Genomic DNA, 115,343 nt, shown 5'->3' with positions numbered 1-115,343 from the left:
GTTATGCGTCGACAGCCGGTAATCCCAAATTTCATTCAGGAAGTAGGCTTGCCCATCGTCATCGAAGAAAATCGACGGGTCGAAACCAGAACTGTTGATGTAAACGGGTTCGCTCCACGGCCCATGGATGTCATCGGCCGTGACAATGTAGTTGTCAGCGTCCTTGTACGGCACCTTGGTCGCATTAACGTTGGTGTAAACAATGTAGTATTTACCGTTGTGGTAACTGGCGAACGGCCCCCAGATGGAGCAGCCGGTCGGGTTTCCTTGCAGATTAATGTTGTTATCTGGTTGGAGCACCGACGTTTCGTAGGTCCAGTTGACCAAGTTATCCGAGGAATAGACCCGGATACCAGGCAACCACTCGAAGGTCGAGACCACAATGTAGTATTTATCTTTGACACGAAAGAGTACGGGATCGGGATTGAACCCGGTCAGGACAGGATTTTGAATATTTCTCATATGGCAACTAGCTCCTATTTTTCTTCATTGGCAGCGGCTTCTTCGGCTAATTCCTTAGCGTTCCGTTCCTTCAATTCAGCAGAAATCCGCTTGTAGGTTTCCTTATCCAAATTGTAGAACTTCATGGAGAAGATAGCGATGAAGTAAATGATAATAGGCACAATTGTCGTGGCAATAACGATCCCGTGTAAGGCACCAGCAGTTTGATGCTGCGTCGTGGCCACGTAACCGGTAGCGGAAAGTACCAGGCCGGGAATCATCCCACCTAAGGCGTTCCCACATTTGAACACGAAACCGATGATGGCGTAGATGACACCACCCATCCGTTTGTTCGTCTTGTATTCACCATATTCAACCGTTTCTGGAATCAAGGCCCACATGTAAGCGGAAATCATCCCGTTACCAACTGAGGCGATCCCACGAGAAATGAAGATCCAAACGATCCATTCTGGTCTAGCAAAGAACAGACCAACCATCCCGATAATGTCGGCAGCCACGGAAACAATGATCAATTGGAACTTGGTCATATGGTTGGCTAACCAAGGAATAGCTGGAATAAAGGCCAAGGCTGGTAAGGTCCCGGCTAAGGAGTACCACTTAACCAAGTCGGCACGGCCAACGTAGTAAGTGACGTAGTAGATCCCAGTAGAACTAACGATGGACTTAACCCCATAGATAACAAAGAAGAAGATACACAAGATGACCAAGGGACGGTTATGTAATAATTGTTCGAAGACATCTTTAACCTTGATCTTCGTATGTGCAGCTGGTACCTTAACCCGTTCGTTAGTGGAGAAGAAACAACCCCAGAGTAACAGGCCACCCATGACACCCATGATGACCATGGTCAGTTGCCAACCTTTGGCAGCGCCCATACTCTTCGTAAAGAGATCGGCTAAGAATGGCACGAAGAACGCCACGATAACTTGACCAACGTTGGCCAAGAAGGTCCGGTACGTCGTTAAACTAACGGATTCTTGTTGGTCGTTGGTCATGGCGGACGTTAAACTCCCATAAGGGACATTGACGAACGTGTAGCAAACGGACAACAGAATGTAAGTCACGTAGGCGTAAGCTAATTTACCCACACCGCCGAAACTTGGTACCGTGAAACAGAGAACAGCTAAGATGGCAAATGGAATCGCGCCATACAGCAGGAATGGCCGGTACTTCCCCCAGCGGGTATTCGACTTATCAACGAAGAATCCAATGATGGGATCACTGAACGCATCGATAAACCGGACCACCAAGAACAGTAATGAAGCGGCACCAGCTGACAATCCAAAGACATCGGTATAAAAGAAGAGTAAGTAACTGGATAAACTGGCGTAAATTAAATTACAGGCAAAATCACCAAGTCCAAACCCAACCTTTTCACCCACACCAATCTGACCAATTGGCCTGATTGTGCGTTTTGGTTGCGCATTTTCCATGAATGAGGCATCTCCTTCGACTATAAATTTAAAATATTAAACTAACCACCTCGAAGTATATCAGGAAGCGATTTCAATTCAAGAGGTCGAAGGCGTTGCCTATGCCAGTTTCAGTTGAGTTATTTAATTATGAAAACGCTTTTCAAAAGAGATTGTTCCCCATTGTGCCAATTAATGCCTTTTGTGAAAAATATTTTATGAAAGTTTTGTAAATCATGATTTTAAATGTTATTTTAAGAAAATAAACTAATCGGGGGATATGAACGATTTGCTAACTGCTATTGGTGCCGATCCCTGCTGTGACAGCGTTTATCGTAACAATCTATTTCTCTTAGTAAATGAAAGCAACCAACTTAATGCGTAAATCCCGCTCCAGCTAACCACCGGAGTGACGGCCATTCCACCACGTTTTCCATTTAACGCGCTTACATCGACAACAAAGACCGGCGCTTTTTCATCATGCTCGGCACCGGTCGTTGTCTTTTATCAGGTTTGTTTAATTTTTATATCAAAACAGATTACCGTGGAAACAGGGGTAATTCTGCTAAAAATTCAATGTCCGGCCGATCAACCGCATCACCCTCAGCCAGAATGGCCAACTGGCCCACGACCGTCGCCCCAGCCTTCTCGATCAAGGCTTGAGCTGCTGCAAGTGAGCCACCACTGCTGATAACGTCGTCGACAATGACGACCCGTTTAGCAACCAGCTTATCCGCATCCGTCCCATCAAGAACCAATTGCTGTGGCGCACTGGTCGTGATTGCCTTCACCGGCACCGTCAATGGTGCCACCATGTAGTCCTTCACGTTCTTCCGCAACACCACAAACTGGGGGTGATTCGTAACGCGACTTAGTTCCTGCGCCAACGGAATCCCCTTGCTTTCCAATGTGACGAAATAATCGAACTCAGCCGGTACGCGTTTAGCCAGGGCCTGTGCCGCATAATCTGTCAATTCAGCATCGCCCAGCAATACGAAGGACGCAATCGCTGTGGTGTCACTGATCGGCATAATCGGCAGGCGCCGGGTTAATGGCCCAATCTTAATCTCAAAAGTTTTCAACGCTTAGACCCCCAGTCCCAAGAGTGGCAAACAGAATTTCAGAATTGCGCCCGCTAACAGTCCAGCGAAGGGATCGGCCACCGCTGTGATCACCAACGTAATCGCCGCGATAGTCGCCGTAGGTCCTTGTAGAGCCATGCCGGCGTTGACTGGAAAAATAACGACCGTCCCCAGAATAAACAGGAAGCCGGCAATTGAAGCGCTCGGCACGTATTTGCCCAATTTAGGTAGCCAGCCCACGGCCAGGATTGCCGCCATAATCAGCATCATCATGATACCGGCAACGACTGGCTCAGGCGCGCTGGCCGTTGCTGAGATAATAGCTTCAACCGGAGCACCACCCAATAGACTGGTCCCCATATCAGCGATTGATTGCGTAATCGTCAGTAGGTTTAAATCAACTGGATTGGGCTTCTGACCCGTCATTTGGCCGGTAATCAAGCCGTAAGAAATGTTGGCGCCGATATTCAAACATGCCAGACTTAGTGCCCCGCGGACCACGCGCACGTTGACTGTCGGCTTGGTGAAAACGAACCGCCGTGCCGTCACGTGTTCTGGTAATTCTGCGCGATAGTGCTGGATAAAGACGGCGGCGAGGCTGGAGCCAACCACCGAAACGACGATGGTCCACACCAAGTCCTTGGTAATCAGGTAAGTCACAGCGGCCAGTGCCACCGATAGCCACCCGGTCAGCCGTTCGGTCTTCGCCATCCCCAGGGCAATCTTAGCCAGCATGATTCCCACTCCGGCCATCATTCCCGCCATGATGCCGCTACCGAGGATGTCGACAATCTTAGTGAGCGTTCCCGTAACCCCAATCAGTAACATCACGATGGACCCGCCCAAGATAATCGAGGTCCGTTCGCGTAAGTCTCGTCCCAGCTTACCGGTTAGGGCCAATGACTCCGCCTGAAACGATAACGGCGCAACGGAACTAAAGGCTCCGTTGACCGCTGAAGCAAAAATAAAAGAAAACATCGTTGGAAAAATTGCAAAACCGAGCGACATCGCCATAATTCCCTGCGGAATGCCGTTTAACACTACTCCGATGGCCGCTAACAGATCGGCTACCCAGTGCATAATCATTTCCTCCCCACTAGAAACGGTTTATTCGTATTTCTTCACTATCATACGGTATATACCGATTTAAGTCTACATTTATTTTATGTTTCCCGAATAATTAATATAAAATTCGTTATTAAATTCGTGTATAGTTAAAACTCGTGACTACTTGTCTTCCAATCAGTCGCGCCCCTCAACCACTCTCAGGCCTAAATGCTTGCGATTATCGTCACTTTCCCGTATGCTAATGGACAATTGCTTCGAGTAACTCGAAGGTCAATCTCGTCGGGAGGAAATCAAAATGTCTTATACCATTCACGAAGTCGCCGAAAAAATGGGAATCTCCACTTATAGCATCCGTTACTACCATGAACATGGCATGTTGCCATTTGTCCAGCGTGACGCCAATAATAACCGAGTCTTTGAGGACAGTGACCTCGAATGGCTCAACATCATCGTTTGCTTACGGGCAACCGGGATGTCGGTCGAACGGATCAAGCACTACCTCGACCTCGCACAGGACGGCGATGACACCGTCCCAGAACGTTACGAGATGATGAAAGAACAGCAAGCCCGGACCTTGCAAGAGATTCAGGACCTCCAACAACATCTCGCCACGATTAACTTCAAGGTTGACCACTATGCCGAATTAATGGAGAATCATGAACCCGACAGCTTCCTGCCTTCGGACTTACAACAGCGGACTGCGGTTAACCAATAATACGACTTCATCTCAGCTGTCAGGCCCACGTCTGGCGGCTTTTTTAGTGCTTAAACCAGGTAGTTCCCCGGCTTCAAGCCATAATTCTTGACCCCCCCTTAACCAATATGCTAATCTAAAAACTCTGTGAAATTATTACATTGTTTATAAGGGGGGCTCACTCGTGGAAACGACCCTATTGCCGCACTGGCGGCGTAACATTTATCTCTTCTTAACCAGTCAGTTTCTGTCAGGCATCACCAGCATGGTCGTCCAATACGCCATCATCTGGTACTTAACCAAGCAGACTGGCTCGGCGACCGTCCTTAGTCTAGCAACCTTATTGGGCATGCTACCCATGGTCTTACTTAGTCCATTCGTTGGCCCATTCGTCGATCGGCTCAACAAGAAACTCCTGCTGATTGTGCCGGACATCGTTGCCGCCGTATTTGCCATTATCCTTTCCGTCGTGGGGACGCTACAGGACACCTTCCCACTATGGCTGATCTTCATCTCACTCTTGGTGCGGGCCATCGCGCAAACATTCCAAATGCCCACCATTCAGTCGATTATGCCGACCATGGTGCCAACCGAGCAGCTGACCAAGCTCAACGGTCAACTCGGCATGGTGCAATCAGCCAATATGATCATCGCACCGGCGTTAGGCGCTTTTCTCTTTGCACTAATTCCCCTGAACTTCCTGATCCTACTGGACGTCCTCGGTGCTGTCATCGGCATTAGCCTGCTCCTATTCGTCAAAATTCCCGAACATCCCGTGATCGATGAACCCGTTCACATCTTGGGAGACGCTAAATTTGGCCTAGATAAGCTTCGACACACTCGTGGCTTGTGGGCCATCACCATTGTTGGCGCCATTTTTACGTTGCTCTTCATGCCCGCGGCTAGCCTCTATCCGCTAATGACCATGGGCTACTTTCACGGTAGCGTTGGTCAAGCCGGTCTCATCGAAGTCGTCTACTCCGTCGGCATGCTGCTGGGCGGTACCATCATCGGGGTATTTGGTAACTGGCGCGACCGCATGCCGCCCATTCTGTGGGCCATGGCTGCCATGGGGGTAACCTTCGGCGCAAGTGGTTTTCTCCCCGGCAACCATACTGGTTTCATCTGGTTCGTTGGTCTAAACACTTTAGCCGGTATCGCCACGCCATTCTATAGCACGCTGCTAATGGCAATGATCCAGCAAAGCTTTCCACCAGCACAACTTGGACGAATTCTTGGCGTTCTCAATTCCATCATGAGTATCACCGGACCAGTCGGCTTAATCTTCGCTGGCCCACTCGCTGATATGATTGGTGTGGAAAAACTGTTCATCATCGGTGGCGTTGGCTCACTGGTCTGCGGTCTCTTGATGTGGCTGCTTCCCAGTACCCGTCGCTACGACGTCAAGCTGCAAACACACGCCCAACCCGAGCTCACTGATACCGTTAATTAACCCCAACCTGGCCATCCCGTTTCAACGGATGGTCTTTTTTATCTTGACAAAATGAATGAATAATTATAATATTCATTCATAAGCAAACGAAAGGAACCTAGCCGATGGAAGAAAAACAGGAACGCCTCTTCACCGCCGCTCACGATTTATTTCTAAATCAAGGGTTCAAACGGACCAGCATTGCTGAAATCGCCAGTCAAGCCGGTGTAGCGGTCGGTACCTTCTACAATTTCTATCAGTCCAAATCAGACATCTTCGTCCAAGTCTACAACGCCGAGAACGAACGAGCTAAGGGTCAAATTCTGGCTGCCGTCGACCTCGATGTGGCCCCTACTGACCTAGTCAAAACGGTCCTCCATCAGATTTTTACCCACTCCGCCGACAATCAGATTCTGCAGGAGTGGTTCACCAATCCCAAACTTAACGCACTGATTGCCCGCAACAATCAGAGTGCCGTCGAGGAAAGTCTAGTCTACGCCACCCTCATGCACCTGATCGATTGCTGGCAGGACCGTGGTCTTCTTAAGGACGGCCTCTCCAAGGACCGCGTTATCAGTCTATTTAACGCGCTGACCGTAGTCGATTTCCACCAGAGTGAGATCCAAACGGATGACTACTACCAGCTGCTGAACGATCTAATTTCCGGAATTTTATTGTTTATTCTAAAATAGCCCAACCGGTTATTTTTTTACACCAAAATGAATGAATTGACATAATATTCATTCAATTAAAAGGAGCGTATCATTCATGAAAAAGCTATTCTGGCTGCTACTGACCATCGTCATCATTCTCGGTACCCTAGCTCTCTGGCTCACCACCAGCAATCGGCGATTCAACGTCAGTACCGGTCGAATTAGCCAATTAACCACTCAAAACATGTCATTTAATACCCAACCACAGACGGTCCATCTCGTCCTGCGAACTGCTCAACTGAAGATTAAATCAGGCAATCACTATCAGTTAACAGCACACCATGTCAGCAGTGATCAATTCAAGCTGACTCACTCAAACAGCGTTCTCTCAATTGCTGAAACCAATGCCAAACACCATCAGCTCGAAATCGGTAAGACGCCTGTCCTCACGCTAACCGTGCCGACTAAGGTTGAACAGTTAACGGTCGACCAACTCAACGGAACATTAGCGCTCAACGATCTTACTGTGGGTACGCTGACCCTTCACCACCGTAATGGGACGACTACGGCAACCAACCTCACCGTCACTCGCGGCGGTAAACTCATCAAACAGAATGGCCGAACCGACCTGCGACGGCTCACTAGCGATGGTCTCAGCGTCGCCATTAAGACTGGGCAGTTCAAACTAAACGGGACAAAACGTGCCAGCAACCAGCAAACCTACACGCAAGCCGGCAATCATCCCCTGACCATTAAGAGTGGTACAGGACAGGTGCACGTAACGACCAACTAACAACAAGAAGGGTGCCGAGACCAGCCGTCTCAGCACCCTTCTATTACATATCATTAGTTAGCCGCAACGAACGCCGCCAGCTGCCTACATTTTCTTTTCAAACCCTTCCATCGGTGCCGCCTGATTCTGATAATCGGCCGCAGCTTCAGGATCCGTGGTGAAGTGCATCACGGAATAAAAGGCCCCATTCAGGTAGTCCTGCATGGCACGTGGAATCTTCAGCTCAGCCATTTCGGATGGGGAGAGTTGGTAGCGAATGCTAGCTTCATCCCCGTCAGCAACCTTTTCCATCCACTGAGGTTCACGAATCATTTCGCGGCCCATGGCAACCAAGTCAGTGCCCATGGCCAAGACAGCGTCGGCATCCGCTGGTGTTTCCACGGAACCCACCCCGATCAATGGCTTGCGACCAGCTAGCTGTGCCACTAATTTCGCAATGATTGGCTCATGATCGGACTTGTCATTCAGCGACGTCCGGTGGGCCGAACCCATCGACGTGTGGACGTAATCCACCGCGGAATCCCCCAGCATATCCACGAAGGCCAAGGTGTCCGCCAAACGGATTCCGGGCGTCTCGATCTCTTCTGGTGAAATCCGGTAACCCAGTAGGAATGGCCGATCGGCGTACTGATCAATGGCAGTGTGGGCACTGGCGATGACGGCCCTGGCAAATGCCATGCGATCATCGCGGTTGCCGCCCCACTTGTCGGTTCGCTGGTTGGAATTAGGAGAGAAGAACTGTTGCAGCAAATAGGTGTTGGCTCCGTGGAGTTCGACCCCGTCAAAACCAGCAGCAATCGCTCGCCGCGTAGCATCCCCAAAGGCTGTAATGATGTCGTCGATCTCATCGGCAGTCAGTTCCCGTGGTGTCTGGGAATCGGCAGGATAAGCGGCCTTAATCGCACTGGCACTGACGGGTTGGTTACCCCGCAGAATCTGGTCGTTAGACTTACGGCCAGCGTGGAAGATTTGGAGAACGGCTTTGGTCCCGTTACGTTTCATGGCGTGGGCCAGTTCACTCAGGCCGGCAATATCCCCGTCATTAGCAATCGACAGTTCCCCTTCAAATCCCTTGCCACTCGCAATCACGTTGGCCACTTCGCCAATGATCATGCCCAAGCCACCGGAACGAGCGCCATAAAAGGCGATTTCGTCGTTTGTCACGTGGCCGTCGTAGAAGCTAGACATCGTGGTCGTTGGTGACATGACCACCCGATTTTTCAGTGTGATGCCGTTCTTAAAGGTATAGGGTGCCATAAACTTATGTGTCATTAGAATTTCCACCTTTCTGAGTTGCGTTACAGGTTTGAATTGCGTTTAAAATGGGCCGGAGCGTTTCCCCCGCGGCGGTCAACGACCAGCACCATTGTTTCATGTGAAACATCACGAGTTGGTGGCGCTGGAGCTGCAATAAACCGAGCCAACACCGCCAATGCTGCCAAATGGGAATCTGCCGTGACAACATTCCCGGCGATTGGGGCGCTTCAGCCAAGAGTAACAGAACCTGCCACTGCAAGGGCTGGGTCACAATTGCTCGCGTGGCTTCTAGACCACGAATCGTGGGTTCCATGGAACCACCTCCTCAACATCACCTAGCATAAGGGCTTACTGAGCATAAAAAAAGAAGGCACTTTGAAGTGCCTCCCACTAATTTTGCAATAATTTAGCAAACCCATCATGATCGTTTTGAATTTCCATCTCCGGCACCTGACTGGCCCGCTGCTCACCCCATAGCGACATCTGCACCAAGATTTGGCCCAACGAACGCCCCAAATCTGTCAGCTCGTAGACTACTTTAAAAGGTGCCCGGTCACCGTACACCAGTCGCTTGATGATGCCATCGTCTTCAAGTTCTCGCAGTTGTTGCGTCAGAACTTTTTGCGAGATCGCCGGCAACTCTTGGCGGAGATCACACGTCCGCTGTGGCCGGTTGCCCAAATGGCAGAGCAGTTGGGGCTTCCACTTGCCACTAATAACACCCAAAGTAGCTTCAACCCCATTATTATATGACTTCTTCACGTGATGACCTCCCAGCGTTTTTTTCTATCTTACCGCAATAGACGCTTTTTGGGGAGTAGGCACCTTTTGGTAACCATGGAAATTCTCTCTTAAAAGGCGTAGAATAACGATAATTTTATTCGTTGAGGAGGTCTGCTCATGCTCAAACCTTATCCGTTAAACATCGGCGATCACATTGCCATTGTCAGCCTTTCCAGTGGTGTTCTGGGCGAGAATTTCACCGCCCACGAGCTCGCTCGCGGCCAACAACGCCTGCGAGAACTGGGACTCATCCCGGTCACCATGCCTAACGCGCTCAAGGGTCTCGACTATCTTGAAGCACACCCGGAAGCTCGCGCCGTCGACCTGAAAATGGCCTTCACCGATCCCCAAATCAAGGGAATCATCTGTGCCATCGGTGGGATCGATACCTACCGCCTAGCCCCCTACTTACTGGACGATCCGGAATTCATTGCGGCCGTTCAGACGCACCCCAAACTATTCACGGGATTTTCAGACACCACCGTCGACCATTTAATGCTGTACCGATTGGGTCTCACGACTTACTATGGACCGAATCTGCTGAACGACTTGGCCGAACTGGGACCGGCCCTGCTGCCTTACACGCGACAGACGTTAGCCCATTACTTCCAGAACCCAGCCACCACGGCAATTACCAGCAGCCCCACTTGGTACGAAGAGCGCACGGACTTTTCGCCAGCCGCGCTGGACACACCACGGCGTAGTCATCCCGAGACCCGTGGCTACGAGGTGCTTCGCGGAACGGGCCGCGTCACGGGTCGCCTCCTGGGCGGCTGTATCGACAGTCTCAACAGCTTGCTGACGGATGCCCGCTACCCCGACGAGCCAGCGATTGCCCGGAAATACGGCTTGTTGCCGGCCCCCGATACCTGGCGTGACAAGATTCTCTTCCTAGAAACCAGTGAGGAGCAACCGACGCCGGCAGCCTACCAAACGATGCTACAAAATCTCAAGGATGTTGGTATCCTTGGTAACGTTCGTGCCATTATCACCGGTAAACCACAGAACGAGCGCTACTATGACGCCTATTGTCAGGCCCTGCTGACCATGACTAGCGACCTAAATACGCCCATCATGACCAACTTCAATTTTGGTCACGCCTATCCCCGAACCGCCCTGCCCTATGGCCTGACGGCGGAATTGGACTGCACGGCGAAAACGTTAACGGTGACGGAGCCCTTCTTTGCGGGAGTTGTTACGGAATAATTAACGGGCTAGTGCGGAACATCTCTCACATTTGGCAGTAATATCAAGGCCCATTTAATTATTAATTATATATTAATAATTAAATGGGCCTTCTACTTGCTGATTTCTGGTCACCTGTTAAACTGAAACCTAAGCTAAAAAGTTTCTCCAACTAAAGGGAGGCTTCAAAAATGGACGCCCCCAAAAAAACATGGTATTACTGTCACTGTCGCTAATAACGGTCAAATTTCTATTCCAGAAAAAGTTAGACAGCAATTAGGCCTACACGATGGTGATCAGTTTAATTTAACCGTCACCAAGTCCGGCTCCCTGATCCTAGATAGTGAACCAACCGCACAAGATTGGCATACTGCAAGTCAACCACGCCCGTTTAAAAACGGACGCTTGCGAGAACCACACCCCACGGCATGGTGACCACAATTTGCTTAGATACAGCGCTAGCCTACGAATAGGACTTATCCGCTAATTACCAAAGCCTTTTAAGTCCGCAGGTTGCCAGACGGACTCATTTCTTACAAGGTTACTAAACCCTTAGCTAAAATATTTTTAGCTGCGTTATGATCACGCGCATGAAGCGTACCACAACTAGGACACGTCCACTTGCGATCAACTAACGTCAACTTGTTTTTACCAGTCAGGACGTGACCACAATCACTACAAGTTTGCGTTGTATTTCGGGGATTCACAGTCAGAAATTTCCGACCATACAAATCAGCTTTGTAGGACAGCATAGCCAATAATGTTCGCCAGCCAACATCCGAGATACTCATTGCCAAAGCGTGATTCCGCAACATGTTTTTACTCCGCAGTTCTTCAGCTACGACTAAATCGTGGTTTTTGATTAAGGCCGTAGAGACATGGTGCAGAAAATTCTTGCGTTGATTAGCGACTTTAAGCTGAAATTTGGCCACTAGTAACCGTTGTTTTTGATAATTTTTTGATTCTGATAACCGTCGTTGGTTCTTTTTAGCTCGTCTGGCCCGTCGTGACAGCTTCTGTTGGGCTTTAGCCAGCTTTCCTTTAATCATTCGATAGTAACGCGGATTAGCAATCACCTGTCCATTGGAGTCCGTCAAAAAGTTATCAAGATTTAGATCAATCCCAACCTTAGATTTCGCAACTCTTTGTTTGCCAACGAAAGGTTGTGCCGATCCAAGCTGCAGGGAAACGAAGTAATGGCCGACAGCATCCATCGAAATTGTTGTGGTCCCAATTCTAATATCATCGGCTTGATCCAAAATCTTCGATGGCAGCCCCTTGAAACGGAGATGCCCCAGCTTAGGTAGTTGTAGGTGGTGGTCATCATTTAGTCTTACGCTACCATTACGCATGGTCGGCACTGTCACTTTGGCACTGTAGAGACACGACGTTTGATAGGTCTGAGTATAACCACGTTTATGAAACTTAGGAGTTCCCGCCTGATGAACCTGACGGAATAGTTTCCAGGCAGTCTTATAGTTCTTGATGGCATTGGCTTTCATCAAGCTGTCAAAATCCGGATGATTGAGCCAACCATGCATATTGGAGATAGCAGTTGATGGTTTTCTTAGACGTTCAGTCAAATCAGCGATTCGATCCAAGACAATTGTAATTGGAATCTTTACTTGCTTTAACCAGAACAAGTCATTGTTCATGCCATTCATCTGATTATAAATAAATCGACTGGCGTCACTGTTACGCTTAATCAGCCGCTTTTGTTCAGTTGAAGGAAAGACTCTAACCTTAACGCCATAATGATAAGGCAATTGTGCCATTGTCTTCGCCATAAGTTGCCACCTCCTCTTGCTTGATAGTAGCATAGCATATGAGTATACTGTAGCCATAACAAAACGGCTTATAATAATATTTATGGATAATTCATATGAGTAAGGAAATCGTATAAAGTTACATTGCCAGTCATCTAAGGACATAGTGGCATTCATCCTTTGTTTGAAAGCAAGGGAATTCTGCCTAATTTATATTAAAGACATTCCTAATGAAGTCGTTGATGTCGATGAGTCTGGACACTATGATCCTAAGAAGTCTCCCACCTTTGATCAATGGATGCGTGCAGGCTAACGAAAATTACAATTGTACCTTTCTACATAAGCTTCCAAAAACTACATTTAAGCTCACTATAAAAGGGCACTCAGCCAATCGACCGAGTGCCTTTCCTCATACACTATCTAACTTGCCGGTACCGCCATCACGTCGGTATCCACAATTCCAAACTGCAAGCGCATCGCCGTCTCAATTTCTTCCCCTAAACGGTAGCTGTCCTGGACTTCCATGTGCGGGTCGACCGCAATCACCAATTCCAGCGTCACCACGTTCCCGTTGTAGTGGGCCTTCAGTTCCAGAACCCGTTTGACCTCTGGAAAATCCTCAGCGGCTTGCCGAAACCGGTCTTCGACTTGGGGATCGAAGTAGTCAGCCAAGTTCAGACTACTCTCGCGAAAGATCTTAATTCCCGAGGCGAGCAGAAAGAATCCAACTAGAATACTGGCCACGCCATCCAACCAACTCAGTTTGAAGAACAGCGCACCACCAATGGCCACCATCGTCCCCAGACTGGTTACGGCATCACTCAAGCTATCCTGAGCAGCGGCCGTCAACGCCGCGTTCTGGAGCTTTCGACCTGCTCGCCGGTTCAGCCACCAGACTCCCAGCATGATGACCGTCGCAATCCCGGCTCCAACCAGCGTGATTGCTCGGGGAATCTCCTGCGTATCCGTACGCATCAGACTCTTGATCCCAGAAAAAATAACGCTAGCGGCAATGACGATCATTACTAATCCGGTAATCAGGGTGAAGACGGTCTCGTAGTGAAAACGCGTCAATTGCAGACGCTGGCCACTATTTTCAAAATCCTCTGGCAATGGTTGCCCCATCAGATCATCGTCGTGAATATCCCGAGCAATGTAGAGGCCAACCATTAAAAGGACGGACGCAATGATTCCTGATAAATTATTAAACGCATCCGCCCGCAACGTCTGCGAGTGCCCGATGATGGCGAGGTAAAATTCAATCACCGAAATCGCCAGGTACGCCCCAACGTTTAACACCAAATGCCGCTGGGCACCCTTCAATTTCGCCAGTTCGGTTTGTTGGCGAGCGTGCCACACAGCCTGCTCACTGCGGCGATGCGCATCCATATCCTTCATACCCATTCCTTCTCACCTGCTAAGATACTTTCATTATAACCATATTGATGAAAGAAACATGCCCCTGGCGAATTTGTTTTGCCAAATAGGCACTTAACCATCAGCTGTTTTCGTGTTGACTAGTCAACTTGTTAGCTTTTTCATTATCACAAAATACCGCTAGATAGCCATAATTTTATTTTTATTACGCATTCGTAAATCGCCCATCTGTCAACATTTAATCCGGTTGCACACCCCTCGTAAATGACAAAATGGACGAAACCTATTGCAAACTGTAATCACCTAAGTTATAATTACTTTGTGAAATTGGTACTAAGGATTTTCAAAACTTCTGAAAGAGGGAAAATTGAATTATGGCTGAACGTAGTTATGACTTTCTTATGCCCAGTGTCAACTTTTTTGGCCCTGGCGTAATTAGCAAGATTGGTGAACGTGCAAAGATGTTAGGGATGAAGAAGCCCGTCATCGTGACTGGGAAGATTCTCGAAAGCATGGAAAATGGTGCCGTTCAACAAACCATTGCTTCTCTTGAAGCGGCTGGCGTGGACTACGTTATTTACGATAACGTTGAACCCAACCCAAAGATCCGGAATATCAAAGAAGTTAAGAAACTTTATGAAGAAGCTGAAGCCGACTCCATCATCACCATTGGTGGGGGCTCCGCTCACGATACTGGTAAGGGTGCTGGTGACATTTTGACCAACGGCGACGACATTACCAAGTTAGCCGGGATCGAAACGCTCGACCACGCCTTACCACCACTGATTGCCGTTAACACGACTGCCGGGACTGGTTCCGAATTGACCCGTCACGCCGTTATCACAAACGAAGAAACCCACTTGAAGTTCGTGGTCGTTTCATGGCGGAACATTCCGTTGGTTTCCTTCAACGACCCTACTCTGATGCTCGACATTCCTAAGAACTTGACTGCCGCAACTGGGATGGACGCCTTCGTCCAAGCCATCGAACCATACGTGTCCGTTGACCACAACCCAATCACCGACTCACAATGTATCGAAGCCATCAAGTTGATTGAAGGTTCCTTACGTGAATCCGTTGCTAACGGTCACAACCTGGATGCTCGGACCAAGATGGTCGAAGCTGAAATGTTAGCCGGGATGGCCTTCAACAACGCCAACTTAGGTTACGTTCACGCCATGGCTCACCAACTCGGTGGCCAATACGACGCCCCACACGGTGTTTGCTGTGCATTGCTCTTGCCTTACGTTGAACAATACAACATCATCGCTTGCCCAGAACGTTTCGCCCAATTGGCTGAAATCATGGGTGAAGACACCACTGGTTTGTCCACGCGCGACGCTGCTGAATTGTCCATCAAGGCCATGAAGCAAATGTCACAAGATGTTGGTATTCCAACTTCCATCAAGGAAATTGGTGCTAAGCCAGAAGACTTCGAACTGATGGCTGAAAATGCCTTGAAGGACGGGAACGCCTTCTCTAACCCTCGCAAGGGAACTAAGGAAGACATCATCAAGATCTTCCAAGCTGCCTACGACGCTGAATAAAAAGTAATCGTTGATTGCGGGAAGCCGCCACTTCCTGCAGTCAGTTGAATACTATTAGTTAACACGACGAAAAGGACCATCTCACTGAGATGGTCCTTTTTGCTGTCTCTGATTATTGTGGAGCAACCCGATATCGGAGCACCGTCTTCGCCTTTTCCGGTGCCGTCCGACGAGTATCGGTCAGATAGATTTCACGGTGCCAGTAGTCGCCCATCGTGGGAATCACCTTGAGCTTCTGGTCAGCCAACACCTGCTGCAGCTGAGCAAACGTGGCCGGCTCGTCATCAAACGGTCCCTGATGAATCGTCTGGAGGACTTGGCCCTCTTCATATGTCTCCCACTTCAGCGCCGTCAACCAGGGATTCTGCTTCTTCGCCTGGACCCGCGCCAGACTCGTCTGAAAATCGGCGGCCGTCAGTCGGTCCGGTTGTCGGAGCATAATCTTATAGCGTAGCGCAGACTTATTCAGTTCCGCCCCACGTGACCCATCGTCGGTGGTCCAAACGCCTTCTAATGGATACACGGTATATTCGTAAGGCGTTCCCAAATCACCGCGTTTCAACGCCATCCGCAGATCATAGGCTACAGGATAGAGTGCCCCAATCTGCTCGCTAAATTGCGGTTGATTGGGATCACCCGTCCCTGCCAAGGTGATGAAATTCAGCTTGGGCAACGTCAATAGTGTTGGTTTCCTAGGAAGATACCAGTCTTTTTCGGCCTTACGCCATTCATGTTTCACGTGAAACAACCTCCTTTGCCAAAAAGAGCGGGACAGTAACCGCCTCGCTCACGATTCATTATTTTTCAACCAATGGAACGAGCATCTCGCCATGAACGCCGTCAGCGTCGGTCCCCGTGACATAAGACGTGTTGGGCCCACCAACGTAGGCGTAATCGGTCAATTGTGGCAGGATTTCACCGAAAGCCGGTCCTTCCAGGGCATTGTACAGGCCCATCTGATCCGCTGCCGTCCCCTTGATCACCAGGTACTTGCTGGCTGGAAATGTAATCAGTCGTTGACCATCAGCGACCACCGTGTCGGCCGTAACTTCGCGGCCGGCGTAGTAACAGAACTTACCATTGACGGCTTCATTGACAGCAAAGGGGTAGTCATTCACGCCGGCTAAACTGTCCAGAACGTGCTCGGCATTAATTTTCTGCCAAAAGGCCGCCTTCTGTTGACCCATTTCTGGAAAACTGCCAGTAAGAACCGTGCCAATCCCTAATACCGTGAATGCTGCTTTCGTTTCAATCGTGTAATCTGCCATATTGTTGTGACCTCCTTAAGATGATAGACTCAGTATACGGTCTAATAGTTTCAAAAACTGACACCGTTAGGAGGAAAATTACTCATGAACAAAACTGACCGTATCAATACGATGATGCGCTACATCAATAATCGCCAATACTTTACGATTCGCGAACTGATGGCTCAATTTAATGTTTCGCGCAGTACCGTCATCCGCGACCTCAATACCATCCAGGAATTGGGCATGCCACTGACGGCAAGTGTCGGCCGAGACGGCGGCTACGCGGTCTTACAGAACCAATTACTGCCGGCCGTCCAGTTCAACAGCGAAGAGCTCAAGGCCCTGTTCGTCAGCTTTCTGGCAACTCTCAACACCCAGCTGCCCTACCTGCAGAACCGCAATACCCTAACGGAAAAGCTGGTGGCAATTGCCTCGCAAGCCCAGCAGGATGACCTGCTCACGCTGCAGGAACTCCTAGTCTTTGACCATACCAACCCCCGCAATCCCAAGCTGACTGAGCTCACCGACTACGCGCCAGCCCTATTGAAACCCTTACTGAATGCCTGTCTGACAACGCGGCAACTCATCCTGACCACCGCGACCGCAACCCAGACCGTCTGGATTCGCCACGTCTTCAGCCGCCAAGCCAACTGGTACGTGGACGCCTGGGATCTGACCGGCCACCGCTTGGTCCAAATTGCCATCGATCAGCTGACAGCGGTGGCACCCGTTGCCCAGGAGGAGATCCTCCAGCCCGCAGCCATCGAAGCCGCCATCAAACAAGCCCAGCCGCTGCCCAACGTGAAGTTGACTTTAGACGCTGATGCCATTCAACAGTGGCACAACCATCCCCATCCAACCGCGGCGTTGCAGTATCAGGATGCCTTTCAACAAACGGCAATTCTGGAATGCCGGGTGGCACCAACCGACCCGCAACAGCTCACCGATTTTAGCCGGTGGTACCTATACTTAGGCGCCGGTGCCCGCATAGTGCAAGCCCCGACGCCTCTGATTACTATTTTAAAACAAACCGCGCAGCGTTTACTCGCGCAATTACCGCAGTAGGTACCCGCCATCGACTGGTACCATGACCCCGGTCACGTAGTCTGAAGCGTGGCTGGCCAAGAAAATCATCGGTCCCATTAGATCAGCTGGAACACCCCAGTCCCCACTTGGAATATGGGCGGCAATTTCTGGCCCACGAACGGGATCTTCTTGCAGTGCCTTCGTCATATCGGTACTAATGTAACCGGGTGCTAACCCGTTTACTTGGACGTTATCCTTAGCTAAGGCATCGGCATACGCCCGCGTCAAGCCTAACACAGCGTGCTTGCTGGCCGTGTAGGGGAAGATATATTTCCCAGCCCGGTAAGACAGCATGGAACCAATGTTGATGATCTTCCCGTGCTTCTGCTTGGTCAAGACCTTGGCAGCGGCGTGCGACAGGTAATAGGTGGCGTTCAGGTTAATATCAATGACCTTCTGCCAATCCTCATCCTTGTAGTCGAGCACGTCATTTCTGATAATGACCCCGGCATTGTTGACCAGAATATCAAAGTGGTCAAATTCCTTGAGGGTGGCGGCGATGATCTGGTCAGCCGCGCCCGGTGCGGTCACGTCTTGCTGGAAGAAACCAACACGTTGACCGTTCTTCTCAACGACCTGACGGATCTCATCCCAGCCGTTCTGCGTACGACTCACGACCATTACATCGGCACCGTACAGGGACAGTGCCGTGGTGTAGAACTTACCGAGCCCCCGGGCACCACCGGTAACAATGGCGACCTGACCCTTTAATGAAAAACTATCACGATTAAAATCTGACATGCAATTCACTCCTTAGTAATGCGCTTTCATTTTTAATTTTATCACCGTTTCCTGAAAACAGGAAAGGATTGGTCAGACCTGTTCGTCTGTTACCAATCCTCTCAGTGAAATCAGTTTAATTTTCTGACTTTTGTTTCTCTTGATGCCGTAATTCCATTTCGATTTCTTCCAATGACTTGCCCCGCGTTTCGGGAACCAGGTAGTGAACGAAGAACATGGAGAGGACGGCAAAGACAGCGAACACGGCAAATGGTCCCCCCACGTTGTTGTGGAAGTAGGCCAACATAACCAGGAAGAATTGTGAAACCAAGAAGTTCCCAATCCAGTTAGCCGCTGACCCGATGGACGACCCGATACCCCGAACGCTCAACGGGAAGATTTCACCAATCGTTACCCAGGCGATGGGCCCCCAGGAAATGGCGAACCCAAAGATGTAAACGGCGATGAGAATCATGGTTGGAATGGCCGTCGTGTGAATATCCATGGTAAAGTTCATCACGGCTAAGATTCCCAGTGAGACCGCCATGACGATCGACCCAAACATCAGGAACGTCCGTCGGTTGAATTTATCCATGATGAAGGTGGCAAGGACCGTCACAACAAAGTTCACGATCCCAATCCCCACGGAGATCCAGATGGCGCTGCCCTCCGCAAAACCAAAGCCTTTGATGAAGACTTGCGGCAGGAAGTAAATAACGGAGTTGATCCCGACCAATTGCTGCAGCAACATGATGCCGACCGCCACAATAACGGCGGGCCGGGCGACCGTGAAGAGTTCCTTCAGACCACCCTTAGGCTGACTGGCAACGATCTTGATCTCTGCCAGCTCGGCCGAGGGGTCATCCGTCGTATTCTTCCGCAACATTTTCAAAACGCTGAGTGCTTGATCATTCTTACCTTGTTCGGCCAAGAACCGCGGTGATTCAGGTAAAAGCAAGCCCCCAATTAACAGCAGCGCCGCTGGAATCAATGCGGACCCTAGCATCCACCGCCAATCCCGGATACCCAACAGGTTGTGGTCGAGGAAGCCCAGGTTAGAAACGTAGGCCAACAGAATCCCCAATGTAATCATCAGTTGGAACAATGTCCCCAATGAGCCCCGCCGTTCTGCGGGTGCCAATTCGGCCAGGTAGGCTGGCGTCAACGCTGACGCCGACCCAACGGCCAGCCCCAGGATGATTCGGGCAACGACCATTGACCAGAAGCCAATGGCAACCATCGATAGCGATGACCCGAGTAAGAAGAGAAGCGCCGCCAAAATCAGTAGGCGTTTTCGCCCATACCGATCGGCCAGTGGCCCAACGCCCAGTGCCCCAACGGACGACCCAATCAGTACGGAAGACGTGATGAACCCCGTCTGAGCGATGTTCAAGCTAAAGTTATTTTCAATCAGTGGTGACGCTCCAGAAATAATCCCCGTATCAAATCCAAACAATAATCCACCAAGTGCGCCGAAAGTAAAAATAAAGAAGGTACTTAAGTGTCGATTCATCTTATTGTCATCCTCCACTGTTCACAAACGTCTCTATCAAATTATTTATGTAACCGTTTCCATAAAACATTTTACCCGTTCTTGGGTCGAGACGCAATTGTCTAGACCAAAAAGTTATTCAAAAAATACAATTCTCTGTATATAACAGCTAAAAATCGGCACACAATCCCGGCTTAAAAGGATTGTGTGCCGATTACTATTATTCATTTTTATTAAAAACTAAGCAGAAAACCTGCGATTTCAATTGCGGGATGAATGCTCGAATTTAATATTTTTTCGAACGTATGTTCACTAAAAAGGAACTAAACATGGTATACTTAATCCAATCCACAGGGGAGGCATCCATTGGTTAAATTAGGGCGAACAATCAAGCTGAGACTCTGTCCGGACACTGCTCAAGCAGACCAATTTCTAGCGATGAGCCAGGAGTATCAACGATTAGCTAATATTGTCAGTCAATGGATTTTTGACCATGGGTTTCAGCTAAGCTGGTTAAAAATTAACCACCATTTGTACAAAGAATTTAGACAAGAATCAGAACTCAATAGCCAAATGATTCAGTCTGTCTTTCGGACAGTCTCAGCCCGCTATAAGACCGTTCGAGAACAATTGAAACAACATTCTTATCGCTACAAAAACGAAGAAAGCAAGTGGATTCAAGTTCCTAGAGACCTGAACTGGTTAGCGAAACCTATCCAGTTTCGTCAGCCACAAGCAGATTTGGTTCGTCAGAGTAACTATTCTTTTGTAGATGAAATGAGAAAAATTTCGATAACTACTCTAGGCAAACGGACTAAGTTGAGCTTCACCGACAAAGGATTCGAAAAATATTTTACTGATGATTGGAAATTAGGTACCGCTAAGCTGATTCACAACCAGGGTAAGTGGTTTTTGCACATTGGTATCACGAAAGAAATTAGTGATTTCGATACTAAGAATGATCCTCAAATCGTGGGTATTGACCGTGGATTACGTTTCCTAGCAACTGTCTTTGATAGTGAAGGAAAGACGTTGTTCTTTGATGGTCAAAAAATTTTACATAAACGGAAGAAGTTCATAGAAATCCGTCGTTGCTTACAAAGTAAAGGCACCAAGTCTGCCAAGAAAAGATTGAAACAACTGGCTCAACGAGAGAACCGCTGGATGACCGATGTGAATCATCGGCTAGCTAAGACACTCGTTACGGCATATGGTTCGCATACCCTTTTCGTTTTGGAAGACTTAACTCATGTGACATTCAACACCGATGACCTGCCTAAGTCTCTGCGTAATAGCCATCGTTCCTGGTCTTTCTTTCAGTTAGAAACTTTTCTAACGTATAAGGCTCAGGCTATTCAAAGTACTGTTGTGAAAGTGAGTCCAGCGTTCACCTCACAGCGCTGCCCGAAGTGCGGCCTAGTTGAGAAAACTAATCGGCATCATGATACCCACGAGTATTGGTGTAAACAGTGTCAGTATCGGTGTAATGACGATCGATTGGGGGCCATGAATATTGAGATGCTTGGTCAAGAATGGTTGAACGGTGTCAAACACCCAAAGATTGAGAAGCTAACAACTGCTGGGTAAACCTGGTAGTTAAACGGGTAGCCGTCAATTAGAGTGTTTAAATAATTATGTGTAAATGGGAGATTGTAAAATATAACCGAACACTTGTAGACAAAAAAGCCCATAGAGGCCTTTAATAGAATTACCACAACACTATCAAAGGAGAACCTCTATGAGTAAGTCTACTTTATCATTTCAAGAACGAGCTGTCATCCAAGATTGGCATGATTCCGCAAAATCACTGCGATCAATTGCGCGACACCTTAATCGGAGCGTCTCGACCATCTCTTATGAACTACATCGTTTACGGGACCAGCCATACTCTGCTACGGCGGCTCAGAATCAAACAACTTCGCGTCGCACTCAGCGGGGAAGAAAAACCAACTTGACCGCAAATCTCAATGATTTTATTACTGAGGGGATTCGTGTACGGCATCTCTCTTTTGCACAAATTGCACAATTAACCGGTGAGGCTAAGCGAAACTTCTATAATTGGTTAGCTCAGGGCCGCTTAGAAATCACCTCTGAGGAGTTGCCTGATAGAGCTATTCGTTACCAGCGTAGCCATGAAACTCGCGGTAAGGCTGCTTGTGGTCGATCAATTGAAGAGCGAACTAACAACGGTCGCAAGACGATTGGTCAGTTCGAGGCGGACACTGTTCTATCCGGGAAAAAGAAAGGTCAAGCTTTGGCCACAGTGGTTGACCGCGCCTCACGTTTAACCATCACTCGCCGTTTATCTGGACGCGATAGTGGTGCGATGAAAGCTGTATTAGTGGATATTGCTAGCTTGTTGGGAGATAACTTTAAAACCGTTACGGTCGATCATGGTAAGGAATTCGCCAAATATCAAGAATTCGAAGACGAAACGGGCAAGCTTATGTACTTTGCGCATGCCTATTCTCCTCATGAACGTGGAACTAATGAGCAACGAAACAAAATATTACGGCGTTTTGTTCCTAAAGGGCGGCCCATCGAAGATATTACTGATGAAGAACTGGTCGATATCAATTGGAAAATGAACACCATGCCATTAGAATGCTTGAATTGGCGTACACCATTAGAGGTCTTCTGGGAACAGATGAGGTTCTAATAAGTGTTCGGATAATTCTTGCAATCTCCCAAATAGAAAAATAAGCAATTGAAAAGGGAAAGCCTCTCCCTTATGATAGTTAGCAACCACACTCACTTCATAGGACATAGGAGGCTTTCCCCATGACTCAGTTTAACAAAGAAATTATGGCAGCACTAGCACAAAAGCAAGATTTGGACGAAGTTTTTCGGCAACATTTGGAAACGGCCATCAATGATTTAATGCACGAGGAACTTTCATCGTTCCTCGGTTATGAACCCTACGACCGCCAAGGCTTTAACAGCGGCAATTCACGCAATGGGCATTATCTGCGAACCTTTAAAACTAAGTATGGGGAACTAAACTTGGAGGTTCCACGCGACCGAAATGGCGCCTTTAATACGCAAACTATTCCAAGCTATCAACGCCAAACGGATGGTTTAGAAGCCACGGTTGTCCAGCTCTACGAAAAAGGGATTACCACTAGTGAGATCGCGGATTTGATTGAGAAAATGTATGGTGCTCATTACACACCACAAACGGTTTCAAACCTCACGAAGGTCGTTGACCAACAGGTCAACGCCTTCAAGACGCGCCCTCTAGCGAGTCGTTACGCAGTCATTTATGTGGACGCAACATACTTACCTCTGCGCCGGGACTCAGTGGCTAAAGAAGCCGTGCATATCGCCATTGGCATTCGACCAAATGGTATGAAAGAGGTCCTAGCATACCAAGTCGCTCCAACTGAATCCAGTACCGTTTGGGAAGAGCTTCTCGTGGACATTCAGCAGCGTGGTGTAAAAGAAGTCCTCTTATTCGTGGCCGATGGCTTAGTCGGCCTTACCAACACAATTGGTGACCACTTCCCTAAGGCTAAGCTCCAGCAGTGCCTGATCCACGTCAGTCGGAACATTGAAGCTCACGTTCGAACTAAGGACCGACAAGAGGTCCTTAACGACTTCAAACTGATCCATCAAGCAGCTACCATGGACGACGCAAAACAGGCCTTAGCTGACTTCATAGACAAGTGGCAAAAGGCGTATCCAAAAGTAACGGGCAAGCTAGAAAATAATCCTCATCTCTTGACCTGTTTCACTTTTCCAGCTGCGATACGCAGTAGCATCTACAGCACAAATCTCATTGAATCATTCAACAAGAAGCTAAAACGGCAGACAAAGAAGAAAGAACAATTTCCAAATGAACCAGCACTAGAACGCGTTCTGGTCACAGTTATTCGTGACTACAACGGCCAAAATTTTGAGCGAACGCATCGAGGTTTCAAGCAAATTCAAGATACGTTAGAATCCATGTATTAGAAGCTAGCTAATGGGAGAGGACTTCCATTTACACAAAAAATTTGACACTCCCGTCAATTACCCGAAGATGTTGCCACTATGATTAGGAGTGCCTAACAGGCATGTTGGACTACTGTGTCATCAGACACGTGAGCGACAAGCCTCTGAATTCATTCAGGGGCAATTGACTTGCTGGTTGATTCCCCGTTACCAGGAACCCCTTCATATAGTTCTTCCGATAGTTTGTAGGCGTCACACCCACCTTCTTCTTAAATAACCGCAAGAAGTACTTCTCATCATTGAAGTAAGCCCGATCAGCAATCACTTTTAAAGGCAGATTAGACTCCAGCAAGAGGCGCTTGGCAATGTTGATTTTTAGAAAAATGATGTAATTTTCCACGGTAAAACCGGTCTCCGTCTTCAACAACTGACTCAGATAACGATAGTTCAAATCAAAATGCGCTGCCACGTCCTTAACCCCCAACGCATAATCCAAGTTGGCCCGAATCCAGTCCTTGATCAACCGCGCCTTAGGATTCTCCTTAACCAGCCGATGGAGAGAATTAATAAAGTCGTTTGAAATCTGCAAGGCTAGTTTCGTCACACTGTAGGACATGATGGCATCCGTGTAATTAATCTCCTGCGAAATTGCGAGGACCTCATTGGCACTTGCCAAGATATTATCAAAGTTGTCAATCGTGTATTCCGTCGGCAATATCGCATAATTAATGATTCGGCTCAACCGATCGCGGTCATCCAACGCAGCCAGTAATTGCTCGCGCGCCATTGTGGCTACCCGATCCTTAGGGTAGAAGTGAAACCAGTAATACTCTACATCCACGTCGGACTTTTCATAACCCGTCACCGTTGCTCCCGCCGGTACGAGCATGAATTTTCCTCGAACCAATTCATGCTTCGTACCATTCACGTCGAGGTAGGCAACCCCCTTCACGCCAATGATTAACTCATAATTATCATTGAGTGTCGTTGTCTGATGCTGCCAGCCCTGCTTAGCCGTATACCGCCCCGCCACAAAGTGATGGAACGGGCGATCACTATTCAAAATCGTAATTGGTTCGTTTTCACCCATCTGTATTTTGTCCACCTTCGCCTTTTCTCCCTGAGAAATAGTCCACCTATCTGCACTTTTATCTGAATATCATCCACCAATTTTGTGACTCTATTCAAAATCGTCCACTTTTTCTATCATTCGAATCCTTACAGAAGCAGGTCGTGGCTGGCTTAAACGCTGGCTTATCCGGAATCTCCTGGTGGACGACCGATATCGGCGGCTTCACCGGCGGCAACGTTGAAGATCCAAAGTTCCACGAGTTGTTAGCCCGTTGGTTCCAATTCGGGACATTCTGCCCCGTCATGTGGATTCACGGCTTCCGTGAGCCAGCGGAACAGACCATTGAGCACGCCGACCGGATGTTTGGCCAGCCATTTGGCTCCGGGGCCTTCAACGAAATCTACAAGTACCCGAAGGCCACCTACCAGATCCTGCGGAAATACCTATTCATGCGTGAAGCCATGCGACCTTACATCATGGCTCAGATGAAGCAGGCCCACGAGAAGGGAACGCCCGTCATGCGGCCCCTCTTCTACGACTTCAACCACGATGACACCGCCTGGAACATCTCCGACGAGTACATGTTTGGCCCGGACATCCTAGTTGCCCCAATCCTACACGCCGATGAACAACAGCGGCAGATTTACCTGCCAGCCGGTGAAAAGTGGATCGACATCAACACACAAAAGGTCTACGATGGCGGCCAAGCCATCACCGTAGCTACGCCAGTTGAAACGATTCCCGTCTTCACCCGGGCCAGTCATCCCGTTAAGGAAATTTTGAATTTCACGGCACCAGAACTAGTAGAATAGGAAAACTCTAAGTAAAAATCCACATCACTGACGAATCTGTCGATGACGTGGATTATTTTGTATTTAAAATTCAAGCAGGTTCAGGAAAATTGTCCATTCAGTCAATCCAAGTGCCTAAGCCACCGTCATCTTCCCATCCATAATCGCATAGGTTTTATCCGCAAACTCCTTGAGGCGCAGGTCGTGGGTAACGACAACGATAGCCTTGTTGTGTTCCTTAGCGAGGTCGTGGAGCAGTTGGCCCACCACCTTAACTCGCTCACTATCCAATGCCGCCGTAGGTTCGTCGGCGAGGATGATGTCGGGATTCTGGTAGAGGGCGCGAGCGATGGCAACTCGCTGCGTCTGCCCACCGGAAAGCTCGGCTGGATACTGGTTGGTCAGTTGGCTAATCCCCAACTTTTCCAAGAGGTGGCGAAGGTCAGTTGCGCTTAGGTTACCCTTCGGCTTGACCCGGTCGACTAGCGCAAACTGGTCTTTCACCGTCAGATAGGGTACCAGATTGTAGGCCTGTAAAATAAAGCCGATTCGGTTGAGCCGCAACGCATCCCGCGCCTTACCCGAAAGCTGACTGAGGCCGTTGCCTTGGACCACAACGTCCCCCGCGGTCGGCGTCTGAATCCCACCGGCAATCGTCAGGAAGGTACTCTTCCCCGACCCGGATGGCCCGATTACCAGGCTAACCTCGCCAGCGGCCGCCGTAAAATTAACGTCCGTGAGTACCGTAACTTCATTGGTATTGTGACCGAACGTCTTGGTCACGTGCTTCACTTCAAGAACTGACATGGTCTAACCTCCCATAACGCTGACCGGGTCAACGTTTAAAATGACTTTGACAGGAATCAAGGCACCGATGACGCCGGTCAATAAGATTCCCCCAGTGACGCCCGCTAAGAGCGGTACGTTAAAGCTCATCGGCACTCCCGCTGGTAGCGCCAACACGGTCGCTAACGTCAGTGCCGCCCCAATCGCCAAGCCGCCGACCACGAGGATCAACGCCTGACTCACGGTCGTGGTGACCAACACCTTGGCGGGAATTCCCTGGGCACGCAGGACCGCATAATTTGGCAACTTTTGCATGGTTAAAATGTACAGAAAGACGGCAATCACGACCATGGCAATAATCATCAGGAAACCAATCATGAAGGTAAAGGTCGTGTTCTGGGCTGAATATCCCGGTAATTTGTTAATGAATTTACTCATCGTCAGCGTACTCAAGCCGCTGGTCTTAGTTTTGAAACTATCGCGATTGGTGATGATGCCACTCGCCTGAAAGTCTGAGGTCACATGGCTCAGCGTTCGCCACGTCCCCAAAGTTCCGTAGATGACTGGGGCCACACTGAGCTTGGCATTGTGCGTAAATCCAACGATCTTATACTGAGTGTCGGTCGAGTTCAGCGTGACCTTATCGCCCAGTCGATAGCCATTATCCTTAAAGCTGTCGTCGACCATTATCTGGTGACTCGTCGTGGGCTTATGCCCACTTGTTACCTTGACCCGTTTGTAGATAAACTGGCTCTGATTGATGCCCAAGAATTGCGCGGATAACTTCGCCTGACCCTTGGCTTTCGCCACCACACCGGCCTGACCGATGTAGGCCTCATGGGTAGTCAACTTGACTTTGTCTGCCGTCTGTTTGGTGATCAGCGATTGCGACAGGCTGTCATTGGCGTCTGAATTCAGAACGACCTTGCTGGCATTCCAAGATGAAATAGCCTGAGTATTCTGTTGGGCGAGGCCGTATGCCAGACCGCTCAGGACAAACACGAGGTAACTGACCAGGACGATCATGCCAATAATCAAGCCGTACCGCAGTTTCTCGTGGCGAATTTCCTTTAATGCTAGAAACATGGTCAGTCCTCCTTTTGCTGGAGCAAGGCTAACGTGGTCCGCAAACGTTCGCGGACGGTGGCCTCGCTAGTGGGTTCTAATAAAATTTCTTTGATGGCCGCGTGACTCAGTACCATGGCCGCCCAAGCAATGGCGGGTAGCCGTGACGAGACAGGGGCGGCGGGTAACAGGCTCTCATTCTCTGCATAGTGACGGCGAATGAAGGCATAGTACTGACTGTCGTTGACCTGATCGACGAAGTCCACGACGCCCTGATAGATTCGTTCGGCATCAAATGTGGTCCGCTCATCCCCACCGGCATCGCGGTGAATCTCGCGTAACGCCACGTGATAGAGATATTGGTAAGCATCCGTTAGATTATCAAAGTACTTGTAAAAGGCACCCCGGGCAATATCGGCACTCGCCACGATCCGCGCCACTTGGGCATCGGCCAGGCTATGCGCGGAGAATTCGGTGAGTAACGCCGCGGTCACGCGGTCTTGTTTAGCTGTTGGTAAATGATCAAAAGTCGTTGAAGGCAATGGAAAGACTCCTCTCTATTTGCGAAAGTGACACCGTGTCACTGGTAAGCAGTTTAGCATGCCGGTGACACGGTGTCAACTTGAATGCCAAAAAACTGACAAACTGGCCTTCGAGATGTCAGTAAATGTTTATGCAGCTAAATGATTACCACTGGAATTTAAACTTAGTAACCACTAATTATCGGATGCTATTTCAACCTATTAAACGAATTCGGTGGTAGGCTAACCGTAAACAGACAGGCACAAATGATAGGAGTGATTTTGATGTTGCACATAACTCGAAAATTATTACTCGCTGGCCTTTCCCTAGTTCTCTTTGGTGGAACCATTAGTCCGGTACTGGCTCAAGCAGATAGCTCTGAGACGGCTAACGTCACGACTAACAATAATCGCGCTGATCCCATTAAGATTAGTTCTGAACAGATGCCGTATATCAACTACGTAAATGGCAACGAAACCCAGCAACACTACTTGTTCTCCGAACTTCAAGGCTCTTACACGTCCGATGAAATTCTCGGTAAAGATGGCGGAGACACTTGGTGGGCAAATTGCTTTGCATCCACTCCCTCTATAGGGAGCACCGAATCAGCCCAAATGGCCAAGCGCATCATTCAAAATATGGTCAACGGTGGTACATTTGCTGACAATCCACCAGAAGAAACCTTGGGGAACTTCATTTTCGGTCCTACTTCTACCGCTATCCTCAATAAGGCAAAAGCACAGGTATATTACGAGCTCTGGTTTATTAAAGAAGCTGCTGAGTATCAATCAGATGAAAATTCATTTAATCTCGAAAAAGCCCACGAAGATTACACAAAAAATGTGTTACCTAAGATCTTATCTGACCTCAATTTAAATACAGATATATTTGCAGGTGCGTTTGACAGCCGAGTCAATTTTGAAGAAAAGATATGTTCTACAGCGGAGACTTTCTGCCCAACTTTTTACATAAACTATGATGCCCCAGACTTTGCCAAAACGTTCGCTCAACTAAATCTAGATGCAACCGCCAGCAATGCCTACAAGTTATGGACAACCACGTATGTAAAAGACTACCTGACACCACAACTTGACGCTAACGGCAACGTTCTATCCTATTCTTTAGATGGTCGTTTAATTACTAGTCGGGTGATTGATAATGGACTTATCGCCCTTATTTTTGGAAATGAAAGCCCTTCAACACCAGCGCCTTCTTCTCCAGCACCTACCAGCCAGCCCGTCACCGTCCACTACGTCGATGACCAAGGTAACACGCTGAAGCCCGATAAAACTTTAACGGGTTCTCTGAACGACACCTACAAGGCTGAGCCACTTACCATCGCTGGCTACACACTTGCCAAGACGGCTGGGACGGAATCGGGAACATTTAGCGATACCGCGCAGTCCGTCACCTACACCTATACAAAGAACGCCATCAAAGCAACGGTTCTGTCCGCAACCAAGAAGATCGGTCTCTACAGTTCTCCTGACTTTAGCAGTAAGACCCTCAAGCAGTGGTATGCCAAAAAGTCTCGACCGAACCGGCCCATGTTTGAAGTGATTGGCACCGCTACTTCCAAGACCGGTGTCAAACGCTACCAGGTCAAAGATATAAATTCTGAAAGCGACACGTTTGGACAAACCGGTTATATCACGGCCAATACTGATTACACGACGTCTACCTACTACGCTCCCGCCTACAAACGGATTACCGTGATTAGTCCAGATGGTGTCAATGCTTATGGTCAGAAGGGCCTCACGCATCAAAAAGCCCACTACAAGCAGGGCCAGGTCCTGACGATTAAAAAAGTTGTGACCCAGAATATGACAACTCGCTTCCTACTCAATAACGGCACGTACATCACCGCCAACAAGAAGCTGGTCACCGCTGGTAAGCTAACGATGCCCAAGCGTGTTCAGGCCAAGAAAGCACTGAATCGTTACGGTACGGCTAACCTGACCAAGCGCAACCGCCACTACACCAAGAAAGCTCACGCGACCTTCAAGGTTAAGGGGTGGGCCTACTCGAACGCCAACGATTTTAGTAAGGGCGATACCTTACGCTACAAGGTTGCTGGCGGATACATTACGGCAAATAAACATCTCGTTCGCACAATCGATTAACGTCTCATTTAAAAATCACCTTATCCACTAGTCTCGGATAAGGTGATTTTTGATATTATTTTAGATAAAAGTAACTACATCAGAATTTCCTAGTTCTCCGTCGCCAACTTCTCCGGTTCCCCGATCACCAAGTGACCCAGCAACGCGATCACTAAGAACGCCAGAGCTACGCCACAAACGCCGAGCCAACCAGCGTGAGTCCACGCCCACGTTGCCGCAAGAGTCCCAATCGACCCACCTAAGAAGTAGCTAAACATAAAGACCGAATTATTTCGACTGCTTAGCTTGCGATTCAACGATTGGACGATTGCTTGGTTGGAGACCTGACTAAACTGGGTGCCCAGATCAAGCAGGATAATTCCCAGAATCAAGCCAACCATCCAGTGGCCAACGCCCCAAAAGATCACGAAGGCCACGCCAGAAAGCGCCATCGACAGGCTAATCGTCAGTCGTGGTGAGCGTTGATCAACCAGGTTCCCAATCATCGGCGCGGCTAGAACACCGGCGATCCCGAGAAGTCCCAGTAGACCGGCTACGCTACTACCCAAGTGGTAGGTCGCCGCCAAATAAAAGGCCAACGTGGACCAGAGAACGTTAGACATACCAAACAGGCAGAACCCGTTGATTGCTGCCCCCCGTAGTGCCCTTTGACCGGTAAATAACTTCGGTAACATACCGATGACCGACCAGTAGCGCAGGTTCTGATGGCCCCGCGCATCTTGTGGTAATCGGTAATGAACGATGATCAGAAAGACCAGGTCAATGCCTGCCGCCAACAGGTAAATATATTGCCACGGCATCACACTCCCCAGTAAACCACTGAAGGAGCGTGACAGCAGAATCCCCGTCAGCAGGCCGCTGAGCACGACACCTAGAACTCGACCCCGTTGTAACGCCGGCGCCAGATATCCCGCATACGGAATGATAATCTGTGGCGCAACCGATGTGATTCCAACGAGCGCCGTAGCTACCGCAAAGACGGCGGCATTGGGTGCCCAAAACGCTAAGACTAGCGAGCCAATTGAAAGGATCATCATGAATTGAATGAGATGATAGCGATTAAAGATGTCTCCCAGCGGTACGATCAGTAACAAGCCAAACGCGTATCCCAATTGCGTGACCATGGCCAACGTCCCCACCGCTGCCTTTGAAATAGCAAAGTCGGTCGCAATCAAATTCTCAATGGGTTGAATAAAATTCAGGTTGGCCACGATGACTCCAGTGACCACCGCCATGAGTAGGATTGTCCGCTTCGATAGTGTTGTTTCTTGTGTCTTCACTTGAAAAACCTCCTCATTGCAGTTTAGCCTTTTTTCTGAAAAAAGGAAACCGACGAGCAGACTTTCATGAAAGCACGGAGAACTCAATTATTAATTTCGCATATAGAACTGACTTAGTCACAAAAATGCCGCGACCATCTTTTCAGATTGATCACGGCACGCGATTCCTTTCTAAATTAACCCACAATCCGCCGAACATTATGGTTGAACCGGGTCTTCCAGTGACCATCATTCAAGCTAGAAATCCCAACACCACCGGTATCGGAGCTAGGTGAGTCGTGCAAGAAGAGCTTGTCACCAAGGTAAATGGCCACATGACAGTTCTTACCTTCATCCTTATCATTAAAGAAGAAGATATCCCCACGCTTCATGTTGCTGGCTTTGATCTTCCGTCCCATATGAATTAGGGAGTACGTGGTACAACTCGATGTCGGCCCTAAGCGTACGCCAGACTTGGCGTAGATCCAGTGAATAAATGAAGAACAGTCGAACCGCCGATTAGCGATGCTGGCGCTCGTTCGACCACCACCCCAATCGTACTTGGACTTACCGACCAAGGCAGTACCCGTCTTGATCGCTTTTTCGACTTTCTTGACGTTACCCTTCAGTTTAGTCGTATTGAAAGCGAGGTACTTTCCGCGAATCCAATAATGCTTGTTGCCAGCAGTCAATCGGTAGTAACCCGTCCCCGTATTGAGTTCGGCCCGCTTATCCACGTGATACCAGTGGCCCACCAGCTGCTTAGTGCTTGTGCTCCCAGTGACCTTGGCGCCCTTCAGCCCCCACGGCTTGTTATACAACAGAATGTGTTTCTTGCTGACTTTCATACTATAATTCAGCTTTCCATTGTACCGCAACCATTTGTAGAAGGCATCGCGATTGATCCAACCGTAGTTGGTCTTGAAGAAGACGCCGTGACCATTCTTAGCAACCCGCGTGATTTTAAAATGATGCTCGTACAGGTGCTTGGCCGACGCCGACCGCTTCATCCCCGATTTATATAGATTACGATAAAACCCATATTTCGTATGATACAGCGTTCGCGAACTCTTATAAACCTTGTTATAGGCGGTCTTATCAGCCGCACTTTTGGCAGATGCCGGTGTCGTCGACAAGGTTACTAACCCCACGACCATGACGATCAGTGCCATCAGACTACGCAATATGTATTTTCCACGATGCACAAAAATCACTCCCGCTTCATAATTATTTCGTTATTAAATAATGAATGCAGGATAATAGTACGCGTTATCAGCGGCCGAAGGTAACGCCGATTACCTTGTATAATTCCGCGTAAAAAGCACGGTGTAATGCGGTTTATCGTAGACAAGCAAACTAGCATGATGTCTATTCCTCCCGATAACTGTGGTTCTATTCACCACCCCCATTTTCAAAAAAACACTGTCAATTCGCTCTTACTGGTTCCGCGATTGACAATTTTCAAAGAAGTAAGCGTTCTTTTCATTTAATTTCAAAATAAGCCTTACGAAATGAAAATATATATGGTACGCTAGCATCTCGTGGGAAATTCAAACGAGGAGCAACACAATGCCTAAAAACTTTAAAGAAGAACTCTTATTTACTGCCGTTATGGCCGGACTGATGGTCTTGGTCATGGCCGGCTACAACATCGCCTTAACTGACGGTTTCTCTCACCACTTCATCCGTGAAGTTCTGATGGGTTACCCGTTAGCGCTCGTGGTCGCCGCAATCTGCGACTTGGGAATCATCGGGCCTACCGTTAAAGGCATCTTTTTCAAATTTATCTTAAACGACTACATGAAGAAAAAGCAGATTCGGATCGCCCTGACTATCTCGTGCATGATGGTTGTGGGAATGGTTACGCTGATGTCATTATTTGGGATGATCGTGACGCAAAACTTCGGCGGCAACTTCTTCCTTACCTACCTGCACACTTGGATCTTCAACGTGTTCATGGCCCTGCCACTTCAATTAATCGTGGTCGGTCCCATTGCACGGGCAGTCCTTGGCGCCGTTCAAAAGAGAACAGCATCCGCTACCGAAAACCTAGAACCAGAATCAGCAGAAGATTAACCTAACTAAACGTCGCCGCTACCAAACAGTAGTGGCGACGTTTTTCCATCTTACGGGAGTTGTCCCCACGACAACTTCCAACGGGCGGCCATCGTTCTCGATGACCGTCCGTTTTTGGGTTGATCCGCAATTAAGCAAGAACTGATGCCACTCAAAAAACGCTCAGCCCAGCCAAGCGTCCTCACTTTTACCGATCAGCTGTCCGGGAATTTAACCTACCAGCCTACTTCTGCTTTTCATCGCGTTCGCGACTCTTCTGAATAATTTGGCGAATCCAACGCTGGGAATAATCATACTCCTTCGTCAATTGGGCCAAGTTATGCCCATCGTATTCCTCGACGATTTGTTCAGCTACCTTGTCGCGATTGTAAAGGCGCATCGGAAATGAGATCTGCCGTCCGCGATACATTTCGTAAATCTTTTCCGTTAAATCCTCACCCAATAACTCGTATAACTGGGCGTATGATTCCTGTAATAAATCCACACGCATTGCCATTACCAATTCCTCCTCATTGTACGGTTTTCCGCCATCACTAGCGTATCAAAGGCCTAAGGCGAGGGAAAATGCGGATTACCGTCAGAGATAAATGAGGTCTACCTTGTATTATTCTCTGAATTTCGCTAAAATCCGACGAACACTCCGCTCAGAATAATTATGTCGTTGGGCTAACCGCGTCACACTACTACCACGACGATATTCCTGATACATGAGTTTGGCTTCTCTGTGCGGGTCCAATAGTCGTTGTGGAAAGCTAACCTGCATGCCTCGAAAGTAATGGTAAAGTTGTCGCGTTGCCGAACGACCAATAACCTGCGAAAGCTCGCGGTACAGAGCCTGCCAATTCCGTGGATCATCCATATTAATTCCCCCATTGCTAACTGATTGCCCCCAGCTTACACTGACAGATAGAACATATAAGTCTACCTACGAAAAGAGGATGCTCCATGAACGCCGCCTACCGTCAACTCTATATTTTTCAAATTTTACTAACCGGCCACGTCGCTGTTAAATCCGAACTTGCCAATCGCTTCAACGTAACTCCCCGGGTAATCCAACGCGATTTTAGTCAGCTCCGTGAGTTCCTAACAACCGAAAGCCTCGACTATCAGTTAATCTACTCCCGCCGCCTAAACGGTTACCAGTTACACGGAACTCCGGTCACTATTACTAAGCAATCCATTTTATTATTAATAAAAGTGTTATTAGCAAGCCGGTCACTGACCACCACCGAAATGCACCAGACTATCACTAATCTACTCAACCTCTCCTCGCCAGAAGATCAACGCGAGATTCAACCAATTATTAAAAATGAATCATTCTATTATCAACCGTTGCAACATCAACAACCACTCTTAGATCGCCTATGGCAATTCAGCCAATTCATCACGCAAAAGCAGCCGGTAACCATCATCTACCAGAAACAGCACCGCGAAGTTGTGACTCGTACGATTCTTCCAGAGGCCGTTATCTTTTCCGAATACTACTTTTACGTGGTCGCCTACAATGCCAAGTATCGAAGCAATCTCTTCTATCGCCTCGACCGAATTCGCCACTTTCAAACCAGCAGCCAGCCCATTACACGGACCCGCGCTGAGCGTTTCGAGGATGGTGAACTGCGACAACTCATCCATTACATGACGCCGGGCAAGGAAATTACGCTCCGTTTCAAATTCTGGGGAATTGTGGAGGCCGCTCTTGACCGCTTCCCCACGGCCAAAATTATCACGCGCCATTCAGATTACGTGGTGATTGAAGCCACCGCTTTCGACCTTGGCGCCAAGATGTGGCTACTCAGCCAAGGCAGCAACGTTGCGGTCATTGCCCCCGCCGAATTTGTAGCTAGCATGAAAACCACCCTCGCAGAGATGGCCGCGCGCTACCACTAAGCTACTACCGGTGTCTGCCCATATTCGCACAGCGTTGTGCATTTTCTCTTGTATAATTCCTTTTTCTTGTAAGTTACACTACCTTAATCAGCACCTTTGGCGTATGATTAAAGGCGTTAACAAGAATACATAAGGAGTCGATCAGGAATGAAACATAACTGGAAAATGGGCTTCGTTGCCGGTATCATGCTACTTTTGCCACTAGCCCTGGCAACGACAACGCTCACCACAGCCAACGCCGCTAACAAGACAACCACGTCTAAAACGGCCAAAAAAGCCAAGGCCAAAGCAAAACCAAAGGCCAAGAAACACTACTTAATCGTCATGGGCCACGGTGCCGGAGATCCCGGTGCCCGCGGTAACGGGACTACGGAAGCCACCTTCCTGCGGAAACGCATGTTACCTCAACTGCGAAAGTACGCGAAGAAAGTCAAGGGCAGCACGATTACCTTCTATAATCCTAAGAAGAATTTGGTCAGTGACACCTTGTACCATCACAAGGGCTCTTATAAGCTCAACAAGAAGACCACGGTCATCATGTTCCATTTAGATGCCCCCGCGGGTCACGGTGGCCACGTGATCATTCATAAGAAGCACCCCACGAAGCGTGACAGACGATTGGCAAAGGTCATCAAGAAGTATGTCGGTCTGAACCGTGCCTACAATGGCTTCAGCTATCGAACGAACCTGCGAAACTGCAACGTCTTACGCCACCGTGGCATCGACTACAGTCTGGTCGAATCTGGTTTCATCACCAACAGGAATGACGTTAAGCACCTCAAGAAACACATGGCAAAGATTGCCAAGGCAGATATCGAAGCCATCACCAACGAAAAAATTAAGTAAGTCAGTTGGCGTTCTTCCAGGACGCTGATCATTAAAGCCCAAGACAAAATTGTCTTGAGCTTTTTTGTCGCTAATAGCCATCAAATCAGCAGAGTATCCGGTCTGTCCACTATCACCGATGAAAATTTTAGTGACTAACTTGATTCGGTTATTCAACAAATATTCGGGTTTACCGCTCCATTCTTTGCGCTAATCCCTTTAAGCTGGTATGGTACCTTCAGGCGGGTGTGTTTCACGTGAAACAGCTCGTATCCATCGAATATCGGAGGCAAAACTCATGACAAAGACAGTTATTGTCCTTGGTTCCGGCTCCGGCTTTGGACTCGCCATTGCGCGAGCCTTTAGCGAAGCCGGCCACCATCCCATCTTGGTCGCCCGTAATGCGCAGAACTTACAGACCATGACGGAACAGCTTCATACGGAAGGCTTAGCGGCCGACTGGATTGCCGCAGACGCAACCGATCCGCAGCAAACGGCGAACCTATTCATGCAGGTGAGCCGCCAATTCGGTCATCCCCAGACTCTCGTCTATAACGTTGCGAATACCACGCTAGACGGCCCCTTAACCACGCCCACCAGCGAGATTCGCCAACGCTTCGACACCAACGTTCTCGGCGCCATTACCACCAGTCGTCAATTTTTAGATCTGGCCCCAACTGACACCCCTCGCAACATCCTTTTCACGGGTGGTGGCGCTGCTCACCACCCCGACAAGACGACGACCACTTTATCACTTACCAAAGCGGCCCTCCGCAGCTACGCCCTTTCCTTAGCTGCCGAAATGGCCGGCACCAACACGTACGTGGGCTTAATTACGATTCAGGGAATCTCTGGCACCAGTGAGGCCATGCTTCCTGCAAACGTCGCCCAGGTCTACGTCAAGGCCGTAAAAGACCGTAGCACGACAGAAATATTTTACCCAGGTACCACCGCAAACTCCCCCTCTGAATTTGAACAATTGCGGAAACTCACTGCCGATCCGGTTAAGTTACACGATTTCTTAGTCAGTCATCCTCGTGCTAAGACCTTTCTGGAGAATCATCCCGAACTTTTAGAATCTAGCGGTCCCTCCCGCTGACCTGTAGTTTAGAAAGTTTGCAACAAATCTTCTAAAATTTGCGAACCGCTAGTCGCTCTTGACATTTGCCGAACTTTAAGGGCGATTTCGCGTATAAATTATTGTGAATTAATTTGCAATCAAACACAAAAGGGACTATAACGATGTCGAGTAATCAAATAAATACGCGCGTTTAGTTTTGATTATGTTTTGCTCACGTTGTAACAATCTGTGACGTTTTTTCGTTTACTACCCAGATATATTCGATGTTATCGCACCTACCGATTTGGATAATTGGGAAAGGAAGTATTTCGCATTATGACACAGAACTCTGTCGCATTGAAACATTATCAAATGTACATTAACGGTGAATTCAAGGACTCCACTTCTGGTAACTTGATCACCGTGATCAACCCAGCTACCGGGGAACCTATCTCCACTGTTCCTAGTGCAACTCTCGATGAAACTCGCGAAGCCATCGATGCTGCCTATGAAGCTCAGAAGTCCTGGAAGAAGGTTCCTGCCGCAACCCGTGGACAATACCTTCACGACGTTGCCACTGAAATTCGTAAGGACTCCGCTCACCTGATCGCCATGTTGCAAGAAGAACAAGGTAAGATCAAGTCATTAGCCACTACGGAAATTCTATTCTCCGCTGACTACTTTGACTACATGGCTAGTGCTTCACGGACCTATGAAGGAGAAATTCTTCAATCTGATAACCCTAACGAAAGCATCATGATCGACAAGCAACCAATTGGTGTCGCTGCCGGTATCTTGCCTTGGAACTTCCCATTCTTCTTAATTGCACGGAAGATGGGTCCAGCTTTGGTTACCGGGAACACAATCGTCATGAAACCAAGTACCGATACGCCTAACTTGGGCCTTGAATTTGGGAAGATTTGTGAAAAGGTTGGCATTCCTAAGGGTGTCGTTAACATCGTTACGGGACCTGGTGCCATCATCGGGGATGAACTTTCCAAGAACAAGAAGATCGGCATTATCAGTCTGACTGGTTCCGTTAACTCCGGGAAGCGGGTCATGGCTGCTGCTGCCACCCACATGGCCAAGGTATCTCTAGAACTTGGTGGGAAAGCACCTGCCATCGTTTGCAAGGATGCCGACATCGATTTGGCCGTTCAATCCATCATCGATTCACGGGTTGACAACAACGGGCAACTTTGCAACAACTGTGAACGGGTCTACGTTCAAGAAGATATTGCAGATGAATTCACGAGGAAGTTGGCTACCAAGATGGGTGAAGTTACCGTCGGCGATCCAATGGCTCACGAAGACATCGGCATGGGTCCACTGATCAACCAAGCTGCCTTAGATAAGGTATCTGGCATGGTTGACCGCGCCGTTAAGGCCGGTGGCAAGCTGGAAACTGGTGGTCACGTCGTTAAGATCGCTAAGGGCTTCTTCTTCGAACCAACGGTTATTAGTCACGTCAAGCAAGATTCCGAAATCGTGCAAGATGAAATCTTTGGCCCAGTCCTTCCTGTCTTAACCTTTAAGACTTTGGATGACGCCATTGAAATGGCTAACGACAGTGACTTCGGGTTGACCTCCTCCATCTTTACCGAGAACCTCGACAACGCCATGCGCGCTTCCAAGGAACTCGAAGATGGTGAAACTTACATCAACCGGTTCAACTTCGAAGCCATGAATGGGTCTCACTCCGGCTGGAAGGAATCTGGTATCGGTGGTGACGATGGGAAGCACGGGATCGAAGAATTCCTGAACACCCACGTTATTTACCTACAAGGCCATCCTGAAAAGGCCAACGGCTAGTCATAGCGTCGAAAAAAGGTAATTCGTCAGGAATTATCTTTTTTCCTGTGAATGTGAAAAAGTTTGATTAGTTCCGTCAATTTCGACGATTTGATGCAAATTATTGTAAACGCCGGTATGACGGTAGTTTAAAGAACATAGGTAACGAGTTACTTTCGTGAAAGCGCTTGCTTTTCTCGCTACATGTGTGATAATTATCAATGTAAACATAAATTTAAAACCGAGGTGCCAATTATGAAGATTAAAGCTGCAGTTGTTGATAAGCAAAATGCTGATTTTGAAATTCGTGATGACGTTGAACTGGCCAAAATGGGCCCAGATGACATTCAAGTCCACATGGTTGCCAGTGGGATCTGCCATTCCGACGAAGCGCTCCGTACTGGGGTTGCCGTCATTGACTACCCTATCGTATTGGGGCATGAAGGCTCTGGGATCGTTGAAAAAGTCGGCCCCGAAGTTACCCAATTCAAGCCGGGCGATCACGTTGTCCTGAGTTTCTACGGCTGTGGGAACTGTAAGAGTTGCCTGAAGGGGATTCCAACGCAGTGTGAAAACTACGCTGCCAACAACCTTTCTGGGGTTCGGCCAGACGGGACCGCGCACTTTACTGAAAACGGTCATGACATTGCCGACATGTTCGACCAAAGTTCCTTCACATCAACCACGGTCGTTCGGGAACGGAACGCCGTTAAAGTCGACAAGGACTTGGATTTGCGGGGCTTAGGTCCTCTGGGCTGTGGCTACGTAACTGGTTCTGGAACTGTCCTGAACACCTTAAAGCCAAAGCCTGGTGACACGATCGCCGTCTTTGGGACTGGGGCCGTTGGGTTGGCTGCCATGATGGCCGGCCGGATCTCTGGTTGCACCAAGGTTATCGCCATTGATATCGTGGATTCTCGGCTGAAGTTAGCCAAGGAACTCGGTGCCACTGACACGATCAACAGTAATGACGTAGACGACGTGGTCAAGGCTGTGCAAGACTTGACTGGTGGCTACGGTGTCAACTACGCGGTCGACACGACCGGGGTTGCTAGTGTCATCTCCAATTCCATCAACGCTTTGGCACAAGGTGGGACTTCGGCTGCAATTGCCGTAACGAACCACCACATCGACCTGGATACTTGGAACGACCTCTGTGTCAACGACAAGAGTGTCATCGGGGTCAACATGGGGGACTCTATTCCTCAAGTTGATATTCCACGGTTGATTGAATTCAACAAGTTAGGCATGTTCGACTACCAGAAGACTGAAAAGTTCTACAAGTTCAGCCAAATCAACGAAGCCAATGCTGACTCCGTTTCCGGGAAGACGATCAAGCCAGTCTTGGTCATCGATGAAGACTACGTTCCTGGCAAATAACCGTTAAAATTTTAGGTAAAGGAAAGTGAGATGTCCTGTGAGGCATCTCACTTTTTGTCTGCCCCTGCTAAATTCTAGTAAGGAGACACCTCTCGTTGCTTTCACCCAGTATGCCCGAAATGAACCGTAATAGCGAGAACTATCGTTTTACCCACTTAGCTAACAAGTTGCTGGTTCAATCCCTGCCACACTCATCTCCACATCCACTAATTTTCTTCTCAAACATCTCGTCCATTGACCCACTACCCGACACCACTTACACTAAAGTCAGTCTCTAAATGATTAGGAGGTTTTTGCCCATGGCAACTCGTCAAAATATCTTCGATTACATTGCAAATAACTATGCCGCAACGCCAGTCTACACATTCAAAAGCTTCCCCCACTACGCCGTACTCAAGACGCCGCAGAACAAATGGTTTGCCCTAGTCATGAACGTGTCCCAAGAAAAGCTTGGCCTCTCCGGTACCGATGAGATCGATGTCATTGACCTCAAAGTCGACCCGGATCTCGCAGGTATTCTGCGGCAGAAGCCCGGCTATCTTCCGGCCTACCACATGAATAAAGAACACTGGCTCACCATTGTTCTGAATGATCAGACCGATACTAAGACACTCTACCAGCTCATCGATGATAGTTATAATTTGGTTGGTTAATTCTAATAACTAATTATTAATAATAGAAAAACCATTCAAAATAAATTTCATTTTCCCGGTTGACACCGTCCTTTTCCGGGGGTACACTAGCCTCAATTCAATAAATCGTCCGAAACAAACCATTGAGGTGGAGATCAAGATTATCGTGCACGTAAAGAGAGCCGTCGTTGCTGAGAGTACGGCCGAACGCAGGTAGTTAAATGGACCACCGAGGGCTTCCCCGAAACATTTGCAGTACGGGAAGACGTGCGACATACGTCAGTTGTCAGGGAAATGTTAGTTTCCTGTGGAGAGGGATGGGGTCCGTCTATTTGATGACGACCCATCTAATTAAGGTGGCACCGCGGTTAAAACCGTCCTTAACACATTGGCTGTTGAGGACGGTTTTTTGCATACATTTTTAACCTAACCGAGGAGGAACCCTAATGCTCAAACGATGGCAAAGCTCAATGTTATTTCTAACCCAGACAATCACACAATTTGGAGGAATACATCATGAGTTTATTAGATCACAAGAAAGCTTTACTATTATGCGCCGGAATCGTTGTTATCGGCGGCGGTATCTTCGCCGTCACTGCCCACTCGAAATCCACTAAGACCGCGGCTGCACAGCACTTAAACCTGTACCAAACCGCCACGATTTCCAGCCTAGACGTTTCCAAGATCACCGACAATATTTCTAGCAACACGCTCAGTCAAGTTGGCGAAGGCCTTTACCGCCTGAACGCCAACAGCCAAGCTGAAAATGCTCTGGCTACCAAGACCACCGTTTCCGATAACGGCCATCAATACACCATCAACCTGCGTCACGATGGCAAATGGAGCAACGGTGACCCCGTGACCGCCCAGAACTTCGTCTACTCATGGGAACGGACGCTGAATCCGAAATCCAAGTCGGAATTCACTTATCAATTTGCCAATATTAAAAACGCCAACGCCATTGCTGCCGGGAAGAAGTCGCCATCAACCCTCGGCGTCAAGGCGGTCGGGAAGTACCAACTGAAGATCACGCTGAGCCAACCCGCCTCCTACTTTAAGAAGATGCTGGCCAGCACGACCTACTACCCACTGAACGAAAAAGCCGTCAACAAGTATGGCAGCAAGTACGGTTCCTCTGCTAAGACGACCGTCTACAACGGGCCATTCACCCTCGCCAACTGGAGCGGGACTAGCGATAACTGGACGTTAAAGAAGAACGCTACCTACGCTGAAGCGAAGTCCGTCAAGCTTCAATCCATCGACTACAAGGTCATCAAGGACAGCACCACGGCCTACAACCTCTACCAGTCCAAGAAGCTTGACCAAGTCACGTTGAGCGGCGAGCAAACGACGCAAAACAAGAACAATGCCAACCTGAAGTCATTATCCGCTGGTCGGATTGGCTTCATTCAATACAACGAAAACAACAAGGTTGCTGCCAACCAGGACTTACGGACTGCCATTTCTCTGGCGGTTAACCGGCAACAATTGGCGACCAAAGTCTTGAAGAACGGCTCTGTACCAGCCAAGACGTTCGGCGTCCACGACATGATGAAGAACCCCAAGACTGGTGCTGATTTCACCAGCGACGCCTACACCAAAGGCACCGTAGATTACGCCCCAGCGCAGGCCAAGAAGCTCTACCAGAGTGCCCTGAAGCAACTCGGCAAGAAGGCCGTCACGCTGACCATTACCTGTGGCAACGACGACGCCAGCCAAAACATCGCTGAATTTGTCCAAAGCGCCATCACCAGTAAGCTGGGTGCCAAGGTCGAAGTCCGGGCCATGCCATTCCCATCCATGCTCAGCAACGTTTCCAAGGGCAACTTCCAACTGAACCTGACCAGCTGGGGTATGGATTACGCCGACCCAATTCAATCTCTGCAGATTCTACAATCGGCGAACAACTCTAACATGGGCCACTACGATAGCAAGGCTTACGACGGTGCTCTGAAGGCCGCCGAAGGAACGGATGCGCTCAACAAGACCGCTCGCTACCAAGACCTGGTCACTGCTGCACAGACCGCACTGAAGGACCAAGCCGTCACCCCACTCTACGAAAGCCGGACCAGCAGTCTGGTCAACCCCAAAGTCAAGGGTGTCGTCTACAACAAGTTCAATGGTGACGCGGATTACCGCGCTGCTTACGTTGCCAACTAATACCTGTTCCGCAACTTTACAGTACCCCCTCGCAACGCGCTCATGAAATCTATGGGCGCGTTGTTTTTGATTACTTTGCACCCTTTTTGCAGCATTAATTAGACAAACCTGATATCAAACATAATTGGTAACAATGTGGGTTTGCAAATAATATCGGCTAAAATCAATTACCAGCTGTATTTGAAATTGAAAGTTGGCGTTGCCTAGCCGGAGGCAGCCAGGGATGGCGCCAGCCGTGACGACGGTGTTAGGCCGGGCGCTCGCTTCTCCCCGGACTTACAGCGTGGGACGTGTTCGGAAACTCGCAGAACTTTGGCGAGGTTCCGAACCGAGCTGGAAGCCCGCTCTTTGGCTGCAAGCGGTCCCCACAGCGGCAGAATCCCTGGCAGCCGCAGGCGATAACCCAACTGTTTCAAATTAAAGGGGGTGTTGCGTTGCAGTGGCGGTTAAAAACGGTATAATTAAATTAGCAACTTAATTACACGTTTTCATAACTCGGGTTGGCCGCTGAAAACTCTCGTAACGGTATGCCTTAGGGTTAGAACGTCACAGAAAGGTCTCAGAAGTTATGGAGAGCGAACCAGATAAAACGCCATTACGGCACGACCATTACCCTACTACTGAAGCAGAGTATGAAGCCGAGTTAACTGAAACGGAAGCAGAATTCGAAGAGCAACTGGAAGAAGTCGAAGACAAAGTTCACGGCCAAGTCCAACGTTACCTGTTATTTGGGGCGTTGACCGTCGTCGTCAACATCGCCCTCTTCTACTTCCTATCGCACACCCTGGGCATTGAATATCAACTGGCCAACTTTATTGACTGGATTCTGGTCGTCCAAGGGTCATTCTGGTTGGACAGAACGTTTGTCTTCAAACACAAGTCCAACACGCCATTTCGTGAAATGGGAACCTTCTACAGCACCCGGATTGCAACGTATCTGATTGAATTCGTCATGCTGTGGTTAGGGATCTCCGTCATGGGCGCCAACGGGACCATCACCAAGATCATTGGTCACGCGGTTGCCGTCACGGTCAACTACTTCCTATCCATGAAGGTCGTCTTCAAGCACAAGCCTGAAGCCAAAGAAGAAGCTAAGTAACTAGACAAATGAAGCGGTCATCTCGCTGGAGACGGCCGCTTTTTCATTTCAAAATAAAGGTTGGATCTGCTCATGACACTCTCACTACTGTTCACCAGTATCGGCATTTTCTTCGTCACGGACACCGATGATCTCATCGTGCTCCTGCTCCTCTGGTTGGCCGCCAAGAATCGCCGACAGGCCCGCGCCATCATCATCGGGCAATACCTGGGCATCATCACGTTGATTCTCGCCTCATGGCTGATCAGCCGGGGCATGCTCCACTTCAACGTAGCTCACTGGACCCACTGGTTAGGCCTGGTTCCCTTCATTCTGGGGGTGACGGGCCTCGTCAACTGGTGGCCCGCACGACACAATCAAACGTTGCCACCCCAACTGGCTCGGGTCGTCAGTCTGCCGCTGGTGTGGTCGCTAACACTGGGCAATGGTGGCGATAACCTCAGCATCTACATCCCCTTTTTCACCGGCTTAACAGCGACCGACTTCGGTGGGGTCTTCCTCATCTTTCTGGTGTTGGTCGCCCTCTGGCTGGTGGCTAGTCACCGTCTCGCCCGTTCGACAGCTGCCACCACTTTCTTCGCCCGATTCGGTGCGTGGCTTTCACCCTTACTCTTCATCATCGTGGGATTGGCCATCCTCTTCTAAAATGTTTCATGTGAAACAAAACGTCTCGTTCAGGCAATTGCTGCCTGAACGAGACGTTTTTGATTTTATGACCAATCCTAAATTCTACCAGAAGAGCTGGCCAGCTTGCCAGAGCAGGTAAGCACCGTAAAGCATCACGACGATTCCGGAAAGGATGTTGACCCAGAGCATCAGCTTCTGTGGCAACCGTTCTTTCAGGAGGCCAAGAATCAACGTGATCCCGGCAAACCAGATGGCAGTCGCTGTGACGACCCCGGTGATAAATGGCAGGACTTCCCCATCAGCCAGCGTACTCCGCAGTGCCCCGAACATCAGGCTTGTATCGATAATGGCTTGAGGATTAGCCCAGGTCACGACCCACGCATTGACCAGCGACTTCCCCATGGGCATAGTCTGACTGGAACTCGCTAGCCGAAAACTACTGGCGGACCGCAGAATCCCAAACCCAATCCAGAGGACCAGAATTCCCCCGAGCAACATAATAATTAATTTAACCGTTTCGTGTGCCCCAATCAGGGCGCCCATCCCGAAGAAGGCAGCTAAAGTCAGTGCCGTATCGGCGAACCAGACCATGACAGCGACGACGCCGGCCCGCGGTAGCCGTTGATTAATGGCGTTATTAAAGACAAATAAATTTTGCATCCCGATTGACGAGACTAGCGCGATACTTAGTAACAGCCCGCGGAAAAACATTGACATAGAATTTCTATCCTCTCATTTTGCACTATCTAATGATGATACACCACCTGAACGAAAAAAACAGCCCCCAAGGCGAGCTGTCAGTGTAACACGAATCTATGTAAATTGATAACTTCCAGCCTATCAACGCGATTTCAAACGAAGTCTTGCCCGACAAATCCGGTCTTATCCGTCGCCGTGATTGGCCGCAACACCCGACAAGGATTCCCAGCAGCAATCACGTTAGCCGGGATATCGTGCGTCACCACGCTGTTGGCTCCGACAATGGTATTCTCACCAATCGTGACGCCCGGCATCACCGATACATTGGCGGCTAACCAGCAGTGATTCCCGATTGTAACGGGTTTGGCAATGCACCCGCCCAGCTGACGTTCAGTCGGATCAAACAGATGATTGCTGGTGTACAGGCCAACCTTGGGGCCAAACAAGACGTAATCGCCAATCGTAATTCGGCCACCATCAAGCATGACCACATCGTAATTGGCGTAGAAGTCCCGACCAACGTGAATGTTCGTCCCAAATTCACAGCGAAAGTTAGGATTGACCACCGGATCAGCACCGGTGCTTCCCACTAATGCCGTAAACAATTGCGTCCGTTCCGCTGGATCATTCGTCGCATTGAGCGCGTTGGTCTTGATCGTAGCACGATCTCGTGCTGCAATCAGCACTGGATCGAGATCATTGTAAGGTTTACCAGTTGCCACGTAGCTAAACTTTTCCTGTAGGTTCATAGGAAAACCTCCTTCTTAGCGTTAATCATACAAGTTTTGAAAATCAGTCGCAACTTCCCCAATTCCAGGTATAATAGGGGCAAGACAAACCTTACAGGAGGATCACTATGAGCCACGACCACATCATTTATCAAGCCAGCCTCACCCCACAGGGCGACCCGCAGATCACATTTACCCCGGAAACTCCCGACTACGCCAACGTCGATGTCTTCCGTAATTTACTCATGCTATCCATGCAAGCCTCACAGGATGTGCTGCACCTGTCCGATGACCAATTCGAAAAGCTGGTGACTGATGCCTTGGCCGAAGCTCGCGAACGGCGACAAGACAACCTGTTGACGTCACAGGATACCCTTAAACTAATCACCAAGAATCTCACAACCAATAAACGGGAAGAATTTACCATCCCCCTCAGTGATCTTCAGGACCTCAGCAACGACGATGACACGTTGACCGTGACAACGTCCAAATTTTCATTTTCCTTCATTGATAACGAGGCTTACAAACAAATCAAGAAGAACGTACCGGCCGACGCCGTTGCCCAAATTCCAGACGCACTGGGCATCGACCACGTGCTCTACGCCTACAAATCCAATCGCGAGGGCGTGGGCCAATTGATCCAGTATGCGCAGGCCCATAACCTCTACACCGAAATGACCACGGACGATGACGATGATGAGGTTCCCGATACGCCAGAAGAATTCGACAAATTCATGGAACAGGAATTCGGCTATCTCCGGGATGGCAACGATGATCAGTCCGGCAAGTCTTCAAATATTATTCCCTTTCCCAAACGATAGACCAAAACTGCCAGCGCCTTTTTAGAGTGCTGGCAGTTTTATTTAGCCGATTGAAATGGACAGCGGCTGATTTAGGGCCTGCGCAATCCGCGCTAGCGTTTTAACTGAAGGATTGCCTGTACCATTCTCAACACGACTGATAGCGGCTTGACTAGTTCCAATACGTTCTGCTAACTCTGCCTGAGAAAGATTAGCTTCTTCACGAGCTTTCATGACCGTCACTGCTAACTCCAACTGCGCAACTTCAGCGTCAAACCCTTCTTTAAATTCTGGATTTTCGCTGAGCTTGTCTATTAGGTCGTCAACCTTTTCTAACTTCACAGTTATTTTCCACCTTTCAGAAATTCATCTCGGACGTTCTTAGCATGCCTAATCTCCCCCACGGGTGTTTGATTCGTTTTTTTCTTAAATCCATGCGTGATAATGTATTGATTAGCAATCGTATGAAAGTCAATGCCCCGAATATATTCCCTTCCAATACGCGTCCTAAGCTCATAAAGATTCTGATCTATCTTCTTTACCCACTGCATCTCTCGCGCCACTAGCATCCCCTCAGTCTCAACAAGTCTAATCGTTGCTAGCACCTTGCGTCTTTCTTTATCAGATAGCGATTTTAAAAAATCCTCGAATTCAGATTTACCATTAGATTGCCCCATATAAGTAAAAACAGGTTTAGAATCCTTCATGTCCAGCTCCAATCATTTTACTAGGCAACTCACTGGTCTAATAAAATGGTAAAGCCATTATATCATATATGATGTTAAAACAATATATTTTACATTCCGCTTTATCCATTTTCCACTGACCACCTACTCCTTAACTACGTAATCAAAGGCGAAATATTTTTCAATAGCAGAAATATATTTTTTAAATTAGCTTGTTACTCCAGTGTCCCTCGCAGCACCGCCAACACCTGCTTCTGCGCCGGCGTCAGCACGTGTGACGAGCGGTAGACGATGCTAGAAATAAACGCCGGTTGCTCATCATCCAACAGTTCCAGCCGAACCACGTCATCGCGGTGCTGATCGACCAGCGCAGTCAGGTAGGTGACGCCCACGTTTTCTGCGACTAGATTCATGATGATATGGGTGTCGCGGGCCCGGTAGACCACGTCCGGCCGGAAATGATTGCGCCGGGCCAGCTGATTAAACGCCGTATTATGGATAAAACTACTATTAAATAACACGAACTTTTCCCGACGTAGCTCACTGAAGTAGATCCGTTTGCGCGCCGCCAGAGGGTGCTGCCGTGAGACAAAAATGTTGAACGGCTTGCGATCGAACTCTTCAGCCACCAACGTCTCGTACGATAGGGGCTCCGTTGACCCCAATAGGGCCAGATCTACCTGACCGTCGCGCAGGGCGTTGCGCAGCCAGACCGACCCGCCTTCCAAAGTCTCGATATTTTCCAACATCCCCAGCTCTTGCAAATGGGCAGCCACCCGTGGGAAGTAGTGGTTCTCAATGATTGGCGGCAATCCCAGTACCGTTCGCTGTTGTGTCAGATTGCTGATCTCGTGATGGGCCAGCGCCAATCTTTCCAGAATAGCCGCCGCATGGATCGCCAACTGCTGACCACTCGCCGTCACCGTCAGGGTGTTGTGGACTCGGTCACGTAACACCAGTTTTGATCCAAAATCCGTTTCCAATCGCTTGATGGCAGTGGTAATCGTCGGCTGAGTCACGCCGAACTCCAAGGCGACCTGCGAAAAGTTTTTTAATTTAATTAAACGGTCGAAATAGGCTAAGTCTTTCGTGTTCATTTTAGAACTCCCCTCTAGCACTGTTTATAGGCCCATTATAAATTATTTTTATAACAACCGCTAGATTTGACTATAGTTTTTGTAACCGGTTATAGTATGACTTGTAAAGTTAACCACGAATTGGAGGAAATCATCTATGAAATCCACAGCTGCAATCTTAAATAATCCATTTTTAAATAAAGGCACCGCGTTTACTCAGGCTGAACGCCAATCACTCGGTCTCGTCGGGACGTTACCCAGCCACGTCCAAACGCTGGACGAACAGGCCACACAAGCCTACGCGCAATTCCAAAGCAAGCCTAATGACCTGGAAAAACGCATTTTCCTGATGAACCTGTTCAATGAGAACCGGACGCTCTTCTTCCGGCTGATGGACGATCACGTCGTTGAATTCATGCCAATCGTGTATGACCCAACGGTTGCCGACTCCATTGAAGAATACAGTCACCTCTTCACCGACCCCCAAAACGCCGCCTTCATCTCCGTAGATGACCCCGACAACGTCGAAGCTGCCTTGAAAAATGCCGCTGACGGTCGGGACATCCGGTTGGTCGTCGTAACCGACGCTGAGGGAATCCTCGGTATGGGTGACTGGGGCGTCAACGGTGTCGACATCGCCGTGGGTAAACTGATGGTTTACACCGCAGCCGCCGGCATCGACCCCGCCCAAGTGCTGCCCGTCAGCATTGATGCCGGTACCAACAACGCTACCTTACTCGCCGATCCCCTCTACTTAGGGAACCACCACAAGCGGGTCACCGGTGACCAATACTACGACGTCATCGACCGCTTCGTGACCGCAGAACAGAAGCTATTTCCAGAATCACTCCTGCACTGGGAAGACTTCGGGCGCTCCAACGCTCAAGTCATCCTCGATAAGTACAAGGATAAAATTGCCACATTTAACGATGACATCCAAGGAACTGGGATGGTCGTCTTAGCCGGAATCCTCGGCGCCCTGAACATCTCCAAGGAAGATATCAAGGATCAAAAATTCGTGACGTTCGGTGCCGGAACTGCCGGCATGGGTATCGCTAACCAGATTCTCGATGAATTGAAGCGCGCTGGCCTTTCTGAAGACGAAGCCCGCAAGCATTTCTACGCCGTCGACAAGCAAGGCCTGTTATTCAGTGACACGCCAGACCTGACCGCCGCACAGGAACCATTCACCCGCGACCGCGCCGAATTCGACAACGCCGACGAGCTGACGACCCTAGCTGCCGTGGTCAAGACGGTTCACCCAACCGTCCTGATTGGCACGTCTACCCAACCGGGAACCTTCACCGAAGCCATCGTCAAGGACATGGCGGCTCACACGGAACGGCCAATCATCTTCCCACTGTCCAACCCAACGAAGCTGGCCGAAGCGACGGCTGCCGACCTGACCAAATGGACGGATGGTAAGGCTCTGATTGCCACCGGGATTCCTGCCGGCGACGTGGACTACAAGGGCACCACTTACCACATTGGCCAAGGAAACAACGCCCTGATGTATCCGGGTTTGGGCTTCGGTCTGATTGCCGCCAAGGCCAAGGTCTTAAACGGGGAAACGCTCTCTGCCGCTTGCCACGCCCTCGGGGGCATCGTCGACACCACCCAACCCGGTGCTGCCGTCCTACCACCCGTTTCGCAACTGACAGCATTCTCCCAAAAATTGGCTGAAATCGTGGCCCAAAGCGTTCTCGACCAGAAGTTAAACAAGGAACCCATCGCCAATGCCAAGCAAGCCGTTGCTGACATGAAGTGGGTCCCAGAATACAAGAGCCTCGACTAGTCTGCTCCTAGAAAACCTAATTCAGACATCAATTTGTGCCAGCAGGAGTTGGTTTAACCCGATTCCTGCTGGCACAATACGTCGTGATCCGTTGCGTATGATTAAGTTGTAGCATAACAGTTAATCTTAAAAACCACTTGTCTCAAAAACAAATCACTACCCTACAGCACTTGGCATAAGTCGCTGAAAGAAATTATTTGAAAGAAGGACGTCACTCGTGGCTGTATTATGGAATTCGATTCAAAGTGTCCTCGTCGTTGTTTTAATCATGATCCTTGGCTTTGTCCTCCGGCGACAAGGCTGGTTCGATGATAAATTCGGCGGGACCATCTCAAAGTTTATTAAGAACATTGCACTGCCCGCCTCCATCTTCGTTTCCGTTCTAAGTCGGTTAACGCGGGGGCAACTGGTCTCCTTCTCGGGTTACCTAGTCTACGCCTTTCTTGCCGTTATCATCGGCTACGTGATTGCATTCGGCCTGGTACGGCTCATGCACGTGCGGCCTGGTCGTAAAGGGATCTTTATCAACGCCATGGTCAACGCCAACACCATCTTCATCGGGTTACCCTTGAACATCGCCCTGTTTGGCGATAAGAGTATGACCTACTTTCTGGTCTACTATATCGTCAACACCGTATCCACGTGGGCGTTTGGGGTCTTCCTGATTTCAAACGATGATCCAACTAAGCCGAAGGAAAAGCACCACAACAAGATTGACTGGAAGAAAGTCATCCCGATGCCACTGGTTGGTTTCCTAGTTGCCCTGATTTTCCTGCTTCTCAACATCCCCGTGCTCAAGGTCAGCTTCATTAACTCTACGCTGACTTACGTGGGAAACCTGGTGACACCGCTCTCCCTGATCTACATTGGGATTGTCCTGGCCGATGCCGGGTTGAAGAGTATTCACTTTGACCGTGACACCATCGTCGCCTTGCTGGGTCGGTTCGTCCTGTCCCCTATCCTGATGGTCGGGGTATTACTAGCTGCCGGTCACTTCGGCGCCACCTTCCCAACGCTGGCTTCACAAGCCTTGATCGTGCAATCCGCAACACCAATGCTGGCCGTCTTGCCAATCCTGGCGAACGAAGCTCACGGTGACGTGGAATACGCCACCAACGTAGTCACGACTAGTACCGTTCTATTTATTGTCGTGGTCCCAGTCTTGATGCCATTGATTCAATTTATCTAGTCTGCTTACTTCCGATTTTGTGAGGGGGCACTGCCGTTATGGTGGTGCCCCTTTTTGACGTTTAAATTTTCCCAGACAAAAGGGCCGCTCCTCACTGGAAGCGGCCGCTAATGTTTCACATGAAACATTGGTGTTGCTTTAACTTTAGCCGTTAGTAGGTCGTCACGACGGCCCCCATAATTTGCAACTCGCCATTGACGCGTTGGATCTTCATGTCCGTATTCAGTGGCCATTCGTACTTGCCACTCCCGTGAATGCTGGCAACGACCCGGTTCTGTCCAACAACGCGCCAGCCATCGCCAGTAGCTGTTACCGCCACGTGATCCTCAGCAGAGGAGAAGTACCGCATGGTGCCCCGCTGAAGTTCACCTAACCATTCGGCTCGAGGCTGAACGTAGCCGGTCATGTGGGTCAACGTGAAGTCTGGCGCCAGCAACCGGTCCAGCGCCGTCGTATCATCGGCAGCCATGGCGACGTTGTAGGCACGATACAAACTCAAAATTTCTTCATTCATTTTTACTTACTCCCTTTCAACTTAACTGATTGAACCTACTCTAATCCCTTGAAGTAACTGCAAGGCAAGCCTTTTTCCAAAATAATCACAAAAAACTCGCCGCAGATCCGGGGGAATCTACGACGAGCTTCTTGTTAGACGTTGTTTTTTCTATATTCGTTTGAATCCACTACTACTTTGAAGTCGACATACCGGTGATTCTTGCTATCCAGAATATTCTGGTAGACCACACTCATATCATCGATCCCAACCATTTCAATCTGTCTTATTCAAGAACAACTTACTTCCGGTTAATCCCTAAACTGTCGCGTGAACCCAACGTTTCATCGTGAGCTAACCGCATCACGAGGTCAGCAATACTCTGCCGGGAAACATCGTGGCCGCCGAAGGGTTCGCCCTTTTTAGTGACTTGATAATCCGTGTCACCACCATTGTCGAACCAGCCGGGACGGATCACCGTGTAGTTCAGGTCAGAGGCTTCCACAGCATCAGCCGCGTTCCGGTAGCCCTTCAGCATTGGATTGCGCCGTAGATTTCCGCTTGCACCAAGGCTAGCCGGAATTTCATTGTAAATACCCATGGAGGAGATAAACAACAGCCGCTTGACACCAGCTTCGTCCATCCCTGCAATCAGGCTTTTGGCCATGCCAGCCAAGTTACCACTCAAGGCGGCAAAAACCACGTCCTGCCCCTTTAAAGCGTCCTGTAAAATTGCCGCGTCGGTGACACTCCCACTCACTGCTCGCTCGCGGTCGGATAGCTTACCCAAACGCGCCGTACTCCGGGCCATCAGTGTTAACTGATCATCCGTGTTGTCCAAGAAATATTGCCGGGTGACACTGCCCACAGAACCCGTTGCGCCAATAATTAAGATGTTTGTCATAATAAATATCCTCCGTTCGTAATTGAATAAACCTAGTGTAATGCCTTGCAGTTACTTCAAGGCAAGCGTTATTTGCAAATTAATTTAACTTTTTTAGTTTGACTGCCGTTCACCCGGTACAATCAGGAAGATTGCTGCTAATAGGGCTAGAACCAGCAGGCCACCACCCATTAAGATAGCGTGTTGGAAGCCGGCCACTTGTCCGGTAAACAACCCCTGTACCGTTACCAGAATCGACAACCCCACAGAGCCCCCAATCTGATGCATAGCGTTAACAACACCAGAGGCTGCCCCCGCGTCAGATCCACGCGTATGGGCCACACCAGCTGCCGTGAACGGACTCAGCGAGAAGCCTTGGCCAATCCCAACAATGACCATCGGTGCGGCAATTCCCCACCAGTAGCCAACTGCTGGTGTAAAGTGACTCATCCACACCATGCCGATCGCCGTCAGGGCAATCCCAATGACCAACAAGCCACCGTTGCCCCATTTCGCCGTTAAGCGTGCTACCTGTAAGGCGACGATAAAGTTCACGATGGTTAAGGGGAAGAACGCCACCCCAGCCATTAAGGCGCTGAATCCGAGTTGATTCTGCATCAGCTGGGGCGTGATGAACCAGAAGCCCATCATTGCTCCCAAATAGAGAAACCGGCCAACGTAGGCGCCGATGCGTTCACGGTCGGTGAATAACCGCAATGGCATGATGGGTTGTCCCGTTCGATGTTCTTGATAGATGAAGATTCCTAAGAAGAGAATCGCCAACAGGAAGGCTGGCAGCTTGGCCCAGTCACCAATAATGCTGTAGACCAGGGCACTCATCCCGATCAGAGAACTAAAGGTCCCCAGCCAATCTAATTTGCCGGCCTGACCGTTGTCTTTATCCAAATACTTAACTGCTAAATAGAACATCCAGATACTGATTGGCACGTTCATAAAGAAGCCGACCCGCCACGTCAATAGGCTGGCGAAGACGCCGCCGATGACTAGACTCACACTAGCCCCGATACCGGCCATGGCCCCGTAATACGCAATGGCCTTGACCCGTTCGGCCCCCTCATAGGTGTCCATCAGGATAGCCAGTGTCGTCGGTGCTAGAATAGCCGAACCAATCCCTTGAAAGGCCCGGGACACAATGATCATGGGTGCGTTGACGGCTAACCCGACGAGCAGTGACCCTAAACCGAAGATGACCAGACCAATCTCGAACACCCGTCGGCGACCAAATAAGTCCCCCGCCCGGCCGCCTAATAGAAGGAAGCCTCCAAATGTCAGCGAGTAAGCGCTACTGACCCAGGACAACGTTGCTTGCTTCAAATTTAAGTCTTGCGCAATCTTGACCGTCCCCGTGAAAATGATCGAGTTATCCAATAAAATCATAAAGTAACTCATTAAGATGACCAGTAGAATCCAGTCGAATCGTCTTTGCTTTGCCATGTTTGTTTTACCTCTCTCGTCTTTAATTGAATGATTAGGAGTTTAGACCTTCATCTGGACTTCAAGGCAAGGGGTAATTTGAAAAAGATTGAATTTTGCATTCACATGGCAAAAATCCCGCCAGACAGCCATAGACTCTGCGGCGTCAAAAATCGGCATAAAAACACGGGCTAACTTTAATCGGTTAGCCCGTGTTTTTATTATTAATAATTAATTTCATTCAGCTAGTCGCTAATAACTAATAATGACTTGATGGCTTCGCGTTTATCCATTGCGGCATAAGCCTCCGCTACGTGGTCAAGGTCGAAACGCTTGGTGAATACCTTACCGGGGTGAATCTTACCGATCAAAACGGCATCCAACAGCACGTTCCGGTCGTAAGTCGTGACGGAAGCAATTCCCCCGCGCAGACCGATATTCTTCCAGAAGAGGTTGTTCGTGTTCATCTCAGCTTTTTGAGGAACGCCGACCCGGCCAACAACGGCACCGGCCCGACCGACTTTAACGGCCGTATCGATGGATTGGGCGGTCCCAACACACTCCAAGACGGCATCGGCACCAGCGCCATCAGTCAGTTCCATCACACGCTTAACCGCGTCATCCCCACGTTCAGCAACCACGTCGGTCGCCCCAAACTCTTTAGCTAAAGCTTGGCGATCGGCATGACGACTCATCGCGATGATCCGCTTGGCTCCACGAAGCTTGGCGGCAATCACACCACACAGCCCCACGGCACCATCGCCCATGACGACAACCGTGTCACCGTCCTTGACTTCAGCGGTAGCTGCGGCATGGTAACCGGTCGCCATCACATCGGCCAACGTCAACAGGTCGTTGAGTTGGGCATCGGAGTAGTCGCTAGGTTGGCCAGGAACCTTGACCAGCGCCCAGTTGGCATTCTTGAAGCGTAAGTATTCGCCTTGGTACCCAACGATTTCGTCATCGGTCCGGGCATTTTCACAGTTGCCATCAAAGCCAGCCAAGCAGGCCGCACAGTGACCGCAACCGTGAGTAAATGGTGCGATGACAAAGTCACCCGGCTTGACGTTGGTGACCTCGCTCCCAACACTTTCAACGATAGCGATGGCTTCGTGGCCGACCGGCGTGTTCTTTTGCCGGTCATTGATGCCCCGGTACCACCACAGGTCGGAACCACAGACACAGGCCCGCACGATTTTTAAAACGGCGTCCGTAGGATTCTTGACCGTTGGCTTAGGTAATTCTTGGGCTTCAACCTTGCCCGGTTCAACAAATACAGCTGTTTTCATTGATTCATCCTCCAATTTCAATCGATACGGTTAGTGTAGACCTTAAAGTGGACTTCAAGGCAAGCGAAATCTGATTAATTCTGAAAATTTCGCCACCAGCCACGTAATACCTGTTGGTCGCGAGGCAAATCGCCGGCTGTCATTCCGAGACCCATCACGAACGTCCCTTGCGTAATCAGCTGTTCAAAGTCATCCTCGTAGCCCCCAGGGTTGCCCGCGTCCGTATAGAACGGGGCGACGACACCCCGAAAGGCACCCAACTGTTGCAGGAAGCTCCGCACCGGCGTGGCGACCTTACCGCTCCAGACGGGCCCTCCGACCAACAGTGTTTGATAGTGGCTAAAGTCCGGTAGTCCATTGGTCAACGTCGGCAAATTGCCGCTCGAAAGTTGCTGACTGGCGACATCGGCGGTCGCGAACATATCGGACGGAAATGTGCCTTCCGCGACGGTCAAATTGACTTTATCCGCCCCCGTCACCTGCTGTAAATCAACGGCCATCTGGGCGGTCGTCCCGGACCAGGAATAGTCCACGATCAAAGTTGAGCTTGCCATCTGAAAATCTCCTTCACGTTTCATCTTGTGTCTAGTATACCGGGTTACAGTCCCTCTAAGTCAATGCTTAGCTCAGGAATCGTATTAATCACATATTTATTGCAATTATTAACTATTTATAAAAAGTATGGACTCAACCACCCCCGTTATCGCGGTGACCGAGTCCATGTTAACCTTTCGCTTAGTGCATACTTCTACACCATCCGACTGTACGGATCGACAACCAAAGCCTCTGACATCAGCACTTCTGTGTAAATATCGTGAATCAGGCTGAGCTCAACTACGTGTTGACGGGCCTGCTCCGTCAAGAATTCACGTTCACTGGCAAACGCCTGCATCATCGCCCAACGTTGATCACGACTCTGCAGATACGTGATAGCCGCGTGATGACTGACGGTTCGCCGCCACCGATGTAGGAAAGAACGCAAGGGGTTGGTATTATTTTGATCCCGCAGCTCGTAGATGACGGCTCGTTTCACGTCAGCGGTCAAATCTAATGCATTGACGCGTTGAATCCCGACCGCCGTCATTTCCTCGCGAATCCGCGCTAGAATAGCCGGCTTACTGAGTGCATCACCATCCTGTGGCAAGAGCCGCTTGAAGAGAACCGTTGGCACCAACATGCTAACGATGATGACGACCGTTTCTACTAGAATAATCTGTTGGAATTGACGTGCTGACACCATACCACCAATCGAAAATGTCATAGCCAGCGTCACCGTTCCGTGGACACCGCCGAGCGCAAACAGCCAGCTATCCCGCCACTGCCGCCGAGCAATGAAGCCGTAAGCATAGACGACCCGACAAATAATGAGTAGTAGGTAAACTGCGAGGCCCAGCCACAACCACCGCAATGACTGGAACATTTGTCGATATTGGCTACTGACGATGCGTTCCAGACTGATTCCCAAAATGACGAAGACCGCACCATTCAAGATTTCCGAACCAAAGTTCAACAGTTGCGTGCCGAAATACATTTGTCGCGGCGAGCTAAATCGGCTACTATTGGCCTCACCGTTATTGACGAGTCCTGCCACAACCACCGCAATGATGCCAGAAACAGCGACTTCTTCGGCAACCAAATAAATGATGATTGGCGTTAGCAGGTACAGTAGCGATTGCGAGGAAACCACGTTGGCATCGGTGCGTACCAACGCCTGTCGAAACAGCATGAAGGCCACCGCCAATACGGCCCCGACGAGTGCCCCACCGATGGCAGAAACTAGGAGTTTGCCGACGTTTTGACTGAAGGAAAATTCACTAGTCTTCAGCCATAGCAAGCCTGCCTGTAACAGGATCAGACCCGTCGCATCGTTAAATAGGGATTCCATCTTCAATTGGTTCCCCAGACGCTCACTAATCTTGCGGCCGGTCATGACCGATTCAAACGCCGTCGCATCGGTTGGCGTGCTAATGGCGACCATGACTAGGGCAAGTGGCAGGCTCACAGCAAAGATACCGTGCAGACCCAGCGACGCAATGACGGCCGAAATGATAGCCAGCACGAACGCGGTCCCCAAAATACTAGGGATGCGCCGACCAACCCGGACCATCGGCGTGATCTGGCCTTCAAAGAACAGCAACGGCGCGAGAATAAAGATCATGAAGGTCTCGTTCTCAAACTCCAAGACCAAATGGTTCAAACTGGGAATGAGAGCCACAATGATTCCGGCCACCAGTGCAAAATAGGTCTTGGAAATTTTAGGCACCCACTGCGCGACTAAATTCGCCAGAGCAACCGTAATCAGTAGAACAAATGTCGATGTAAATAGCGCCATGCACGTCTCCTCCACAAACTAGATTTTTTCCAATTATACACCAAAGGGGACGACTACCTTATACATAGCCGTCCCTAATCGTTAATAGGCGTTATTAGATTCATCGCTATCTTCAGTTGGTTCTTGCGCAACCTTATCGGCATGCTGGCGTTCCAACTCGCGAAGCTCCTCTTCTGTCGCTTCCATGTGATCGTAGAAGTGATTGAGCTTGTAATTCAGGTGGTCAATGGCCGCCTGTAAGTCATCACGTTTTTCTTCCATCACGCCGAGTTGTTCCTTTAAGAGGGACTTTTGTTCCTTAGTATTGTCCTCTTGAGCGTCAAACAACGCAATATAGCGCCGGAGACTTTCAATGCTCATCCCCGCTGACCGCATCTGCGTCACAAATCTAATACGCCGAATGATGCGGTCGTCTATGTCCCGGTTACCGACCGCGGTCCGGTCGATGGGGGGAATCAATGATTCTTTTTCGTAGTAGCGAATCGCTGCGGAGGAGACCCCCGTTTTTTCGCTGGCTTCTTTAATATTCATTTTATCTTTGCTCCTCACAGATTAGTAAACAGGACGATCTTGGCCCTCAGTATCAGGGTCAGCCATCCCAATGCTATCACGGCTATACTTGCTAGGGTCGGCGATGATCGTCAAAACAACATCGGCAACACTCCGCCGTGACCCCGAAACGCCGTTGTAGGCTTGGTCTTTCGTGGTCACTACGTATTTAACGCCACGGTCATTCAACCAAGGCAACCGCAATGTCGTGTAGTCTAAACCAGAATCAGCTAATAGCTTATCGGACCGGCGTGCTGGTGCCATCCCGGCACCGATCATTTCTGAATTCCACCGACCAAATTCACCGCCAACTTCATTGTACAGCCCTAAGACATTGGCGAACAGAACGCGGGAAACGTTATTGGCCTTCATCCCGGCAATGACGCTGTTGGTCAAGCGGTTTTGCTGGTCGTGATCCACGACGGCAACGAACACCAGGTCTTGACCCGCCATAGCGGCACTCACGGCAGCTGGGTCAGTGATGTCTCCTTCAACTAACGTGACGCGAGGGTTGTCTTGCAAGTTGGCAAGCCGACTGGTGTTCCGTAAGAAGAGGGTTAAGTCAACATCTGCGAATTGATCTTCCGTTAAAACCCGATGTTCTACGATTTGGGCGATTTGCCCATTAGCTGCTAAAATCATTACTTTTTTCGTCATTATAAAGTTCCTTTCTTCACGCTTGAATGACCTTAGGTTAAACCTTCATGTGTACTTCAAGGCAAGCGGAAAGTTTGAAAAAATCAAAAAAGATGATCCCTACCCTATTTAGTAGTGAATCATCCCCAAAGACTTAGTTAACTTTCTCTTTGCCAATCGGCTCTGTGCGCTCAAAGTTACCGATATCTTTCATCTCAGAACGGAAATCAATGTCACTGAAAGACCCACTCAGCCAAGGATTTGACCCCTGTATTTTGCCAGTCAATGCGTCACCTTCCTTTATTTACCCGGAATACTTAATATTAGGCTAAAAATGCCGTTCGATTCTGCAAGTAACTCATTTCATCATAAATAATCTGTTCTTGCAAATCGTCTGCCACTGCCGTCGACATTTCACCGGAGGCCAATTTAGCTTGGACCAATTCATATTCCGTGTGGAACGCCGCCAAGAATAGTTGATAGACGATAGCCGGATCAACCTCTGGCGCATTGAGCTGCCGATAGCGTTCGTTGTAGTAGCGTTGAACAACGTCAACCGCCGTACGATTTTCGACAGTTTTTAACGCCGTCAATTTTGCCGAAGCCGCCTGATTGCCGACTGCCTCAATGGGCCGGATGTCCTCGCCGTGCTTCTCAAACCATTGCTGCCAATAGATCTGTTCCATCACTAAGGGCGACGTCATGAAGGTATCCTGAGCCTTCTGAATATCGTGGTACATCCGTCCCATGTGCACGCCAAACCACACACGCAAAATGAGGTTTTTCCACCACCGCTGATCAACGGTGAAGCGACTGTATTTTAGAAAGCGCCGATAGTGGCTCCACGCCTGCTCGGTAATCTTACCGTTTTCATACAGTGCCTTTACGGCTTGTTCTTCCACTTGATCGGCCTGACGGAACATTGCCCGCTGCTGACGGCGACGCGGAGCTTGCTGCCATTGAAATTGCTGAAGTAACGCATCAATCACAATCTGACGCTCACTTGGATGAGCCGTTTGACCTTCCAAATCTTCAATCGCTGCCAACCGCATCCGGTGGTGCCAAGCCATTATCGACTCTGTCTCCGTTGGCCCCGCTTTTAAAAGGTGTGGCAGGGCAAAGGTCGGCACTAACAGGCTCAACAAAATGACCACGGTCGCCGTAAAAATCAACGACCCTCGGAGTGCAAAGGGCTGTCCCTTAATCAACAGTGGCAAAGAGAAGGCCAAGGCCAACGTAATTGTGCCATTAGCCCCGCTCAACGCCATCAGCCAACTGTCCGACCACCGATGCTTGCTAGGTGCATGCATCCAAACAAAGTACCGTGACCAGACTAGCCGCATCACGAACTTCAGGCTATAAATGAAGAGTCCGGCTAACGTGAGTTGCCACCACAGAACTTGTTCATTTTGCCAAACCGCCTGGAGTACCCGCGGCAACGAAATTCCCAACAGCACGAAGACTAGGCTGGAGAGAATCCCATTAATAACCTCCCAAACGTTGGCACTGACCATCTGCATGCGACTGGACGTCATGCGCAGGTGTTCCCGCTCGCCACCTTGCACTAGGCCAGCTGCGACAACTGCCAAGATTCCCGAAAAGCCTACCAGATCCGCCACATAGTAAAGGACGAATGGCGTCACCAGTTCGATGGTCACTAGGACCAACGGCGAGTTATCTCCCCAACGAATCAACAACTTGCGAACCCAGGCAATGGCTAACCCTAGCAGTGCCCCGAGTAAGAGCCCACCTAAGAACTCTTTTCCAAAATCCAGTAACGCGGTACCCACTGCAAATTTTCCGGATACATATGTCGCGATTGCGAGATCAAACGCCACGATGCCGGAAGCGTCATTGAATAGCGATTCATTTTGGAGAATCGTTTGCGGGACCCGGTATTCCTCACTCTCTGGCGCAATCGCACTCACTGCGGAGGCATCCGTTGGTGTCACCACCGCACAGAGCGCGAAGGCTAAGCTGAGTGGGAAGATGGGAAATAGCCAGTGCACCCCCGTCCCCACAATCAGTATCGTCAGGACAACCAAGACGATTGCCAGCGAGAAAATATTAACGATTCCCCGACCAACCCAGTAGCGCGAAACATTTTCCGATTCGTTATACATAAGCGGTGCAATAATTGCGAATGTAAACACATCTGGACTGAACTGAAACCCATGATACAGTGGGAAAAATGCAAATAGTAAACCTAAACCAATGAGAAAAAAAGGTTGTGGTATTCGCGGACAATGTTTCCCAAGGACATTGCCCCCCACAACCGCAATCAACAATACCAATACTAAAAATACGGTTTCCATCCGTAACCTCCATCCCGCTAATCAAATTAGAAAAGGTAAACTGACATTCTCAGCGCCTAATCTTAACTTGATCGATGGCCTGCCACCATCGCCGGTTATTGCGCCCGCTGCACTCCCTGAGTGCTATCATTGGCGAACGCTCGGCTCATTAAATCATTACGCCACACCAAAATTGGTGTGGCCATTCAACTTGTCTGAAGGTCATTATAGCATCAAATAGATAGCGGTTTCAGCTTGAATTTTCATGTATGGGCTACTATAGAAAATATTTCAGATTCAATTGCTGATGCGTTTGTTCATCAAAGTTACTTAATTCCAATCGTTATTATAATCATATGTCTCATATGAATAGTCATCGCCGTCATCATTGTCCTCATAATCTGAGTAGTCGCTATTGGCGGTTAATTCAAACGTTTCCTTGAAAGTATCGTTTGACTTAGGCCCTTTGGACCAGATAACCAATTGATCATCACCTGAAAATTCATATTCATCAAAGTTACCCTCAACGCTAATTTTAAAATAGCCTGAGGCATCTGCCACCGTACTGGCTTCCTCATCTCCACTAATAGAAACTTCCGCGTTTGGAATCGTGTAGCCACTCACGGATGAATCGAAAATATCAGGAGTTCCTGATAACTTGATAAAATTGCTAGGCTTATAATCCTCCAAGTATCCCTTGATATACAGCGCATCAGAACTGTCAACATACCGCTTAGTACTCATGCTCAGCGACTTTACGTTTGCATGGTGATCAACTTCTCTGAGCTTGTATTTAAACGTCAACGTCTTGCTCCCAGCAAATTTGCGCTTCAAATGGATGGTATAACGTGATTTTGCCGAACCAGTGATGTAAGAAATCTTGTAGGTCCGTTTGCCAGCATGCAAAGACTTTTTATTAAAGTAGATATAATCTCCAGGAACGTCGTCCATCTTCCACTGGTAGTTCCACTTTCCTTGTAAAGCTTTTGGTACTGTATGCTGATGCTTGGCCGCTTGCGCTGTCGTGACCGACATGCCAGACAAACTTGTGGCACTCACTGCGAATAGCGCTAGTGCAATAATCTTCTTCAAGTTTCTTCCTCCCCAGGAAATCCTTTAGCCTTGATCATTCAGATGGCCATTATCTAAAACTACATTTTTAGCAGAAATATACATATCTTTATAAATAGGTGTTCTGTTCATCTACCCTTGAATCATATCAGATATACCATTGAATTCCATCTATAACGTCTTATAAATTTAATTGTATATTAATTATTATTTACATTAACTATGCAATAAAAAAGACGACCGTTGTCGTCTTTTTTCACTTAATCTTTAGTTAACACCTTCAGGCCAGACCAGCAATCTCAAATTGGAAATCATGATCCTGATCCCCAGCAATGTGATACTGCGATTCCACATCGGCACCCCAACTGTCGATGCCGCCCACACCGCGAACGGCGCCGTAAACAGTCAACACGGTCCGCCGTGGTGCCGGCAGTTCTTCCTGATGCGTCGCGTTTTCCAGCTCTAGTGGCGTGTACGGTAAGCAGCTAAACGCAAACGGCACGTCATGCTTCTGTAGCGTGATACTAAAGGGCTGGTGATCGGGGTCGGCATTATTTAGCGTACGTTCTCGCGCTACCGTGACCCAGTCATTCGCCATATGCATCCCGCACTCTTGGGGTACCAGATACGGCGTCACGGGTAACCCCGTCACGTGATAAGTTCCCGGTTGTCCCCCGGCCATACGATCCGGATACGTTTCTCCCGAAAGTCCCTGGTAGTCAAAACCACTAGCCGCAGTCGGCAACACGAAACGTAACCCCAGTGCCGGTAACTCTGGCAAGCCAGCGGCGCCGCAATAGTGGACCACAACCGTGAGCTTCCCCGTGACGTCCACGAGGTAACTCACGGTTACCGTCGTTGCCGGGACGGTCGGTGTGGTATACGTGAAAGTAACTGCCACCGTGTTCGCCGTCTCGTGATCACTGTAGCGATTGTTTTCCGGCGCAATTGGTAGCGGAATCGACTGACCATCCACCGCCACCGTCACTTGGGTGCAGTGGGTAAAACAGTCGGCGCCCAGCCACATCGCCGATTGCTGCGAAAAGCCATTTCCCCGATCATTATCGGTTGTGGCGCGCCAAAATGCTGGCATCGGCGTCCGATACAGCCACTCTTTTCCGTAGCGCACTAGCGATTCCAAGCCACCGCGGTCGTAGGCGAAAATATAGCGAAAGTGATTCCCACTGACGCCCAATGTGACGTCGCCATACGTCACATTTAGTTTAGTCGTGTTGACCATACTCATAGCGCACCTCCTGTAAAGCTGGCTTAGGGGTCCGGTCGGCAAAGAGCAACCCATCACCCGAAAATTCATAGTCTGAATGGCGGTCGTCAAAGTCCCCACCATAACGTAGGACTGACTGACCGGTCACCTCATCCTTGACCCAGAGTGCCTGGTCGATGAAGTCCCAAATGAAACCGCCCTGATACATAGGGTAACGGTCAATTAAATCCGTATAGCTCGTCATGCCACCAAGTGAATTCCCCATGTCATGCATGTATTCACAGTCCAGAAACGGTTTAGTTGGTGAATTCTGCAAGTATTTTTCAATCTCCCGGGGTGGATTGTACATCCGACTCTCCACATCAGAGATCCGGTCGGCATACGCCCGATTCTGAAAGACCCCTTCATAGTGAGTCAGCCGCGTTGGGTCGACATGATGGTAATAGGCATCCATCGCCGCTAAGCCTTCGCCCGCATAGGACTCATTTCCCAGCGACCAGAACAAGATTGCCGGATGATTTTTAAACATTTCATAGTTACTCTTCGCCCGGTCGAGCACCGCCAGTTGCCACTGCGGCAAATCGCCAGGAACGTTGTACGAAGGCTCTACGGCACCCATTTTCTGCCAGGTGCCGTGCGTCTCCAAGTTATTCTCGGCCATCATATAAATTCCGTGCTGATCACACAAGTCGTACCAGTCCGGCTGATCCGGGTAGTGGCACGTCCGCACGGCATTGATATGATTAGCCTTAAAAATTTCCAGGTCACGTTGCATATCGGCAGTCGTCACCGCGCGACCTCGGTGGGCATCCCATTCGTGACGGTTAACGCCATTTAAAATCAACCGCTGACCATTCAACATGATCACCTTGTCCTTAATTTCCAATCGTCGAAAGCCAACCGGATAAGGAATTACTTCGACCAAGTCGCCAGCGGCGTTATGTAAACAGACCTGCAAGTGATAAAGGTAGGGATCGTGATGCTGCCACAGATGGACGTGCGAAATTGTTGTGGTCGCTGTTAGCGTACCAGCTACGGCGCGTTCCGTAGTCCACAACGGTTGTCCCGCGGCATCCTGTAACGTGATGACTGCCGTACCGGCAAGCTGTTGTGCAGCTGAAAGTTGTAGCCGGAGATTGAGTGTCCCAGTGGTCAACCCAACATCTACCGTGGGGCGAATCGTCAGGTCTTCCAAGTGGAGGGCTGGCTTCGCAACCAACCGGACACTCCGGAAGATTCCAGAGAAGCGGAACATATCCTGATCTTCGAGGAAAGCGGCTGTGCTGTGCTTGAAGACTTCAACCGCTAATAAGTTCTCTCCGGGCTGGAGGTAGCGCGTCAGGTCAAACTCGGAACGGCTAAAACTATCCTCGGCATAGCCAACGAAATGGCCGTTCAGCCAGAGATACATGGCTTGCTCGACGCCATCAAATTCAATGCTGACCCGCTGATTCTGCAGTGCCGGCTGTAACGTGAATCGTTTAACGTAGGCGCCGACTGTGTTTTCAGGGTCTTCGCTAAACATCCCATGAGCCGGTTGATCGGCGCCCATGCTGTAGGCGGGCCGACGATAGTGTTTGCCCTCCCAAGGATAGGCCGTATTAATATACTGAATCTGACCATAACCGGCGAGTTCAATATGACCGGGAACTGTGAGTTGGTCAAAATCCGACCGATCATAGTCCGGTTGATAAAAGCCAACTGGCCGGTGCTGTGGGTCGGCCGCAAAATGAAAGTCCCAATTACCATCTAAGCTCTGAACCAGGCTACTCTGACCCGATTGTGCTTCCGCAACCGTCGCGTATCCGCGATGATCACTATGGGCCGGCAACTGATTGATGCGAAATGTCTGGGGATCATCAAGCCAAGTAAGATCTGCTTGCATCTGTATTTCCTCCTTCATAAATTGTTACCACTTTCATTATACTCTCCCTGCGACTACCACAGCCCGCAACCATTAATCGATTTTGCCACCCAGTAGAGGGAAATATAGGGAATTAATTTCCCGGGTTATTTTCTACACAAAAAGGACCGACTCACAGCCAGTCCCCAACTTACTCAGTTAGCCTTGTTCCCGAAGTCCATCCCAGAACCCCATGAAGAAATCCATAATTTGTGGCATCAGCAGTAAACCAAGGACCGCGATAGCAACGACGATGACCAGTCTCGACAGCGCGTACTGCTGGCGCTGCTGATTCCGGTAAATCAACCCCAATAAGATGATGACACCAATCAACAATGGTGTCTGTACCCAGTCCAACAGAGTTGCCGTGTGAATGCCCAGGATCAATGCCACCACAGCCGAAGGTATGGCCACCCCCAAACCACCAACGACAATCAATCCCAATGGTCCCGTCACAGGACGGTCAAACGTCCGTCTCAGGTCGGTGTCGTCACGGACTAAGTCATCGATGGTCAAATTAAACAAGTCACTGATCAGGACCACGTTGGCAAAGCTCGGTAGCGCCGTCCCCTGCTCCCACTTTGAAACTGACTGCCGCGAGATTTTCAAATGATCAGCCAGAATCTGCTGTGACCAGCCTCGCTGTTCCCGCTGAATCTTTAATTGCTCCCCAATTTTCATGCAATCTCCTCCTCAACTACTGCTTCTAGCATACTAAACAAAGCTCTCCATGACACGCATCCTCTAGTTGCCACGGGAAATTCAGCGAATATAACCCGGGTTAACCGTCATTATTTCAAAATTTACGTCCAAAAAGGAACACTTGTTCATTTATTTTCCCCACGCTTTCCGGTATACTTAACGTATCTAATTTTTCGTAGGAGGTCCGGCAACGGCATGCACAAGTTCATTAAAATCGGTTCAGAAATCCTAGCGCTACTTGCCGTCATCTGTGCAGGCTGGCAAACGGCGAAAGCCCAGACGGAACGCCCCAGCGCTCTAGTCAAGGTTGGTAACTTTACGGCCAGCACTGACTTCTTAAATCTCAGTCAATACTACGTGCTCACCCGGACGATCAAGGTCAAAGTCAACTACGTTCCCACGCACAAGGTCGGTCACGTAATCAGCCGCGATTTCAGACTTCCCGTGGGGTCAGTCGTCGCAGGCAATCTCACGAGCACCAAATCCGGCGATTTCTTAGTTCCCAGTCTCCAATTATACTTGTCACGACTGAGTTACCCCCTGATTCAACAGAACGCCCCTGCCGGCTATACGATTGACCCCGGCGCTGGCGCCTATGATCCCCAGGCAACGCTCAAAGCGACTGACAAGTTGACGGCCTTCAAACGAATCAAAGCCCCCGATTTCATGCCCGGATACAGCCACGGCGATCTCTATTTGGGTGGTGCCAAGGCGGCTCTGAGCGCCGTCGAGACGACCACTTCGAGCATTCGGGTCACACCGGACGGCTACCTTGAGTATTTGAAATACGATGCCAAGGCCAATGCCGGGTTGGGCTTCATGCAAAAGCCTACTGGCATGGCTAAGATCACCAAGACTGACTTCCACGACCCCTACCGCACACTATACTTTGCTCACGATATTTCGGGTCTCAAAACCAAACGCGTCAGCCACACCGGGTTATATCAATACCGCTTAACACTAAAGAACCTCCACGACCCGCAGCATAATGCCGGTAACGAGGACAAGGGGATCGCCGGCACCTTTGATAGTTTGTACCGCATCGGCGGTCAAACTTACTTTACGTTTATCGGTTACGATGGCGTAACTGGGTGACGATTTCCCAACTACTCATGTGAGCAATCGTTATCGTCTTCAAGTCTTTTGGTATTCCTTTCGCAACATGCTATACTCGGGCCAACAACCCAAGGGAGGTCCGCATCATCAGAGGAAAAGTCCTGAAAACCATTTTGGCGATTATTATTCTCGGCGCCACGGCAAGTATCTGCCTGGGCCACTGGGGAACGCGCGCCGAAGCACAAGCTGACCTACCCCGGGTAACCCTGACAACAACTAATTAATTCGCAAAAAAACGAGTGACCATCACGGCCACTCGTTTTAATTTACACTAAATTAGAGTTGCTTCGCTAATCCCCAACATCCAACCCAAGTGCTGCTGCAAACGTCACCGCTTGGAGCGCATCAATCTTACAGCCCCGTACCAACGCCGGAGTAAAGACCAGCGCTGCAATATCACTAGTCCGTAGATCAACTAGTTTTAACTGGGTCTCCGAAAAATCGGCCCGCACCAGTTCACACCGATTAAAGCTCAGCCGCCGCTTGACCGTCACCATTTGAAAACTCGCCTCATTCAATCGTGTCTCACTAAAGTCACAGCCGGTTAACACCGTCTCTGCGAAATTGGCGTAGTCTGCTCGCGTTTCATTGATGACCACATCCTTGAGCCGGGCCGCGGTAAAGTCACTCCCTAATAGCTGACAACCATCGAATTGACAGCGATACAGGTAACTTTCTTGGAATTGACAATTTAAAAATTGGCAGCCTTGAAACTGGCAGTCCAACCACTCACTAGTTTTAAAATCCGTCTGCTGAAACGTACACTTCTCAAAGCTAACCTCTTCTACTCGAATGTCTCGGTTGGAATAGGTCAACTCACAGTTCACGTACTGGTTGCCCGCCTCTAGCGCATCTAACGAGAGGGCCTCGCCCGTCACAGTTGCCATATACTCGTCTCCCTTAATGGTTTGTTACTCCTAGAATACCACGAAAAAATCCCGCCATGGTAATTAACCACAACGGGACAGTTTTTGTTTCACATGAAACATTAGCGCAACTGATTTTGTCGGCGCATCCCCCAGACATTGGGAAGAATCACCGCACCGATAATTATCAGGACTCCCACGATCTGAAGCCAATCAACCTTTTCTCCCAGAACGAGAAAGGCAATCGTGATTGACGCTGGCAGTTCCAGCGAGGACAGGATCGGACCGATGCCCAGTTCCAAATACTGCATGAAGATCGAATAAGCCACCAGCGGGAAGACCATGGAGAAGATGGCAATCCAGAAGGCCCACTTCACGGTATCAAACGTTACCGGTGCCGACACAATCTGTGGCCCCCAAACGACCGAAATCAGGAGAAAGGCACCGATACACAACAGCCACGTCTTGCTCAATGGGTCCAAGTTGTTTCCCAGCATCGCGGTAAATTGAATCGTGCAGGCGTAAGCACACGCCGCCAAAAAGGCTAGGAACAAGCCCCACAACGACAACGGTTGGGTAATCGGGAAGAGTCCCGCAGCCAGCACCGTCCCAATCAAAACTAAGACAATGCTCACGACCTGTAACCGCGTCGGTCGCCGTTTATGCAGAATACTTCCCAACAAGACCGACAGCCACACCGCCTGCATCAACATGACCGCAGCGGCCGCAACCGGAATTAATTTTAAAGACTGAATATAGAAGGTATTGGTGAACCCGGAAGCCGTCCCAGCGGCCATGACCGCTAGCAGCTGCTTCCAGTTGGTATGCTGGTAGCGTAACCAGCGACGCCGCGCCACGTGAATAATTCCCAGAATGATCACGGCGCTCAGAAACGACCAGAACAACAATGGTCCGTTAACGACACCCTCGCTACGCGCAATCTTCATCAAGGTTGCTGGGACCCCAAAACTGATGGCCCCCAGCGCCACAAAGAATGGTGCTATTTTTCGCAAAACCTTTCACTCCATTTCGTAAAATCTCACCATTCCATTATACGCCTCGCACGCTGGCCCTGCCTGTGTCAAAACAGATACTGTCGAGAATCCCTCCGATCAGGCTACCATTTCGGCGTTGCGGTGCGTGTAGAAGTACGCCAATGTGCCTAGACTAAAGACGACCACCATGCCAGCCAATATCCAGCAAATTCCAGCAATCGATCCCCCTAGAGAAATTGTGTGCCGCAATCCAGCCATCGCAATCGTCATCGGTAAATACGGATGGACTGCCCGATAGAGCGGATTGGTCAACGCAATAGGGTAAGTCCCACCCGAACAGCCAATCTGGAAGATCATGAAGATCAGCATTAACCAAGCCCCAGTAAGCCCCAACCACAGGCGGAAGCACGTGACTAAACTGAAGAAGGCCAACACGATAAGCAGCGCGAGCAGGTAGGTTTTCCCTGGTTGAAGTGGCCGTAAGCCATTGATATTTAGAACCGCTAGCCACATTGCTGAAGCAGCTAACATTACGAAGACCCACAGCATCCCCATCTTATCTAACCACGCCAACGCAAAATTCCGGTACTGCCCGTGGCGTTTGCCCGCATCGTAAATAATATTCAGCGTGATACAGCCGACAAAGAGCGAAATCGCCATAAAGTAAGGCGCCATGCCTGTCCCATTATTGGCGACCGACGTGACATTGTGTTGAACCAGCTTGATTGGCGCCGCCAACGCCTGTAGCTGGTGCGGCCGCTTGGATTGTTGCGCAAACCGTTGACCATTGCGCGTCAATCCCTGAACGATTGCTTCATTCAGAGGACTAGTTACCGATGCCGGTGTCCCAGTCGCGCTGGCTCGAGCCACCCGTTGTAATTGACCAGCAGTCGTGACCAGACGCCGACCGGATTGTACCGTTTGCCGTTGAATCGCCACGAATTCAGCCTGAATCACCGTTTGGTTGAGTGTTCCCTGAAGCTTTTGCATAGCGGTACTGCCCATCTTAGCAGCCACTGTACTTTGCCCAGCATCCGTTTGATAAGTCAGCCGCAACGTTTCAGGATGGCTCGCCAACCGGCCCAACTGATACGATGATTTCCTTGGAATTGTCAGCACCAAATAGAGCTTCCCCGCACGTAACTCACGATGTGCCTGTCGGGCAGTCATTCGGTGAAATTGCAACGACTTACTACGTGTAAGCTGCCGCGTAACCGTCCGTCCCCAGTGCATTGTCGCCGTCGCGCGGTCCTGGTCGACCACCGCCATTGGTAGCCGATGAAGCTCGCCATACGGATTCCAAACAGAAGCTAGCAGAATTGCCGCATACGCCAGTGGAATCACCAAAATTCCTAATAAGATGCGCCAAACCGTTGGGTGTTGCTTGATATATGCCCATTCATGAAAATTCATGACCTCATCCCCCTTATCCCAAACGAGTGAACGAATCATTCATTCGAATTGCCCCCAGTTTAACCACTCCCATACAAAAGTCATTTTAAAGTGATCAAAACTGGCGCGTTCACCCGTTGAGATAACGAAGGGGCTTACTGATAACTCCGGCGTAACATCTCCCGAACGACCGCAATCATTCGGTCATCTTCACCGTGTGCCATTTCCATCTCAAAGCTGTCATAACGCTTGTGCGCGCACCACCAGAAGACCAGATCAACCACGACAACTCCGTTACGCTGTGGTTCGGGAATTGCGGGTAGTGTCTTCTCAATAAACGCCCCCACCTGCTGATACAACAACTGGCGCTGTTGACGATAAAGTGCCGTCAATGCTGGATTCACCGTTGGATTATGCTCCAAAATCAAGAAGTATTGACCGTACCGCTCGAAAGCTTGAAATAAGGCCGTCAAAAGGTCATCGAAGCTCGCTGCCACTTGGCCAGTCAGTTGCCGATTCCAATCGGCATAGGCCATCTGCGTTCGGTTAACCAGTTCTCGTGGATCGACCGGCGCCAGCGGATACGTCGTTAACGTCACTGGCGCTGCCGGTAGCGTCGTTAAGAATACGTAGTCCAAGAGCGCTGCCTTACTGGTAAATAATCGGTAGAGCGTCCCCACCGCTAACTGTGAGCGTTGCGCAATCATCTGCATCTGTGTCTCGTGATACCCCGGTTGAATGAACAATTCACTCGCCGCCGCATAAATTCGTTGCAACTTTTCTTCATCCGTCATCACACTGCCCCCTTTGTTCTTATTAAACCCACAACCATAGAAAAAGCACCGCTTTAAACGCTCTAAGCGGCGCAACTTTTTCAGTGAGCTTACCAACCACCACTGTTTCATGTGAAACATCCTGAAACCACTGCTAGTAATTTCAGGTCAGCTAGGGTATAACTGGTGTAGCGCTTACATCAGAATCTCCATTTAACTTTCGGAAAGGAGGCTGTCTCTTGGGCCTCGACCAACTCTATCTAGAAGCTTTGGCAGTCCCCGCCGCTGTCTTCAAAACCGTCCAGCACCGGCCAAAAATTATCTTCAAGCAAGGAAAGATCTTAACGTCGGCGTACATCGCCCTCTTTTACGAGATCCCCGATCACGCGACCGCTATCACTGTCTTTCGCCACAGCCAGAACTTATTCTCACTCTGCCTAACGCACGCCGACCTCACCTACATTCTGGGGCCAATTCTGGTCACCGACGTCACGGCCCACGACCCCACCAGCACTGAGGCTCGCACAATTTACCTGCCACAGGTTTTGAGCACATACTCGATTACGCGTGACCAGTGTCTGAAACAGATTCTCGCGTTATCACAGATTCTTCACTTGTCCGTGACCGCCGAAGCCGTGACGAGTGCCTTCGAACAAGCTCTGCGTTCTGACCAATTCAACGACAAGCTGATTCTAGTCAATTTCGATGACGAGGGCGCTCACGTCAGTTACGCCTACGAGAAAGCGCTGAAGACCGCGGTTGAACTGGGCAAGCCCTCAATGGTCCACGACGCCTTTGTCGGTCTGGTCAACTCTGGCCGCATTGGCATTCTTGCAGATGGTAGCAATCTCCGCAATATCAAGAATTGGGGGATCATCAGTACCTCGGTCACACTCCGCGCGGCCATCCATGCCGGGATGGACTTCGACCAAGCTTACTCGCTCAACGACCACTACGTCCGCACCCTGGAGACACTAACGACCTACGATGATGTCATGACCGGCATTGAAACAATGATCAAAGACATGGCTCAGCGCGTTCACCAGCTCAAAAGTGCCCACCTATCCGCACCTGTTCGCCGGGCCTATCAGATCATCATGAACAGCCCGGAGTCCACCATCACCGTGACCCAATTAGCCAATCAGCTGGGACTATCGCCGCACTACCTCTCAACCCTTTTCACTGCAGAAATTGGGATTCCCATCTCCCGCTTCAGGATTCTGGTCAAGATTAACCGAGCGATTGAGATCTTACACACGACCAACTTGCCCCTCTCAGAGATTGCTGCAATTTTAAACTTTACCGATCAAGCCTACCTGACCCGCGAGTTTAAAAGATTTGTTGGTGCCTCTCCCAATAAGGCGCGCAAGAATCCTCACCTAACGGACGATTGGCATCTATATAATTTCACAAGTATCAATATTGGCTAATTATTAATAAACAGGTCTGGAATTTCATCCCAGACCTGTTTTAGACTTCTAATTTTGGCTACAACGAGGCACACTTACCCTTTACGCCTCGAATTCAGCCTTCATATCATCCACAATATCTTTAGCCTCGCCACGGCCCTCTTGCAGGTCGCCTTTGGCCTTAGCGCTCACATCGCCGGTCAAGGTTCCTTTAATCTGTTGAGCCTTACCGGCAACTTTATCGACGGCATTATCCGCTCGGGACTGCAATTCCTTGAGTTGATCCTTATCCTGTAGGACGAGGTAAGCTAGGGCCACGTTGGCTGCTAAACTAAAACCTAATAGTAAATTTTTCATTGTAGAGGTCCCCCTTTAGATTGGCTAAGAATTAGTGTTAGCTTTGACTATACAGGGGACCAGCTACCGACGCAATGAATATGCTCACGGTAACATCTAACCTTTACTATTAATAATAAGTGGCCAACCATAGAGACTTGGTTGACCACTTCATTTCAGATAATTCGACATCAGCTGGGTTGATACATTGCCGCGACTTCCTTTGCCGTTGGGTAGGACTTTTGCGTCCCCCGTCGCGTCACGGTGACAGCCGCATATTCATTGGCATGCCGTAACGCCTTCGGAACCGTCTCTCCCTGCGCATAGTAGTGGGCAAACGACCCGATGAAGGAATCGCCCGCGCCGGTGGTATCGACCGCATCAACCTTGACGGCGTCAATCAGTTGACTCGTTGTGGCGCTGACCCACAGCACACCGCGAGAACCGATCGTGACCAGGACATTCTTTACGCCCATATCAACCAGACGTTGCGCGGCCCGCGAGATTTCATCCATGGATTCCGTTGGCAGTCCGGTCAATGTCGCCAGTTCCGTTTCGTTTGGCGAGAAGAAGTCTACGCGCCGCACGTGTTCCACATCGAGTTGCTTGTTAGCGGGTGCCGGATTCAGGAGAACCGGTACGCCATAACGGTTGGCCAAGTCGATGGCATGATAATTAGTCTCTAGCGGAATTTCCTGCTGCAACACAACCAGTTTCGTATTTTGAATCATATCGAGATGCTCATCCAAAACGGCCGGCGTTAACTCGCTGTTGGCCCCCTTGACGATGAGAATGCGGTTGTCAGCCGTTGGGTCCACGAAGATCGGTGCGGCACCACTGTTCTTATGACCGACACCCACGCCAGACACATCAATGTTTGCGGCTTTGAAGTTGGCCAACTGCTGTTCTCCGAAGCTATCGTTACCAACCATCGAGATGAAGCTGACCTGCGAACCTAACCGGGCAGCAGCCACGGCCTGATTCGCACCTTTACCGCCAAAACCCATCGAGAAGTCATCGGCCTCAACGGTTTCACCCGCCACTGGCATGCGCCTAATATACGTCATGAGATCAATCATGTTCGACCCAATTACTAACACATCACTTTTTTTCATACCTGGACACCTCTTTATTTCTAAACTAACACAAATTGCCTTTCATGTAAACGCTTCCAAACGAATTCACAAAAGCGTAAAGGGTATGAATAAGTGTCTGTGCTGGTTATTATTAACCGCTACTATTTTCTGAAAGGAGCGCTCACGGGGCTGACGGCGAAAATGAGCTGCCTAGACCAATTGACTAACCTCACAATTATCAGTATCATTGGAGAAGTTATGCAATTTTAATAGAATAGAAGGCCGTTTAATGTCAAAGGAAATTAAACATTCGTTATTTATCATGGTATTTGGCACTTTCTTCGGCATCCTGTGTTCTACCCTGATGAACGTGGCGCTACCAACGTTTATGACCGTGTTTCACGTTAACTCGTCCACCGTTCAGTGGATCAGTAATGGCTATATGCTCGTCAGTGCAATGATGATTCCTGTCAGTGCCTACCTGATTAAAAAGTTCACGTTTCGCAGACTATTCATCCTGTTTTCCGTCATCTTTCTGATTGGAACACTACTGGGCAGTCTGGCCCAGAGCTTCTGGATGTTGATTCTCGGCCGCATGATCCAAGCTACCGGATCAGGGGTGATGATGCCGCTGGTCAACATCCTGGCGATTCGCTACGCCGCCCCCACTAAAAAGGGCGCGGTCATGGGAATCGTTGGCCTCGCGTTCAACTTTTCTCCTATTATTGGGCCAACGTTGTCCGGGGTGATTCTGACTTACATGTCGTGGCGGTACCTGTTCATCCTAGTGCTCCCCTTCATCCTGCTGGACCTCATTCTGGCGTACTTCTTACTGCCGAGTGTGCCCACGAATGAATCGCCGACCTTGGACCGTTGGGGCCTGTTTCTCGTCAGTTTCGGCGCATTAGGGCTGCTATGGAGCTTCTCAAATGTGGGACAGTACGCGTTGACCTCCCCATTTGTCGTCGTTCCTTTCATCATCGGCCTCATCCTCACCACCATCTTCATCCGGCAACAATTACATAGTCCAAACCCCTTGATCAATCCTAAAATTTTCAAGAGTGTTCAATTCACCACGGCCACCAGTCTCAACGCGTTGATTGTGGCCACCATGTATGGGAATACGATTCTACTGCCCCTCCTGATCCAGTCGATCATGCATCAGAGTCCGATCATTTCCGGAATTGCGCTGTTACCCGGTGCTTGTCTAACGGGAATCATGTCGCCAATCAGTGGCCGCCTCTACGACCGTTACCCCGTGCGCCGAATCGTGACAGCCGGCCTGTTGATCGATTGCTTTGGAACCATCATGCAGGCGTTCATTGACGTCAATGCTTCCGTCGTCATGTTAACGGTTGGTCAGACGATTCGGCAATTGGGGCTCGTCTTGATTCTGATTCCGATTCAAACGCACGCGCTGACCCACCTCCCTAACAAGTGGGTAGCTGATGGGGTCGCAACGTTTAACACGCTCCGCCAGATTTCCGGATCGTTTGGGACAGCGATTATCATCGCCACGATCAACTTAGCCACTAAATTCTTCACGACGCATCCCAACGCCCCACAAATGGGGATTCAAGCTGGATTCACAATGTGTCTGGTCTTTCTGGTCATCGCTCTCGGCGTATCGGTCAAACTCATGACGATTCGCGAAAACGATTAAGGTTGACTTCGCGCAAGACCCGTGCGATACTATCCAATGGTGCCAAACCAAGGTGAGGGTACGCGATCGGTGCGCAAGCATTCAGAAGGTCGCCGCACCTCACCACTGCCATCCCGAGTAGAACGCGGGATGGCTTTTTTGTATAAGAGAGTGCAGCAAGGCGATTAGGTTCTGAGCATTAGGGAGCTAAGAGCTTCTGTTCGACCTCGTCGGACAGGAGGGCTTAGCTTTCTAAGCGGAAGAACCTGCCTTGCGAAACTCGTTTCAGAGGCCGCATATTTCCCAGGTATTCCGGCGAGAGAAAGCCTGGATCTCTAAAAGTAATCACTAACAACTACGCTGAGCAGGAATCCCTTAGCTTTATAAGCACAAGAACCTGGCTTGCGGAACTCGTTCCAAAAGTCGCCCATTTCCATCCACTTTAGCAAGAGAAGATGCAAAACCAGCCAAATAACCTGCCACCAACGCCACGAACAACAAGCTACCAGCTAATCAAACTGGCAGCTTTTTTAGATGAACCTAGAACTTATCAGACTAATTAATCGCAAAAAACAGGTAAGGGTTTTACTCACGAACCCTTACCTGCCGAATTTAAAATTATGCGATTAATCCTGACGACCGCCCAAGGATGCTACCATCTTAGGATCACGGTGGTCAAAGAAGGCTGACTCTTGCATGTCGAGAGCTGCAATCTGGTCCATTTCAGCGTCTGACAATTCAAAATCAAAGATGTTGATGTTCTCTTCCATCCGGTTCTTGTGCACGGACTTAGCCAATGACACCACGCCCCGTTGGTAGAGCCAACGCAGAACGACTTGACCAACGCCCTTGCTGTGGGCTTGCGCAATCTTCGTCAACGTTTCATTGGTGAACAGGTTGTGTCTGCCTTCAGCGAATGGTGCCCAAGCTTCTGGTTGGATACCTTCCTGCTTCAACCAGTCCATTTCATCCTTCTGTTGGTTCCACGGATTGATTTCGATTTGGTTTAATTGTGGTGTGACATCGTTATGAATATCAAGGTCAACGAACCGGTCAGCACTGAAGTTAGAAATTCCAATGGCCCGAACCTTACCCGCCTTTTGTAACTCTTCCATAGCACGCCATGACCCATAAACATCACCATAAGGTTGGTGAATCAGGTACATATCCAAATAATCCAATTGTAACTTAGCCAGTGAATCTTCAAAGGCCTTCATCGTTGCATCGTAACCCGTTGAGCTGACCCACACTTTGGTCGTCACGAAGAGGTCCTCGCGAGCTACTGGTGATTCCTTGATAGCTTCACCAACCTCAGCTTCGTTACCGTAGGCTTGGGCCGTATCAATCAACCGGTAGCCCGCGTCAATAGCGTCTAAAACGGCTTGCTTCGTCCCGCCATTTTCGATTTGGAAAACCCCAAATCCAACTGCTGGCATTTCAACACCGTTGCTTAACTTAACCATTGGTACCTTTGTCATAATTATATTTCCTCCTTGTATGTGTTCCAATTGAATGTCTCTATATTAAGGCTAAAAACGGTTCTTGAAAATTACCAGATAAGCATGCTACTATACGTTCAACACATGGTAAATTGTAAAAAATCAGAGCCTCTCATTTTCATTTGGCCAAGCCATCATTCTTTCTCAGCCAGCTTGGCTTGGCGTTTCAGGTCAAGCTCACGCAACTCTTCTTCCGTCTCTTCCATATGATCATGAAAATGATTGAGCTTATAGTCTAAGAGATCAATCGCTGTCTGCAGATCATCCCGCTTTTCTTTCATCACAACCAGTTGTGCCTTTAGGAGGGTCATTTCTTCCTCAGCAGTATCCTCTGGGGAATCAAACAACTCAATATAGCGTCGAAGGTTTTCAATACTCATCCCGGCCGCCCGCATCTGCGTAACAAACTGAATCCGCCGAATGATTCGGTCATCAATATCCCGATTTCCCACTTCAGTTCGGTCAATCGCTGGAATCAATAATTCCTTCTCATAGTAGCGAATTGCCGCAGAAGAAACACCGGTTTTTTCGCTGGCCTCTTTAATGTTCATCGTTAGCTTCCTTTCACTAAAGCTTCACTCGACCAACTTGTCTAATGATAAGCTAGTCTATCTGAAACAAGAGTAGCATTAAATGCCTAACAAACAAAGCAAGTGACCTTCAGCGCGCCCAATCACTTATGAGAGATCACAACAAAAAAGGCGCCACAATAATATGGCGTCCATTTTAAGGCTCTATTCACCTTCAAGCTAAATCACTACTGCTGGCTTACTTCAAGGTAGACATATCAATCACATAACGATAATGTACCTTGCTATCCAGAATATTCTGGTAAGCTTGCGAAACATCATCGATCCCAATCATTTCGATCTGCGGTTTGACATCATTCTTCGCCGCAAAGTTGAGCATTTCCTGCGTCATTTGAATACCGCCCACATTGGAAGCAGTGACCTTAGCTTGATTCCCAAAAATTGAGAACAAGTTAAAGTGAATATCATTGCTTGGAATACCAACATAGCAGAAGACGCCATCGGCTTTAACCAAAGGCAAATAACTATTCAAGTCCATATCTGCAGCCACAGTGTTTAAAATGAAATCAAAGTGACCCGCTAAAGCTTGAAAATCTGCTGGCGTTTTCAGAATTTGATAATCGCTGGCGCCGAACTGCTGGGCTTCATTCCGCTTACTTTCAGAATGCCCCAAAACAGTCACGTGAGCACCCATTTTAGCGGCAAATTGAACCGCGATATGCCCTAAGCCACCAAGCCCGATAATAGCGACGTTGCTATCCTTGCCAACGTTAAAACGCTTCAATGGATTGTACGTGGTGATACCGGCACACAACAGTGGCGCAGCATCTTGTAAGGCCAATTCATCGGGAATGTGCAGTACAAAGTGATCCTTAACCACGATTGCTTGTGAGTAGCCACCTTGGGTAATCGTCCCATCATCGTCTTCTGAATCAAAGACAACAACGACACCATGCTCACAGAATTGTTCTTGACCCGCCTTGCAGGCAGCACACTTGCCACACGAGTTAACGAAGCATCCTACCCCAACACGATCGCCGGGCTTAAAGTTCTCAACGTTGCTCCCAACAGCTGAAACGATTCCGGAAATTTCATGACCTGGGACCATTGGAAAGTGAGCGCCTTGCCACTGGACCATACTGACGTCACTGTGACAAATCCCACAGTACTTAATATCAATGGCAACATCATCTGGCCGTAAGTTTCGCCGTTTAATAACGGTTTGATTGAATGAAGCAAAGTCGCCTTTCGTGTCGGCAACTAAGGCTTTAACTGATTGACTCATTAATAATCACTCCAAATTTTTTAATTGTTATTACAAATTCCACACTAAGGTTCTGACCAACTTCACTACCCGACCTATTCGCCAGCAGGAAAATCCGTTGAAGCGGCTAAATCTGTTTGCGCTTTATAATCCGCTACCCGCTTTTCCAACGTTGCAATTGTATTCTTAAGTGCCTCGGAACCCAGAACCATGCGTAACGGCGCTGGTTCTTGATCAACGCTCTCGATAATTCGACTGGCCATCCGCACTGGATCACCGGGCGCTAAGCCATTGGCTGGATCCAGCATCTTCTGGAAAGCATGGGCTGGATTGTCCTCATAGGCTGGTAAGAAATTAGCGACCTGGGCACTCCCGTAACGGAATTCAGTCCGGGCACCACCGGGTTCAACAATCGTCACACCAATGTTAAAACTAGCAACTTCCTGAGCAACAGCTTCCATGAAGCCTTCAATACCAAACTTAGCTGCGTGATACATAGAGTTCCCTGGATAAGCCACTTGACCACCATATGAAGAAATCTGGATCAACCGGCCATGCCCTTGCGCTCGCATACTTGGCAAAATTGCCCGAACCATTTGAATTGACCCCGTTAAATCAGTCGCAATGATTTGATTGATTTCAGCATCGCTTAACTCCTCTGCGGCACCAAACAAGCCATAACCGGCGTTGTTAACCAAGACGTCAATTTGATAGTCCTTCGTTAGCTCATCCACCAATTGATGAATAGACGCAACATCCGTCACATCCAAAGACTTACTGATAAAGGTATCCGGGTATTGATCGACTAAGTCTTGCACTTTGGCCGCATTACGGACAGTCCCAATCACCGTCTTCCCCTGAGCCAAAAGTTGTTCCGTCATTGCGTGACCAAAGCCACTGCTAACACCTGTAATTAACCACGTTTTATTTTCCATCATTATTTCTCCTTTTACTTTCGATTGATGCCTAAGCTATCACGAGACCCTAACTGATCATCATGGGCTAACCGCACCACTAGATCCGCAACACTTTTCCGTGAAACATCGTGGCCGCCGAAGGGTTCACCCTTCTTGGTCAGGTCATAATCGGTATCATTGCCATTGTCAAACCAGCCGGGACGAATAACCGTATAGTTTAAGTCAGAAGCTTCTACCGCGTCAGCAGCATCCCGATAGCCTTGTAATACTGGATTTTCATCAAGATTCCCGCCGCCGACACTGGCCGGAATTTCATTGTAGATTCCCATTGAGGCAATAAATAATAAGCGCTTCACGTCATTGTGGTCCATAGCTGTGATCAGGCTCTTAGCCATGCCAGCTAAATTGCCACTCAACGCCGCAAACACAACGTCTTGTCCATCCAGTGCTGTCTTTAGCGTTGCTTGATCAGTCACGCTACCCGCAATTGCCCGTTCACGCTGAGCATCCAATTGGCCCAAACGACGCGTGTTCCGCGACATCAGCGTTAACTGATCCGTCGTATTCTCTAAGAAATACCGCCGCGTTGTACTGCCAACCGACCCCGTCGCACCAATGATTAATACATTTGTCATGTTGAAATTCCTCCGCTTCATCTTTGAATAAACTCAGTCTACAACCTTGCAGTAACTTCAACGCAAGGCATATGACGAATTTTTTTATTTAAGCAACGCAAACTCTAACGTCTGTTTGTTCTCCCGTAGTAGGGACAACAGCTCCTCAGGAAATTTACCTAAATAGCTGACTTGATAAGGCGCAATGTCCTGGTCGCCAAAGTTTATTGAGAAGGCTTGCCAGTCTTGAAAGTAGTAGATGCCACCCGCAACGACCTGTGATGTTAGCTCTTGCGAAAAATCAATCGCTGTTGGTAATTGGCCAAAGTATTCGTGCCCACCATTTTGCTTAAACGTCAGTGTTACCGGCAGACTGGGTGCCAACATTTTCTCGAAATCCTCATTGACTGTTAGGTCAAAACGCTGTCCTTCGTAACTAATTTTCATGACTGAAAGCACCTCTTTATTTTTGAATATCATTAGCTTAGCCCCTTGCAGTAACTTCAAGGCAAGCAAAATTTCTATTTACTTCGTATATTTAATTACTCGAGCAGGCACACCAACTGCGACCGCATTGTCCGGAATGTCCTTCGTGACCACTGCCCCGGTTCCAATGATGGCATTTTCGCCAATCGTCACCCCTGGAGCCACGTTCACGCGGGCACCTAACCAGGCGTTCTTCTTGATGTGAATCTCTTTCGTACTGATCATTCGAATATTATTAGGCTCATGGTTGTCGGTAAATAAACCGACCCCTGGCCCCATCATGACCCCGTCATCAATCGTGATCGTTCCCACAGACATCATGGTCAAATTGTGATTAGCGTACACGTTCTTTCCCAAGTTCACGCGATTTCCACAGTCGATATACATGGGTGGCGTGAAGAAAGTCCCGTCGTGCATTTGGCCTTGCAACAACTCATTTTCCAACGCAACCACTCGCGCACGGTCACTTGGCCGGGTCGCATTAATATCGTGGCAAATGTCGTTACACCGATCAATCTCACCATGAACTTCCTTTTGGTACTGTGCATTCCGAATATCAACTGACTTACCTGCACGCAGTTCTTCAAAAATACTCACGATTAGCCCTCCTTGTCTGGTAACACGTCATTGACCAGGTTGACTGCTGTTAACGTTCGTGGATAGCCAATGAATGGTAATAACACCGTAATAATATCTAACAATGTTTGTTTACTGGTGCCCACGTGATGGTTAGCCGCAACATGCCCTTTCACCTGAGGATCTGCGCCACCCATAGAAATCAGCATCGCAAACGTCAGCATTTCTCGTGTCTGCTGGTCGATCCCCGTCCGCGTATAGTAATCACCAAAACAATTGTCAGCTAGGAACGTCGCAAAATGTTTTTGATTTGCTGGTGCCGTTGCTAACATCTTATCCACACCATCGCCCACAATTTGGCGAACCGTGGCTAGCCCTTTATCAGCCCGCGTTTCTGGCGTTGTCGTACTCTGTGGGGCTACAGGAACCTGAATCCCTTTTTCACGAAAAACATCATTAGTGCCGTTCAAGAAGTCAAAGACCTTACCCAACCCGGCGTAAGGTACCGCCTGGTAAACAATCTCTTTAATTTCAACCGGTGTCACACCCACGTTCAACGCGGCTGTCACCATGGCCTTGTATTCGTTCAAACACTGCATGGCAATCAACGACGCCAAGGTCACCTTTAGCCGTAACTTAACATCCAGGTGGCTATGTTGTAGAACTTCATCAAAAGCAAAATTATCAAAAACAGCAATAAACTCTGGATCCGTTTGCTTCAGTGTTGACACATGATTAGGAAACATCTCATCATGATTTTTCTGCGCAGTTTTATTTGGCATTGTTTGGAACTTCCTTTCATTATCTCGTTCAATGACCCTACCTTAGCCCCTTGCAGTAACTTCAAGGCAAGGGTTTTTTCAAAAAAACTCGCCATCAGATTCAAAAATCTGCGACGAGTTTTCCTGAACACTATACCGTTAAAATTTCTCTACCTCGATCGACTAGATCATAAGATTAGTAAACGGGACGATCCTCACCTTCAGTATCAGGATCTGCAATGCCGATACTATCACGACTGTACTTGCTAGCATCAGCGATAGTCGTTAAAACAACATCGGCGATACTTTCCCGTGAACCAGAAACACCGTTATAGGCTTGGTCCTTAGTCGTCACAACGTACTTGACCCCGCGATCATTTAGCCAAGGCAACCGCAATGTCGTGTAGTCCAGGCCAGAATTAGCCAACAAGTTATCAGAACGACGGGCTGGCGCCATCCCCGCACCAATCATTTCCGAATTCCACCGGCCAAACTCACCGCCGACTTCATTGTAAATGCCTAAAACATTAGCAAAAAGAACGCGGGAAACGTCGTTAGCCTTCATCCCAGCAATGACATTCTTGGTCAGCCGGTTCTGTTGGTCATGGTCAACGACGGCAACGAATACCATATCTTGGCCAACCATAGCGGCGCTTACGGCAGCTGGGTCGGTGATGTCACCTTCGACCAAGGTAACCCGTGGGTTGTCTTGCAAGTTAGCCAATCGACTCGCGTTCCGTAAGAACAACGTCAACTCAACGTCTGCAAACTGGTCTTCCGTTAAAACTCGGTGTTCTACGATTTGGGCAATTTGCCCGTTAGCTGCTAAAATCATTACTTTTTTTGTCATTATTAAAACTCCTTAGTTATTTTTAAATTTACATCTTAACGCTCATAACCCATGATACTTGTGTCAAAAGTAGCCATAACTACCCCCGCGATTGAACTCGGGTAACCCAAGCCGCCACGCGTTTATCAGCCTGATCAACTTTGTTGCCATCAACAACCAATGCCGGCATGAATTGATTCTCTTGTGCACCACTACTTCTTAAAATAGACGCGATTCGATCAACGCTATCTCCCTGTCCGTAACCACCTTCAGTCATAAACGGGGCAATTTTCTTATGCATTAACTGGTTCCCGTTCGCCATTAAGAAGGCTATCATCGGATGAGATAGGGTCATTGCCCAGATTGGATAGCCTAAATAGACGGTGTCGTACTGGCTCAAATCAGGGACCCGCATATTCAGCTCGGGATAGTCCGCTGCCGCTCGCTCTGAGTTGGCTCGCGACAGCGTTTGCTGGTAATTGGCCGAGTATGGGGACTTAACCACGATTTCTAAGAGGTCTGCATCCGTCTGCTGGGCAACTTTGCTCGCCAACAACTCCGTACTGCCGGAGCGTGAGAAATAGATAATGATACTTTGGGCACCTTTGGTCAAACGCCGAGTTGGTTGGTTCTGACTGTTTGTATCTTGACCATCGGACTTAGTTCCGGCACCATTTCGCCAAGCACTCTCTAACTTTCCTAATTGATAGGCCATTACCGGCTGTCCCGCAATTTTCCCAGCCACCGAACTGCCTGGCCGCCCTTCAGCAGAATTAATTAAGCACATAGATCAGCATCCCTCCAATTAAAATATCAATCATCAAAATTCCCAGACTAAATTGTCCTCTTTTCATCATAACCACCTCAGTTAACCTTGACCGTCTTCAAAAGCTGGATACAAAGTCATCCCACCATCAATAAATAGGGTGATTCCAGTTACGTAACTAGATTCAGTGGAAGCTAACCATGCCGCACCCGCAGCAACTTCCTCCGGCGTCCCAATCCGATTCATGGGAACCATGTTAGCCGTTTGGGCATATTGCTTAGGGTCCGCAAACTTCTTGGCATTGATTGGCGTATTGATTGCACCAGGTCCAATTGCATTGACGCGAATGTTATCTTGCGCATACTCCATGGCAATCGTTTGCGTAAACAACTTCACGCTACCCTTCGCAGCTGCATAGCTGGCAAACGTTGGCCACGGAATGCGTTCATGAACTGAAGACATATTGATAATGTTTCCCGGCTTATTCTGTGCCTTAAAGTAAGCTAACGCCGTCCGTGACCCCAGGAATACACCGGTCTGATCAATGGCAGTCACCTTATTCCAGTCATCCAGCGTGACCTCGTGTGTCGGTGACTTGATTTCCATTCCGGCATTATTGACCCAAACGTCCAAGTCCCCAAAGTTATCGAGTGCTGCGTTCAATAAAGCATTCGCACCGGCTTCCGTCGCAATATTAGCTTGAACAATTACGGCTTGCCCGCCAGCTGCTTGAACGTCATCCGCCGTTTGTTGAGCCCCAACTGGATCACTGTTGTAGTTAATCACAACGTTCATTTTTTCCTGACCAAAGCGTTTTGAAATTGCTGAACCAATGCCTTTGGAGCCGCCCGTAATAACTGCTACCTTACCGTTTAGATCTTCGTACATTATCAATCACTCCTTAATTAACCGACTTAATGGCTGCTTGTTTGATTTACCATTGCTTGAATGTCTATATACTACGGCCAAAATCAGCTCTTGAAAATTACTAGATAAGCATGCTTCCATACGTTTGACGTATGGTATTTTATCGCCAGCAACTCGCTACATTGCTTCGTAAGCCATTTATCAACCTAAAATAGCGTGGTCACAATTGCCCCAATAACAACTAGACCTAATCCACCCAGCGTTAAGACCAGTTCGCGACGTGACTTTCGTTCGTGCAGAAACAGCATGCCGCCCAACGTTGAAATAACAACTGATAGTTGCGAAACCACAAAAGCTGTATTGACACCATTTTGACTGACAGAGACGATATACGTCAGCGAGGCAATCGAGAAGATCAAGCCACCGATCACGTTCAACCAACTGGTCCGCTCCCGCAAGATTTTCTTCTGACCGCGAACAGCCATATAAACCAGCACCGCAACGACCATCCCAATTGATTCAGGTAAGAAGATGGCAATCCCCGACGCGGATAAAGCCTTAGGAATTGCATTAAAAATAATGAAGCCAATTGTCGTTAGCACCAGCATAATAATTGTGCGCGTTTGGTTATCACCCGCAGCTTCCTGTCGATCCTGAATAGACGTCATGATTACACCAATGACTAACAGGATGACGCCGATGCCACCGATCACCTTGGCAGCAGTCGTGTGCCATTCACCAAATAAGAAAACGCCTAGCAGCGCCGTGCCAACTAACTGTAAGCCCGTTGAAATCGGCATCGTTTTAGAAACACCGATGTTGGCATACCCCGTATACTGACCCAACTGCCCAACAATCCAGAAAGCCCCTGACATCGCTGCCATTAAAAAGGCTGTTAAATTAATCGTTGGGTGAAAAATAACTTCAACAATCACGCTAGCAATCAACGTTCCCATGGCCGTACCAAAAATTTGATTGATTGGCCGACCACCCAATTGACTCACAACTAGAGGCAGAACTCCCCATGCAATTGCCGGAAGTAACATCCACATAACGTTCATAATTTTTACCCTCATTCTTTAAAATATTTCTGTGGCGTGTATTGCCTCGCCTTTCAATCCATAACATTCAGTACAAGATACTAGCGCTCTACTTTATCTCTTAAGCTCAGTTCGATTCTTGCGAATACTAGTTCCAAATATTTGATCGATAGCTACGGGATCACGATGACTAAAAAATTGGCTGTGCCGTTGATCAAGTGTAGCAATCTGTGCCATGTCTTGCTTATCCAAAACGAAATCATAGATATCGAGGTTCGCTGCCATACGCGCTTGATGTACCGTCTTCGGAATAACCACAATTTGTCGTTGATACAACCAGCGAAGAATCACCTGACCAGCTGACTTACCATACCGCTCGCCAATCTTAACCAGCGTCCGGTTGTTAAAAACATTGTGCTTGCCCTCTGCGAACGGCGCCCACGCTTCAACCTGAATTCCCTCCGATTGGATAAACTGAACAGCCTCACTTTGCTGATACCACGGATTGATTTCTATCTGGTCAATCACGGGTTTAACTGTTGTTGTTAACTCTAAGTTCTTTAATTGGTCGGTAGAAAAGTTAGAAACGCCGATTGCCCGGATTTTTCCGGCGCGATAGGCCTCCTCTAACGCCCGCCATGCGCCAATAACGTCCCCGTATGGTTGATGTAACAAGTAGAGGTCTAGGTAATCCAGGCCCAAACGGTCAAGGGAGGCATCGATCCCAGCCTTTGCCCGCTGGTAAGAAGCATCTGCGACCCACAACTTAGACGTTATAAACAAGTCTTCACGTTTGCGATCGCTCTTTTTAATTGCTCGTCCCACCGCAGTCTCATTTTGATAAGCCGTGGCCGTATCAATTGCCCGATAGCCTGCCTGTAATGCTTGGGTAACAGCCGTTTCGCACTGCTTAGCATCAACGATTTGGAAAACGCCGAAACCAATTTCGGGCATTTCAATTCCATTATTTAGTTTTACCTGCTGTTCAACCATTGCCTCGTATCACCTGCTCCTCTAAATGAATGACCCAATCATAGGGCGAGACGGAATGTTTGAAAAATGCCAAATAAACATGCTACTATACGTTTAGTGCATGCTTAGGAGCTGAAGATATGATTGAAAGTTACTTATTAGAAGAACTCACCGTTTTCGCTAAGACTGGAACCTTGACCCAGACTGCAGCACAACTAAACGTAACGCAGCCGTCAGTTACTCGGGGGATGCAAAAACTTGAGGAGGACTTTGGTGTTCAGCTATTTGACCGCCAAGCCAATCGCATCAAGCTCACGCCCACCGGTGAACTAGCCGCCCAAGAGGCCGCTAGAGTGCTAGCAGAAAATGCCGCAATGGTCACCAAAGTTCAAAACTACGACCACAGTCGGCATACCACCACATTAGCCGCCACCGTTCCTGGCCCCCAGATTCTATTGAATCAACTACAGTCTACTTTGAAAGAAAAAATTCAAGTTGCCGCTAAGTTTGTCCCCACAACAGATATCGAAACAGCGCTCAATGACAATCAGTTTTCGCTAATATTCTCTAACCAAGAAATCTTCACTGACGATATTGAATCCCAATACGTTGGAGAAGAACGGCTACAAGTCAACCTAGATCAATTCATGTACCTAGCCAACCAAGCAACAGTAACCTTTGCTGAGTTGAAGGGCTTGAGCTTTATCGTAATGCGGGCTATTGGTCCCTGGAACGACATTATTAAAAATGAGATTGCAGACGCAAAATTTATGTATCAGGATGACCGTGAGGCTTTCGCCGAAATTACGAAGTACTCACGTTTCCCATTCTTTGCGACTAACCTCTCGCAAAGTGATCCCTTCTTTAGTGAACAGATCAAGGCGGATACTGACCGTGTTGCAGTTCCAGTCAGTGACGACAGTGCGCAGATGCCAATCTACGCTAGCTATTTACTCTCACAGAAGAAACGACTCTCCCAACTGATTAGAGACATTCAGCAACAGTGGCCCACTGCTCCCCAACGTAATTGAGCCACAAAAATAGTCCAGTCAATGGCAATCACTACCATCAACTGGACTAGTCATAAAAACACCTTCGCTATCCACGGGGGAAGCCCCCCTGTAAACTGGGGTCACGTCAACGATCCTATTCCTATTCACTAGACGCCCTCGAGACATACGCTTCAGAGCTCACATGTTTCCGGATGCTCTAGCGAGAGAACGTCCAGCAAGCTGAGCTCAAATCGACGTTAAATTCAGAATCTCCTAAGCCTCATCCTCAGGCTTATAATCCGCCCAATCCGGTCGCGGCTCCCCTGCGATCTCGGCCTGTTTAATCGCCGAATAAAACGCCACCTTCTGGGTAATGTGCCGGTGATACTTCTCAAGTTTGGCCAACTGCCGCGCCACGTCAACTTCGTGGTCATTTAATATCGCCAAAATCTTATCTAAATCAGCACCGGTTTCCCGATAGCTCAAAAGCTCCTGCAACTCGCTCATCCGCATCCCAGAGTTCTTAAAGCAGACGATACTATTTAATTTTTCAAGGTTTGCTTCATTATAGACGCGATGATTTCCCTTCTGTTGAACATTGGGAATCAACCCCAGTCGTTCATAGTAACGGAGTGTCGACGGTGCTAAATCATACTGCTTGGCAACTTCTGAAATCGTTAATTCTGTCATCTCATATCAGTCCTAATCAATTTGTTAAAAAACTTTACTTGAAGCACACTTCAAGTGCTATGCTTGAAATATTCAGAAGGGAAGGTTAGCCACTATGGAATTTAGAACATTAGGAAAAACTGGCTTTAACATTAGCGAGGTTTCACTCGGTACCTGGCAACTCGGCGGTAAATGGGGGGACCCATTTGACGAAAAGGACGCCATGGATACTCTGGAAGCCGCTTATGACCACGGCGTTAACTTCTTTGATACCGCCGATGGCTATCAGGATGGCCTGAGTGAAAAGGTCATTGGCCAATTCATCAAGCGTCACCCCGACGTGCACTACTCAACCAAGGTCGGTAGAAAAGAAATGCCCCTTTCCGAGGAACATTTCAGTCCTAAATTCATCAGACGATACGTCGAGGAGTCCCTGCAAAACATGCAAGTCGACTCTCTCGATCAAGTCTTATTACACTGTCCACCAATGAGCGTCTACTACCAGCCAGAAACGTTTAAGACCTTGGACGACCTCAAAAAGGAAGGCAAAATCGCCAACTATGGAGTCAGCGTTGAACGCGTTGAAGAAGCGATCAAGTCCCTAGACTACGATATCTCCAGTGTTGAAATCATCTTTAACATGTTCCGTCTACGGCCAGCCAAGTTATTCTTCGACTTAGCCAAGAAGGCCAACGTTGGGATCTTGGCCCGGGTACCGCTAGCCAGTGGCTTACTCACCGGTAAGTTCACTGCCGACACCCACTTTGGTCCGCAAGATCACCGGACAAACAACCGCGATGGTCAACTCTTCAGTAAGGGTGAAACCTTCTCTGGCGTTGATTACCTCACCGGGGTCAAGGCCGCTAACGAACTGAAGGAACGCTTGGGGACGGACAATCTGGCCGCTACCGCCTTACGCTACATCCTGATGTTTGACGCCGTTTCAGCCGTCATTCCTGGTGCCAGCACCCCTAACCAAATCGAACGAAATACAAGTGCCGCTGAAGTAAAACCACTGACGAAAGACCAAATGGCCATCGTCACGGATGTTTACGATAAGTACATCAAAGATCCAATTGAATACATGTGGTAAAGCCACACTTGATTGGCGACTGTGATCAGCCGCCTTTTTTGTGCGCAAATTTAGCCAAATGTTTCATGTGAAACATCCTAGACAAGATAGTCTGCCGAGTGACGTTCCCGTTTCTGCGTCTTGCGAAAGGCACTCGGGGTCATCCCCGACCACTGCTTGAATTGCTTACTAAAGCTCGCCTGACTGCTGAATTTCATCTGAAGGGCGATTGCTTCAATCGAGTTCTCGCCTATCTCCAAGAGGCCCTTCGCCCGGCTGAACTGGCGCTCCTTAGCATATTCCGTCGGCGTGACCCCGTAGATCTTCTTAAAGATTCGGTGACCATACGTGGTACTAATGTTACGGTGGGCGCACACGGCCTGGAAGGTTCGGCGAGTGGTGTCCTCAGCAAATAGGCCACTGGCCAACTTTTGCGCCAAGATAACTTCACGCTCCGGATACTCCTGTGCGGTCGTCACCACTGGTTGTGATTTGGACAAGGCAATCATGAAATCCAGGAAGAAAATCTCCAGCCGAAATTTCCGTTCGGCTGCCTGAACATTGGCCTCTTCCAAGACCACGATTGATTGAATCAGCTTACGCGCGGCCTGACTGACGACCGAATCCGCGGGAATCACCACGTTTCCCAGATTCTTGATGATCCGCGTCTTCAAGTCTAAGTCCCCCACGTTAAAGTGAAAACAGAAGAATTGTAGGCGGTCACCACTGAAATTAAAACTCTCGTGCGGGGTTTCCGGCGTAATGATCACCGCTTCACCGGCCGAAATCACCCGGCGACTGGTCCCCATAAACATGGTGACACTTCCCTGCATGACGGCAATCAGTTCAAACAGCTGATGTTGTTCCCGCGGATAATGCCAGCTGGGAAAGTTCCGCTGGAAATGGCCACCATACAGGTAAATATTCGATTCGATTGTCTGAAAAAGCTGTTGTTGCGCCATGATCTCGTCCTTTCTCAACTGAAATCGCTACAGTCCCAGCCTACCAGCTAATTCACTCGGCGGCAATCCCTTTTAGTTGCCATTTGGACAAATTGAGGGTGGTAATTGCCATAGACGAATTCTCTGTAAGCGGTTACGATAAGAGGGTAAGGGCGCTGAACGACTGGGGTTTTCTCCCTAGTTACGATTAATTTCAATTCAATCAAGTCTTATTGGAGGCAGTTTAGTTATGAGAAAATTTAAAAACGAATTTTGGACCACAACATCTGGTGATCTGACCCAACGGCGCGAACCATTAGCCACCCCAGATTATCAAACCGACATTGCCGATGCCAAGAAGATCGTAATTGATCCTACTGACAAGCATCAGGACTGGAAGGGTGCTGGGGCCGCCATTACCGACTCCGCTGCTCACCTGCTGTGGCAGGACATGGACGCCAAGCAACGTCACGACCTGTTGACCGAACTCTTTGATCCCGCACAAGGCGGCTTCTCTAGTGTCCGGGTACCCTTAGGCTCCTGCGACTTTCAGAGTCAAGACTATTACACTTACGACGACATGCCTTATGGCGAACACGACAACAAGCTGGAGCACTTCTCCATTGGTGAGGGTGAACCCGGCGCACCGGACGCCACTAAAGATCTGAAAAATATCGTGCCCGTCCTCCAAGAAATCTTGGCGATCAACCCCGCACTAAAGATCATTGCCTCACCTTGGTCCGGTCCGGCTTGGATGAAGAACACCGGTCACCTGACGCACGGGGGCCACTTACGTTTCGGCGAATTTACCGGCAACGGCTATACTGAAGAAAACCGGTTCGAGTACATCTATGCCCAATACTTCATTCGTTACATCGAAGAATATCAAAAGCTGGGTATTCCAATCTACGGTCTGACGATTCAAAATGAACCCTCAAACGCCGCTCACTGGCCAGCTATGATCTGGACGGTCCCAGAATTGGCTAGCTTCGGTTACAAGTATCTCCGACCAGCACTGAACCGGTCGTTCCCAGATACCAAACTCTTCTTGCTGGATGACAGTTTCCACGCCTTGACCAAGCCAATCGAAGAAGAAGTAACCCCTGCCGAGGCTTCTGCCTTTGACGGTCTGGCCGTTCACACCTACTCCGGGCCATTTGAAAACATGTACCACGCCAACCGGGCCTACCCTAACTGGGATGTGGTCATGACGGAACGGCGTTGCATGATGACCGACGATCCCGAGGAAAGCGCCCACATCATGTTCGGAATCATCGGCAATTGGCTGGTTCACAACGGCCTGAACATGATCACGCTGTGGAACCTGGCACTGGACGAACGGGGCTTACCAAACGCTGCCGACTCTACCGGTCGTGAAGGGGTCGTCACCATCGACCACACCACCGGGAAAGTCCAACGGAACCTCGAGTACTTCATGCTCAGAAACTTTGGTCAAGACGTCCCAACCGGTTCCAAGGTCATTGGTTCAACCAACTACACCAAGGACGGGTACACCGGCAGTCTCGGCTCCGTAGCCTTCTTGGGGACCAACGGCGACATTGTTGCCCACCTCTACAACCCAACGGATACACCCATCAAGGCAGCTGTGACGGTCAATGGCGATGGCAACAACTGGCAAATCGCAACTGTTCCGGCTTACGGAACGGTCACCCTGCACAAATCGGATGACGCCATCAACACGACGACCATCCCCACCGACGATGAGTTCGCCCTGAACCCTACCCCAGCTAACCACGACGACGTGGCCCCTGGTCAGAGTGAAGGCAGCCAACTCGTCTAGTAATTTTAAAGTTACAACCATCTTTTCGAAGAGCTTGGGCGCAGACCTGAGCTCTTTTATTGTGGCCAAGATGCGTGATTAAGCCATTGCGGTAGCGCCACTAAATTAACCCAAGTGACCGCACCTATGCTATGCTTGAAACCTAATCACTCCGAAAGAAGGCCTCGTTTGCCATGAAAATCATCATCGCCCCTGCTAAGAAGATGGTCATCGATACCGACACCTTCGCTTACGATGGCGTTCCTCAGTATCTGACCGCCACGCAACAAATTTTAGACCAACTACGTCAACTCACCTACCCACAGGCCAAGGCACTCTGGCACTGCAGCGACAAGTTGGCGCAACCCAACTACGATTGGCTACAGCAACTCGACCTGACCCGTCAGCTCACCCCAGCACTTTTAGCCTTTAGCGGTATTCAATACCAGTACATGGCACCCGACCTCTTCACCGCACCCGCGCTAGATTACGTCCGCGATAATTTGCAAATCTTGTCAGGCTTTTACGGGATTCTTCGGCCATTTGACGGTATCGTCCCCTACCGTCTGGAAATGCAATCCAAGCTTGCCGTGGCGGAAACGACTAACCTCTACGCTTTCTGGGGGGACCGCCTCTACCACGCACTGACGCCTACGCCGGAACCCATCATCAACCTCGCATCGCAGGAATACGCTAAAACCATTACACCCTATCTCGCACCACAGCAACCCATGGTCACCATTACTTTTGGCAGTCTCGTCGCCGGCCAACTGAAGACCAAGGCGACCCTCGCTAAGATGGCGCGCGGTGCCATGGTGCGGTATCTGGCGGAACACCAAGTGACCACTGTCGATGCTGTAACCCAATTTGATCACCCGGATTGGATCTACTCGGCGGCGCAATCGACCGCGACAAACATCGTCTTTATCCATCGAGAATAGAAACAAAAAGGACGTCGGACTTGAAGTGAACCCTTAAAGTTGGACACAGAATTTACGCTGCCTTCTGGATGGCGAGTTCCCGGTATTTTTCCGGGGACTTGCCATCCAGTTTTGTTTTGATCCGACGTTTATTGTAAAAGCTAATCCAGTCAGTCATAGCTTGAGTCAAGTCTTCCTTGTTCTCAAAATGCTCATCCATAACTTCGACCTTCATGATGTGGAAGAATGATTCAACTACCGCATTATCTAGACAAGTTGCTTTGCGTGACATGCTTTGAAATACGCGATGTTCTTTGAGTGTTTCTCGCCAGAATTTATGTTGATACTGGAATCCCTGATCCGTGTGGACTGTTGTTCGATAACCTAATTTTGGCAGTCCTTCCAATGCTTCTCTAAGCGGCTTTAGGGCAAATTCTACTGTTGGATGGTCACTGATGTTGAAGGCTAAGACTTCGCCTGAGAAGAGGTCAATCACTGGTTCTAAATAGACACGTTCACTTTGGCTCATACCACCGTATCGAAATTCACTGACATCTGTAACGAGTTTTTGATAGGGTCGGTCCGTTTTGAATCGTCGGTTCAACCGATTAGGCGCAATTTTACCAACGGATCCTTTGTATGAATTATATTTACGTTTTTGCCGATTGTACGCTAAACAAAGCCAATCATGCTCATGCATTAGACGCAAGACTCGTTTATGATTCACCGTGAATCCATGCTCCTGTAAAGCTTTAGTTAGTCGCCGGTAACCATACTTCTTGGTGTACTTAGAATCTTCCTGCCGGATCTCATCGATTGCCTGAATGATTGGAGAATCATCCAGCTTTTCACGCTGACGATGTGAGCGTGCGTAATAATACGTACTTCTTGGTACTTTGACGACCTTGAGTAGGAGCTTGATGGGCACTTGAAAGACCTGCCTTAACTCGGTCACTATTTGCGAGATTTCTTGTCTGCTGACTTCTTCTGAGCTAAGGCATCGAGTTTTTTTAGGTATTCATTCTCAATCTTTAACATCAAGTTTTCTTGTTTTAATTGCTTCAATTCATCGGCGGTACTGGAGTTATTGCGACTCTTTGAAGGCTTCGTTTGCTTATGTTTAGCCATGATTTTAGGCTTTCCTCGCTTCCGTTCAAGGCCAGCGATTCCTTGCTCCTCAAAGCGCTTCTCCCATTGCCAGATGGTGCTTGGCGAAGATAGATTGAAGTGCAGAGCCGTTACCGGAAGCGAGGCCTGATGTTGTTTTCTCCAGTTTAATACATCAACCTTGAACTGACTAGAATATTCTGGCTTCTGATCCTTCAGCTTCAATCCAGCTATACCGTATTTCCGGAAGCGACTAACCCAAAGAAGGATAGTTTCTTCCTTGCTGATACCATGTTTTCTGGCCAATGAGGTTGATCCAACTCCACTCAAATATTCAGTGACGACCTTAATTCTAAAATCTAAATCAAACTTAACCATAGTAAAACCCCCAAGGTTGGACTTTCTGTCCAACCTTGGGGGTTCACTTCAACTGGCGTTCTTTTTTAGCCACGAAAATCGTTCAAGAATCCCTGCAAGCCGCGCATATTTAGCGTCACTAGCCGTTGTTTAAAGTCCGGTAGCGAAAGATCCAACTGCCCCGTAATATACAGTCGGAAGAGGGTCAGTGTGCTATCGATCAAGAAGTTGACCCCCATCTGTGCATCCACAGCGCTCAGCTGATAGTCCTGTTGGAAGCTAGTCGTTAGCCCGGCAGCCACTCGACGTTTAACCCGACGCGACAGGAAGCTATAATCATCCGATGTCAGAATAAACGTATAGAACTTTGGCGCCTTCTCAAAGAAATCATCCAATCGCGCAAACCACACAAACAAACCCGCATCAGCCGACCGAAATGGCCAGTGGATGCGGGTTTCCGTTAGTCCTTTTTAGACAGCCAACCGGTTAAACGATCCAGATAGGCTGGCGTTTCTTCGATGAAAGCCATGTGTTGACTGTGGGCGAAGAGCGTCCACTCAGCGTACGGCAAGTGGTCGACCATGGTTTTGGCCACCAACGGCGTACAGAGATCGTTGACACCACTGGTCACCAGCGTGGGTAAGGTCAGTTGCGCCAATTTATCAGTATACTCGTAATCCTTGAGCGTGCCGGTTGGAAAGTATTCGTTTGGCCCCCAAGCGGTCGTGTATGCTGCGGTACCACTACGCTTTGGCCGCCGCAAGAATTCGGGTGATGCCGCCGTGACGGGACCCGCGGCGTGGCGTTCCATGAAGTGTTGGTTCGCCGTTAGGTAGGCTGGCGTCGTGAAGTCCCCGGTCGTTTCGGCCTTGGCAATTGCGCCTTGGTCGACTGGCGCCATGAACCTGATCATCCGGTGCTGCTCCTGTGCCCACAGCTTAGCGGACGAGAGCGTGCTGGCCAGGATTAGGCTTTGGACGCCCTGCGGCTGGTAGTCGCACAGATAAATGATGGCGAGCATCCCACCCCAAGACTGGCCCAGTAGATGTACCCGGTCTAAATTTAAATACGCCCGTAGTGCCTGCAACTCGGCGACCCAGGTCGCTGCCTGCCAGAGACTGGAATCATCCGGCATGTCGGACTTGCCGCAACCGAGTTGATCGTACATCACGACTGGCCGCCCCGTCTGCTCTGCCAACGCATCGAACGCCTCAAAGTAATTGTGCGTTGATCCGGGACCACCGTGCAACAGCAATAATGGCGTTAATCCCGAGTTAAGATCGCCAACAACGCGGTAGTACGTGTGATACTTTTGAAATGGCATATAGCCTTCTGTAATTTGCATGGACGCACCTCACTTTAGACTCATTATACCTGCCAACTAGCGCTTCCGAACACTGAATTAGTTTTCTTCCTCCGTCACGTCGTCGGGCACATGGGTATTTTCCTTCTTCGGGGAGAGCTTGAACATGACCCGATTGAAAATGTCGGACGCGTATCCAATCACAAAGATTCCCAGTAGCATTGACCCGTAAAGCTGGACTACGAAAAGCGACCAGTTGTGCACGGCCACATTCGTGATAATCAGCATCGTCGTCCCCCAGGCAATCAGCCAGGCGGGAACAATCGCGAATTTTAGAAGTGTACCTTGGAGGAATAGTGCCAGGAACGTCAGCAGGCCAAACATGATGGCACTGGGCCAGAGCGGCGCGATGCTTGGCACCTGCAGGAGGCGAAAGGCGATGAGTCCCCAGACGATGCCGAGGGCAAAGCTCACCAGAATATTCCAGAGCTTATCTTTAGGGAAACCCGCGCCGAAGAAATACGAAACGGCGATAAAGGCCGCAGACCCCATCCACAGTGACATGCCGCCCATGATCAGGCTGTAAACCAGCGTGAAGAGCCCCACCCCAATGGCGTCAAACCAGACTTTTTTACTTATTTTCATGAAGTTACTCCTTTAATCGTTAAAGCGTTTGCATAATTTGTGTAATTGTCAGTTTACAGGATTGCTGACGGAAGGGCAAGACTTTTTGGTAAAACGTTACAACCCACGTCATGATGAGACTATTACATACCAGCAACTTGTTATTAATAGTTATTAATAACAAGTTGCGCAAAAAAAGCCGCCGTGGCAGGTTCACTCACGGTGGCTAGTCACCTTATCTATTCCGGTTGGTCTGCGGAACTGGCGAGGTCGCGTCCGGCCTTGAATTCAATCAATGACTTTTCGTATTTAGCGATTGCCAGGCTGACCAGCCCCTCATCCGGCAAAACATTTACTTCAGTACCAGAGAAAATAACGCCGCCTCAAGATTTTTGCAAGTTAGTGAGACGTGATTGCAGCCACCAGGCGGGCATCCCCGGCGGGAACTCTTCCAGAAGCTGACCAAACGCCACATCCACCGTCGGTTCACTATGGACATACGGTAAGAACCAAGCATCGAAGAAATCCGCCGGCACACTCATTGGCCGGCCATTCAGGGCTACTCGCAGGGCCGTATTTTCGGTAGCGAGCGATTGCCAGGCATAGCTAAAGGCTTGACGCTCCGCTAGGGTCACCGTGGTCTCTGGTAGCTGCCACGTCAGTATCTGCTGCGGATCCATTTCGCCTAATCCCGAAAATTGCTGGAAGGACGGCGTCGGCATTGCGCAGGTAACGTCCAGTGGCACCTTGACTTGAGTGACCGCCACATCAACCGCTTTAAGCTGATGGCAGAGCCACATAAATCCCAGCTGATCCTCTGCCGTCTCACTGCACCAGACTCGTAGTGCGTCGCCATTGGCAATTACCGATTGCAATCCTATCAGCTGTTGCTGAACGTCTTCGAAAAGTTGTTGGGCAGACTGGTCTGTGTACTGGGATTTAGACGTCCAGAAGGGATCCCGACCATCATCCAGTCGCGTGAGGTCTCCAATCTGAAGTTCCAGTTGTAGCCCCAGTGCAGGTTGCCGTTGCGTAAATCGTAAGGATTTGGCAAAAGTGGTGCTAAACGTCACATCCATGGGCGCCTCCTCATTGGTTGTTTCTAGCGAATCGCATACTTCCAGGCCTTGTAATAGGTATAGTTACCACCCTGCGACATGTACTTAACGGTCTTGCCCTTTAGTTTCTTGGTCCCCGTATAGTAGAAGTTGAAATCATCCTCATAGGCCGCGTAAAAACCAAACATCTGCTTGTGATTTACCTTCTGTCGGTAAACGTAGAGCTTCTTACCGGTTAAAGTTTCTTCAGAATGCCACTTTCCCTGTTTGTGTTGTCGGTAATACCACTTAACCTGATGCTTCTTAACAACGATCTTACTGGCGCCGATATTTTTATCCCAGTTATACCACGTTCCCCAAAAGCGTTTTGGCGTCGTGTGGGTGTACTTCATGCCCACTAACGTCTTGGGTGACCCGTAAGATTTGGCGGCAGCGCTTTGCGTGTCGAGCGTCATTCCGCCAGCCGTCCCCAATACCGCTAGTGTTCCCAGTAAAATAACCTTTTTGAACATGAGCTTCCCTACTTTCCTGAGTATGTACGAGACAAACTAGCCGCGGCTCGTTTATTTCTGGCCTCATTATACAAAACCGCCCTGACATATGGTGTCGTTAGCAACAAAAACGATGTGATCTTTAGGAAAAATCACATCGTTACGATTATATTTATTATTTTAGCGTGGTATTAGTAAAGACTGCCACTCTCCTGCCCAACGACTTGGGCTGATAACTTATTGGCTTGGAGAATCGCATCCCTTAGTGTTTGACCTGCCATTAAACTGGCAATCAAGCCCCCACAATGCGTATCACCAGCACCAATTGTATTTACGACTGCTACCTGTTCTGCTGCCAAAGTCTCTTCCATCTTGCCATCATAATAGTACGTGCCTTGTCCACCTAGCGTAATGATAACTGGACTGTGTGTTAAGTCAAAGATTCTTCGAGCCTTCGCTGGCAATGTATCTCCCTCAGGCATGACTTGCGCAATCTCATCTTCATTACAGTGCACAATAACATGATCCGTTAAAATTCCCTTCAAAATATCCGGTGTAATCTGACCAATCCGAGGAGACGTATCAAAGAGAACATGGGCATTTAATGCCTTGTGTTTTAATGCTTCCAAAATGACCTGCGCTGACTTGGGATTCTCCAGTTCATAACCACTGATATAAATATATTCGTAATCCGTCATATTGATGCGATCGAACCAAGTGTTTTCCCACTGCTGTTCAATTCCATCAATTGTCAAGAAGCTCCGCTCGCCATCAGGCTCAACTAATGATAAATCCCAACCATTATCGGCACCACTCACTGGTAAACTCAAGGGAATTTGTTTGTTGGTAAGATGATTTCGGACACGATCAGCATACTGTCCAACCCCGACTGGCACAAACAAATTAGCTGCTTGACTCGAATGTCGAATAGCTCCGTACACATTAAATGCCGAACCACCAACACGATACGATTTAAGCTCTCCCGTTACATCTCCGCCAGAGAATGGTAGACGGGGAACGTTGACAACAACGTCAACGAAAGCCGCACCAAGAACTAAAGCCCTACTCATTAGTTAGCCTCCTCAGCAGCCTTTGGCCGACCAATAGCTTTCACAATAAACATACAGATAATCGCAACAATTGCCGATATAAAGACACCCAAACTATTATCTCTAAAGATACCGTGAGCAAGCGGTCCGTTCCAAATAGCATTATTCGTAAACATGAAGCCCGTTGCTGTGGCAATTACCCAGGAGATAATGCCACCCCAATTATAATGTGTCTTTGAATCCGGTTTCATTAAATTCAACTCATAACCGTTATTTCTAAACATCGCACTGTCACACAAGAAGATGGCTACCCAACTGGCCAGGCAAATTCCCAAGAAATTCAAGAAGAGTTCGAAGTTTGAAAGGAAGTTACCAGAGATAAACAGCACATAAACTGGAATCAGAATCACGATTGCCCCATGAATTCCCAAGGAGGTCTTCTGGGAAACCTGAATTCCCATAGTGGATAAGTTGATTCGTGCTGACCGCAATGAAACGATACATTGTGGAATTAACCCACCAGCAGCAACTAAGAAGTAAATTACCCCAATCCAACTAGGAAGTGCTGAATACATGACGTCAAAGGGATTACCAGTTGTTGCTAACGACGGTTCAATCGTGCTGAGTAAGATACCTCCAGCCATTAAGATAAATAATGGCGCTGCACCTCCCATTGCCGTTCCCCAGAAAGTTGCGGATGGTCGCGTCGAGGGCTTAACATAAGCACCCCAGTCAGCCGCTGCCATTGACCAAGAAATTCCGGAACCAGCAGCAACAATACTAACAGCTGGTAAAAATCCACTGACCCAGCTCCCACTAGGTAAAGTAAACGCCGCGTGCCAATCAGCCTTCATCAAAAAGAGAATTAAGATAACGACAGTTAAAGCACCGAAAATATAGCTTAACCAAGTTTGAATCTTGGCCAGTGTAGCTTCTTTCAACAATCCTGACAGAATAACCAACCCACCAAAGATAACTAACGCAACAGCTCGTGTAAATGTATTCTTTGGGATGTTGAGAACCCCATACATAGAGATCAATAACATTGTCCCCGTAATAACGTTGACGGATAGCCATCCAACCATATTTACCCACGCAATGGCATTGGGAATTTTGTTCCCATGCGTGCCATACGCAGCCCGGCTTAATTTAAACGTCGTAATACCTTCACGTTGACCAATCATTGCTACCCAACCTGGAACTAAGAACGACAGTGCCCCGAATAACGCGGCAAAGATAGCCTGAGCAAAGGATAAGTGATAAGAAACAATCATTGCCCCATAGACAAATCCCATAATGCCAATATTAGCCGCGAACCAATTATAAAATATTTTTCCTGGTGTCAGAGTTTTATCGGCGTCAGAAATTTTCACGATTTCATCATTCATGATGACAGCCCTCCAAAGACTAGTTCGTCTTAAAATTCAGAATCTGATCAGCATATTCCGTAATATCATGTTGTGGGTTCTCTTCATCAATTGTCTTAATCCAATCCGGATCAATTGACTTCAACCCATTCTTAGCACCACAAATTGCCGTTGCCATGGCACCAATGGTATCTGTGTCGCCACCAAGATTGGCACACATCAGCGCACACTTTTTAACATCCCGTGCATAGTAGGCAATTGCCAAAGCAGCCGGGATACTTTCAGAAATCATGGTTCCTGTTCCTACCACTTCATAGATTGCCCGACTAAACTTAGTCTCATCATCGCTAAACTCATGAGCCAACCGAATCCCTAATAGTAACCGCTCGTGATTCTTAGCGGCCCAAGTTGGACTACCCAATTGATAGCCTAGGTCACTCGCATTGAGAGCGTATGTAATAATATCGTCCCAAGAATAATCTGCCATTGCTGCCGTAACAGCCCCAGCAATCATGCTAGCTCCACTGATAGCAACATCGCTAGAATGCGTAATTCGGCTAACTTCATAGACCATCTGAACCAACTCATTGATTTGGTCCGGCGTAAACAGCGTCCCTACAGGCGCAATCCGCATACCTGCACCATTAGTCAATGCCGTTGCTGTGACAGGAGCTGGGTCCTTACCTTCTTTGATAGCCTTCAGTGCTGCTTTACTGCTGGGGCCCAAAATATTATTATCCCAAGCACCAACAGCGTCGGCCCAAGCCATAACGTGCTTTACCAGATTTTTTTGACTCGGTTGCCAATCCGTTTCAATCAATGAATCCAAAATAGCTAATGCTTGATTGGTATCGTCTGTATACTGACCCTTGGTAAAGTTCAACGCAATATCGTTATTCGTTGGACCATCTAAAAACTTCGTGATCAAGCCACCAAACTGCTGGCGGATTTTCTCAATTGGCCACAGCTCTGATGGCATGCCCATTGCATCACCAATTGCCTGACCATAAATTGTTCCCAAGATTTTATCTTTACTTCTTTTCATCAAATGACTTCCCTTTCTCTTAAACCCCAACGACGAATTTAAAATTAGATTGGTTACTGTAAATGACTTTGATTGTTTCTACCAAATCATTTTCACTCGTCCTAACCTGCCCAGTAACTTGCAATAGCGGCTGGTTAACCTCTACTTCTAGTAACTTAGCTTGTTCGACTGTCGGCATAATTGGCGATACAAGTAGATTTGCCGTTGCCGGATAAACTTTAAAATCAGTTCTTAATGTTTGATACAAGGAACGTTTGGCAAAATCATACTGGTCTAAGCCTGGAAATGACTCAAGACTTAAATGTGATTCATCCAAAGTCAGTTGAATTGTATTTCCACCCGTCTTAATTCCCCGTAACCGTTGTAAAACTAACTCTTGATCACCTAAAATTTCTTTCTTGAGAACCTTTGTTATCGGCTCTGCACCAATTTGTAGAGCATAATCTGAAAAACCTTTAAAATTAAACATATCAATTTTAGGATTTTTTAGTTTAACAAAGCTTCCTTTTCCTTGGATACGGTCGATCATTTGTAAATCTTCCAAATCCTTCAAAGCTTTTTGTACCGTGGACCGCGTGACATCATAATGTTCCGCATATGCAGATTCAGAGGGTAATTTATCTCCAGTTGTCATATTTTTTAAAATATTGCTTTGAATATCGGCAACAATTTGTGCCCGGACACTTTGATTTCGTTTTCGTTTATTGATGGCCATTTTTATCATTCCTTATATTCGACTACTTGAGTACTCAAGTACATAATATGCTATCTTCTAAAAATGTCAAGCGCTTACAACGCGATTAATTCTCACTTTATCTTTCTTATGAAACCTAAAAAGCAAGCTACAATTACCAAGTTCATTGGCATTTGTAGCTTACTAATTTCAATATTTCTTAAAATTATAACGACAAAATTTATTTTAATTCTGCCAATGCCTCCGCCGTATACACATAGTCCACGTGCGCCATCCCCGGTACATCATCCCAATGGACCGGATAGCCCGCACCGTGCGCACAGAAGACGGAACCCGGCGTATTCTCGAGGTCGCCAACCGGATCGTATGCCTGATCAGCCACGACCTCTGCCGCGTTGTGGCAAGGACGGTAGCCATCGATCAAACACTCCAACTGGCCCTGCCCATGCGTGTAGGCGTTGACCTCCTGGACATAGCCCTGCATTTCGGCAACGGGTGCCGTCCCCGTCAGGATACTCATGCCATCCCCCGTCGCTGAAGGGGCTGTCGCATCCGGCGTTTCGAAGCTCCCGTGCATCCGCTGAATATCCGTCATGGCACGGCCAACTTGATCTTGACCGACCTCCAATCGGAACCGATACCACGGTTCCAGCAACTCGGTCTGGTTCTGGGATTTCGCCATCATTAATCCCTGACGAACGGCGCGCCAGGTGGCTTCGCGGAAGTCACCCCCGACCGAGTGGACGATGCTGGCACGGCCACTGATCAGCGTAATCTTCACGTCCGTTAACGGTGACCCCGTTAACACACCCAAGTGTTCCTTGGCTCGCAAGCTGGTCAGCACCTGATGCTGCCAGTTCTTACCCAACACTTCTAAGTCGCAATCCGCCGCAAACGTCACGCCACTGCCTCGTGGAGCAGGTTGCATCAACAAGTGGACCTCGGCATAGTGCCGCAATGGTTCGAAATGCCCAACGCCTTCTACAGCCCGCGTTAACGTCTCCTTGTAGAGAATGCTGCCCTCACCGAAGCCAACGTCGAGGTTAAACCGTTCGCGCAGAATCTGCTGGAGAATTTCCAACTGCACGGCCCCCATAATCTGAACACGAATTTCTTGGAGGTGACTCGACCACGCCACGTGAAGCTGGGGATCTTCGTCTTCCAGCTGTTGTAGGATCGTCAGACACTCGTGAATGTCATGGCCCTGCGGATCGAGCGTATAGTTCAGCACCGGTTGAATTTCCGGTGACCGCCCTGCTGCTTGTTTACCTAGTCCCTGACCGGGGTGGGTCCCCATCAGGTTAGGAATTGCGCACACTTCACCTGCCGCAACCGATGGTCGAATCGTAAATTTCGCGCCATTATACACCCGGAGTTGGTTGACCTTTTGCTCGTCTAAGATAACATCCTTATTGGCTAAAACGCCCCCGGTAACGCGGACCCACGTCAGCCGTTCACCCTTGTCATCGTGAGAAATTTTGAAGACCTTCGCGCCAAATTCTGCTGAGTATTCGGGCTCACGCGTCCACTCTTCCAATCCCGCCAGCAGGTCGTCAATCCCGTCTAATTTCAGGGCTGCCCCAAAGTAACAAGGGAACACCTCTCGCCGCCGAATCATTTGTCGCACGGTATCATCCGCAACGGTTCCGACATCCAAAAAGTTCTCGAGCACGTCATCATTTTGCATAGCGATATCTTCATAAGCGCCAGCTGGGATCGTTCCCGCCGCCGTAGTTGCATCATTAAAGGCAATGCAGCCGGCAGAGAACACCTGCTGGAGCTGGGCCAACACCCGTTCGCGGTCAGCGGTATCGGCGTCCATTTTATTTACAAAAATAAAGGTGGGCACTTGGTAGTGGTCCAGTAGCCGCCACAAAGTCCGCGTATAACCCTGAATGCCGTCGGTAGCCGAGACGACTAGGATGGCATAGTCCAGAACACTGAGCACTTGCTCCGTCTGTGAAGCAAAGTCCACGTGTCCCGGGGTGTCCAGTAGTGTTAGATCAAGGTCGCCGTGTTGCAGACTGGCCTGATGGGAAAAGATGGTGATGCCGCGCTGTTTCTCTAGGTCATCGGGGTCGAGGAAGGCATCGCCGTTATCAACGCGGCCCAACTGCCGCAGTGCGCCGGAACGATATAGCATCGCTTCGGAAAGGGTGGTCTTCCCGGCATCAACGTGGGCAACGATACCCGTTACGATGTGCTTCATGGTTGAATTGCTCCTTTTTGATTTCTGATTAAGAATTCCGTCTAAGTCGCTCAGCGCCGGTATCCCGCCGCCGAAACTTGTCATTCTTAATCATTATACTATCCCACCACTGATTCACGAAATTTCGCGAATTAAGCGAGTTAAAAGTCAGCAATTCTGCCGCACATGGCCAATCATTGTTTCACATGAAACATCCCCCGTTAAGGTCCCGTCACGAACGTCCAATCCAGTTTAGATGTATATTTTCCTGGTAGAAAATCTACCATCGCCACTTTAACCTTCAAGTTTTCTCCATGACTCACACCAATCGACGGAACGGGCATACCACTGGCAACCGAAGCTACCGTCTGATCAGCATTCGTCAATGACAAAGGGGACTGTCCCAATCCACCATCATAGCTCAACTCAGCCGCTAAGGTCGTTTGACCATCACTAAACGGCGCTTCCTGTCGTAAATCAATTGTCGTTGCTGCTTTATGACGCCGATTATCAATTACATCCAGAAGGTCCCCATCACCGGTGGCGGTTCCCGGGATCTCCAGTCCTAGATTAGTCGTGGTAATCTCACCAAAGCTTACGTCATTAGCCGCCGCATGAAGCTTGCCATCGGTAAAACGCAACGTGAGTGGTGACCCGGAATAGGTGCCAATCTTGTTATGCTGGGCATCTTCGCCGCTCAAATCTACGCGGGTCGTCATCGTTCGATTAACCGTCTGATTCGACTTAAACGTCACACTAAACGTATGGGTTTTAGTCTTCGAAAAGTCGACGCCGGTGACCAGTACTTTCATGCTATCGCCACTGGCATACTTGCCGTACTGTGCCTCCTGCCCATCCACATCAATGGTTGGTTGAACATCGGTTGGTAGCGTGATGAGGAACTCCCCATCCGTCAACTTCGAATAGGCATTTTCATCTTTAAAACGCCCCGTCACCTTACACGTGTCGCCATTGAGAATATTGGTGAGCTCGCTTGCCGTGTTATCCGCATTATCGGTCACGTCCTCCACCTGATTGGTGACCGTCATTCTAGGCGTCACATCAGGCACCACGGTCAATTTGGACCGATTCGTGGTCATATCCTGCGTACTACCATCCGGCGACTTGATCGTGACGACCGCATAGTACTGCGCTTGGTCGTCGGTCATACTGGTGGTAGGTGTCGTATAGCTAAGCTTGTTTCCGCGGGCCACAACCGTATTCTTCCCGTCAATTACGCGGTGCCAGGCCACGGCCGATGGCGTTTCGGCAAAGCTCCCCTGCACGCTAAACGTCGCAGTCTGCCCCTCTGCGACCCGCTGTTCAACCGCCAAGCCACCGCCAATCGTGATGGGAACTTGATCTGTCACGGTAGAGCCGTCGTCATTAGTCATCGTTCCCGTGATAACCACCGTTCCCGATTGCCCGCTCGTATTTGCCTTCACTTCACCAGTGGCCTCATTCACCGTTGCTAATTGATCATCGGAACTCGTCCACGTCAGCGCACCCGTTGCATTGGCCGGGGTCGGTTCTCCGTGAACGTACGTCACCATGGCATTGTCCTGATTATTGTAGAGGTAGCTTTGCTTACTCGTAACCTTCAACTCTGTCGCCGGAATTGGCTCTGGAAACGTCGTTAGCACCGCAACCCGCGAGTAATAGGTTGGTGAAAAAAGTGGCGTCCCAAAATAGTATTGAAAGGATTGCTGATAATAAACCGTGCCTACCTGGGTCGGGGTGACCGTGAGATCTGCCTTTTTAGCCCCATCCACACCTTGCCACGTCTTACCCTCGTTAGTGGATTGATACCATTGAAAGTGATCCGTCGCAAAGGGAATCAGAATATCTACCATCGAGTGGGCTGTCGCCGTCGTGAGCATCACGCTCCGCTTTACCCATGTATAGCGATCGTCCGGCTGCAGGTTGAAGCCAGTATTGAGATAAAGGCCAAACATCCCCAGCGGCGCACCACTTGGTGACCCTTTGCCTGAAATCTCAGTTGCTGCCTGAACCTCACTATGCCGATTCCCCTGAACCCCAACCGTAACAGCAAACAACGTCAATAAACCCACCAGCACACGTAACCACCATTTCCCCATCATGTTGCAATCCCTCTTCCATAATCCTTTCCTTGAATCGCCATAAATTGCACTCGTCTTTTGCGGGATTAGATGTTAACGAAGTTCATCAACAACCCCTTGCACATGCAACCCACTCTAGCCAAATTTCTCCAGCCTTCATTGTCGGGAAGATCACTTACACTTTGATAGCAAGCCAATTGTTTATCACCTGATTACGTCAGTAAATTTCTCTTAAGCTACTTTATCTGCCATCAGTATACAAGTAATCTCACCCGAATACCATCGAATACATAAATTATTTTCACTATGTTCAATTATAAATATTTTTATATCAACTTATCCGTTTAATAAAGCTAGAGAATACCGTTATAACGGCATTCTCTAGCTTAAAATCATCCAATTTACTAAGCCGGACAGGTATCTTGCGGCAACTTCAGTAACTGCGGTCGACTGAAATAATAACCTTGCTTCAGCTTAATTCCCAGTTGCTTACTCAACCGGTTGTCGGCGTGATCTTCGATGCCCTCCAAGACCATTCGCAAACCATACTCTGCACTAATGGCGCGCCAGAAGCGAATTTTCTGCTGAATGTGAGGATCCTTGAACTCGCGGTTGAAGTTTTGCAGCGCAAACTTGACCTCGGATACCAGCGGCAACAACTCCTGAATATCTTTGAAGTAGTTGTCCCCCGTTCCGACATCATCTAGCGAAATCTGCATCCCCATATTGATGAAGGACCTCAGCTGCGGCAACAGGTCGGCGATCGTATACTGTTGGGGACCGTCATCTTCGGTCAGCTCAACCACGAGCTTCGTGGGATAAAGCTGTTCCTGACTTTTGATGATGGCCTTGGCAATGGTCGTAGTCATTAGCTGTTCGCGATTGACATTGACCGATAAATAGCGCACCTTTAGCGAGAGTACTTTTGTCGTTGCAATCAAGAGATCAGCCGTAATCTGCGGATCAATCGCCGAAAACGACTCCGGCAGGCGCCAACCCTCCGGCGTCATCTTTTTCATTAAAAGTTCATAGCCAAAGATCGTCTTCGTATCGGTGTCGATTTGCGGCTGAACAAAGTAACGGTAGACTGGTTTCAAAAAAAGTACCCCCCTAAATAAATATTTTACGTGAACTATATTCTAAGTATACTATAATAAAACTAAAGTGGTGTTACAAAAAGAAAGGATTGATGACATTGAAAGTTGTCGTCATTGGGTGTACCCATGCGGGCATTGCCGCTGTTAAACAAATTCTAAAAAATTATCCTGACGCCGAAGTTACCGTTTACGAGCGTCAGTCAACTATTTCATACCTATCTTGCGCGACGTATCTACATATTGAGGGGACGGTACGGTCATTAGACGATGCTCGGTACGTCGAACCCGACGATTTTGCCGATGAGGGCGTAACCATGCAGATCAACCACGATGTGATTCGCGTAAACGCTTCGGAACATACTCTGTTAGTCCAAAATTTAGCCACCAAGGCTATGGCGACTGACACCTATGATAAATTAATCATGGCGACCGGCTCATTGACCGCGATTCCAGCCATTCCGGGCGTAGAGAATCCCAAGGTCCTCCTCTGCAAAACCTATAATCAGGCCCATAGTTTATGCGATTATAGCACCAACCAGAAGCGTATAGCAATCATTGGTGGTGGCTACGTTGGCATCGAACTGGCGGAAGGCTATGCCAATACCGGTCACGATGTTTTATTGATCCAACAACCCACGCACTTACTCGATCAATACGTTGAGCCAGATATATCTCAAACGGTCGCCCGGCTTTTGAAAGCACACGGCGTCCAGGTTCTGCGGCATACCCGCGTAACGGCCTTCACGGACACCGATGAGGGTAAATTGTGCCTAGCTACGGAAGCAGGCAAATTTGAGGTGGATATGGCAGCCATCAGTGCTGGCATTATTCCGCAAACGGATCTGCTACAAGGACAGGTCAAGATGGCCGCTAATGGGGCCATTCTGACCGACGATTACATGCAGACTTCCAATCCCGACATTTTGGCCGCGGGCGATGCTGCTATCAGCCACGATAATCCTACCAATACACCGAGTTATGCACCGCTGGTTTCCCACGCGGTACGTCAGGGAGCCTTGGCAGGCATCAACGCTTTTGAGCGCCGCCTCCGGACCATTGGCACGCAAAACACGACGGGGGTCTTGGTCTTCGACCACACGCTGGCCCGAACCGGCTTGACGATGAAACAAGCTGAAGACGCCCATCTGAACGCGGCCCACGTCCTCTACGCCGGCCCCTACCGGCCTAAATTCATGCCGGAGCACTATCCGGTCATGGTGGAGTTGATTTACGATCAAAATAACCGCAAGATTCTGGGCGTGCAACTGCTCTGTCAGCACGACATCTCCCAGGCGGCTAACGTGGTCTCGGCCCTCATACAAAGTGGCGGGACGATCGACCAGCTAGCGATGCTGGACATGCTGTTCTCGCCAAACTTCAGCGAGCCCTTTAACTACCTGAACAAAACTGCTCAAAAGGCTGTGGACCAGGAGAATGGGTACCTGCGCACTTAATCTAACGACAAAGTGAGGAATTTTCATGATTACCTACCACACCTTAACGCCAAACAGTCCCCTCTGGTCCCAAGCAACGACGCAAATCGCTGCCATCGACTGGCCCGCGGGCCCACATTTGGCAAAGCGCATGCAAACGCCGACGATCTGGCAGCCGTTTGAGCGCGTAATTTACGCGACGACTGGTGAACAACTAGCGGGGTTCTGTGCGTTGCTCGCAGAGGATATCATCCCGGACACGCCCTACTCCCCATTTGTCAGCTCAGTCTACGTTGCCCCGGACTACCGGCATCAAGGCATCAGTCTCCGACTGGTCCAGCAGGCGGAAACCGCGGCGGAGGCGGTCGACATAGAAGGTCTTTACATCGTGACCCGTCACATGGGGTTGTACGAGCACCTGGATTATGCTCTGGTGGATCGGCGTGAGGATCAGTTTGGACGGTTGAACCGCGTATTGTATAAGGCTTTTGAATAAACTAAAAACACCTTCGTCAATCGACGGGGCTACTCCTTGTCAAGTAGACAATTAAATAACTAAAGTCTTATGCGACTTCCTGAACGGCATGATTCCGGTATTCTTCCGGAGTCATGCCGTTCAGTGTTTCTTGCCGACGTTGCTGGTTATACCAGTCCATAAACTCAGCGACCATCATGATAGCCTCATCCTCTGATAACGGCCGCCGGAAAGTGAAAAAGTCGGTCTTCATATGGCTCCACAGACTTTCCATCGGGCTGTTATCTCCTGGTGTTCCGGGGCGCGACATGCTATGCGTAATCCCATTCTTAGCTAGGGCCAAGTTATATGTTCCAGAAGTATAGCTTGATCCTTGATCACTGTGTAATATTTGCGGCTTTTTCCCGCATGTGGCGGACAAAGCCGCTTCAAAGGTCTTTGTAACTAAGTTGGCTGTTTCAGTGGCTTCTACTCGCCATGCGATAACACTGTGGTCGTACAGATCTTTAATCGCACTCACGCGAAGTTTGCCGGTACCCTTAATTCCATATTTAATTTCGCTACAGTCAGTGACCCAGACCTCGTTAGAACGGTCTGGGTGGAACTTATGGGTCGCCTTATCAGTCAGTAATTTATTGTCAAACACAGCTTGCTTTTGTTCTGACCTTCGATCATGTTTTGCGACTCGAACTGAGGCGACAATCCGATAATCATGCATGATTCTTCGCATTTTATTGCTACTAACATGATACTCAGTCTCCATATTGACATATGTGACCAATCGGTTAACCCCAAAGATATAGTTATTATCTTCCTCTAGTTTGACAACGTATTCGACAATCATTTTATCTTCTTGTTCTCGGTGACTAGGTCTTCGTTTAAGCCACTTGTAATAGGCAGCTCGTGAAACACCTAGATACTGGCACATATAGCTTATCGACGCTTCTTGTGAGAGTGCCTGAATGGCACGATATTTTTGGATTGAACTGCATCCGTCCTCTCTATCTCGTCCAATTTTTTTAGTAATTTATTCTCTAACGCCAGATGCTCATTACGTGCCTCCAGCTGCTTGATCCGCAATTCTTGCTGTTCAGCTTCAGTTAGATTGGGTTTGTCAGCTTTTGACTTGCCGCGACGATCTTGCAATGCTTCGGCACCACCATCTTGAAATTTCTTGGTCCAGTTATATGCCTGATTGTAAGATATTTTGAACTTTTGGGTTGCCTTGTTGTAATCAAAATCGTTTTCGATGATCCATTGTGCGACTTCAATACGTTCGAGTTGGGTAGTCTTTCTGCCATTCATAGAAACTAACCTCCTAGTGGTTTTTGGTAATTTACCACTAGTATACAGGTTCACCCACTGATAGATAATACCAGCGTTAGGAATATTGAATTGCTTAGCTAATTTGCGGTAGGAGGTCTGTCCTTCAAGGTAAATATTGATTAGTTTAACCTTGAAGTCTCGGGTATATGCTTGATTGGTCGGCTGTCGTTTTAGACCTTCTAGACCATGTTTTCGATATCTTTCTACCCATTGTTCTACCTGAGTATGTCGAATGCCATATTCTCGTTGAATGGCGTGATAAGAGTTACCCTCGTCGAGAACCAATTTAACGTAAAAATATTTTTCCTCAACTGTATATCTAGACCCTCTTCGGCCCATAAGAAAAAACTCCTCTCTAGATAAACAAGCTTTAGTTATTTGCTTGTCTACCTAAAGAGGAGTATATCCGACGGAGGTGTTTTATTTTGCCAAATTTTGAACCAGCAACCGGGCGACTTCCTTGGCCGAAAAGGGATTCTGACCGGTAATCAGATGGCCATCCTGAACGGCATATTCCTTGTAGGCACGGTGCTTCATGAAAGTCGCCCCTCGTTGTTCAGCAACTGTTTGATTGAAAAACGGAACGACTGATCGCTTGCCAGCCAAAATCTCCTCGGACTTGGTAAACCCAGTGACGTTGCGGTTAGCAATCAAATACTCGCCGGGTGCCGTTTGAATGTTTAGGAGTCCCGCAATCCCATGACAGACGGCGGTAACGTATCCACCGTTGGCATAAATGCTGGCAGCAAGGCTCTGGAGTGGTTTGTTATCGGGGAAATCCCACATGACACCGTGACCGCCAGCATAGTAAATTGCGGCGTAATCCGCCGGGTCAACTTGCGTTGGCGCTAGTGAATGTGTTAACGCCCGCTGTTGGAAGTCGGCAGTCTCATAGAACGCCATAATTTCGCTATCAGTGTATTTCATGCTACGCGGATCCAACGGCACGAAACCGCCCTTAGGACTGACATAATCGATCTGATAGCCAGCCTGCTGTAGAATCAGGGCAAATTCAGTCGCTTCACCCAGCCACAATCCAGTCGGGTCGGTCGTATTGCCATAACGTGTCGTATTTGTAAGTACAATTAGGATTTTCTTTAAAGGTTTTGATTGCATGTCATCGTCTCCGTAACGTGGTCTAAGAGGGTCTTCAATTGGTCAATGGCTTTGGTCTGATGCGTGAGATAATAGAAATTCTTCGTCCCCTCTCGTCGATAGTCGACGAGCTGGACGTCCTTCAAAATTTTGAGATGGTGTGACACGGCTGGCCGCGAGAGCCCTGTGACGCCGATGAGGTCGGTAACCTGAAGTCCTCGATGGATAATCTTCTGATCCAGTAGCGCAATGATAATCGCTTGACGCTTCTGATCTCCCAGTGCGACTAGAAAGTCGCTAGAACGCGTGAACTCGTGCTTTAATTTTGTTAAATTCGACAATTTATATCACCTGGTCGTTTATTATTTTAAACCATTAAACCATGCTATCGTCCCTTTGTCAACTTTGATGTATCAATGACTAGTCTCAAACTTATTCGTTGACATTTTTAAACCAATTGGGTAATATGCACTTTAATCGTTCGAAAATATAAACGGAAAAGAGTGCGAAACAACGTGTCCAAAACTATGAAAGCCGCCGTAATTACTCACTATCAGCAAGCCACACCCACCATCAAGACCGTCGCCATGCCCACACCGCAACCAACCGATGTGCTAGTCAAAATCAAAGCCGCCAGTATCAACCCCATCGACCTGAAAACGATGGCAGGTGGCCTAAAAATATTACTGTCCTACCAGATGCCACTGATCATCGGCAGCGATTTTGCCGGCGAAGTAGTGTCTGTGGGCACTGACGTCACAACCTTTAAAGTCGGCGACGCCGTGTACGGTCGGCCTCGCAAGAACCGGATTGGTACCTTCGCGGAATACTTGGCGGTCGATGCTACCGATATCGCGTTAAAGCCCCGTAATCTTAGTTTCAAGGAGGCTGCCGCAATGCCACTAGTCGGTTTGACGAGTTATCAGGCGCTCCACGATATCCTACAGATTAAGCCTGGCCAACACGTACTGATTCAAGCCGGTGCGGGGGGCATTGGCACAGTAGCCATTCAGTTGGCCAAGCGCCTCGGTGCCATTGTCGCGACTACAACCAGCCCACGAAATTTCGATCTCGTTCGCAAGTTGGGCGCCGACCGCATCATCGACTACCATACTGAGAATTTTGCGGATGCGCTGACCGATTACGACGCAGTATTTGATACTCTAGGTGGGAAAGATCTCGAGCAGGCCTTCTCAATCGTCAAACCAGGCGGCCAAGTGGTCAGCATCTCCGGTTTGCCTAATGCCCGTTTCGCAAAGGCATATGGTCTCCCACGATGGAAACGTACCCTCTTCAGACTTGCAACGCATCGGCTAAATCACTTGGAAAAGCAGACACAGGTAGCCTACCGTTTTCTCTTCATGTGGCCCAGTGGCACTGATCTGGCAGAATTAACGCGCTTGATAGAACAGGCGCAATTGCGCCCAATTATCGATCGCAGCTTTAATTTTGATGAACTTAATCGTGCGCTAGCTTACGCTAAGAACGGACACGCTCGCGGAAAAATCATCCTTAAAATTAGTTAGTCAAAAAAGTCGGGATACTTCACTACGGAGGTATCCCGACCTTTTTGACTGACTGTTTAAGTGTACATTCTGCGGTTACATTTACAAGTTCTGTGTCAGCACATACTGCTCACCATAGGGACCAAATCGCCGCCGACCAGTATCCGTGTAGCCCACCTTTTCATAGAGCTTTTGGGCTGGGAAATTCCCGTGATCGACGGATAGGGTCAAGGTGGTTGCCTCCGGAAAATGGTGGCGTACAAACGCCGGCAATAGCTGCAGCGCCTGGGTGGCAAAGCCCTGACCACGCTGCGTTTCCGAAATGGACAACGAACGAATCAGGACGGCCGTGACTGGGTCGGCTCCCACCTCTCGAACATCTTCATTCTTGATAAGCACTAGAAACCCGATGAGTTCGGTATCCGCTAAAATCATGACCGGTAGTCGATCCGGATTACCAATGGCGATGGCCAACGCCGTTTGTGGGGTCGCCGTAAAGGTCGGATCACTCAGCGGATAGGCCGCGATGCGGTCGCGATCCTGCTAAACTGTGAGGGTTAACATGGCAACACTCCTTTGAAATTAATTGGCCAATAGCTCTAAGATACCACGATAGTTCTAGTGCGGCACAACCTAAAAACGCGTAATCCTAAGAAAGCTGAAGCCCTCTCAGATTACGCGTTTCTGGTAAATGCCTATTTAGTTCCTGCGGTTATGTGAGTCCTATTCAAATTCTTCATAAACATTCGGATCTTGGCCAGCGACTACTCGGCCTTCAACCTTAGTTAAAGCCGCAATCTGGGCCATTTCGTCATCTGTTAATTGAAAGTCAAAAATATCCAAATTTGTCCGTTGATGGGCGATGTTATGCGTCCGTGGTAACGGAACGATGCCGCGTTGATGGTGCCAACGCAAAATAATTTGGACGACATTCTTGTGGTATTTGGCAGCCAGCGATTGAATCAAAGGTTCCTTGATGACCGAGCTTCCCCGACCGAGTGGACTCCAAGCTTCCGT

General features: G+C 48.9%; 117 protein-coding genes (2 of these 117 running past the window's edge). 37 read left to right on the top strand and 80 right to left on the bottom strand.

Annotated elements, in window-relative coordinates; all coding sequences use genetic code 11:
• The 4 genes from ACEPSU_RS01445 to ACEPSU_RS01430 all read right to left on the bottom strand — a co-directional run.
• Positions 1–462, bottom strand: partial view of a glycoside hydrolase family 43 protein gene (locus ACEPSU_RS01445; protein WP_395322350.1) — the 5' portion only. 1,092 nt of this gene lie to the left of the window's left edge; the window shows 462 of its 1,554 coding nt (coding positions 1–462); it begins with the start codon at positions 460–462; the stop codon falls past the left edge of the window.
• A 14-nt stretch (positions 463–476) separates the two neighbouring features.
• Positions 477–1,895, bottom strand: coding sequence for an MFS transporter (locus tag ACEPSU_RS01440; protein WP_020089868.1), 1,419 nt, complete (start codon positions 1,893–1,895; stop codon positions 477–479).
• A 518-nt stretch (positions 1,896–2,413) separates the two neighbouring features.
• Positions 2,414–2,956, bottom strand: coding sequence for a phosphoribosyltransferase family protein (locus ACEPSU_RS01435; protein WP_027826006.1), 543 nt, complete (start codon positions 2,954–2,956; stop codon positions 2,414–2,416).
• A gap of 3 nt (positions 2,957–2,959) precedes the next feature.
• Positions 2,960–4,036 carry an NCS2 family permease gene (locus ACEPSU_RS01430; RefSeq protein WP_395322346.1) on the bottom strand — a complete coding sequence of 359 codons (1,077 nt, stop codon included), beginning with the start codon at positions 4,034–4,036 and terminating at the stop codon, positions 2,960–2,962.
• Between the two features lie 283 nt (positions 4,037–4,319).
• Between ACEPSU_RS01430 and ACEPSU_RS01425 the strand changes: the two genes are divergently transcribed.
• The 4 genes from ACEPSU_RS01425 (at position 4,320) to ACEPSU_RS01410 (ending at position 7,596) form a co-directional block, all read left to right on the top strand.
• Positions 4,320–4,739, top strand: a complete 420-nt coding sequence (locus ACEPSU_RS01425; RefSeq protein ID WP_395322344.1) for a MerR family transcriptional regulator — start codon at positions 4,320–4,322, stop codon at positions 4,737–4,739.
• 163 nt (positions 4,740–4,902) lie between these two features.
• Positions 4,903–6,171, top strand: coding sequence for an MFS transporter (locus ACEPSU_RS01420; protein WP_395350815.1), 1,269 nt, complete (start codon positions 4,903–4,905; stop codon positions 6,169–6,171).
• A gap of 104 nt (positions 6,172–6,275) precedes the next feature.
• Positions 6,276–6,842 carry a TetR/AcrR family transcriptional regulator gene (locus ACEPSU_RS01415; protein ID WP_395322340.1) on the top strand — a complete coding sequence of 189 codons (567 nt, stop codon included), beginning with the start codon at positions 6,276–6,278 and terminating at the stop codon, positions 6,840–6,842.
• A gap of 76 nt (positions 6,843–6,918) precedes the next feature.
• Positions 6,919–7,596 (top strand): hypothetical protein, encoded by a 678-nt coding sequence (locus ACEPSU_RS01410; protein WP_395322338.1) that lies wholly within the window; start codon positions 6,919–6,921, stop codon positions 7,594–7,596.
• A gap of 84 nt (positions 7,597–7,680) precedes the next feature.
• Here ACEPSU_RS01410 and ACEPSU_RS01405 read toward each other — a convergent pair whose 3' ends face one another.
• The 3 genes from ACEPSU_RS01405 to ACEPSU_RS01395 all read right to left on the bottom strand — a co-directional run bounded on the left by ACEPSU_RS01405 (position 7,681) and on the right by ACEPSU_RS01395 (position 9,615).
• On the bottom strand, positions 7,681–8,868 hold the full coding sequence (locus ACEPSU_RS01405; protein WP_395322336.1) for an NADH-dependent flavin oxidoreductase: 1,188 nt from the start codon (positions 8,866–8,868) through the stop codon (positions 7,681–7,683).
• Positions 8,858–9,166 carry a hypothetical protein gene (locus tag ACEPSU_RS01400; protein WP_020089876.1) on the bottom strand — a complete coding sequence of 103 codons (309 nt, stop codon included), beginning with the start codon at positions 9,164–9,166 and terminating at the stop codon, positions 8,858–8,860. Before ACEPSU_RS01400 ends, ACEPSU_RS01405 begins: the two co-directional genes overlap by 11 nt.
• A gap of 77 nt (positions 9,167–9,243) precedes the next feature.
• Positions 9,244–9,615 carry a helix-turn-helix domain-containing protein gene (locus ACEPSU_RS01395; protein ID WP_020089877.1) on the bottom strand — a complete coding sequence of 124 codons (372 nt, stop codon included), beginning with the start codon at positions 9,613–9,615 and terminating at the stop codon, positions 9,244–9,246.
• Positions 9,616–9,753: 138 nt separating this feature from the next.
• Here ACEPSU_RS01395 and ACEPSU_RS01390 point away from each other — a divergent pair, with 138 nt between their 5' ends.
• Both ACEPSU_RS01390 and ACEPSU_RS01385 read left to right on the top strand, forming a co-directional pair.
• Positions 9,754–10,842: a S66 peptidase family protein gene (locus tag ACEPSU_RS01390; protein WP_395322333.1), complete on the top strand. Its 1,089-nt coding sequence runs from the start codon at positions 9,754–9,756 to the stop codon at positions 10,840–10,842.
• 195 nt (positions 10,843–11,037) lie between these two features.
• Entirely contained in the window at positions 11,038–11,256 is a 219-nt protein-coding gene (locus tag ACEPSU_RS01385) for an AbrB/MazE/SpoVT family DNA-binding domain-containing protein (RefSeq protein WP_395323121.1), read from the top strand.
• A gap of 98 nt (positions 11,257–11,354) precedes the next feature.
• On the opposite strand, the gene ACEPSU_RS01380 is transcribed toward ACEPSU_RS01385, so the two are convergent.
• A complete protein-coding gene (locus ACEPSU_RS01380) occupies positions 11,355–12,608 on the bottom strand; it encodes an RNA-guided endonuclease InsQ/TnpB family protein (RefSeq protein WP_395322331.1) in 1,254 nt (417 codons plus the stop codon).
• A gap of 399 nt (positions 12,609–13,007) precedes the next feature.
• Positions 13,008–13,985, bottom strand: a complete 978-nt coding sequence (locus ACEPSU_RS01375) for a cation diffusion facilitator family transporter (protein WP_395323621.1) — start codon at positions 13,983–13,985, stop codon at positions 13,008–13,010.
• 353 nt (positions 13,986–14,338) lie between these two features.
• Here ACEPSU_RS01375 and ACEPSU_RS01370 point away from each other — a divergent pair, with 353 nt between their 5' ends.
• The gene (locus tag ACEPSU_RS01370) at positions 14,339–15,511 is read left to right on the top strand and encodes an iron-containing alcohol dehydrogenase (protein ID WP_020089880.1); all 1,173 of its coding nucleotides are present in this window, start codon (positions 14,339–14,341) and stop codon (positions 15,509–15,511) included.
• A 112-nt stretch (positions 15,512–15,623) separates the two neighbouring features.
• Here the strand turns inward: ACEPSU_RS01370 and ACEPSU_RS01365 are convergent, their stop codons facing one another.
• Positions 15,624–16,250: a GyrI-like domain-containing protein gene (locus tag ACEPSU_RS01365; RefSeq protein WP_395322327.1), complete on the bottom strand. Its 627-nt coding sequence runs from the start codon at positions 16,248–16,250 to the stop codon at positions 15,624–15,626.
• A 58-nt stretch (positions 16,251–16,308) separates the two neighbouring features.
• Positions 16,309–16,779 carry a GyrI-like domain-containing protein gene (locus tag ACEPSU_RS01360; protein WP_395322325.1) on the bottom strand — a complete coding sequence of 157 codons (471 nt, stop codon included), beginning with the start codon at positions 16,777–16,779 and terminating at the stop codon, positions 16,309–16,311.
• An 84-nt stretch (positions 16,780–16,863) separates the two neighbouring features.
• Here ACEPSU_RS01360 and ACEPSU_RS01355 point away from each other — a divergent pair, with 84 nt between their 5' ends.
• A complete protein-coding gene (locus ACEPSU_RS01355; RefSeq protein ID WP_395322323.1) occupies positions 16,864–17,826 on the top strand; it encodes a helix-turn-helix transcriptional regulator in 963 nt (320 codons plus the stop codon).
• Here the strand turns inward: ACEPSU_RS01355 and ACEPSU_RS01350 are convergent.
• Positions 17,815–18,588 (bottom strand): SDR family oxidoreductase, encoded by a 774-nt coding sequence (locus tag ACEPSU_RS01350; protein WP_020089884.1) that lies wholly within the window; start codon positions 18,586–18,588, stop codon positions 17,815–17,817. The two genes, ACEPSU_RS01355 and ACEPSU_RS01350, sit on opposite strands and share 12 nt — an antisense overlap.
• A 115-nt stretch (positions 18,589–18,703) precedes the next feature.
• On the bottom strand, positions 18,704–20,080 hold the full coding sequence (locus ACEPSU_RS01345) for a sugar porter family MFS transporter (protein ID WP_395322321.1): 1,377 nt from the start codon (positions 20,078–20,080) through the stop codon (positions 18,704–18,706).
• Positions 20,081–20,425: 345 nt separating this feature from the next.
• On the opposite strand from ACEPSU_RS01345, the gene ACEPSU_RS01340 reads away from it, so the two are divergent.
• From ACEPSU_RS01340 to ACEPSU_RS01330, 3 genes are all read left to right on the top strand, one after another.
• Positions 20,426–21,646 (top strand): RNA-guided endonuclease TnpB family protein, encoded by a 1,221-nt coding sequence (locus ACEPSU_RS01340; protein ID WP_395322319.1) that lies wholly within the window; start codon positions 20,426–20,428, stop codon positions 21,644–21,646.
• 151 nt (positions 21,647–21,797) lie between these two features.
• Positions 21,798–22,718, top strand: a complete 921-nt coding sequence (locus ACEPSU_RS01335) for an IS30 family transposase (RefSeq protein WP_056944246.1) — start codon at positions 21,798–21,800, stop codon at positions 22,716–22,718.
• 122 nt (positions 22,719–22,840) lie between these two features.
• Positions 22,841–24,013 carry an IS256 family transposase gene (locus ACEPSU_RS01330; RefSeq protein WP_057879063.1) on the top strand — a complete coding sequence of 391 codons (1,173 nt, stop codon included), beginning with the start codon at positions 22,841–22,843 and terminating at the stop codon, positions 24,011–24,013.
• A 109-nt stretch (positions 24,014–24,122) separates the two neighbouring features.
• Here ACEPSU_RS01330 and ACEPSU_RS01325 read toward each other — a convergent pair whose 3' ends face one another.
• The gene (locus tag ACEPSU_RS01325; RefSeq protein ID WP_395322317.1) at positions 24,123–25,097 is read right to left on the bottom strand and encodes an AraC family transcriptional regulator; all 975 of its coding nucleotides are present in this window, start codon (positions 25,095–25,097) and stop codon (positions 24,123–24,125) included.
• A 35-nt stretch (positions 25,098–25,132) separates the two neighbouring features.
• On the opposite strand from ACEPSU_RS01325, the gene ACEPSU_RS01320 reads away from it, so the two are divergent.
• Positions 25,133–25,876, top strand: a complete 744-nt coding sequence (locus tag ACEPSU_RS01320) for a TIM-barrel domain-containing protein (protein WP_395323119.1) — start codon at positions 25,133–25,135, stop codon at positions 25,874–25,876.
• A gap of 114 nt (positions 25,877–25,990) precedes the next feature.
• Here ACEPSU_RS01320 and ACEPSU_RS01315 read toward each other — a convergent pair whose 3' ends face one another.
• From ACEPSU_RS01315 to ACEPSU_RS01305, 3 genes are read right to left on the bottom strand one after another with little or no spacing between them, the layout of a single operon-like run.
• The gene (locus tag ACEPSU_RS01315; protein ID WP_395322315.1) at positions 25,991–26,662 is read right to left on the bottom strand and encodes an ABC transporter ATP-binding protein; all 672 of its coding nucleotides are present in this window, start codon (positions 26,660–26,662) and stop codon (positions 25,991–25,993) included.
• Positions 26,663–26,665: 3 nt separating this feature from the next.
• Complete coding sequence (locus ACEPSU_RS01310; protein WP_395322314.1) at positions 26,666–27,727, bottom strand: ABC transporter permease; 1,062 nt, start codon at positions 27,725–27,727, stop codon at positions 26,666–26,668.
• Between the two features lie 2 nt (positions 27,728–27,729).
• Positions 27,730–28,248, bottom strand: a complete 519-nt coding sequence (locus tag ACEPSU_RS01305) for a TetR/AcrR family transcriptional regulator (protein WP_395322312.1) — start codon at positions 28,246–28,248, stop codon at positions 27,730–27,732.
• A 264-nt stretch (positions 28,249–28,512) separates the two neighbouring features.
• On the opposite strand from ACEPSU_RS01305, the gene ACEPSU_RS01300 reads away from it, so the two are divergent.
• Complete coding sequence (locus tag ACEPSU_RS01300; protein WP_395322310.1) at positions 28,513–30,351, top strand: DUF5776 domain-containing protein; 1,839 nt, start codon at positions 28,513–28,515, stop codon at positions 30,349–30,351.
• 89 nt (positions 30,352–30,440) lie between these two features.
• Here the strand turns inward: ACEPSU_RS01300 and ACEPSU_RS01295 are convergent, their stop codons facing one another.
• Positions 30,441–31,586 carry an MFS transporter gene (locus ACEPSU_RS01295; RefSeq protein ID WP_395323118.1) on the bottom strand — a complete coding sequence of 382 codons (1,146 nt, stop codon included), beginning with the start codon at positions 31,584–31,586 and terminating at the stop codon, positions 30,441–30,443.
• A gap of 221 nt (positions 31,587–31,807) precedes the next feature.
• A complete protein-coding gene (locus ACEPSU_RS01290) occupies positions 31,808–32,815 on the bottom strand; it encodes an NlpC/P60 family protein (protein WP_395322308.1) in 1,008 nt (335 codons plus the stop codon).
• Positions 32,816–33,179: 364 nt separating this feature from the next.
• On the opposite strand from ACEPSU_RS01290, the gene ACEPSU_RS01285 reads away from it, so the two are divergent.
• Entirely contained in the window at positions 33,180–33,686 is a 507-nt protein-coding gene (locus ACEPSU_RS01285; protein WP_260338476.1) for a DUF2798 domain-containing protein, read from the top strand.
• A 223-nt stretch (positions 33,687–33,909) separates the two neighbouring features.
• Here the strand turns inward: ACEPSU_RS01285 and ACEPSU_RS01280 are convergent, their stop codons facing one another.
• Both ACEPSU_RS01280 and ACEPSU_RS01275 read right to left on the bottom strand, forming a co-directional pair.
• Positions 33,910–34,182, bottom strand: coding sequence for a Mor transcription activator family protein (locus tag ACEPSU_RS01280; RefSeq protein WP_020089897.1), 273 nt, complete (start codon positions 34,180–34,182; stop codon positions 33,910–33,912).
• A 108-nt stretch (positions 34,183–34,290) separates the two neighbouring features.
• Complete coding sequence (locus ACEPSU_RS01275; protein WP_260338475.1) at positions 34,291–34,545, bottom strand: Mor transcription activator family protein; 255 nt, start codon at positions 34,543–34,545, stop codon at positions 34,291–34,293.
• A gap of 86 nt (positions 34,546–34,631) precedes the next feature.
• On the opposite strand from ACEPSU_RS01275, the gene ACEPSU_RS01270 reads away from it, so the two are divergent.
• The 10 genes from ACEPSU_RS01270 to ACEPSU_RS01225 all read left to right on the top strand — a co-directional run bounded on the left by ACEPSU_RS01270 (position 34,632) and on the right by ACEPSU_RS01225 (position 45,165).
• Positions 34,632–35,573: a helix-turn-helix transcriptional regulator gene (locus tag ACEPSU_RS01270; RefSeq protein ID WP_395322305.1), complete on the top strand. Its 942-nt coding sequence runs from the start codon at positions 34,632–34,634 to the stop codon at positions 35,571–35,573.
• Between the two features lie 147 nt (positions 35,574–35,720).
• Positions 35,721–36,419 carry an N-acetylmuramoyl-L-alanine amidase gene (locus ACEPSU_RS01265; protein ID WP_395322303.1) on the top strand — a complete coding sequence of 233 codons (699 nt, stop codon included), beginning with the start codon at positions 35,721–35,723 and terminating at the stop codon, positions 36,417–36,419.
• A gap of 277 nt (positions 36,420–36,696) precedes the next feature.
• On the top strand, positions 36,697–37,497 hold the full coding sequence (locus ACEPSU_RS01260) for an SDR family NAD(P)-dependent oxidoreductase (protein WP_395322301.1): 801 nt from the start codon (positions 36,697–36,699) through the stop codon (positions 37,495–37,497).
• A 297-nt stretch (positions 37,498–37,794) separates the two neighbouring features.
• Positions 37,795–39,270: an aldehyde dehydrogenase gene (aldA, locus tag ACEPSU_RS01255; RefSeq protein WP_395322299.1), complete on the top strand. Its 1,476-nt coding sequence runs from the start codon at positions 37,795–37,797 to the stop codon at positions 39,268–39,270.
• Positions 39,271–39,504: 234 nt separating this feature from the next.
• Entirely contained in the window at positions 39,505–40,629 is a 1,125-nt protein-coding gene (locus ACEPSU_RS01250; protein WP_395322297.1) for an NAD(P)-dependent alcohol dehydrogenase, read from the top strand.
• A 299-nt stretch (positions 40,630–40,928) separates the two neighbouring features.
• On the top strand, positions 40,929–41,282 hold the full coding sequence (locus ACEPSU_RS01245) for an MmcQ/YjbR family DNA-binding protein (RefSeq protein WP_395322295.1): 354 nt from the start codon (positions 40,929–40,931) through the stop codon (positions 41,280–41,282).
• 495 nt (positions 41,283–41,777) lie between these two features.
• The gene (locus ACEPSU_RS01240; protein WP_395322293.1) at positions 41,778–43,421 is read left to right on the top strand and encodes a peptide ABC transporter substrate-binding protein; all 1,644 of its coding nucleotides are present in this window, start codon (positions 41,778–41,780) and stop codon (positions 43,419–43,421) included.
• Positions 43,422–43,644: 223 nt separating this feature from the next.
• Complete coding sequence (locus tag ACEPSU_RS01235) at positions 43,645–43,842, top strand: hypothetical protein (RefSeq protein WP_020089906.1); 198 nt, start codon at positions 43,645–43,647, stop codon at positions 43,840–43,842.
• A gap of 147 nt (positions 43,843–43,989) precedes the next feature.
• Positions 43,990–44,520 (top strand): GtrA family protein, encoded by a 531-nt coding sequence (locus tag ACEPSU_RS01230; protein ID WP_020089907.1) that lies wholly within the window; start codon positions 43,990–43,992, stop codon positions 44,518–44,520.
• Between the two features lie 72 nt (positions 44,521–44,592).
• Positions 44,593–45,165 carry a cadmium resistance transporter gene (locus ACEPSU_RS01225; RefSeq protein ID WP_395322290.1) on the top strand — a complete coding sequence of 191 codons (573 nt, stop codon included), beginning with the start codon at positions 44,593–44,595 and terminating at the stop codon, positions 45,163–45,165.
• 84 nt (positions 45,166–45,249) lie between these two features.
• Here ACEPSU_RS01225 and ACEPSU_RS01220 read toward each other — a convergent pair whose 3' ends face one another.
• Positions 45,250–45,864: a LysE/ArgO family amino acid transporter gene (locus tag ACEPSU_RS01220; RefSeq protein WP_395322288.1), complete on the bottom strand. Its 615-nt coding sequence runs from the start codon at positions 45,862–45,864 to the stop codon at positions 45,250–45,252.
• Between the two features lie 134 nt (positions 45,865–45,998).
• A complete protein-coding gene (locus ACEPSU_RS01215) occupies positions 45,999–46,595 on the bottom strand; it encodes a sugar O-acetyltransferase (protein ID WP_395322286.1) in 597 nt (198 codons plus the stop codon).
• Between the two features lie 107 nt (positions 46,596–46,702).
• On the opposite strand from ACEPSU_RS01215, the gene ACEPSU_RS01210 reads away from it, so the two are divergent.
• Positions 46,703–47,395 (top strand): hypothetical protein, encoded by a 693-nt coding sequence (locus ACEPSU_RS01210; RefSeq protein WP_395322284.1) that lies wholly within the window; start codon positions 46,703–46,705, stop codon positions 47,393–47,395.
• A 42-nt stretch (positions 47,396–47,437) separates the two neighbouring features.
• Here ACEPSU_RS01210 and ACEPSU_RS01205 read toward each other — a convergent pair whose 3' ends face one another.
• From ACEPSU_RS01205 to ACEPSU_RS01195, 3 genes are all read right to left on the bottom strand, one after another.
• On the bottom strand, positions 47,438–47,716 hold the full coding sequence (locus ACEPSU_RS01205; protein WP_020089912.1) for a helix-turn-helix domain-containing protein: 279 nt from the start codon (positions 47,714–47,716) through the stop codon (positions 47,438–47,440).
• Positions 47,717–47,718: 2 nt separating this feature from the next.
• Positions 47,719–48,081: a type II toxin-antitoxin system RelE/ParE family toxin gene (locus tag ACEPSU_RS01200; RefSeq protein WP_395322281.1), complete on the bottom strand. Its 363-nt coding sequence runs from the start codon at positions 48,079–48,081 to the stop codon at positions 47,719–47,721.
• A gap of 194 nt (positions 48,082–48,275) precedes the next feature.
• Positions 48,276–49,157: a LysR family transcriptional regulator gene (locus ACEPSU_RS01195; RefSeq protein WP_020089914.1), complete on the bottom strand. Its 882-nt coding sequence runs from the start codon at positions 49,155–49,157 to the stop codon at positions 48,276–48,278.
• A 136-nt stretch (positions 49,158–49,293) separates the two neighbouring features.
• Here ACEPSU_RS01195 and ACEPSU_RS01190 point away from each other — a divergent pair, with 136 nt between their 5' ends.
• On the top strand, positions 49,294–50,931 hold the full coding sequence (locus tag ACEPSU_RS01190; protein ID WP_395322279.1) for a malolactic enzyme: 1,638 nt from the start codon (positions 49,294–49,296) through the stop codon (positions 50,929–50,931).
• Between the two features lie 217 nt (positions 50,932–51,148).
• Positions 51,149–52,120, top strand: coding sequence for an AEC family transporter (locus ACEPSU_RS01185; protein ID WP_395322277.1), 972 nt, complete (start codon positions 51,149–51,151; stop codon positions 52,118–52,120).
• A gap of 151 nt (positions 52,121–52,271) precedes the next feature.
• Here the strand turns inward: ACEPSU_RS01185 and ACEPSU_RS01180 are convergent, their stop codons facing one another.
• From ACEPSU_RS01180 to ACEPSU_RS01120, 13 genes are all read right to left on the bottom strand, one after another.
• Positions 52,272–52,634: a nuclear transport factor 2 family protein gene (locus ACEPSU_RS01180; protein ID WP_395322275.1), complete on the bottom strand. Its 363-nt coding sequence runs from the start codon at positions 52,632–52,634 to the stop codon at positions 52,272–52,274.
• 280 nt (positions 52,635–52,914) lie between these two features.
• The gene (locus ACEPSU_RS01175) at positions 52,915–53,517 is read right to left on the bottom strand and encodes an NAD(P)H-binding protein (protein ID WP_395322273.1); all 603 of its coding nucleotides are present in this window, start codon (positions 53,515–53,517) and stop codon (positions 52,915–52,917) included.
• Positions 53,518–53,610: 93 nt separating this feature from the next.
• Entirely contained in the window at positions 53,611–54,951 is a 1,341-nt protein-coding gene (locus tag ACEPSU_RS01170) for an MFS transporter (protein WP_395322271.1), read from the bottom strand.
• Positions 54,952–55,175: 224 nt separating this feature from the next.
• On the bottom strand, positions 55,176–56,219 hold the full coding sequence (locus tag ACEPSU_RS01165) for a zinc-dependent alcohol dehydrogenase family protein (RefSeq protein WP_395322269.1): 1,044 nt from the start codon (positions 56,217–56,219) through the stop codon (positions 55,176–55,178).
• A 74-nt stretch (positions 56,220–56,293) separates the two neighbouring features.
• Positions 56,294–56,773: a flavodoxin family protein gene (locus ACEPSU_RS01160; protein WP_395322267.1), complete on the bottom strand. Its 480-nt coding sequence runs from the start codon at positions 56,771–56,773 to the stop codon at positions 56,294–56,296.
• A gap of 194 nt (positions 56,774–56,967) precedes the next feature.
• Positions 56,968–58,551, bottom strand: a complete 1,584-nt coding sequence (locus ACEPSU_RS01155) for a cation:proton antiporter (RefSeq protein WP_395322265.1) — start codon at positions 58,549–58,551, stop codon at positions 56,968–56,970.
• Positions 58,552–58,632: 81 nt separating this feature from the next.
• Positions 58,633–59,082 (bottom strand): MerR family transcriptional regulator, encoded by a 450-nt coding sequence (locus ACEPSU_RS01150; protein ID WP_395322263.1) that lies wholly within the window; start codon positions 59,080–59,082, stop codon positions 58,633–58,635.
• A 21-nt stretch (positions 59,083–59,103) separates the two neighbouring features.
• A complete protein-coding gene (locus ACEPSU_RS01145; protein ID WP_395322261.1) occupies positions 59,104–59,757 on the bottom strand; it encodes an NAD(P)H-binding protein in 654 nt (217 codons plus the stop codon).
• 302 nt (positions 59,758–60,059) lie between these two features.
• Positions 60,060–62,051 (bottom strand): cation:proton antiporter, encoded by a 1,992-nt coding sequence (locus ACEPSU_RS01140; protein ID WP_395361579.1) that lies wholly within the window; start codon positions 62,049–62,051, stop codon positions 60,060–60,062.
• Positions 62,052–62,360: 309 nt separating this feature from the next.
• Positions 62,361–63,122: a hypothetical protein gene (locus ACEPSU_RS01135; RefSeq protein ID WP_395322257.1), complete on the bottom strand. Its 762-nt coding sequence runs from the start codon at positions 63,120–63,122 to the stop codon at positions 62,361–62,363.
• Between the two features lie 259 nt (positions 63,123–63,381).
• Complete coding sequence (locus tag ACEPSU_RS01130; RefSeq protein WP_395323117.1) at positions 63,382–64,341, bottom strand: beta-galactosidase small subunit; 960 nt, start codon at positions 64,339–64,341, stop codon at positions 63,382–63,384.
• Positions 64,325–66,211: a glycoside hydrolase family 2 TIM barrel-domain containing protein gene (locus ACEPSU_RS01125; RefSeq protein WP_395322255.1), complete on the bottom strand. Its 1,887-nt coding sequence runs from the start codon at positions 66,209–66,211 to the stop codon at positions 64,325–64,327. The genes ACEPSU_RS01130 and ACEPSU_RS01125 overlap by 17 nt, the downstream gene beginning before the upstream one ends.
• A 177-nt stretch (positions 66,212–66,388) precedes the next feature.
• Positions 66,389–66,910, bottom strand: coding sequence for a helix-turn-helix domain-containing protein (locus ACEPSU_RS01120; protein WP_395322253.1), 522 nt, complete (start codon positions 66,908–66,910; stop codon positions 66,389–66,391).
• Between the two features lie 216 nt (positions 66,911–67,126).
• Between ACEPSU_RS01120 and ACEPSU_RS01115 the strand changes: the two genes are divergently transcribed.
• Positions 67,127–68,026, top strand: coding sequence for a hypothetical protein (locus tag ACEPSU_RS01115; protein WP_395322251.1), 900 nt, complete (start codon positions 67,127–67,129; stop codon positions 68,024–68,026).
• Between the two features lie 311 nt (positions 68,027–68,337).
• Here ACEPSU_RS01115 and ACEPSU_RS01110 read toward each other — a convergent pair whose 3' ends face one another.
• The 4 genes from ACEPSU_RS01110 to ACEPSU_RS01095 form a co-directional block, all read right to left on the bottom strand.
• On the bottom strand, positions 68,338–68,934 hold the full coding sequence (locus tag ACEPSU_RS01110; RefSeq protein WP_395322249.1) for a pentapeptide repeat-containing protein: 597 nt from the start codon (positions 68,932–68,934) through the stop codon (positions 68,338–68,340).
• A gap of 101 nt (positions 68,935–69,035) precedes the next feature.
• Positions 69,036–69,926 carry a DMT family transporter gene (locus ACEPSU_RS01105; protein WP_020090191.1) on the bottom strand — a complete coding sequence of 297 codons (891 nt, stop codon included), beginning with the start codon at positions 69,924–69,926 and terminating at the stop codon, positions 69,036–69,038.
• A gap of 99 nt (positions 69,927–70,025) precedes the next feature.
• The gene (locus ACEPSU_RS01100) at positions 70,026–71,321 is read right to left on the bottom strand and encodes a YhgE/Pip domain-containing protein (RefSeq protein ID WP_395322247.1); all 1,296 of its coding nucleotides are present in this window, start codon (positions 71,319–71,321) and stop codon (positions 70,026–70,028) included.
• 134 nt (positions 71,322–71,455) lie between these two features.
• Positions 71,456–72,094, bottom strand: coding sequence for a helix-turn-helix domain-containing protein (locus ACEPSU_RS01095; protein ID WP_395322245.1), 639 nt, complete (start codon positions 72,092–72,094; stop codon positions 71,456–71,458).
• A 218-nt stretch (positions 72,095–72,312) separates the two neighbouring features.
• Here ACEPSU_RS01095 and ACEPSU_RS01090 point away from each other — a divergent pair, with 218 nt between their 5' ends.
• Positions 72,313–73,503, top strand: coding sequence for a helix-turn-helix domain-containing protein (locus tag ACEPSU_RS01090; RefSeq protein ID WP_395322243.1), 1,191 nt, complete (start codon positions 72,313–72,315; stop codon positions 73,501–73,503).
• An 81-nt stretch (positions 73,504–73,584) separates the two neighbouring features.
• Here the strand turns inward: ACEPSU_RS01090 and ACEPSU_RS01085 are convergent, their stop codons facing one another.
• Positions 73,585–73,839, bottom strand: coding sequence for a CsbD family protein (locus tag ACEPSU_RS01085; protein WP_395322241.1), 255 nt, complete (start codon positions 73,837–73,839; stop codon positions 73,585–73,587).
• 170 nt (positions 73,840–74,009) lie between these two features.
• A complete protein-coding gene (rbsK, locus tag ACEPSU_RS01080; protein WP_395322239.1) occupies positions 74,010–74,933 on the bottom strand; it encodes a ribokinase in 924 nt (307 codons plus the stop codon).
• Between the two features lie 250 nt (positions 74,934–75,183).
• Between rbsK and ACEPSU_RS01075 the strand changes: the two genes are divergently transcribed.
• Positions 75,184–76,557, top strand: a complete 1,374-nt coding sequence (locus ACEPSU_RS01075) for a DHA2 family efflux MFS transporter permease subunit (RefSeq protein WP_020090185.1) — start codon at positions 75,184–75,186, stop codon at positions 76,555–76,557.
• 605 nt (positions 76,558–77,162) lie between these two features.
• Here the strand turns inward: ACEPSU_RS01075 and ACEPSU_RS01070 are convergent.
• The 13 genes from ACEPSU_RS01070 to ACEPSU_RS01010 all read right to left on the bottom strand — a co-directional run bounded on the left by ACEPSU_RS01070 (position 77,163) and on the right by ACEPSU_RS01010 (position 87,678).
• The gene (locus ACEPSU_RS01070; protein WP_395322237.1) at positions 77,163–78,014 is read right to left on the bottom strand and encodes an aldo/keto reductase; all 852 of its coding nucleotides are present in this window, start codon (positions 78,012–78,014) and stop codon (positions 77,163–77,165) included.
• Positions 78,015–78,169: 155 nt separating this feature from the next.
• Positions 78,170–78,586 carry a MerR family transcriptional regulator gene (locus ACEPSU_RS01065; protein WP_395322235.1) on the bottom strand — a complete coding sequence of 139 codons (417 nt, stop codon included), beginning with the start codon at positions 78,584–78,586 and terminating at the stop codon, positions 78,170–78,172.
• A 217-nt stretch (positions 78,587–78,803) separates the two neighbouring features.
• On the bottom strand, positions 78,804–79,850 hold the full coding sequence (locus ACEPSU_RS01060; RefSeq protein WP_395322233.1) for an NAD(P)-dependent alcohol dehydrogenase: 1,047 nt from the start codon (positions 79,848–79,850) through the stop codon (positions 78,804–78,806).
• A gap of 74 nt (positions 79,851–79,924) precedes the next feature.
• Positions 79,925–80,764, bottom strand: a complete 840-nt coding sequence (locus tag ACEPSU_RS01055) for an SDR family oxidoreductase (protein ID WP_395322231.1) — start codon at positions 80,762–80,764, stop codon at positions 79,925–79,927.
• Positions 80,765–80,778: 14 nt separating this feature from the next.
• Positions 80,779–81,402 (bottom strand): NAD(P)H-binding protein, encoded by a 624-nt coding sequence (locus ACEPSU_RS01050; RefSeq protein WP_395323472.1) that lies wholly within the window; start codon positions 81,400–81,402, stop codon positions 80,779–80,781.
• A gap of 63 nt (positions 81,403–81,465) precedes the next feature.
• Complete coding sequence (locus ACEPSU_RS01045) at positions 81,466–81,807, bottom strand: cyclophilin-like fold protein (protein WP_395322227.1); 342 nt, start codon at positions 81,805–81,807, stop codon at positions 81,466–81,468.
• 78 nt (positions 81,808–81,885) lie between these two features.
• Positions 81,886–82,443: a DapH/DapD/GlmU-related protein gene (locus ACEPSU_RS01040; RefSeq protein ID WP_395322225.1), complete on the bottom strand. Its 558-nt coding sequence runs from the start codon at positions 82,441–82,443 to the stop codon at positions 81,886–81,888.
• A 2-nt stretch (positions 82,444–82,445) separates the two neighbouring features.
• A complete protein-coding gene (locus tag ACEPSU_RS01035; RefSeq protein ID WP_395322223.1) occupies positions 82,446–83,204 on the bottom strand; it encodes a carboxymuconolactone decarboxylase family protein in 759 nt (252 codons plus the stop codon).
• A 175-nt stretch (positions 83,205–83,379) separates the two neighbouring features.
• The gene (locus ACEPSU_RS01030) at positions 83,380–84,033 is read right to left on the bottom strand and encodes an NAD(P)H-binding protein (protein ID WP_395322221.1); all 654 of its coding nucleotides are present in this window, start codon (positions 84,031–84,033) and stop codon (positions 83,380–83,382) included.
• Between the two features lie 79 nt (positions 84,034–84,112).
• Positions 84,113–84,799, bottom strand: a complete 687-nt coding sequence (locus tag ACEPSU_RS01025) for a flavodoxin family protein (RefSeq protein ID WP_395322219.1) — start codon at positions 84,797–84,799, stop codon at positions 84,113–84,115.
• A gap of 81 nt (positions 84,800–84,880) precedes the next feature.
• Positions 84,881–85,666 carry a glucose-1-dehydrogenase gene (locus ACEPSU_RS01020; protein ID WP_395322217.1) on the bottom strand — a complete coding sequence of 262 codons (786 nt, stop codon included), beginning with the start codon at positions 85,664–85,666 and terminating at the stop codon, positions 84,881–84,883.
• Positions 85,667–85,851: 185 nt separating this feature from the next.
• Entirely contained in the window at positions 85,852–86,706 is an 855-nt protein-coding gene (locus tag ACEPSU_RS01015; RefSeq protein WP_395322215.1) for a GRP family sugar transporter, read from the bottom strand.
• Positions 86,707–86,799: 93 nt separating this feature from the next.
• Positions 86,800–87,678, bottom strand: coding sequence for an aldo/keto reductase (locus ACEPSU_RS01010; RefSeq protein ID WP_395322213.1), 879 nt, complete (start codon positions 87,676–87,678; stop codon positions 86,800–86,802).
• 119 nt (positions 87,679–87,797) lie between these two features.
• Here ACEPSU_RS01010 and ACEPSU_RS01005 point away from each other — a divergent pair, with 119 nt between their 5' ends.
• Positions 87,798–88,688, top strand: coding sequence for a LysR family transcriptional regulator (locus ACEPSU_RS01005; RefSeq protein ID WP_395322211.1), 891 nt, complete (start codon positions 87,798–87,800; stop codon positions 88,686–88,688).
• Between the two features lie 234 nt (positions 88,689–88,922).
• Here ACEPSU_RS01005 and ACEPSU_RS01000 read toward each other — a convergent pair whose 3' ends face one another.
• Complete coding sequence (locus tag ACEPSU_RS01000; RefSeq protein WP_395322209.1) at positions 88,923–89,339, bottom strand: MerR family transcriptional regulator; 417 nt, start codon at positions 89,337–89,339, stop codon at positions 88,923–88,925.
• A gap of 94 nt (positions 89,340–89,433) precedes the next feature.
• Here ACEPSU_RS01000 and ACEPSU_RS00995 point away from each other — a divergent pair, with 94 nt between their 5' ends.
• Entirely contained in the window at positions 89,434–90,411 is a 978-nt protein-coding gene (locus tag ACEPSU_RS00995; protein ID WP_260339459.1) for an aldo/keto reductase, read from the top strand.
• A 77-nt stretch (positions 90,412–90,488) separates the two neighbouring features.
• Here ACEPSU_RS00995 and ACEPSU_RS00990 read toward each other — a convergent pair whose 3' ends face one another.
• A complete protein-coding gene (locus ACEPSU_RS00990; RefSeq protein WP_395361578.1) occupies positions 90,489–91,370 on the bottom strand; it encodes a helix-turn-helix domain-containing protein in 882 nt (293 codons plus the stop codon).
• 211 nt (positions 91,371–91,581) lie between these two features.
• On the opposite strand from ACEPSU_RS00990, the gene ACEPSU_RS00985 reads away from it, so the two are divergent.
• Together ACEPSU_RS00985 and yaaA are read left to right on the top strand one after the other, a co-directional pair.
• Positions 91,582–93,132 (top strand): glycoside hydrolase family 30 beta sandwich domain-containing protein, encoded by a 1,551-nt coding sequence (locus ACEPSU_RS00985; protein WP_395322206.1) that lies wholly within the window; start codon positions 91,582–91,584, stop codon positions 93,130–93,132.
• Positions 93,133–93,305: 173 nt separating this feature from the next.
• Positions 93,306–94,052, top strand: a complete 747-nt coding sequence (gene yaaA, locus ACEPSU_RS00980) for a peroxide stress protein YaaA (RefSeq protein ID WP_395322204.1) — start codon at positions 93,306–93,308, stop codon at positions 94,050–94,052.
• Positions 94,053–94,104: 52 nt separating this feature from the next.
• Here yaaA and ACEPSU_RS00975 read toward each other — a convergent pair whose 3' ends face one another.
• The 14 genes from ACEPSU_RS00975 to ACEPSU_RS00910 form a co-directional block, all read right to left on the bottom strand.
• Positions 94,105–94,986: an IS3 family transposase gene (locus ACEPSU_RS00975; protein WP_260338566.1), complete on the bottom strand. Its 882-nt coding sequence runs from the start codon at positions 94,984–94,986 to the stop codon at positions 94,105–94,107.
• Complete coding sequence (locus ACEPSU_RS00970; RefSeq protein ID WP_260338565.1) at positions 94,986–95,516, bottom strand: helix-turn-helix domain-containing protein; 531 nt, start codon at positions 95,514–95,516, stop codon at positions 94,986–94,988. The genes ACEPSU_RS00975 and ACEPSU_RS00970 overlap by 1 nt, the downstream gene beginning before the upstream one ends.
• Positions 95,517–95,581: 65 nt before the next feature.
• Positions 95,582–95,911 (bottom strand): hypothetical protein, encoded by a 330-nt coding sequence (locus ACEPSU_RS00965; RefSeq protein WP_395361577.1) that lies wholly within the window; start codon positions 95,909–95,911, stop codon positions 95,582–95,584.
• Positions 95,912–95,955: 44 nt separating this feature from the next.
• Positions 95,956–96,840, bottom strand: coding sequence for a proline iminopeptidase (pepI, locus tag ACEPSU_RS00960; protein WP_395322200.1), 885 nt, complete (start codon positions 96,838–96,840; stop codon positions 95,956–95,958).
• A 57-nt stretch (positions 96,841–96,897) separates the two neighbouring features.
• Positions 96,898–97,443, bottom strand: coding sequence for a DUF1097 domain-containing protein (locus tag ACEPSU_RS00955; RefSeq protein ID WP_395322198.1), 546 nt, complete (start codon positions 97,441–97,443; stop codon positions 96,898–96,900).
• A gap of 362 nt (positions 97,444–97,805) precedes the next feature.
• Positions 97,806–98,501, bottom strand: a complete 696-nt coding sequence (locus ACEPSU_RS00950) for a DUF1835 domain-containing protein (protein ID WP_395322196.1) — start codon at positions 98,499–98,501, stop codon at positions 97,806–97,808.
• Between the two features lie 23 nt (positions 98,502–98,524).
• Positions 98,525–98,992, bottom strand: coding sequence for a hypothetical protein (locus ACEPSU_RS00945; protein WP_260339446.1), 468 nt, complete (start codon positions 98,990–98,992; stop codon positions 98,525–98,527).
• Between the two features lie 170 nt (positions 98,993–99,162).
• Positions 99,163–100,041, bottom strand: a complete 879-nt coding sequence (locus ACEPSU_RS00940; RefSeq protein ID WP_395322193.1) for a PfkB family carbohydrate kinase — start codon at positions 100,039–100,041, stop codon at positions 99,163–99,165.
• Entirely contained in the window at positions 100,041–101,408 is a 1,368-nt protein-coding gene (locus tag ACEPSU_RS00935) for a cytosine permease (protein WP_260339444.1), read from the bottom strand. Before ACEPSU_RS00935 ends, ACEPSU_RS00940 begins: the two co-directional genes overlap by 1 nt.
• A 19-nt stretch (positions 101,409–101,427) precedes the next feature.
• The gene (locus tag ACEPSU_RS00930; RefSeq protein WP_260339443.1) at positions 101,428–102,432 is read right to left on the bottom strand and encodes an ADP-ribosylglycohydrolase family protein; all 1,005 of its coding nucleotides are present in this window, start codon (positions 102,430–102,432) and stop codon (positions 101,428–101,430) included.
• A 19-nt stretch (positions 102,433–102,451) separates the two neighbouring features.
• Complete coding sequence (locus ACEPSU_RS00925; protein ID WP_260339442.1) at positions 102,452–103,147, bottom strand: GntR family transcriptional regulator; 696 nt, start codon at positions 103,145–103,147, stop codon at positions 102,452–102,454.
• 199 nt (positions 103,148–103,346) lie between these two features.
• Positions 103,347–105,335 carry a GTP-binding protein gene (locus ACEPSU_RS00920; RefSeq protein WP_395322190.1) on the bottom strand — a complete coding sequence of 663 codons (1,989 nt, stop codon included), beginning with the start codon at positions 105,333–105,335 and terminating at the stop codon, positions 103,347–103,349.
• Positions 105,336–105,535: 200 nt separating this feature from the next.
• Complete coding sequence (locus ACEPSU_RS00915) at positions 105,536–107,416, bottom strand: hypothetical protein (RefSeq protein ID WP_395322188.1); 1,881 nt, start codon at positions 107,414–107,416, stop codon at positions 105,536–105,538.
• Between the two features lie 383 nt (positions 107,417–107,799).
• Entirely contained in the window at positions 107,800–108,492 is a 693-nt protein-coding gene (locus ACEPSU_RS00910; protein WP_395322186.1) for an EAL domain-containing protein, read from the bottom strand.
• 92 nt (positions 108,493–108,584) lie between these two features.
• Between ACEPSU_RS00910 and ACEPSU_RS00905 the strand changes: the two genes are divergently transcribed.
• Positions 108,585–109,946 (top strand): FAD-dependent oxidoreductase, encoded by a 1,362-nt coding sequence (locus ACEPSU_RS00905; RefSeq protein WP_020090165.1) that lies wholly within the window; start codon positions 108,585–108,587, stop codon positions 109,944–109,946.
• A 25-nt stretch (positions 109,947–109,971) separates the two neighbouring features.
• Positions 109,972–110,421, top strand: a complete 450-nt coding sequence (locus ACEPSU_RS00900; RefSeq protein WP_395322184.1) for a GNAT family N-acetyltransferase — start codon at positions 109,972–109,974, stop codon at positions 110,419–110,421.
• A 67-nt stretch (positions 110,422–110,488) separates the two neighbouring features.
• Here ACEPSU_RS00900 and ACEPSU_RS00895 read toward each other — a convergent pair whose 3' ends face one another.
• From ACEPSU_RS00895 to ACEPSU_RS00880, 4 genes are all read right to left on the bottom strand, one after another.
• A complete protein-coding gene (locus ACEPSU_RS00895) occupies positions 110,489–111,328 on the bottom strand; it encodes an IS3 family transposase (RefSeq protein WP_234898053.1) in 840 nt (279 codons plus the stop codon).
• Positions 111,329–111,333: 5 nt separating this feature from the next.
• Positions 111,334–112,065 carry a helix-turn-helix domain-containing protein gene (locus ACEPSU_RS00890; RefSeq protein WP_395322366.1) on the bottom strand — a complete coding sequence of 244 codons (732 nt, stop codon included), beginning with the start codon at positions 112,063–112,065 and terminating at the stop codon, positions 111,334–111,336.
• Positions 112,066–112,146: 81 nt separating this feature from the next.
• On the bottom strand, positions 112,147–112,842 hold the full coding sequence (locus ACEPSU_RS00885; protein ID WP_395322182.1) for a type 1 glutamine amidotransferase domain-containing protein: 696 nt from the start codon (positions 112,840–112,842) through the stop codon (positions 112,147–112,149).
• Positions 112,824–113,162 carry a helix-turn-helix transcriptional regulator gene (locus tag ACEPSU_RS00880; protein ID WP_125700297.1) on the bottom strand — a complete coding sequence of 113 codons (339 nt, stop codon included), beginning with the start codon at positions 113,160–113,162 and terminating at the stop codon, positions 112,824–112,826. Before ACEPSU_RS00880 ends, ACEPSU_RS00885 begins: the two co-directional genes overlap by 19 nt.
• A 186-nt stretch (positions 113,163–113,348) precedes the next feature.
• On the opposite strand from ACEPSU_RS00880, the gene ACEPSU_RS00875 reads away from it, so the two are divergent.
• Complete coding sequence (locus ACEPSU_RS00875; RefSeq protein ID WP_125700298.1) at positions 113,349–114,347, top strand: NADP-dependent oxidoreductase; 999 nt, start codon at positions 113,349–113,351, stop codon at positions 114,345–114,347.
• Between the two features lie 81 nt (positions 114,348–114,428).
• Here ACEPSU_RS00875 and ACEPSU_RS00870 read toward each other — a convergent pair whose 3' ends face one another.
• Both ACEPSU_RS00870 and ACEPSU_RS00865 read right to left on the bottom strand, forming a co-directional pair.
• Positions 114,429–114,800 (bottom strand): GNAT family N-acetyltransferase, encoded by a 372-nt coding sequence (locus ACEPSU_RS00870; protein ID WP_395322180.1) that lies wholly within the window; start codon positions 114,798–114,800, stop codon positions 114,429–114,431.
• Between the two features lie 249 nt (positions 114,801–115,049).
• Positions 115,050–115,343, bottom strand: partial view of an aldo/keto reductase gene (locus ACEPSU_RS00865; protein ID WP_125700300.1) — the end only. It continues 549 nt past the right edge of the window; 294 of the gene's 843 nt are visible here — the last part of the coding sequence; its start codon lies off the right edge, out of view; the stop codon is at positions 115,050–115,052.

The organism is Levilactobacillus parabrevis (assembly GCF_044051715.1).
GTDB lineage: Bacteria > Bacillota > Bacilli > Lactobacillales > Lactobacillaceae > Levilactobacillus > Levilactobacillus parabrevis.
Note: the sequence above shows the minus strand (reverse complement) of the source record. Positions and strands in the feature narration are given on the sequence as shown.

What these genes read in the sequence shown, in the direction of transcription:
- ACEPSU_RS01440 (WP_020089868.1), bottom strand. Translation starts at nt 1,895, where the DNA reads ATGGAAAATGCGCAACCAAAACGCACAATCAGGCCAATTGGTCAGATT.
- ACEPSU_RS01430 (WP_395322346.1), bottom strand. Translation starts at nt 4,036, where the DNA reads ATGCACTGGGTAGCCGATCTGTTAGCGGCCATCGGAGTAGTGTTAAAC.
- ACEPSU_RS01425 (WP_395322344.1), top strand. Translation starts at nt 4,320, where the DNA reads ATGTCTTATACCATTCACGAAGTCGCCGAAAAAATGGGAATCTCCACT.
- ACEPSU_RS01415 (WP_395322340.1), top strand. Translation starts at nt 6,276, where the DNA reads ATGGAAGAAAAACAGGAACGCCTCTTCACCGCCGCTCACGATTTATTT.
- ACEPSU_RS01410 (WP_395322338.1), top strand. Translation starts at nt 6,919, where the DNA reads ATGAAAAAGCTATTCTGGCTGCTACTGACCATCGTCATCATTCTCGGT.
- ACEPSU_RS01405 (WP_395322336.1), bottom strand. Translation starts at nt 8,868, where the DNA reads ATGACACATAAGTTTATGGCACCCTATACCTTTAAGAACGGCATCACA.
- ACEPSU_RS01400 (WP_020089876.1), bottom strand. Translation starts at nt 9,166, where the DNA reads ATGGAACCCACGATTCGTGGTCTAGAAGCCACGCGAGCAATTGTGACC.
- ACEPSU_RS01390 (WP_395322333.1), top strand. Translation starts at nt 9,754, where the DNA reads ATGCTCAAACCTTATCCGTTAAACATCGGCGATCACATTGCCATTGTC.
- ACEPSU_RS01380 (WP_395322331.1), bottom strand. Translation starts at nt 12,608, where the DNA reads ATGGCGAAGACAATGGCACAATTGCCTTATCATTATGGCGTTAAGGTT.
- ACEPSU_RS01375 (WP_395323621.1), bottom strand. Translation starts at nt 13,985, where the DNA reads ATGAAGGATATGGATGCGCATCGCCGCAGTGAGCAGGCTGTGTGGCAC.
- ACEPSU_RS01370 (WP_020089880.1), top strand. Translation starts at nt 14,339, where the DNA reads ATGGCTGAACGTAGTTATGACTTTCTTATGCCCAGTGTCAACTTTTTT.
- ACEPSU_RS01360 (WP_395322325.1), bottom strand. Translation starts at nt 16,779, where the DNA reads ATGGCAGATTACACGATTGAAACGAAAGCAGCATTCACGGTATTAGGG.
- ACEPSU_RS01355 (WP_395322323.1), top strand. Translation starts at nt 16,864, where the DNA reads ATGAACAAAACTGACCGTATCAATACGATGATGCGCTACATCAATAAT.
- ACEPSU_RS01350 (WP_020089884.1), bottom strand. Translation starts at nt 18,588, where the DNA reads ATGTCAGATTTTAATCGTGATAGTTTTTCATTAAAGGGTCAGGTCGCC.
- ACEPSU_RS01345 (WP_395322321.1), bottom strand. Translation starts at nt 20,080, where the DNA reads ATGAATCGACACTTAAGTACCTTCTTTATTTTTACTTTCGGCGCACTT.
- ACEPSU_RS01335 (WP_056944246.1), top strand. Translation starts at nt 21,798, where the DNA reads ATGAGTAAGTCTACTTTATCATTTCAAGAACGAGCTGTCATCCAAGAT.
- ACEPSU_RS01330 (WP_057879063.1), top strand. Translation starts at nt 22,841, where the DNA reads ATGACTCAGTTTAACAAAGAAATTATGGCAGCACTAGCACAAAAGCAA.
- ACEPSU_RS01315 (WP_395322315.1), bottom strand. Translation starts at nt 26,662, where the DNA reads ATGTCAGTTCTTGAAGTGAAGCACGTGACCAAGACGTTCGGTCACAAT.
- ACEPSU_RS01310 (WP_395322314.1), bottom strand. Translation starts at nt 27,727, where the DNA reads ATGTTTCTAGCATTAAAGGAAATTCGCCACGAGAAACTGCGGTACGGC.
- ACEPSU_RS01300 (WP_395322310.1), top strand. Translation starts at nt 28,513, where the DNA reads ATGTTGCACATAACTCGAAAATTATTACTCGCTGGCCTTTCCCTAGTT.
- ACEPSU_RS01295 (WP_395323118.1), bottom strand. Translation starts at nt 31,586, where the DNA reads ATGGCGGTGGTCACTGGAGTCATCGTGGCCAACCTGAATTTTATTCAA.
- ACEPSU_RS01285 (WP_260338476.1), top strand. Translation starts at nt 33,180, where the DNA reads ATGCCTAAAAACTTTAAAGAAGAACTCTTATTTACTGCCGTTATGGCC.
- ACEPSU_RS01280 (WP_020089897.1), bottom strand. Translation starts at nt 34,182, where the DNA reads ATGGCAATGCGTGTGGATTTATTACAGGAATCATACGCCCAGTTATAC.
- ACEPSU_RS01275 (WP_260338475.1), bottom strand. Translation starts at nt 34,545, where the DNA reads ATGGATGATCCACGGAATTGGCAGGCTCTGTACCGCGAGCTTTCGCAG.
- ACEPSU_RS01270 (WP_395322305.1), top strand. Translation starts at nt 34,632, where the DNA reads ATGAACGCCGCCTACCGTCAACTCTATATTTTTCAAATTTTACTAACC.
- ACEPSU_RS01265 (WP_395322303.1), top strand. Translation starts at nt 35,721, where the DNA reads ATGAAACATAACTGGAAAATGGGCTTCGTTGCCGGTATCATGCTACTT.
- ACEPSU_RS01260 (WP_395322301.1), top strand. Translation starts at nt 36,697, where the DNA reads ATGACAAAGACAGTTATTGTCCTTGGTTCCGGCTCCGGCTTTGGACTC.
- aldA (WP_395322299.1), top strand. Translation starts at nt 37,795, where the DNA reads ATGACACAGAACTCTGTCGCATTGAAACATTATCAAATGTACATTAAC.
- ACEPSU_RS01250 (WP_395322297.1), top strand. Translation starts at nt 39,505, where the DNA reads ATGAAGATTAAAGCTGCAGTTGTTGATAAGCAAAATGCTGATTTTGAA.
- ACEPSU_RS01245 (WP_395322295.1), top strand. Translation starts at nt 40,929, where the DNA reads ATGGCAACTCGTCAAAATATCTTCGATTACATTGCAAATAACTATGCC.
- ACEPSU_RS01240 (WP_395322293.1), top strand. Translation starts at nt 41,778, where the DNA reads ATGAGTTTATTAGATCACAAGAAAGCTTTACTATTATGCGCCGGAATC.
- ACEPSU_RS01235 (WP_020089906.1), top strand. Translation starts at nt 43,645, where the DNA reads ATGGCGCCAGCCGTGACGACGGTGTTAGGCCGGGCGCTCGCTTCTCCC.
- ACEPSU_RS01230 (WP_020089907.1), top strand. Translation starts at nt 43,990, where the DNA reads ATGGAGAGCGAACCAGATAAAACGCCATTACGGCACGACCATTACCCT.
- ACEPSU_RS01225 (WP_395322290.1), top strand. Translation starts at nt 44,593, where the DNA reads ATGACACTCTCACTACTGTTCACCAGTATCGGCATTTTCTTCGTCACG.
- ACEPSU_RS01220 (WP_395322288.1), bottom strand. Translation starts at nt 45,864, where the DNA reads ATGTCAATGTTTTTCCGCGGGCTGTTACTAAGTATCGCGCTAGTCTCG.
- ACEPSU_RS01215 (WP_395322286.1), bottom strand. Translation starts at nt 46,595, where the DNA reads ATGAACCTACAGGAAAAGTTTAGCTACGTGGCAACTGGTAAACCTTAC.
- ACEPSU_RS01210 (WP_395322284.1), top strand. Translation starts at nt 46,703, where the DNA reads ATGAGCCACGACCACATCATTTATCAAGCCAGCCTCACCCCACAGGGC.
- ACEPSU_RS01200 (WP_395322281.1), bottom strand. Translation starts at nt 48,081, where the DNA reads ATGAAGGATTCTAAACCTGTTTTTACTTATATGGGGCAATCTAATGGT.
- ACEPSU_RS01195 (WP_020089914.1), bottom strand. Translation starts at nt 49,157, where the DNA reads ATGAACACGAAAGACTTAGCCTATTTCGACCGTTTAATTAAATTAAAA.
- ACEPSU_RS01190 (WP_395322279.1), top strand. Translation starts at nt 49,294, where the DNA reads ATGAAATCCACAGCTGCAATCTTAAATAATCCATTTTTAAATAAAGGC.
- ACEPSU_RS01180 (WP_395322275.1), bottom strand. Translation starts at nt 52,634, where the DNA reads ATGAATGAAGAAATTTTGAGTTTGTATCGTGCCTACAACGTCGCCATG.
- ACEPSU_RS01175 (WP_395322273.1), bottom strand. Translation starts at nt 53,517, where the DNA reads ATGACAAACATCTTAATTATTGGCGCAACGGGTTCTGTGGGCAGTGTC.
- ACEPSU_RS01170 (WP_395322271.1), bottom strand. Translation starts at nt 54,951, where the DNA reads ATGGCAAAGCAAAGACGATTCGACTGGATTCTACTGGTCATCTTAATG.
- ACEPSU_RS01165 (WP_395322269.1), bottom strand. Translation starts at nt 56,219, where the DNA reads ATGAAAACAGCTGTATTTGTTGAACCGGGCAAGGTTGAAGCCCAAGAA.
- ACEPSU_RS01160 (WP_395322267.1), bottom strand. Translation starts at nt 56,773, where the DNA reads ATGGCAAGCTCAACTTTGATCGTGGACTATTCCTGGTCCGGGACGACC.
- ACEPSU_RS01155 (WP_395322265.1), bottom strand. Translation starts at nt 58,551, where the DNA reads ATGGCGCTATTTACATCGACATTTGTTCTACTGATTACGGTTGCTCTG.
- ACEPSU_RS01150 (WP_395322263.1), bottom strand. Translation starts at nt 59,082, where the DNA reads ATGAATATTAAAGAAGCCAGCGAAAAAACGGGGGTCTCCTCCGCAGCG.
- ACEPSU_RS01145 (WP_395322261.1), bottom strand. Translation starts at nt 59,757, where the DNA reads ATGACGAAAAAAGTAATGATTTTAGCAGCTAATGGGCAAATCGCCCAA.
- ACEPSU_RS01140 (WP_395361579.1), bottom strand. Translation starts at nt 62,051, where the DNA reads ATGGAAACCGTATTTTTAGTATTGGTATTGTTGATTGCGGTTGTGGGG.
- ACEPSU_RS01130 (WP_395323117.1), bottom strand. Translation starts at nt 64,341, where the DNA reads ATGGTCAACACGACTAAACTAAATGTGACGTATGGCGACGTCACATTG.
- ACEPSU_RS01125 (WP_395322255.1), bottom strand. Translation starts at nt 66,211, where the DNA reads ATGCAAGCAGATCTTACTTGGCTTGATGATCCCCAGACATTTCGCATC.
- ACEPSU_RS01120 (WP_395322253.1), bottom strand. Translation starts at nt 66,910, where the DNA reads ATGAAAATTGGGGAGCAATTAAAGATTCAGCGGGAACAGCGAGGCTGG.
- ACEPSU_RS01115 (WP_395322251.1), top strand. Translation starts at nt 67,127, where the DNA reads ATGCACAAGTTCATTAAAATCGGTTCAGAAATCCTAGCGCTACTTGCC.
- ACEPSU_RS01110 (WP_395322249.1), bottom strand. Translation starts at nt 68,934, where the DNA reads ATGGCAACTGTGACGGGCGAGGCCCTCTCGTTAGATGCGCTAGAGGCG.
- ACEPSU_RS01100 (WP_395322247.1), bottom strand. Translation starts at nt 71,321, where the DNA reads ATGAATTTTCATGAATGGGCATATATCAAGCAACACCCAACGGTTTGG.
- ACEPSU_RS01095 (WP_395322245.1), bottom strand. Translation starts at nt 72,094, where the DNA reads ATGACGGATGAAGAAAAGTTGCAACGAATTTATGCGGCGGCGAGTGAA.
- ACEPSU_RS01085 (WP_395322241.1), bottom strand. Translation starts at nt 73,839, where the DNA reads ATGAAAAATTTACTATTAGGTTTTAGTTTAGCAGCCAACGTGGCCCTA.
- rbsK (WP_395322239.1), bottom strand. Translation starts at nt 74,933, where the DNA reads ATGAAAAAAAGTGATGTGTTAGTAATTGGGTCGAACATGATTGATCTC.
- ACEPSU_RS01075 (WP_020090185.1), top strand. Translation starts at nt 75,184, where the DNA reads ATGTCAAAGGAAATTAAACATTCGTTATTTATCATGGTATTTGGCACT.
- ACEPSU_RS01070 (WP_395322237.1), bottom strand. Translation starts at nt 78,014, where the DNA reads ATGACAAAGGTACCAATGGTTAAGTTAAGCAACGGTGTTGAAATGCCA.
- ACEPSU_RS01065 (WP_395322235.1), bottom strand. Translation starts at nt 78,586, where the DNA reads ATGAACATTAAAGAGGCCAGCGAAAAAACCGGTGTTTCTTCTGCGGCA.
- ACEPSU_RS01060 (WP_395322233.1), bottom strand. Translation starts at nt 79,850, where the DNA reads ATGAGTCAATCAGTTAAAGCCTTAGTTGCCGACACGAAAGGCGACTTT.
- ACEPSU_RS01055 (WP_395322231.1), bottom strand. Translation starts at nt 80,764, where the DNA reads ATGGAAAATAAAACGTGGTTAATTACAGGTGTTAGCAGTGGCTTTGGT.
- ACEPSU_RS01050 (WP_395323472.1), bottom strand. Translation starts at nt 81,402, where the DNA reads ATGAAGCGGAGGAATTTCAACATGACAAATGTATTAATCATTGGTGCG.
- ACEPSU_RS01045 (WP_395322227.1), bottom strand. Translation starts at nt 81,807, where the DNA reads ATGAAAATTAGTTACGAAGGACAGCGTTTTGACCTAACAGTCAATGAG.
- ACEPSU_RS01035 (WP_395322223.1), bottom strand. Translation starts at nt 83,204, where the DNA reads ATGCCAAATAAAACTGCGCAGAAAAATCATGATGAGATGTTTCCTAAT.
- ACEPSU_RS01030 (WP_395322221.1), bottom strand. Translation starts at nt 84,033, where the DNA reads ATGACAAAAAAAGTAATGATTTTAGCAGCTAACGGGCAAATTGCCCAA.
- ACEPSU_RS01025 (WP_395322219.1), bottom strand. Translation starts at nt 84,799, where the DNA reads ATGTGCTTAATTAATTCTGCTGAAGGGCGGCCAGGCAGTTCGGTGGCT.
- ACEPSU_RS01020 (WP_395322217.1), bottom strand. Translation starts at nt 85,666, where the DNA reads ATGTACGAAGATCTAAACGGTAAGGTAGCAGTTATTACGGGCGGCTCC.
- ACEPSU_RS01015 (WP_395322215.1), bottom strand. Translation starts at nt 86,706, where the DNA reads ATGAACGTTATGTGGATGTTACTTCCGGCAATTGCATGGGGAGTTCTG.
- ACEPSU_RS01010 (WP_395322213.1), bottom strand. Translation starts at nt 87,678, where the DNA reads ATGGTTGAACAGCAGGTAAAACTAAATAATGGAATTGAAATGCCCGAA.
- ACEPSU_RS01005 (WP_395322211.1), top strand. Translation starts at nt 87,798, where the DNA reads ATGATTGAAAGTTACTTATTAGAAGAACTCACCGTTTTCGCTAAGACT.
- ACEPSU_RS01000 (WP_395322209.1), bottom strand. Translation starts at nt 89,339, where the DNA reads ATGACAGAATTAACGATTTCAGAAGTTGCCAAGCAGTATGATTTAGCA.
- ACEPSU_RS00995 (WP_260339459.1), top strand. Translation starts at nt 89,434, where the DNA reads ATGGAATTTAGAACATTAGGAAAAACTGGCTTTAACATTAGCGAGGTT.
- ACEPSU_RS00985 (WP_395322206.1), top strand. Translation starts at nt 91,582, where the DNA reads ATGAGAAAATTTAAAAACGAATTTTGGACCACAACATCTGGTGATCTG.
- yaaA (WP_395322204.1), top strand. Translation starts at nt 93,306, where the DNA reads ATGAAAATCATCATCGCCCCTGCTAAGAAGATGGTCATCGATACCGAC.
- ACEPSU_RS00970 (WP_260338565.1), bottom strand. Translation starts at nt 95,516, where the DNA reads ATGGTTAAGTTTGATTTAGATTTTAGAATTAAGGTCGTCACTGAATAT.
- pepI (WP_395322200.1), bottom strand. Translation starts at nt 96,840, where the DNA reads ATGCAAATTACAGAAGGCTATATGCCATTTCAAAAGTATCACACGTAC.
- ACEPSU_RS00955 (WP_395322198.1), bottom strand. Translation starts at nt 97,443, where the DNA reads ATGAAAATAAGTAAAAAAGTCTGGTTTGACGCCATTGGGGTGGGGCTC.
- ACEPSU_RS00950 (WP_395322196.1), bottom strand. Translation starts at nt 98,501, where the DNA reads ATGGATGTGACGTTTAGCACCACTTTTGCCAAATCCTTACGATTTACG.
- ACEPSU_RS00945 (WP_260339446.1), bottom strand. Translation starts at nt 98,992, where the DNA reads ATGTTCAAAAAGGTTATTTTACTGGGAACACTAGCGGTATTGGGGACG.
- ACEPSU_RS00940 (WP_395322193.1), bottom strand. Translation starts at nt 100,041, where the DNA reads ATGAGTAGGGCTTTAGTTCTTGGTGCGGCTTTCGTTGACGTTGTTGTC.
- ACEPSU_RS00935 (WP_260339444.1), bottom strand. Translation starts at nt 101,408, where the DNA reads ATGAATGATGAAATCGTGAAAATTTCTGACGCCGATAAAACTCTGACA.
- ACEPSU_RS00930 (WP_260339443.1), bottom strand. Translation starts at nt 102,432, where the DNA reads ATGAAAAGAAGTAAAGATAAAATCTTGGGAACAATTTATGGTCAGGCA.
- ACEPSU_RS00925 (WP_260339442.1), bottom strand. Translation starts at nt 103,147, where the DNA reads ATGGCCATCAATAAACGAAAACGAAATCAAAGTGTCCGGGCACAAATT.
- ACEPSU_RS00920 (WP_395322190.1), bottom strand. Translation starts at nt 105,335, where the DNA reads ATGAAGCACATCGTAACGGGTATCGTTGCCCACGTTGATGCCGGGAAG.
- ACEPSU_RS00915 (WP_395322188.1), bottom strand. Translation starts at nt 107,416, where the DNA reads ATGATGGGGAAATGGTGGTTACGTGTGCTGGTGGGTTTATTGACGTTG.
- ACEPSU_RS00905 (WP_020090165.1), top strand. Translation starts at nt 108,585, where the DNA reads ATGACATTGAAAGTTGTCGTCATTGGGTGTACCCATGCGGGCATTGCC.
- ACEPSU_RS00900 (WP_395322184.1), top strand. Translation starts at nt 109,972, where the DNA reads ATGATTACCTACCACACCTTAACGCCAAACAGTCCCCTCTGGTCCCAA.
- ACEPSU_RS00895 (WP_234898053.1), bottom strand. Translation starts at nt 111,328, where the DNA reads ATGTGCCAGTATCTAGGTGTTTCACGAGCTGCCTATTACAAGTGGCTT.
- ACEPSU_RS00890 (WP_395322366.1), bottom strand. Translation starts at nt 112,065, where the DNA reads ATGGGCCGAAGAGGGTCTAGATATACAGTTGAGGAAAAATATTTTTAC.
- ACEPSU_RS00885 (WP_395322182.1), bottom strand. Translation starts at nt 112,842, where the DNA reads ATGCAATCAAAACCTTTAAAGAAAATCCTAATTGTACTTACAAATACG.
- ACEPSU_RS00875 (WP_125700298.1), top strand. Translation starts at nt 113,349, where the DNA reads ATGAAAGCCGCCGTAATTACTCACTATCAGCAAGCCACACCCACCATC.